Consider the following 86,982-nt stretch of genomic DNA (forward strand, 5'->3'; position numbering starts at 1 on the left):
CTGCCTGGGTTCAGGCCTGGCCCAAGAGCTTGATTCAGGTTCGCGTTGGGAACACCAAGGAAGTGATCGAAGCGGTTGCTGATCTGGATGTAGATGTCGGCTTTGTGGAGGGGCCACAAACGCACACGGAGGTCATCATTCACCCTTGGCTTGATGACGAACTGGTCATCATCGCGGCGCCTAACCATCCCCTGGCGGGGCGCATTGCCACGCAGCAGCAGTTGGCGCAATCGCACTGGGTGCTACGAGAATCGGGTTCGGGTACTCGGCAGGTCGCGGATGAGTGGCTTCTCAATCACCTTAAGCAGGTGAGGGTGGCCATGGAACTGGGGAGCACAGAGGCTATCAAGCGTGTCGTGGCCTTTGGTGATGGCATATCTTGCCTTTCCAGGTACGCTGTGGAGCAATCTCTCAAGGATGGGCGCCTGGCCCTTGTGCACGCGGATCTACCCAAAGCCAAGCGGCGCCTCAGCATCGTGCTTCACCGCCGCAAGCAACAGGGGCAGGCCATTCTCGACTTCTTGCGGCACTGCGGCGCCTCCATCGAAGCAACGGGTTGATCAGGAGCTTGGTAAGCAAGCTGCTGGCCTTTCCGCGAGATGCTCAAGCGTCGCCAACTATTTCCGATATGTTGACGGCGGCGTTGAGCACGGCCCTGCCCATTTCCTCGATATATTCATCCCCAAACCTGTCCGACAGGCCGCCCACGCCCACGGCGATGTAAGGGGCCCCACTCCTTCGCTGGACAGGGGCGGCAACCGCAGTCATGCCCGCGACGGCTGCGTTGGTGGACACGGCAAAACCACGCTTGCGAATGTGCGCGAACTCTTCCAGGAGCGCGGGCACATCGAGCGAATCCCGCACCGCGGCTGGCAATTGATTGAGTAACGCTGGAGGATCGGGCTGGAAGGCAAGCATGGCTTTTCCAGAGGCCGTTTTGTAGGCGGGCGCTCTTCGGCCTACGGAGACCTGCGCTACCAGTGGATAGGGCGAGTCGAGACGGTCGAGATACAGCACTTCCAGGTCGTGCAGCATGGATAGATACGGGCTTTCATTGGTCTGTTGCCGCAGTATGCGCAGTATCGGCTGGCCGGCCCGTTTGATCGGATGCCGCGCAATGATGGCTGAGCCCTGCTCCCAGAGTTTGAGGGTGGCGGAGTAGCGGCCTGTGTCGTCGTCCTTCTGTACGTACCCCAGATCCAGCAGCGTATTGAAGATGCGATGGACATTGCTCTTGTCCAGATCCAGCGCGCGCGCCACCGCACTTACCCCCACGGGCGTATCCGATCGGCTCAGGATCTCCAGCGACGCCACGACCTTCGCGATCACCGAGTCCATTCGCGGCCGATCAGCGTCTTCTGTGTCTTCGATTTCTACCTTGCCCTTTATTCCCATATTTGCTTTCTCAACTTGCGCCTCGGGGTACCGCAACAGCGTTTCATGAAGTGTTTAAGGGTGAGTCTAAGCCCTGCTCGCGTATCTGAACCCAGCGCATTTTTTGATTCCCGACTTAGATCACCGATGGGAAGTAATTACCTTGAAGCAAGGGAAAACCCCCTCTTTCAGCGCTTGCAAGATCAGATCAAAGAATTATCATATCTTTCATTGCAACGATGTTTCACTCAATACAACAATGGATTTTGAAAATCTTCAATATTGCCGGGTTGTTCGAAACGGCCGGATCCTCGAGGTCACGCTGAATCGCCCGGAGGTTATGAACGCGCTGTACTCACCAGCACACTTTGAGTTGAGCCGGGTGTGGGATGCTTATGCGTCCGACCCTGAGCTCTGGGTTGCCATAGTGACTGGCGCTGGCGAGCGAGCATTCAGTGCCGGAAATGATCTGAAGGCCACTGCAGCCGGCGTCAAGCGTGAATACGTGCCTGATGGATTTGGTGGTCTGGTTTCGCGCTTCAATCTCCAGAAGCCGGTGATCGCCGCGGTCAACGGTATTGCCATGGGCGGTGGCTTTGAGCTGGCGTTGGCTTGCGATCTGATCATTGCCTCCGAAAACGCGTTCTTCGCCTTGTCTGAGCCCAAGGTGGGCCTGGCTGCGCTCGGTGGCGGCATGCATCGCCTGGTGCGACAACTGCCGTTGCAGGCCGCAATGGGAATTTTGCTCACGGGACGCCGTGTGACGCCGCAAGAAGGCCTCCAGTTGGGCTTCGTGAACGAGGTGGTCCCAGCGGGGCAGGCTATGGAGGGCGCCAGGCGCTGGGCCGCTCAAATTCTGGAGTGCTCACCCGTTTCAATCCGGACCACCAAGACCGCTGCTTTGCAGGGTTTGTCGGCTACGGATCTCGAATCGGCCTTTCGCACCCAGTACCCGGTAGTGATGGAGTTGATGCAAAGCGAGGACTTCATCGAAGGTCCGCTTGCATTCGCTGAAAAGCGCAAGCCAGTCTGGCGTAACCGTTAAGGAGCATCCCATGGCACCAGAGAAAATGAGTCCATCGGATATGCCCTTGGCCGGCATGCGGGTGTTGGACCTGACGCAGGCTTATCTTGGCCCTTACGCTACCTTTCTCATGGCCAAGGCTGGGGCTGAGGTGATCAAGGTCGAGCCTCCCGGTGGAGAGATCACACGGCTGCGTTCAGCTGTGAATCCTGGCGCCACCTTGCCATTCGCGCTGATCAACACGAATAAACGCAGCATGACCTTGAACCTCAAGTCTGAGGAGGGTCGCGCGCTGTTTTTAAAGCTGGTGCTAGAAGCGGATGTGGTGATAGAGAACTTCGCGCCCGGCGTGATGGATCGGCTGGGTGTGGGCTGGGAAGTATTGCGCACGATCAATCCACGGCTCGTGTACGCCAGTGGCACCGGTTTTGGATTAAGCGGGGAAGGGCGCGACCGCCAAGCGATGGACGTCTGCATTCAGGCCTTCTCCGGGGTCATGAGCATTACGGGAGCCCCTGAAGGCCCTCCGATGAAAGCCGGTCCAGCGCTGGCTGACTTTCTATCCGGCATTCACTTGTACGCGGCGACCATGACAGCGTTGTTGCGCCGTGCACGCACGGGCGAAGGGGGGTTGGTGGAAGTGGCGATGCAGGAAGCCATGGTGCCCGCACTGGCCTCCAGCCTCGGTGTTTTATATGAGACAGGTGAGCCTCCGCCGGCTACTGGCAACCGCCACGGTGGCCTTGCTCTGTGTCCCTATTCTGTGTATCCGGCAAGCGATGGCTGGGTTGCCATCGCGGCGGTCACCGATACCCATTGGCAGGCGCTGGCCCGTGCAATGAATCGTCCTGAGCTTGCACAGGATGAGCGCTTTCGCCACACGGCGGAGCGCTGTAAGCGGATGGAAGAAGTCGACGGACTCGTTGGCGAATGGACTTCAGCCATCGGCAAATATGAAATAGCGGAGCGCTTGTCCCTCGCACGTGTCCCTGTGGCTCCGGTCCGCGATCTGAAGGAGGTCATGGCGGACCCGCAGATGCTGGAGCGCGGCATGCTGGAGCGTATCGAAGACCCCTTGCTTGGCACGATCACCGTACCTTCCACTCCGCTCCGATTGCATGGCGTTCCGCTTCCGCCTACGGTCCGGCGGCCGGAGGTTGGAGAGCACACGGAGCAGGTGCTGCAGGAAATACTGGGGCTTGGCGCGACTGCCGTCGGTGATTTGCGGTCAGCAGGAGCCCTCTGACCATGTGGCCCCGAGCGAGCTGTAGCGTCTGAAGGCTGAGCGTCGCGACTTATCCAAAAAAACGGAGATTTCATGCTCTTCAAGACTCAGACGCACGTTCCGCGCCGTGTGTTGTTGCTCGTTGCTTTGACAATGGTGGCGTTGCCGGCGGTCGCTGCTTACCCTGATCGACCCATCAAAGTCGTGGTGCCTTTTGCAGCTGGGGGCGCTGGCGATATTTCTGCCCGGCTGGTCAGTGAGGAACTGCGCAAGATTCTTCAAGTACCGGTTGTGGTCGAGAACCGGCCAGGTGGCAACGGCCTCGTGGGCGCAGCGCAATTGGCCAAGGCTGCACCGGATGGCTACACCATCGGATTCAACGGAAACACGGTGCACGCAGGGGGCCACGCAGTGTTCAAAGCTATGCCGTTTCACCCGATCAATGACTTCGCGCCCATCGCTTTGACTTTCAGTTCTCCCTACGTGCTGGTGGCAGGGCCTCAGATGCCCGCAAGTTCTCCCAGTGAGCTTCTCGCCTGGGTGCAAGCCCATCCCAAGGAAGCTACCTATAGCTATCACAACGGTAGCAGCCGGGTGGCCGCCCATCTTTACCTGCAACGAGTTAGAACAAGCGCTCTGGCAGTGCCTTACGTGTCTCCTGTGGCAGCGCTGACGGACGTGGCGGGCGGTACTACGGCCTTTGGTTTCTATGAGCCCATCACGGTCAAGGGGCTGATGGATGCGCAGCGCATCCGTGCGCTGGCCGTCACTTCGGACGTTCGGCTCCCGATGCTGCCTGAAGTGCCCACCCTGAAGGAAAGTGGTGTGGATGTTCACCTGCGCGCTTGGACCGGTTGCTTCGCTCCCGCTGGCACGCCTGAAGATGTCATCGCCACGCTCAGCCAAGCGATAAAGCAAGCGCTGGAAAGAGCTGCGGTGAAAGAAAAAGCCCATTCGCTCGGGATGGCGGTTGAGTATTTGCCGCCGGATCGATTCCGCGAGTTCATCGCTGCGGAAACGCAATTCTGGAAAAAGCAATTCAGCGACGCGGGCATCGCGCCGCAGTAACGCTCTGCATTTTCTTCTTGGCTGACCAGCCACGACTTCCCAATAAAGGAGACATCATGAGATTGAAATCCGCCATCCCGGCAGCCCTTTTTGCGCTGTTCGCCGCCAGTCCAACTATGGCACAGTCCGGCTCCGCAGCCTATCCCAATCGGCCGATCAAAGTGGTGGTTCCTTTCGCCGCTGGCGGCGCGGGGGACATCGCGGCGCGAATCATTACCGAGGAAATCGGCAAGACACTCAAGACTCCGGTGGTCATTGAAAACCGCCCTGGCGGCAATGGGCTGGTGGGGGCCAGCTACCTGGCCAAGGCGGTGCCGGATGGTTACACCATCGGATACAGCACCAACACTGTCCACGCTGGTGGCCTGGCTGTCTTCAAGACCTTGCCATTTCATCCGGTGAATGATTTCACACCGATCGCTTTGACCTTCAGCTCGCCCCAGGTCCTGGTGGTGAAAAACGACAACCCAGCCAAGACCGAAGCAGAACTTCGCAGCTGGATTCAGGCCAATCCCAAGACGGCCAGTTATAGCTATCACAACGGTGGCAGCCAGATCTCGGCGAATCTATATTTGAAACGCATTCAGGCCAGCGGCTTGGCTGTGCCCTATGTGTCTCCCGTAGCTGCGTTGACCGATGTAGTGGGCGGCGTCACGGTGTTTGGCTTCTACGAACCCGTTGCAGCGAAGCCGCTCATCGACTCGCAACGCGTGCGTGCCTTGGCGGTCACCTCCAGTGCCCGCTTGCCGCTGCTGCCTGGCGTGCCGACGCTCATCGAATCTGGTTTGCCAGACACCGAGCTGCGCACATGGGCCGGCTTCTTTGCGCCCGCGGGTACACCGCAACCCATCATCCGTGCATTGGGCGAGGCGGTTAAAAATGCGCTTGAACAAGCTTCAGTTAGAGATAAGGCCCACTCCCTTGGCATGGCGGTGGAGTACTTGCCGCCGGACCGATTCCGTGAGTTCCTTGGAACGGATGCTCAGTTCTGGAAAAAGCGATACGAAGAAGCGGGCATAGCGCCGCAGTAAAGCGCGCGGCTCTCACGCGCAACAAGCCAAGCTTTTCCGATAGAGGAGACATCATGCGATTGATATCCGCCGTTCCCGCCGCCTTGTTTGTGCTGCTCATTGCCAGTGCAGCAACGGCACAGCCTAACTCCTCAACCTACCCTAATCGTCCTATTAAAGTGTTGGTGCCCTTCGCAGCAGGAGGTGGGGGCGACATTGCAGCACGACTCATTAGCGAGGAAATGAGCAAGACGCTCAAGACGCCGGTGGTCATTGAAAACCGCCCTGGTGGCAACGGACTCGTGGGTGCGGCGCAACTGGCCAAGGCTGCACCGGATGGCTACACCATCGGGTTCAGTGGAAGCACCGTACATGCAGGGGGGCACGCAGTCTTCAAGACCATGCCGTTTCACCCCATCAATGATTTCGCGCCTATCGCTCTGGCATTCAGCTCACCTCAGGTTCTCGTGGTCAAGAGCGAGAGTTCCATCAAGACGGAGGCTGAACTGCGCAGCTGGATTCAGGCCAATCCCAAGACAGCCAGCCATAGCCATCACAACGGTGGCAGCCAGATCGCAGCCCACCTGTATCTGAAGCGCATCCAGGCCAGCGCTTTGGGCGTACCTTATGTGTCGCCTGTCGCCGCATTGACCGATCTGGTGGGTGGCGTCACAGCGTTTGGTTTTTATGAGCCTGTCGCGGCTAAGCCGCTCATCGATTCGCAACGCGTTCGCCCGTTGGCGGTTTCTTCCCGCGCTCGTCTGCCTTTGCTGTCAGGCGTGCCGACGCTCATCGAGTCCGGATTGACGGACACGGAACTGCGAACTTGGCTAGGCTTCTTTGCACCAGCAGGTACACCTCAACCCATCATCCGGGTATTGGGCGAGGCGGTGAAAAGCGCGCTTGAGCAGGCTTCGGTCAAGGAAAAAGCCCATTCACTCGGCATGGCGGAGGAGTACCTGCCTCCGGATCGATTCAGGGACTTCCTTGGCACGGACACGCAATTCTGGAAAAAACGATACGAAGAAGCGGGGATTCAACCGCAATGACGATTCAATCTGCCGCTGATCACCTTGCCCCAACTGGGAACTATAGGGAGTTATAGATATGAATGCTGCACTGACTGGCGTTGCCAGCACTCCCGTTGGCCGTTTGCCAGGAAGCAGTTGTAAATCGCTGCACCTGCAAGCGAGTCAGGCTGCTGTGGCGGATGCCGGGTTGTCGCTGAACGACATCGATGGCTTGCTCTGCGCCTACTCGACGACAGAGCCGCACATGATGCTGTCTTCCGTCATGGCGGAATATATGGGTATCCGGCCTGGTTTCATGAGTTCAGTGTCTATGGGGGGCGCCACCTCCGCCATTCTCGTCATGACTGCGGCAGCGCTCGTGCAGCAGGGCTACTGCCGGCACGTACTCGTGGTGGCGGGGGACAACCGGCTTTCCGGAATGGGCCGGGCTGCGCAGACCATGCTGGCGGGCGGTACCTTGCAGCAGTTCGAGCAACCGTATGGGTTGTCTGTGCCGGCAGCGTATGCGCTTGTTGCTCGCCGGTATATGCACGAATATGGTGTCACGGAAGAACATCTGGCAGCAGTTGCGGTGACGCAGCGGCGCTATGCCGCCGCACACCCGAACGCGCACTTCACTGCGCCGCTCAGCATGGAGCAGGCGCTGGCCGCTCGGTATGTGGCCTCGCCATTACGGCTGTATGACTGCTGCCCGGTTTCCGATGGCGCGGCAGCCGTTATCGTTAGCAGTGCCGCCGCAATGAGGGATTGCCGCGCGCCGGGCGTGCGCTTGCTGGGGGCAGGGCAGGGCCATACACACGAGCATCTCGTAGCGGCTCCTTCGTTAACTGATTTCGGCTGCCATCAAGCGGCAGAGACCGCATTCGCCCGAGCGGGAGTTCGCCCAGGTGAGATCGATGTCGCACAGATCTATGACTCATTCACCATCACGCTGCTCGTGGAGCTGGAGTCCATGGGGTTCTTCGAACGCGGGGAAGCTGGGCCAGCTGCTCTGGCGGGCGAACTGGGGCCTACGGGGCGGCTGCCTTGCAATACCCACGGCGGCTTGTTGTCGTACGGGCATTCTGGAGCGGCCGGCGGCATGTTCCATGTCGTGGAAGCCGTGCAGCAGCTACGCGGGCAAGCCGGGGCGCGTCAGATCGATGACGCTCGCCTTGCCTTTGTGCATGGTGACGGCGGAATTCTCTCCGCGCACTGCTCTCTTGTCCTTGGGAGGGATTGATCGTGCAACAAGAAACTTCTACCAAACCGGTGCCGGTTCCCACCCCGGAGACTGAGGCCTTCTGGGAGGGCTGCGCGCAGGGGCTCTTTCTGCTCCAGCACTGCGATCACTGTGGGCATGTGCAGTTCTATCCACGTCCGTTGTGCACACAGTGTCATCGCACTGACCTGAGCTGGCGAGCTGCCGGTGGGGGGGGCCGTGTTCACAGCTACACCGTGGTGTATCGCGGCCCTGGTCCGGCCTTTGACACAGACGTGCCTTATAGCTTGGTCCTGGTGGACCTCGACGAGGGGCCTCGGATCATGGCCAACCTTCGCGGAGCCTCCGAGGACATTGAGATCGGCAGCCGCGTACGCCTGTACTTCGAAGAGCGCGGCGGCGTGCATCTTCCGCAGGTCGAGTTCGAATCCGCCTCCTCAAGAATCCTGAAAACCTCTGAAGAATCTACGCCATGACGCAGACCATTCCAGGTCTTATGACCAGCGCCCCTTTGTTGGTGTCCTCCCTGATCGACCACGCGGCGCGGCACCACCGAAATGGCGAGATCGTCTCCCGTCTGGGCGATGGCAGCTTGCATCGTTACCGATATCCCGACTGCCGGCGTCGTGCCATGCGTCTGGCTTCAGCGCTGGAACTTGCCGGAGTGCAGCAGGGCACGCGCATCGCCACCATTGCGTGGAATGGCTTCCGTCACCTTGAGCTGTACTTCGGGGTTGGAGGGATGGGCTCGGTCTGTCACACCATCAATCCCAGATTGCACCCGGACCAGATCGCCTACATCATTCGCGATGCCGCAGACCAAATGGTCTTCTTCGATGTGGAGTTCACCGGACTGATTGCCCAGATCGCTCCTCTCTGCCCGGAAGTACGGAATTGGGTGGCGTTGTGTGGCACGCACGAGATGCCCGCCCAGTCGATGCCGTCTCTCGAAAGCTACGAAGCCCTGCTGGCAACTGGCAGCGAAGACTATGAGTGGCCGGTGTTTGATGAGTCTGCGGCCTGTGGCCTGTGCTACACGTCAGGCACTACCGGCCAACCCAAAGGGGTCCTGTATGCGAACCGATCCACGGTCCTTCATGCCTATGCTGCATCATTGCCTAACGCTATGAACCTGGCCTCGCATAGCGTTGTGTTGCCTGTGGTACCGATGTTCCATGTCAATGCGTGGGGCATTCCGTACGCCGCGCCACTGAACGGCGCAAAACTGGTGCTGCCGGGTCGCATGCTCGATGGTGCCTCGCTCTATAACCTCATAGAAGCTGAAGGCGTGACTTTCGCCGCTGGCGTTCCCACCATCTGGCTATCGCTTCTGGAGCATGTAGAACAGAACTCCGCGAAATTTGCGTCTTTGCAGGAAGCCGCCATTGGAGGCTCCGCGTGCCCGGCCTCCATGGTTGATCGCTTCCATGCACTTGGCGTGGACGTGGTGCATGGCTGGGGTATGACGGAGACCTCACCGCTTGGGTGCCTGTCGCGTCTGAATCCTCGCCGCACTGACCTGCCTTTGGAAGAAAGGCGGCGTATCCTGCAAAAGCAAGGCCATGCGCTTTTTGGCATTGACATGAAAATCGTAAACGGCAACGGAACGGAGTTGCCGTGGGACGGCAGCAGCTTCGGTGATCTGATGGTTCGGGGGCCCTGGGTGCTGGAACGCTACTACGGCGCAGACCATCCCGTGGGAGAAGATGGCTGGTTCGCGACCGGTGATGTCGCTACTATTGACTCGAACGGAGCGATGCAAATCATGGATAGAACCAAGGACATTATCAAATCCGGCGGTGAGTGGATCAGCTCGATCGATGTCGAGAGCATTGCCATGGCGCATCCGGACCTGCTGGAAGCAGCCTGCATTGCGGCGGAGCACCCGAAGTGGGGGGAGCGTCCGCTCCTCATTGCCGTGGCGCGCCCGGGTGCCAGCGTTTCCGAGAACGATGTACTTCATTTCTTTGAAGGCAAGGCTGCCAAATGGTGGATTCCAGACAAGGTCATCTTCTCGGAGAGCTTGCCCCACAACGCGACCGGAAAGGTGCAGAAACGCGAACTGCGCGAGCGCTATGCGGGGCAACTCTCATGAGCCAACGTGAGACCAACCAAGTTCATGAAAGCGACGATGTCTGTGCGCTACCCCTGGTGCGGCGCCTTGGTGCGGCGCTGGATTACGAGCCTTCCCGGTGGAAAGAAGGTGATCCGCTGCCAAGAGGATGGCATCTAGCGCTGTTCTCCCGGGACACACCGCAGTCCGTGTTGCGGACAGACGGTGTGGCCAGCTTCGATTTCGGGCTACCGGATCTTGGGCTTCCCCGCTTGGTTTTCGGTGGTCGACGCATCCACTTTCATGGCGACATTCCCATTGGTGCGCATTTGCTTCGCCAAAGCCGGCTGGTGTCCGTAGAAGAAAAAAACGGTCGAAGCGGCCGCAGCGCTGTGGTGACTGCGCAGCACGATATTTTCTTGCAGGGTCAGCAAAGTCCCGTGGTGTCGGAGCAGCATGACCTCATCATGCGTGAGGCGGCGCCAGTCAACGGGCCGTCCTTGGCGACCACACAACCGATGCGGGAGTCCGTGCCCGCTGAATCGCTGGCACAGGTGCGACGCAGCACAGTCACCCCTGATGAATTGCTGCTCTTTCGGGTGGCTGCTGTCATGTTCAATGCGCATCGGATTCACTACGACCTGCCCTACGCAACCGTTCAGGAAGGGTATTCAGGGCTGGTGGTGAATGCCTCGGTCAGCACCTTGTTGCTCCTGGAGTTCTATAGAGCTCAATGCGAGCCCATGCTCGATTTCCTGTCCTTGCGCCATATGGGTATGGCGCTCTGTGGGCGCCCGTTGACGCTGTGCGCCACGCCGGGCGAGGAGCGTGCTTGGTCCGTATGGGCAGAAAGCGAGGCCGGCGGGCTCGTTGTGAAGGGGCAAATGGGATCCAAATAACCCCTCTGCAGACACGATGGCTTGATATTACCTGTAGTACCGGCCTCAATTATTTTTCGAAGAGACGCGCACACGTAGTGTCCCGATCCCTTCAATTTCGGACTCGACAACATCACCTGGTTGGTTGTACCCGCGGGCAGGCACCACCGGTTCACCATCCTCCGGTGGTATCCAGTTACCGCCAAGCTCCTTGTCTACGGACCACGCAGTTCCGGCCGGTGTTCCGGTGATGATGACCATCCCTGGTCGCAAGGTCAAGTTGATCGAAAAAATGTGGATTAAGTGTGCGCAGCTCCAAAGCATGTCGCTCGTATGCCCCGATTGCCGAAGCTCGCCGTTGATGCGTGTCCTCAATCGCAGCCGCTGCGGATCTGGGATTTCGTCGGCGGTCACGACGCAAGGACCGAAGGGCGCCGACCCGTCGAAAACCTTTCCGCGCCCCAATTCGTAGAACGCGCTTCCGTCGGAGCGGAAGCGCACCTGTCGGTCGCGCGCAGTCACGTCGTTGACAATCGAATAGCCGAAGACATGGTCCAGTGCATGCTCCAGGGGGATGTGGCGACCAGGCTTGCCGATGACGATGGCCAACTCGGTCTCGCAATCCAGCTTCTTCGTGAGGATCGGATCGAACGGCACTTCATCATCCGGACCAATCACGCAATCCGATGTCTTAATGAAGAACTCGGGTTCTTTTCCCGAGAGTGGGGAGGAGGCCTTCTCGCGGTTGTGTGCGTGGTAGTTGCTGCCTGAACACAGTATCGTCGTAGGCATGAAGGGCGCAAGCAGGCGAACGTCGGGCAATGCGTGTTGCGCGACGGTGGCGGCGGTCCGAGCATTGTCGGTATCCGAGATCAGCGCTGTCATATCGCCGTCCCAACCGGACAGTTCGTCGATGCGGTCATCGTGCAGGCGGCCCAGGCGTGGTGCCGTGGTTCCGGGGACTAGGAATCGAACGTATTTCATGATCCGTGTTCTCTCTGTGAAGTTATTCGAGTTTGCCGAGCTTCTGGACCACTGCTGCAAGGCGCTGCTGGTCTAGCTCCAGGAAGCTTTCGAGCGCAGCCCCTTCGAGGTGATGGATGGGCGTGTCCATCGACGACATGGCGGCCATGAATTGCGGATCTTGCACGCTCTTGCGCGCAGCGGAGCGAAGCTGTGTGAGCTTCGTGTCGCTCAGTCCCGCCGGTGCGAACAACCCCGTCCAGATGTAAAACTCTACGTCGTACCCTTGTTCCCGAAATGTCTTCACGTCGGGCAACGCGCTCAGCCTCTTAGCGCCCCAAGTTCCGAGAATGCGTACCGCACCTGACTTCAAATGGGGCGCCACTGTTCCTGGGGCTTGCGCCGTCAGTGCGACTTGGTTCCCGAGCAACGCCGTCAACGACGGTGCGCCCCCGTTGTAGGGGACGTGGAGGAGGTTGACGCCTGCGGCTTGCCATAACATCGATTGGCAGATGTGTGTCGTGCCGTAGATACCCGAGGAACTGAACGACACCATACCGGGGCGCGCCTTCGCATCCTTCATGACGTCATCGATCGTGCGATAGGGGCTGTCTGCACGTACTACCAGTACGGTCGGATCAGCGGTGAGTAATGCAATAGGCGAGAACTGCTTCATCGTGTAGCGTGGGGGTCGGCCGGAAACCCGGTCTGACTCAGGGATGAGCACGATGCTCGACAACGCTAGTAGCAGGTTCTGGCCGTCTGGCTTCTGACGCGCCACGTGGGCTATGCCTACTGCACCGCCGGCACCGATGCGGTTCTCCACGAGCACGGTAGATCCAAGCTCTTTCGCTAGCGGTATGGCAAACGGCCGGGCGGTGATGTCTGCAATGCCTCCCGGCGCGAGCGGCACGACTAGACTAACAGGCCGATTGCTTGTGTCGGTTTGCGCCCAGGCGGGCACTGTCGACGCAAGCGCCCCAGTTACAAACAATCGGCGCGAAGGCCCGGCTTGCGGGCGTACTTGTGGCATGGCTGTCTCCTGTTATGCTGTACCAATTAATGACCAATTGATGATCAATTAAACCAATACTCGCGTGCGAGGTCAACTCCTAAAATCGACTTCCTGCCATGAATATTCGTAGACGATCACATGATGCCGCTGAGGCACTGCGCCAGTACATTCTGGTGCGCTTGAATTCCGGTGAACTGAGGAAGGGCGACCAACTTCCCACGGAACGCGAAATGACCGAGTTGTTCGGGAGCAGCCGCGCCACCGTGCGGCGAACCCTGGCTCTTCTCGAGACGGAGGGCATCCTGGCGCGCGAGGTAGGACGTGGAACCTTTGTCCGTTCCCTACCCATTGGGACTGCGCCGTCAGGGGCGGACACTGGCTCCCACGTGCCGATGCTGAAGGAACTGGCGGGATTGCCCCGGCTGGCGAGTCCTACGGACGTGATGGATCTTCGGTTGGTGCTGGAGCCTGCCGTGATCGCAGAAGCCGTTTTGCGGGCCAGTCCAGCCGACCTCGAAGAAATGGACAAATGCCTGGATCGTGCCAAGCGCGCCGCCACGTTGGAAGAGTTTGAGCACTGGGACGACATGCTGCATCGGAGCTTTGCCGCGGCCTCACGTAATCCGATGTACATCGCAATCTACGCGTTGATCGGGTCTGTGCGTCTGGAGGCCCAATGGGGCGAGTTGAAAAAGCGCACCCTCACCGACCAACTGAAGGAGGCGCATTTTCAGGAGCATGTCACCATCGTTGAAGCCGTTAGGCGCAGAGACGGAGTTGAGGCTGCCAAGTTGATGTTTGACCACTTGTCTCACATCAGGTACAACATGTTCGGCCGCCAGTTGCCATGGCATTCTTCAGAACCCGGAAGCCAGAAGACGCACCGGAATCTCAACAAGAGTGTCGGTTCCTGAAGTCAATTGAATGGTGGACGCCCTTGATCGCTTAGGTCTTCAGGAACGAGGGGTCGCCTGCTAAGCCTTCTTTTCCTTCGGTATACGCCCCATCAGATAAAACTCCGTGTTCGGTTGCATGCCGGTGACGCTCGCCAAACGGTTGGATAAACCGAAGAACGCCGTGATGGCGGTGATGTCCCAGATATCCTCGTCGTCGAATCCGTGGCTGTGCAGCGTTTCGAAATCCGCATCATCGACTTCATGGGAGCGCTGGCACACCTTCATCGCGAAATCGAGCATGGCCCTCTGGCGCGGGCTGATGTCCGTCGCCTTGCGGTAGTTCACGGCTACCTGGTCAGCCACATTCGGCTTTTTCTCATAGATGCGAAGCAGCGCACCATGCGCCACCACGCAGTACAGGCACTGATTGGCCGCACTGGTGGTGGTGACGATCATTTCACGGTCCCCTTTGCTGAGGCTGCTTGAGCGGCCTGTGCTTTCCGGATCCATCAACGCATCGTGATAGGCAAAGAACGCACGCCACTCTGCGGGGCGGCGCGCCAGGCTGAGAAATACGTTGGGTACAAAGCCCGCCTTGGCCTGGACTTCCAGCACCTTGGCCTTGAGGTCTTCGGGTAGCGTGTTGATATCGGCGAGCGGATAGCGGCTCATGGATGCCTTTCGGGACAAGGGGTGGCAGGAGGGGTGTCAGACGATTATGCTGATTCCTTTTAAACAGCGGAGCAAGAACCATGAATCATCCTGATGACAAAGATTTTCAAGATGGCCTGAAGACACGCCGCGAAGTCATGGGAGATGACTTCGTGGACCGCGCTTTTGCGGGTGCCACTGAATTCAGCCTTCCCATACAGCACTTCATTACTCGAAACGCATGGGGAGATGTGTGGCAGCGGCCTGGTTTGGACATGAAAACGCGCAGTCTGATCACGGTGGCCATGCTCACGGCTTTAGGGAAGCAGCATGAACTAAAAGGCCATGTACGGGGGGCACTCAACAACGGAGCCACGGCGGCCGAAATCCAGGAGGTGTTGCTGCACGCCAGTATTTATTGCGGGCTTCCCACGGCGGTCGATGCTTTTCGCAGCGCAGCCGAGGTGATCGACGCCGCTTAGGGCTCATTTGGAACTAACTTGCACATTGGCGCCATCGGATTCGGGCGGGCTGCGGCGTTGCAAATCGCTTGTGTAGCTGGGCTACACCACGCGCTTTGCGCCTCGTAGCTCATCCCGACTTCTCGGCCCCAATGCACAACCTATTCCCGAACGAACCCTTAGAATGTCCCGCGGTGGCAAATATTGTTGGAGGCTTTCAATTGAAAAAGTTATTTCCTTCGGCCGATGAGGCCCTCAAAGGGGTCGTCAAGGACGGTCAGATGCTGGCTGTCGGCGGTTTCGGCCTTTGCGGGATCCCAGAGGCCTTGATTCAGGCGCTCCATGACTCCGGAGTCAAGGATCTCACCTGCGTGTCGAATAACGCCGGGGTAGATGGCTTTGGCTTGGGCAAGCTTCTGGAGACTCGGCAGATCAAGAAAATGATCGCCAGCTACGTGGGTGAGAACAAGGAGTTCGAGCGCCAATATCTGGCTGGCGAGCTGGAACTGGAATTTACCCCTCAAGGCACTCTGGCTGAGAAGCTTCGTGCTGGCGGCGCCGGGATTCCAGCCTTTTTCACCAAGACGGGCGTCGGCACGCTGGTGGCCGAAGGCAAGGAATTGCGCGAATTCGATGGCGAAACCTATGTCATGGAGCGCTCTTTGGTGGTTGATGTGGCTCTGGTCAAGGCTGAAGTCGCTGACCACGCGGGTAATCTGCGTTTCAATCTGACCGCGCGCAATTTCAACCCGGCAGCTGCCATGGCAGGCAAGCTCTGCATTGTTGAGGTAGAACGCATCGTGGCCACTGGTGAATTGGCCCCAGACGACATCCACTTGCCGGGCATCTACGTGCACCGCATCGTGCACAACCCCAATCCCGAAAAACGCATTGAAAAGCGCACGCTGCGCGACAGCAAGTAGGAGCACAAGACATGGCTTGGACGCAAGATCAAATGGCTGCGCGTGCGGCGCAGGAGTTGGAAGACGGCTTTTACGTCAATCTAGGTATTGGGATTCCCACGCTGGTGGCCAATCACGTACCGGCTGACAAGGAAGTCTGGCTGCAAAGCGAGAACGGCATGCTCGGCATCGGTCCTTTCCCGACTGAGGCTGAGGTTGACGCCGATCTCATCAATGCGGGTAAGCAGACCGTCACCACCATCAAAGGCAGCAGTATTTTCGGCAGCCACGATAGCTTTGCCATGATCCGTGGCGGCAAGATCAACCTGAGCATCCTGGGCGCTATGCAGGTGAGCGAAAGCGGCGATCTGGCCAACTGGATGATTCCCGGCAAGATGGTCAAGGGCATGGGCGGTGCGATGGATCTGGTGGCGGGCGTAAAGCGTGTCATCGTGTTGATGGAGCACGTTGCCAAGAAAAAAGACGGCACTACGGATATGAAAATCCTGGCCAAATGCAATTTGCCGCTAACGGGCGTTGGCGTCGTGGATCGCATCATCACGGACCTGGGCGTGTTTGACGTCACCGAGCAAGGCTTGAAAGTAACCGAACTGGCCGACGGCGTGACTTTTGAAGAAGCGCAGTCCAAGACCGGAGTGACGCTGCTGAAGTAAGCAGGCGTTCACGTGTATCAAAGCATCTAAGAGCAGGGAGCGTTTAACCACGCTGCCCTGCTTTTTTCGTTTCAGTTTCAGGAGAACAAGTTATGAATCTCAAAGGTAAAACCGCTCTCGTCACAGGGTCCACCAGCGGCATCGGGCTTGGCATTGCCATCGAGCTGGCCAAGCAGGGCGTCAACATCGTCATGAACGGGTTCGGCGATGTGGAGGGCCCAAAGGCCCAGATCTCGGCTACGGGCGTCAAAGTGGAGTACCACGGCGCGGACATGAGCAAGCCCGCCGAGATTGAAGCCATGATGAAGTTTGCGGCTGAAAAATTTGGCGGTGTCGACATTCTGGTCAATAACGCCGGCATCCAGTACGTCGCCAACGTGGAAGATTTTCCAACGGACCGGTGGGACGCCATCATCGCCATCAACCTGAATTCGGCTTTTCACACCACGCGCCTGGCTATTCCGTACATGCGGCAAAAGAACTGGGGCCGCATCATCAACATCGCTTCGGCACATGGTTTGGTCGCTTCGGCGGGCAAAAGCGCCTATGTGACGGCCAAGCACGGCCTCGTGGGCATGACCAAATCGGTCGCTCTGGAAACCGCCACCACGGGAATTACCGTCAACGCCATTTGCCCAGGCTGGGTACTCACTGCCCTGGTTCAAAAGCAGATTGATGACCGCGCAGCACGCGAGAAGATCACGGTAGCGCAGGCCACCAAAGACCTGCTGCAGGAAAAAGAGCCATCGCTTCAGTTCACTACGCCCGAGCAACTGGGCGGTATGGCAGTGTTTTTCTGCTCACCCGCGGCAGACAACGTGCGTGGTCAGGCATGGGCATCGGATGGCGGCTGGACGGCCCAGTGATCGCCGCTGTGATCGGGTTAGGGCCTTGAGGTGAACGAGGCCTACCGGCCTCGTCTTTGAAGATAGTAGAAAATCGGGCGCATGCTGTTTCTACTGTCCCCCGCGAAAGCGCTCGATTACGATACCCCCGTGCCGGCTGATGTACCTCATACACAGCCGCTGTTTGCCCGTCAATCCGCTGAGTTGATCAAAGTGCTGCGCGAGAAAACGCCAGCTCAGATTGCTCAGTTGATGCATCTCAGCGACGCGCTGTCAACGCTGAACGTGGCCCGTTACGAGGCTTGGTCGCCCCGTTTCACGGCCCGAAACTCCAAACAAGCCGCATTGGCCTTCAATGGCGATGTATACGGCGGCCTTCAGGCAGCAAGCCTTACTACGGTTGAACTGGGCTGGGCGCAGGAGCACATTCGCATCCTGAGTGGTCTCTATGGGGTTCTACGCCCACTGGATCGCATGCAGCCCTATCGGCTGGAGATGGGCACGCGACTACTGACAGAAAAGGGTAGCAACCTGTATCAGTTCTGGGGAAGCGCAATCGCCGAGTACCTGAACGAGCAGCAAGCAGGTGAGAAATCGCCCGTCGTGGTCAATCTGGCTTCTCAAGAGTATTTCAAATCGGTCGACCGAAAAGTTCTCAAGGCGCGTGTGATTGAGTGCGTATTTGAAGACTACAAATCCGGCCAGTACAAGATCATCAGCTTTCTGGCCAAGCGGGCACGCGGCTTGATGGCGCGTTACGCTGTGCAGCGGCGGGTGACCACCCCAAAGAAGCTGGAAGGATTCGATCTTGAAGGTTATGCTTTCGATGCATCCGTTTCCGAACCCGATCGCCTTGTGTTTCGCCGGAAGCTCTAAGGTCTCCTCCTCATTTGACTGATATGCCATGACTCAGCACATCACTCCCGAACTTCGACAATGGATTGTTTCCCAGGCCCAGGCAGGCCATAGCCTTGAATCGGTCCTGGAGTCAATGAAGGCTTCCGGCTGGGATGAGGACGTAGCGACTGACGCCATGGAGTCCACGCTGCGCGATCATCTGGAGACCGAAGCCGTTGCCAAGGGGCTGCCTCCTTCTGTGCCGGTGCCCGAGCCGGCCCTGGATGATTCACCACTGTATCTCGACGGGGGCGATCGCCGTGTGGCGGTGCTCGGTTCCATGGCACTTCCGCGCCTGGTGGTATTGGGGGGCTTGCTCTCAGACGAAGAATGCGATGAGCTGATCGCGTTAGCAACGCCGCGTTTGAGCCGTTCGCTGACGGTGGCAACCCAAACCGGTGGCGAGGAGGTGCATGCCGACCGCACCAGTCAGGGCATGTTCTTCCAGCGTGGTGAAAACGGACTCGTATCGAAGATCGAAGCCCGGCTGGCAAAGCTGCTGAACTGGCCGGTCGAGAATGGCGAGGGGCTCCAGGTGCTTCAGTATGTGCCTGGCACCGAATACAGACCGCATTACGACTACTTCGATCCCAGCGAGCCTGGCACGCCCACCATTTTGAAGCGCGGTGGCCAGCGCGTTGGCACGGTGGTGATGTATCTCAATGAGCCCGAGAAGGGCGGCGGTACAACCTTCCCGGGGGTGCATTTCGAGGTCGCGCCAAAGCGAGGGAATGCCGTGTTTTTCAGCTATGAGCGCCCGCACCCTTCCACAGGAACGCTGCATGGCGGAGCGCCCGTGATTGAGGGGGAGAAGTGGATTGCTACGAAATGGTTGCGCGAAGGCGAGTTTCTTTGAAGGTGCTCGGCAGCAAGCAGCACAGACTTCCGACTTCATCTTTCCCCGGAAGGGGAAAGACGAGTACCCCGAAGGCCGAGCGAAGCGATGGCCCGAGTGAGGCTCCCCACCCCTCTGGCTGTGCCGAGGAGCGCAGGGCAAAGGGCGGGCAAGAGCACTGCAAGATGCTCTTGCTTCGTGAACTAGCTTGCGGCAGCTGTTTGAACGTAGAGAGCGAAGCGAACAAAGTGAGTTCTGCCGCACCGCCCTTTGACCGAGCACCGCAGGTTGCCCGGAGCGCAGCGCAGGGACACGGCAAGTGGGGTCGCCTTTTTTGTGCCTACTGTTTTTTGGCGAAACAAAAAAGAGTAGGTGCGCCGCCGGGCGCAATTCCCGGCCTCCGACCTCAAGAGAAGAGCAGAAGGCAATTTACAACCGCAGCGCTTAAATCAACCGCCGCTTGCCCTCACCCCCGCCCTCTCCCAGAGGGAGAGGGAGTTAAGACAACCGCCGCTTGCCCTCACGCCGCAGCCGACCGCCCCCGCCCTCTCCCGCAGGCGGGAGAGCGAGTAAAACCGTCCGCGCGCAAGACATATAAACCCATGTCTCCGAGTCGCGTTGCTCAGGCCCGACGCACGCAGGCAAGGCCGATCGCACCATGAAACTCTCCATCAACGGCATCACCATAGAAGCCGAAGATTCCGGCGGCTCCGGCCCCCCCATACTTCTAATCATGGGCCTAGGTGGACAATTGATCCACTGGCCCGCTAGCTTCGTACAAGGCCTGCTCGATGCCGGCTATCGCGTGCTGCGCTTCGATAACCGTGACGCAGGCCTTTCCACGCATTTCCCCGGGAAATCCGCGCCGAACATACCGTGGATTGCCACCCAGTCCTGGCTGGGCCTGAAGCCCCGTCTTCCGTACTCACTGGCTGACATGGCCACCGACGCGCGAGGGGTGCTGGACGCTTTCAACGTAAGCCGTGCCCATGTCATTGGCCTGAGTATGGGCGCCATGATTGCCCAACGCGTCGCACTGGCCGCGCCCGGCCGAGTGGCAAGCCTCACGTGCATCATGGGTAGCAGCGGCGCGCGCGGCCTCATGAAACCCACGGCAGCGGTATTGCGCGCAGGTGCCGGCAAGCCTGGGGGGCAAGCTGATGCCGCAGCGCTCGCACGCTATTACGTGCGTTTTTTGCAGGCCATCTCCAGCCCCACACTGCCCCCATCAGAGGAGGCATTTTTGGAAGTGTTTGAACGCACCGCCAAGCGGCACAGTCCGGATGCGGCGGCCACGGCTCGGCAACTGGCCGCCATACTCGCCGACGGGCGCAGAGCCAAGTTGCTGGCGGGCATTTCGAATCCCACCCTCGTCATACATGGCGCGGAAGATCCCTTGGTGCCACCTGCTTGCGGAGCGGATACGGCGCGCCGTATTCCTGGCGCTCGCCTGGAAATGATTGCCGATATGGCCCACGATTTAGCGCCTGCCGTTCACCCTGAGGTGTTGCGTCGCGTCTTCGCCGTTTTATTGCCTTTCCTTGCTGAACATCCCTTAGATCTTCCAGCCGCCCCTGAAGCCTGAAGTCACCATCGCACAAGCTGAAACATGAGTCATTCACCAGACACAGCGGATTCGCCGCTAGGAAAATCAACTACCTATGTGGATCAGTACGACGCCAGCCTGTTGTATCCGATAGCGCGTGCGCCGCAACGTGCCGCCATGGGCATTCATGGCCAGCCAATGTTCTTTGGCGCTGATCTATGGACGGCCTACGAGCTTTCCTGGCTAAACCTGCGTGGCAAGCCTCAGGTAGCGATTGCTCAAATCATGGTGCCGGCAGAGAGTACCCACATCATTGAGAGCAAGTCGTTCAAGCTGTATCTCGGCAGCTTCAGCGGCACACGTATTGCCGATGCGGAAGAAGTGCGCCAACGGATCAGCCAGGATGTAAGCAGTGCCATGTGGTCGGGCGGCGAGAAGCGAGCAACGGCAGGTGTCAAGCTCGTATTGGCGGACGACTTCGACAATGCACCCTTGCATGAGCTAGACGGTTTGAGCCTGGATCGCCTGGATATTGAATGCGAGCATTTTCACCCCGCCCCCGAGCTGCTTTCATCTGCGGTAGAAGAGAAGCCCGTGGAAGAAACCTTGACCAGCCGATTGCTGAAGAGCAATTGCCCGGTGACCGGTCAGCCCGATTGGGGCAGTGTGCAGATTCGTTATGCAGGTCCGCAGATTGACCAGGAGGGCTTGCTCAAGTACATCGTGAGCTTCCGTGGTCACGATGATTTTCATGAGCATTGCGTGGAGCGCATGTTCACTGATATCTGGGCGCGGTGTCACCCCACGAAGCTATCGGTTTATGCGCGTTACACACGCCGTGGTGGGTTGGACATCAACCCCTGGCGCACCAGCCATCCGGGTCCTATGCCGGCGAGCATCCGTACTGCTCGTCAATGAGTCCGGAGCTAGCCCTTCGTGGTCGTGAATTAGTCTTATCCCCGCTAGGGGACTAATATCTGGAAGGCCGAGCGAAGCAATGGCCCGAGTGAGTCCCCAACCCCTTGAGGCCGTGCCGAGGAGCGCAGGGCAAGGGGTGGGCAAGAGCACTGAAAGATGCTCTTGCTTCGTGAACTAGCTTGCGGCAGCTGTTTGAACGTAGAGAGCGAAGCGAAAGAAGTGAGTTCTGCCGCACCGCCCCTTGCCCGAGCACCGGAGGGTGCCCGGAGCGCAGCGTAGGGACACGGACTTGGGGTCGCATTTCTTTGGTTCCTTGCTTTGTGCGAGCAAAGAAAGGGACTGCGCCGCCGGGCGCAATCCCGGCCTCCGACCTCAAGAGAAGAGTAGAAGGCCATTAGCAACCACCGCGCTTAATCAACCGCCGCTTGCCCTCACCCCAACCCTCTCCCAGGGGGAGAGGGAGTAAGAGTAGCCGCCCTCCCAGGGGGAGTAACACCCCCACGCTCTCACATCCCCATCTCAGCTGAACTCGCTGAAATTCTTCAGCTGTGCAAGAGAAGGAAACTCCCCAGCGCGTTTCTCTTTCATAGCCGTCACAGCTTCACGCACATGCGCATTACTCCAGATAGCCCCTTGCAGCCACCCCATTTGGCGCAGACTGTCCTCCACTGAGTGGTCCCGCGCGTAGTTCACTGCCTGCTTGGTGCCCCATACGGCCACTGGCGGTTTGGCAGCAATTTCCGCAGCGCATTGCATGGCCGCCGCGAGCGTGGCTTCTTGCGTTTCGAACACTTCGTTGACCAGGCCGTACTGCATTGCCTTCTGCGCCCCCAGCCGGCGGCCGGTGTAGGCCAATTCCTTGACGACTGCCAGCGGAATCAGCTTAGGCAGCCGCTGCAACGTGCCCACATCTGCCACCATGCCAATGTTGATCTCCTGTATGCAAAAGAACGCTTCGGCGCTGGCATAGCGGATACAGGCCGCGGTCACCATATCTACTGCGCCACCTATGCAGCCCCCGTGCAGAGCGGCGATCACAGGAATGCGCAGTGACTCCATCCTGGTGAAGGTAGCCTGCATATTCGTCAAGAGATCGAAGATCGCCGCTCGGCCTTCTGCGCTCTTGTCATCCATCTGAATAGCACCACCGAATACATCGAGTGCCATGCCGGCTGAAAAGTGCTTGCCTGTACTGGAAATCACCAGTGCTCGTGCGTCCCCTCCTTGCTGCAGGTGCGTTAAAACCTCGTCCAGCTCGCGCCAGAATGCAGGGTTCATCGTGTTCAGCTCATCGGGACGATTGAGCACCAGGTGCGCAACGTGGTTGACTGTGGTCAGCGAGAAGCAGGTCAGTTGCAGGGGCATGGCAATGTCTCCATGGTTATTAAAAGAGTTCTCCAGTGAGCGTATCGTGGCTTGCTGCTCTGAGCGCAGGTGCTGACACGTCGGTACCGGTTACTGATGGATTTTGTACAGACTGACCCGTGGAATCAATCTTCATCAGTGAGCCTACCCTCACACCCAGGAGGCGCAGGCGGCGAGAGAGATCGGCGCGCTTGAGGCACAGGCCCGCCACGCGGCGGATCAGCTTGGGATCAGCGGTATGGCTGTCGATGCTCTGGTCTCGCGTGACGATTTTGAAATCGTCGAAACGCAGCTTGATGCCAATGGTCTTGCCCACGTAGCCCTTCCTGGCCAGATCCCCGGCGACTTGTTCGCAGAGCCTGGTGAAAATGGCGCCCAAGGCCGCACGATCGTTCACTGCATGGAGATCTCGTTCGAACGTGGTCTCCCGGCTCATGCTCACGGGCTCGCTCTCGGTTACCACGGGACGGTTGTCTCGGCCATGAGCGGCGTGATGAAGCCAGGCTCCATAAACCTTGCCAAAAGTCGCCATGAGCCATGGGAGATCGCGTGTTGCCAACTCGCCAATCGTGTGTATGCCATGGCTTTGCAGGCGAGCATCTGCCTTGGGGCCAATGCCGTTGATCTTGCGGCAGGGCAGGGGCCAGATCATCGATTCAAGATCGCTTTCCTGCACGATGCTGATGCCATTCGGCTTGTTGAACTCGCTTGCCATCTTGGCGATGAGCTTGTTTGGCGCCACGCCAATGGAGCAGGTCAACCCTGTGACTTCAGCGATGCGTTTTTGAATCAAGCGCGCGAGCACGCGCCCACCTTCGCGCTGGCCGCCCGGCACGTCAGTGAAATCGATGTACACCTCATCTACGCCGCGGTCTTCCATCAGGGGGGCAATGTCCCGAATGGTTTCCTTGAAGAGGCGCGAATACTTGCGATATTGCTCAAAGTCGACGGGCAAAAGGATCGCTTGCGGACACAGTCGGGCCGCTTTCATCATTCCCATGGCCGAGCCAATGCCGAACTGGCGTGCGGGGTAGGTGGCGGTGGTGATCACGCCGCGGCCCACGTAATCGCGCAGCAGCGGAAAGAAATCGAGAGGAATTTCAGCGAGATGCTCGGACGTCCATTCGCGCTCCGGGTGCACTTCACTCAGCCGTGCAATGAGGTCATCTTCGCGCCGCCGCCCACCGCCAATCACCATAGGCAAGCCCCTGAGCTGCGGATAGCGCAGCCATTCAACGGACGCGTAGAACGCGTCCATGTCGAGATGGGCAATACGGCGGGAAGGCGCTGGCGGCACGGTTTGCTCCCGTGAATCCAGAATGGGGCTCAGGCTGATGGCAGCACGGTCCCAACGCATTCGCCAAAACCAATCCGCACTGTGCCGGGTTTTTCACACCAGCCGCGCAGGATCACAGTGTCGCCATCTTCCAACCAGGTCCGGCTCTCGCCGTTGGATAGTTGAACAGGGTTCTTGCCGCCTGAGGTCAGCTCGATCAGCGCGCAGGCCTGGTCCAGGGTAGGGCCGGACAGGGTGCCCGTACCAAGCAGATCGCCGGGTTGCAGGTTACAGCCGTTCACAGTGTGGTGTGTCACCAATTGGCCTGCGGTCCAATAAGCATGGCGGTAGTTGGTGAGCGTGAGGCGGGCGGGCGCAGCCTTCGCATTGCGCATCTGAGATGTTTCTATCAGGGCTTCAAGCTGGATGTCCAGGCCGCCCTCCGCGCTGTTGGCAGCGCCGCTGAGGTAGGGCAAGGGTTGCGGGTCATCAGCGGGGTGCGCGAACGACGTACGGAAGGGCGCCAGTGCTTCCATCGTCACGATCCAGGGCGAGATGGTCGAAGCGAAGCTCTTGGAAAGGAAAGGGCCGAGCGGCTGATACTCCCAAGCCTGAATGTCCCTTGCTGACCAGTCGTTGAACAAAACCAAACCAAAGATATGTGACTCAGCCTGTTCAATAGGAACGGATTCGCCCAATTCGTTGCCTTGACCTACAAAGATGCCCATTTCAAGTTCAATGTCCAAGCGTGCGCATGGCTTGACTTGCGGCGCATCGGCATCTGGTGATTTGAGCTGTCCGCGAGGTCGCTTGAAGGACTGTCCCGAGATGCCGATGCTGGACGAGCGTCCGTGGTAGCCAATCGGCACCCATTTGTAATTTGGCAGCAGCGGGTTGTCTGGGCGGAACTGCTTGCCGATATTGGTCGCGTGATGGATTGAGGTGTAGAAATCGGTGTAGTCGCCAATGCTTGCCGGCAGCGCATATTCCGCCTGGGATTGGGGAACCAACCCGGCCTTGATCGCGGCTTCGTCTTTGGAGCCGGCTCGCAAGGCCTTTGAAAGGGCTTTGCGCAGGTGCGAAACCTTCCCGGCGCCTAGCGCCATCAGGTGATTGAGCGTGGGTTCAGCGGCGGCTTGAGCCGCTGGGAGCGCATCGCCCTCGAAAATCCCCGCCTGAAGGGCGGCGGCCATATCCACGATCTGATCGCCAATGGCGACGCCACCCCGCCAGGCTTCTTGTGTTCCTTGGCGGCGGAACACGGCAAATGGAAGATTCTGGATTGGAAAATCCGTCCTGCCGTCGTTCGCTGATAGAACCCAGCTGGTGAGGGCGGGGTCGTGCGTTTCGTTGATTTTTGCCATGAAGCCTCCTGAGCGCAAGAAAATTCGAGATGGTGAGGATGGTACCCGCCCCAGTTATCGGTGTCGGTTCACAGGGCATTCATGAGCAATGCGGATTTCACCCGCGCCGCTGAAGGAGGCTCGTTCTTTCGTGAGGGCGGGAATACCCTGCTCCGAAAGCCTTTATTTCAAGCAATTTTTGTGGTGCATTGCAGCAATTGCAATTTACAGTGATAATAGAGGGCTTCGCGGTTGACCTTTTGGCAACGCGTTGTAGATACATCTCCCCTCTCGCACGCTGTCACGGGCCTATCAGGCCGAGTTGACTCAAAGGTGAAGAATCGGGATTCGGCTGAAAATTTCAAAAGCCGTCTCTTTTGTTTCTCACCCGGCGTTACGCCGTTTCTTTTGCTTGCCGCGTTGTTGGATGGTTGGTGTTTTTTAAACCCCGGGCGTATTTTTTGCCCGACCATTTGACATGCGCGTTGGCGCGACCCTGCCAGAGCTTTAATCGCCAGGCCGGTTCCGCTGCTGCATGCCGGAAAGAAACATGATGGACTCCTTTGATCATTTGACGGCACTGCCGTCCCAAGAGACTACAGCTTCGGAACTGATTGCGTTGCTGACTCAGCAGCCCGTGGTTTCGGAAGTTGACGCGTCTGCTTCTACGCCAGCCGTTCCTAAAGTGAACGCTTTTGCGGCCATGGGCCTTGCACCAGAGTTGGTGCAAGCTGTCACCGACATGGGCTTCACTGAACCCACTACCGTACAAGCTCGCGCCATTCCGCTCGCGCTTCCAACGGATGCTAAAAACATCGCCGATCTGATGGTTTCCAGCCAGACCGGCAGCGGCAAGACTGCAGCTTTTCTGCTGCCAGTGCTGCATACACTGCTTACTGCTCAGCAAAGCGAGTACGAGCGCGAAAAAGCCGATTGGGATGCCAAAGTGGCTGAAGCCCTGGAGCGTGGGGAGCCTGCTCCCAAACGTGCGCGTCGTAAAGACCCTACCAGCTCGCGTAACTTCAAGCCCGCTGTACCCGGCGCGCTGATTCTTTGCCCCACGCGTGAACTGGCGCAACAAGTGTGCGCTGATGCCATTGACCTGGTTCGCCATTGCCGTGGCCTGCGTGTGGCCAACATTGTGGGCGGTATGCCTTACCAACTGCAGATTGCCAAGCTGCAAAACGCTGACCTCGTGGTAGCGACCCCTGGCCGTCTTCTGGATCTGCAACGCTCCGGCCAGATCAAGCTTGATGAAGTGCGCTTCCTGGTGGTCGACGAAGCTGACCGCATGTTGGATCTCGGCTTCTCGGACGATCTTGCTGAAGTCAACAATCTGACTGCCCAGCGCCAGCAGACCATGATGTTCTCGGCCACGTTTGCGCCGCGCATCCAGCAACTGGCCATGCGCGTGATGCATGACGGCGGTTCACGCCTGCAGCGCATTCAGATTGATTCTCCGCGCGAAGCACATGCCAATATTCGTCAGGAACTGTACTGGGCAGATAGCCCTGAGCACAAGCGTCGCCTGCTTGACTACTGGCTGCGCGATCCTGGCATCAACCAAGCCATCGTCTTTGCCTGCACGCAAATTGAATGCGAGCAATTGGCTGAAGAGCTGCAACAAGCTAACTTTGCAGCGGTTTCCCTGCATGGCGCCCTGAGCCAGGCTGTTCGCAACCGCCGCCTGAGCGCCCTGCGCGATGGCCGGGTACAAATCCTGGTGGCCACTGACGTAGCCGCACGCGGTATTGACGTACCTACCGTGACGCACGTGTTCAACTTTGGCCTGCCCATGAAGGCAGAGGATTACACCCACCGTATCGGCCGTACCGGACGCGCTGGCCGTGATGGCTTGGCTATCACTTTGGCGGAGATTCGTGATCGTCGTCGCTTGGCCGATATCGAGGCCTATACGCAACAACCTTTCCGTCCTCTCACGATCGACGGACTGGAGCCAACCAAGTCCTTCCCTGCCGTGACCGGCCCGAAAGAATACGGCCGTGGTGGCAAGCCAGCTGGTCGGGGTCGTCGTCCTGGCGGCCGTGAAAGCTTCGGTGGCCGTGACAGCTTTGGCGGCGGTGGCCGCGAAGGCTTTGGCGGTGGTGGTGGCCGTGAAGGCTTTGGTGGCCCACGTGGAGGTGACTCCCGCGGTCCGCGCCAATTCAAGCCTGAAGGTACATTCGATCGCAGCGAGCGCGGTGCAGCTCCCCGCCGCGCTGAGGGCGGCGGTAACTTCGGCAAGCCAGCTCATGGTCAGCCTATGGCACGCGTGAAGGCCACAACGTTTGGCCAGAACCGCAAACCTGCCGCGCCTCGCGGCCATGGTGCACCTGCAGCGCGCACTGCAAAGCCATATTCACCACGCTAATCAGACCAGCGCTGATTAAAAAAGCGGGAGCACGAAAGTGCTCCCGCTTTTTTTGTGCATCCAGCAGAGTCGCAGCAGTGAGGTGCGACTCCTTTCGCGAGCTGATCACGGAGAGCGAAGCGAACCTATCGCGGCCTGACTGAATGCAGTCCGATCCATTGTGGCTCGACGTAGCTACATGAACGCAATCGAGTGTGGAGAAGATGTGGAGGCGCAGCCGGAAGTAGACCCAAGCTTTTACCCGACAGGCTAGGTCTTACTGCTTGCGACCCAGCGCAAGAATGGAAAGGCCAGCAGCGAAGAATGTGATTCCTGCACCGACGTTGGCCGCCGCTATAGCCTTGGGCCGGCGCTCAAGCCATGCAGAGAGTTTTGTCGCCAACCCGCCCAACACTGTGAAAACCACGGCAGTGACGACGGCAAAGATGGCGCCGTAAACGAGCATCTGCGTTTGCACGGACCCACGCGAGGCTGAAACGAATTGCGGAATAAAGGCCACCACGAACAACCCCGGCTTTGGGTTTAGAACGTTCGACAGCAACCCTGTCATGAAAACGCGGCTGAGGGGCTGGCGGTCAGAAGGGCTCAACGAGATAAGACTGCGAGCAGTGATGGCTTTGTAACCCAACCACAACAGATACGCGGCACCGGCCACTTTGATCAACCAGAACGCCAAGGGAGATGACTGCAGCACCAAGGCCAATCCGAGCGTAGCGGCTATTGAATGCACCATGATTCCAAGACCCGCACCGACCGACGAAGCGGCCGCTGCAGACCAGCCTTGGCTGAGGCCACGGCTGATAGCCAAGATATTGTCGGGGCCAGGGGCTGCCACGACCAGCAGGACAGCAGCAAAGTACGCGATGAGAATGTCAAAAGGGAACATGGAGACCTTCCGAGCGAGTAAGCCGCACGCTGAAGATTGCTGCTTGGCGTGCGTCCATTGTGCCTCTAAGCTTCTGGGTATCCGCCATCAGTTCTTAGGCGAGGATCGGATCGGCTACAAACCAGTCGCCTAAAGGCTTGGTGCGGCCAATGTCTTCTTCATGTGAATCAAACCGAAGCCTTTGATGTAGTCATCGAGACGCGCATACTCTTCGTAGCCCTGCTTGAGATAGAAATCGCGGGCTTGCCATTCAAATGTCTCTAGCGCGGCGCATTTGGCGCCAATATCTCTCGCCTTGGTTTCAGCTGATTCAAGCAGGCTAGAGCCCACGCCGATTTGTCGCACGCTGTCATCTACGAACAGCAGGTCGATGCGAAACCAGTCCAGAAAAACGAATCCGCGCAGCCCACCAATCAAGTCGCCCCCGCTGCTCTTCGCGCTAACCCAGATAGGCTGCACTTCACCGTATTCGCCCACGAACTGATAGTTGAATTGGCGCATCCGGCGCCCCAACTCACCCGAGCGAACTTCCTCGACCGATGGGGTGTAGATCTCAAATGGCTTCATGGGTTGAATGCTCGTTTTAGCCGAGATGCTGTCTCAAGATACCCAAGTCCAAAAAATTCATGAACATGTTTTTAGACCGCACTGCGCACATCAGTGTGATAGACGACCCGAAATCGTTCACGGGCGAGCAGCATCTCGCTACTGAACTTGCGCCCAGACCGCTCGCACTCCCTCTGGTGAAGTAGTTGAGGTGCGACTCTCGCCAGTAGTCCAAAGCGCATCTTTGGGCCGTCTCCTGGACCGAGGGCTTAAGCAGCATTCGTCCCCTCGGCGAGTGCCTTCAGGTTGCGGAGCGTGACCGGAAGGCCTGAGTTCAGTTGCTTGGCCAGCATTGAACCTAGAACAAAGGACAGCAAACCTGAGAATGTAACTCTGTGGACGACCTCTGTCGCTCCTGACACTGGGATGAGTTCGTGCTCGAATTTCATACGAAACAGCGGAATCTTCGAATCGACCGTGAAGCACCTTCCGGGCACCACTTGAGTCAGAACCATTGGAACGGCCATGCCTTTGGGGGGTGTGATTCGGCCGCGGCAGCCGACACGAAATGGACCGTCAAGAAAGGCTTGCTTCGTGTCAGGGTCCCACGTGTGCCAGTTTTGGACATTCTCGTATATCCGGAAGATTGTTTCCGGGGGCGCAGCGATTACGATTCGGTGTTCAACTTGCATTGAAAATTTTCAGATAGAGGAAGATGACATGCGCGGCCTAACGCAAAATATAGACCCGCATGCTATGCGGTCTAGGCTTGGCGCTGAAAATTTGGATGGGTACTGCCGCTCAACATATTTCGCTTCATGCCTGATTGGTTCGTACCACTAGATCGGGCTTAGGGTGAGGCAGACCCAACAGTGAGGCTCATCGGCTGTACCAAGAGGCTAGAGCTTTCACGCAGCGGCTCCGTAGCTCCGGCGGGGCGAAAGCCACATGCCAGATACAAGCCCATCGCTGGTGTTTCTGCTGAGGTGACACACAAACAAACCCGACGCGCGCCGACGCGTTCGGCCCAATCGATGGCCGCTTTTAGTAGGGCGCGTCCCGCTCCTTTTCCGCGCGATGCGGGATCAACCCACATCTGGAATACGTTCGCAACCATCGGCTCGCCGGCCGACAACTTGCACCACACGAGACCACAAACGTTCTCGCGATGGCGTGCAAAAAGAACGCAGTCCTGACCTGAGGACGCCGCTGCAGCGATCCTGGCCGCCCAGATGGCGTCCGTTCTATCGACCTCTTCTTCATAGGTACTGCCAAAGGCATTCGGAGAATCAAGCAGTGCCTGAAGGCGCACATCCCGATAGGTTCGCCATTCATTCGGTTCTGTTGGTCGAATAGAAATCACAACACAACTTTTAGTTGAAAACACTTCCAAACCGGCTTTTACGCCTGTCAAAATGGCCACCAGGGAAGGCAGCTTCTGGCCGACTGTAGCATCGCTAATGTGAGTCGCGAGCGCCAGACATGATCTGCGTGGCGATTCGGTCAACCTCACGTTAAGGCACTAGGAAAACACGATGCCAAGCTCTCTTACCCAGTTTCTACACGCTGCTAAGCTGGTCACTTATGCTGGGCAGGATAACTCCGCGTCCGTCGAGCCTCTTCTTCCATCAACCAAGCAATTCGAGTTCGCGGAGGGAGACTTTCTGTATCGAGATATCTACGCTGGCATGGGATTTTTCGTCGGACAGGAGCTTGTCTACGACCTCAAACGCCCAGTCTGGTCAATGGCCTATGCTGGAGGCCTCACGGCAGAGATCGGTGCATCGGCTCCCGAGATCTACAGATTTCTGAGGAACGCTCTATGCAAATGTCCACCCGATCTACCGGTTCGTGGTCCCGGCGCCTTCCAAGTCGCAGACTTTGCCTATGCTTGTGAGATTCAAGGTTCCTTGGATCGTTTCGGTGGGCGCGAGCAAGTCATGCTCGCTGGCACCAAGGTGTACGAGCTCCAGTTCTCAGGTGGCTTTATCCGGTGAAGCTGGGGGAGTGGGGTTGGCCAGACACCTGAGATCAAACAATACTAAGAGGTCACCGCCGCTCGCCGAGCCGAGCAAAGATTCCTGAGTTCGCTGGAAGGAACTGATTGAGCGGCACGCCAGAGCGGCCACTATTCAGAATGCTGTGCGGCGGCCACGGGCTAACAGCGGTCCGTGAGTGAATTCCAAAGTAGGCGCGCTTAACCGTAGAGCTGAGCGGGTGACCACGCCAAGCGCTCCGCTTGAGCGATGGGTTAGGCCGCACTGCGCACATCGGGAGGATAGACGACCCGAAACCGTTCACAGGCGAGCAGCATCTCACCACTGAATTTGCGCCCGGAGCGCTCGCACTCCCTGGTGAAATAATTAAGGTGCGCCTCCCGCCAGTAGTCCAGAGAGCCATCGCCTTCTCCCTCAGTTGCCGCGAACTCTTCTGTGACATCATCGAATGGGACGATATCGACTTGTACCGTTTCGATAATGCACAGCGGTACATTGTTTGAGTCGGTTACGACGCTGAGGTCACCCGGCTTCGGCACGCCTTGACCTGATGACTCGTACGACCAGACTGATCCTGCAGTCGCTCGCTTGATGCCTGCCAGCACGAGTTGTCCAAGATCATCGACCATTGAAGGCGAGTCTCCAAACCCGAAAGCCTCATAGAACCGGTCTTCTTCAATGCCTCCAGCTTCCGCGGCGAATGCGGACCACATGGTCTGTACGTGAGTTGGGATGGGCATGGTGGATGTTTCTGTGCGAGCTAACGGCTCAATGATGTCGACTTTTGCTAGTAGGCTGCGTCTGTTGTGAACCTTGCGACGCTGCTCTGGCTACCAGAGAGCAATTGCCCATTGTTAGCGTTGAGGTGCAGCCCGGCGTTCACCACAGGACAGAGCGCTGAATGGCGGGTTAGACGTCACAGTACCGGCCATTGCAAGACAAGGCCGTAGATGTGAACCAGCCCAATAACAAGGCATATGCCAGAAGACACAAGCCAGAAGACTTGAGAGTTCTCGGGAAAGGCCGGCTTGAGGAGTGGAAATGCGACTGCGCGGGATAAGTACACCGTGCTGATGGCGAGGAGCACAAACTTGACGAGTGGTAAGCCACCCATGATGCCAGCTCCTGCCAACGCGTAGGCAGACCAGACCAGGAGCACAGCTGTGACGCCCAGAGTGACGAGAGTAGGCCGAAGTTTCCCAGCCTCCACGGCGCGCGCCATCTTCTCGCCTGCGCCCATGAAGCGATACGCTGGCGCACCCCATAGGATGCAGGCCAGGTGAGCAACTGCCGCTGCGGCGCTGAGTGCTGCGCCTATGACGAGCGCTTGAGCTCCGGAAATGATCATGGCGAATTCTGTATGATGCCCAACATTTTTAAGACGTGAACGCCTTCCGTTGCTGGAGCAGGAACGGCCGATCGATCTGGCCGGCCAGGGATTCAATGTCTGCCGCCGCCACGCCCACGAGCGCGAAGTGTTCTTTCCACCCTGCTACGGCCGCGCTGACTTGACGCACCTCTGCTATGGCTTCATCCCGCTTCAAGCCGAACTGCCTGTACTCCGATAGCGCGTTTTCCAGAGTCGCATCCGCCGCATGCGCACCCACCCGCATTTGCTGGTAGCCCAGCGCTTGGCCTGACGGCAATACGTCGAAAGCGGGCGAGAGTTCGTATTCGCCGCTGTCTGCCATCAGCAGTGCGTGGTTCTTCTCGTGGTCGTCGGTGTTGTCGATCAAAATGTTGAAGACCATGCGCCGAAATAGTTCGCGCATTTGTGCGAGGTGCAGCCCACCCGTCGTGATCCCGCGCCGACGCAGCCATTGTCCCAGCTCTGGATATCCTAGAGACTCACCGGCAGCCTTGAGCGCTACGTTGGCTGAAAGCGCGTGCCTGCGCAGGCCACCCGCCTCGCGGTCGAAGCGCTGGACGGCGACTGCGTGGCCGTGGCTCAGTTTCACGGGCAGCGTACGTGCGGCGCGAATGCCGGCTTGCACGGCTAGCGTCATCGCGGCGTGTTCTACCAGCGGAGTGTCGATAGGTTCGCCGGGTTCGTTGAATTTCAATACCCAGGGATGGCCATCCAACTCCAGCAAGGCCTTAGGGCGGGCGCCGCCCAGCGTGGTTCCGGGAGTGATGAGTCTGCGCTTGGCTTCTTCCACGGGCTCGCCCGAAAGGATCTGGTGAACTAGTGCCTCCACCTCTCCCGCCTGTGCAAGCTGGGGCAGCGGGCCGGTATCGCGTGCCAAGTATTTGCTGGCGGAGACGGACACTCCCAGGGCGCCGAAGCGCTGGTCTCCAGCAAAAAAAAGGAAATCCAGCACCGCCAGACGTGGTGGCTTGTCCAGTGCGCGGATGACGCGCTCGCCCCAACGGTCTGGACGCGCGTCATCGACTGCTCCCGCTGCGGTTTCTTTTTCATGAGGAAAAAATTCCCCCTCAACCAGGGGAAGATCTTCGCTTAGTGGGAAGCCGGATGTAAGCCACTGCGGCGCATAGACCAGTGACACACCCTTGCGCGAGCGCGCCGTTCGTAGTTCGCCGATGAGGCGGGGGGCAGAGGGATTGGCCAGCCACCATAGGTAAAGCACGTCGCCGGGCTGGTAATGCCTGAGGTCGAAGGGGGTCATGGCTTGCCGTTCTCGCTGTCTGCGTCCTGGGCTGCCACAGTGGCATAAAGCGATGGCCGCTTGCGTACCGAACGTGTTTTCGCTGCGCGCACTGAATCTTCCAGCGCACCCAAGTCGAATTCGGGAGAAGCGCACTCCGGCAAAGCCTGCGCGCGGCCCATCAGCCACAGGGCGGTGGCGTAGACACCCATGGAGACACTGGGATCGCCCTTTTCCATGCGCATGAGCGTGGGCTCGGATACGCCAATGCGCTGGGCCCACGAGGCGAGCGGCTCGCGCCGGCGTTTGCGCGCAATGCTGAGGTTCTCCCCCAGCGCGCGTAAATGAGTCAGCACGGCAGAGGGCATAGCATCAATGGCTGGAGAGCGTTTTGGCATGATATATATGTTAGATCATCTAATGAAATACCAACATATATATTTGTTTAAGGCCGATTAACTTCTCTTTTTGAGCTGAAATGGCTTGTGCACGAATCCCTAAGGCTAAAGCCAGTACGGCAGCGAAAACCTTAGATACGAGTACTGAGCACCCGTCCCGGATTCATGATGGAGTCAGGGTCCAGGGCCTTTTTGATGGCGTGCATCATGTTCAGGGCTACGGGTGATTTGTAGTCGGGCAGTTTCTCAACTTTCAAGCTGCCAATGCCGTGCTCGGCGCTGATGGAGCCTTCATGCTTCGCCACGGAATCGAACACCACGGTGTTGATTCGATCTTCATATTTGAGCAGGAACTCTCGTGCATCACCGCCTTCGGGTGTTTGCACGTTGTAGTGCAGATTGCCATCGCCCAGGTGGCCGAAATCGACCAGGCGTACTCCAGGAATTTCGCGCATCAGCGCTGCATCGGTCTCCTCCACGAAGGCAGGAATGCGCGATATAGGTACGCTGATGTCCTGCTTGATATTCAGACCTTCTTCGGCCTGCGCCATCGGAATGCTCTCGCGGATATGCCGAAGGGTGCTGGCTTGAGCCAAGCTTTCTGCAACTATGGCATCGGCAACGCAGCCAGCCTCCAGCGCTGCTTCGAGCAGGCCTTCAAACTGCGTGCGGGCATGTTCCTCGCTCTCGTGATCGGAGTTTTCCACCAGCACGCACCAGGGGTATTCGCGCCAAAAAGGTACGCGCAATTGGGGGAGGTGCTTGTCGACCAGGCTCAAGGCGAACTGGTTCATCACCTCAAAACCCGTCAAGCCTGCGCCCAGGTGCTTGTGCGCCAGTCCTAGTAGATCCACCGCTGCCTGCATCGAAGGCACCGCCGCCCACGCGGTAAGGCGTGCCGCTGGCAGAGGGTACAGCTTCATGGTGGCCGCAGTGATGATGCCCAGGGTGCCTTCGCTGCCGATGAACAGATCGCGCAGGTCATAGCCCGTGTTGTCTTTGCGCAAGCCAGTGAGGCCGTTCCATATTTCGCCCTGGGCTGTGACTACTTCAAGGCCAAGGCATAGCTCGCGCGCATTGCCGTAGCGAACCACCTGGGTGCCGCCAGCGTTGGTGCCCAGGTTGCCACCGATGGTGCAGCTGCCTTCCGCAGCCAGGCTCAAGGGGAACAGGAAGCCGGCGGCTTCTGCGGTAGTCTGAAGGTTTTGCAGGATGCAGCCGGCTTCTACGGTGATGGTCAGGTTGGCTGGATCCATGGCGCGAACCTTATCCAGGCGCCTCAAGCTGAGCACCACTTGTGATCCGCTCGTGTCTGGCACCGCACCCACTGCCAGCCCCGTGTTTCCTCCCTGGGGCACGATGCTGGCGCCATGCTTTGCGCAGGCACGCACCACGGCTGCCACCTGCTCGGTATCAGCTGGGCGAACCACCGCCAGGGCGTTACCTTCTGCGCGCTTGCGCCAATCGCGCGTGTAAGCGCTCAGGTCACCATCGGTCAACACATGCGCAGCGCCAACGATGTCACGCAGGGTCTTTAGAAGATCGGAATAGTTCATTGCGGTGTCTCTTTTAATCATGAGCTTGCGGCGGCGGAGGCGGCGCGTTTAGCGTGCTTTTGCCGCAAGCGTACGTGCAGCGTGCAGGCTGTGAACAGTGCGGCGCAAAGCAGCACTTGCAACAGCGCCAGCTTATCTCCAGGTGGGCGATCTCCACTGGCGCGCACGATCCCTTCGGTCATGTAGAGCCATACGAAGAGAGATGTCCAGCGATAGGTATACATGCGGTTTCGCAGTAAACCCGGCAAAGGCAAGACCAGCGGCAATGCCTTCAGCACCAGCCAGGAACCTCCGGGGCGCAGCGGTGCCAACCAGAGTTCCCAGGCCAGTACGAGCACAATCAACGCTAACAGGGTGGATACAGCGATCACCCTTGTCCAGCGGACGTCAGGAGGCGCCTGAGCTGGCGAGGAAGCAGGGGGAGAGATAGGCATGGGCGGTGACATCCAGGAGATCTTAGGAGAGTGGGCGGTCAGACCGGGGCATATAGCGCTCTCCTCTGTCAATCGAAGGTCAGCGAAGAGCTCAATTGAGGCTTCGCGTGACTTTCATGAAGATCACAAGCGGTCAACTTCCGTTTCTAGGATGATACTGGTATGAAGTTGCAGGCTTTGAGAGCGCGCGCGCACGAATTTATTACGGGGATCACCGATTTTCCGGTGCTTCCCACGGCCGCCACCTTGTGGCAGCGCTTTCAGCAGGACAGGCTGGGTCTTACGGCCAGTTCGCTTACTTTCACTTCTACGCTTGCGTTGGTACCGTTTTTCGCCATCGTGCTTTCGGTCTTCACCGCGTTTCCGCTGTTCGCGGAGCTCAAGGCCGCCTTGGAGCAGTGGCTGATCGAGAGCCTGATTCCGGCGAGCATCGCCAGCAACGTGATGGACTATCTCACGCAGTTTGCGGGCAAGGCGAGTGAGCTGGGTGTAGCAGGTGGTATAGGTTTTCTTATCACCGCGCTCATGCTGGTGCTCACGATAGACCACACCTTGAATGACATCTGGCGGGTGACCAGTCACAGGCCGTTGGGCCAACGCGTGCTGGTGTACTGGGCTGTGCTCACCTTAGCCCCGCTGGTGATGGGCGGAAGCCTGGCGATCACCTCCTACGTGGTCACTCGTTCGCGAGGGGTCTTGCCCGACCTGCCAGGTGGCCTGAATTTCTTGCTTGATAGCGCTCAGTTTTTCCTGATGGCCGGCGGCCTGGCGCTTCTTTATCGGTTCGTTCCCAATACCCCGGTGAAATGGAAACATGCCTTGGCTGGGGGCCTGTTCGTGGCCGTGTGCATTGGTTTGGTCAAGCAAATTATGGGTTGGTATTTGTCCCGCATACCCACCTATTCGTTGATCTACGGCACCTTCGCCGCGGTGCCAATTTTGCTGCTGTGGATTTACCTGTGCTGGTTAATTGTTTTGTTCGGTGCGGTCATCGCCGCCTATTTGCCAAGCCTTATCTCAGGCGTGGCGAGGCGTGGCGGCGGGCCCGGTTGGGAGTTTCAGCTGGGCTGCGAGGTGCTCAGGGCGCTACACGGAGCGCGAGACTTAAGTGCAAAGGGAATGACTCTGCCGCAACTAGCTCAGAGCCTGAGGGTGGACACCCTGCAACTCAGCCCCGTGCTTGAAGCATTGCAATCACTCGACTGGGTGGGCGCGCTCGCGACGCTGAGAGAGAACGAGGAGCCTCGCTATGTGCTGCTTGCCAATCCAGAGCGCACCCCACTTGCGCCGCTCATGGAGCGCCTGTTGCTGGTGCCCGACGAGGGACTTAAATCCTGGTGGTGCAATGAGGGTGTCGCTGCCCTGACGTTGAACGACATTCTCCAGTCACCACCCGCCAGATAAATTTGCGTGTTTGCCGTTTAGTGTGAACACGCCCGCGTTTCCAGGGGCTGAGAAAGACGCGTTTCTCTCACGATGTTCCGCATCCCAAGGCAAACAATCCAGGCAAAAATAAGCTGCCAAATGGCGTAGAACAGGTAGCTCGAAAACGTGTGAACCAGTAGAACCACAGAGGGTCGTCTACGGCACGATCAGCCAGAAAACCGATGATATTAGTCGCCACGAGCCAGATGACCAAGCAGTAAAAAAAAGACCTTGGTGTGGCGGGCAGGAGCCATGCAAAGTGACGTGACGCAAGTTTAGAGCCTTATCATTTGCGGCTTCCTGGACGTATCCATGCCATCCTCTTCACCATCTCTCCCATCACTATGATCCTGTTGAACGCCGACGAAGCGGTACCCGTTCCTCCCACATCGGAGCAGCTGGAAGTCCGCGTGGAAGAGCTACAGGAGCAGCTGGAGGGTCTGCAGGCCATCCTCGCCAAACCTTTGAACGAAATCCTTGCCGACACGGACAAGTCGAAGGAGGCTGCAGCAGCCTGGGATGCTTACAGCGCGATGTGGATGTTGTCGCAACGTGCGATGCGGCGCGTGGCGTTGGACCTGGCGGAGCAGCAGGGCGTGAGCGAGGCCGAGGTGGTGGCGCGGGCCATGACCTTTGCCAACGAGGTCCTCAATGGCGACGGGGTGGACCTCGGCGGCACGATTGCCGCGCCGCATATGGAGCACATTGCGCGCCACAAACCTTTTCTGCGAAAGCAATTCCGAAAAAGTTAAACGGGTTCCACTAGATCACTACCTCGTGGGGGCACCGTTCACCCTGCTTGCAAGACCGCCAACAGGGCGTCCCGTAGCGCGACAATGCGATCAGACTTTGGGGAGCCTCTGAGCCAGGCCAATCCCACAGGCGGCAATGAAGAGGGCAATACATACGGCAATATCTCAGCGGCGCCACCAACGCAAACCGCTTGCGCGATATCGTCCGGAAGAATCGTGATGCCTCGCGGGAGTGTGCGCAAGGCTGAAGCCACCGTGCGTACTGCGTACGCTTCCAATGCTGGAACCGGCAGTTTGCGGCCTGCGGCAGTAAAAATGGCTTCGATCATGTGGCCGATCGGTGTTCCAGCGGGTGGAAAAATCCAGTCCATTTCATGTAGCCGTGCAACGTCCAATTCCGAATACCGCGTGAGTAAGGCCGCACTTTGACGCGCCACCACCAGACGAGCCCGCTGGTGATAGAGCAGCACATGCTCAATATCGTCACCGGAATCACCGCTGTCCGGCGAGAAGCGGCATATGGCGCAATCCAGAGTGCGGGCGCGTAGCGCCGCCAGCAGTGGCCCGGTCACATCTTCGGTAGCGGTCATGCTGACCCGTGGACGCAGCGACAACAGATGCGCCCACGCTGCGTCAAGCACACGGGTGGAGGCATAAGGAATAAAACCCAGGCGTAGCCTGCCCTGGAACCCAGCTTGCACGCTCTCAAGCTCACCTAACAGCGCCTGACTTTCCGAGATCGCGTGCGCTGCCCGGGCTATGACCACTTTACCCGCTGCCGTGGGCTCCAAACCTCTGCCAGTGCGGAAAAAAAGCGGAGTTCGAAAGACAGCTTCAATGTCTGCAAGTGAGCGCGTCACCGACGGCTGGCTGATACCCAGGGTCTCGGCCACACGAGTGACGGATCGGAGCTGATCAAGGGCGACCAGGAGACGGTAGTGGCGAACCTTGATACGCGACTCAACTGCGTTTTGTATGAGGAGGCTAGGGTTATCCACGACTGTGAAATAGCACTTAGTGTATGAGTCGATGCGAATTCATTGCCATTAGTCTATTTCAAAAGCGTACAGTTGAAGGACAAAAGGACCAGCCACTTACTGGCATCAAATGAGCGAATTCACCACACGGCCGGAGATTTCCGGCACCTTCGGCGTCGTATCTTCAACTCATTGGCTCGCCTCGCAGGCGGCCATGGGTGTTCTTGAACGTGGGGGCAACGCCTATGACGCGGCCGTTGCCGGTGGGTTTGTGTTGCAGGTTGTGGAACCTCATTTGAACGGCCCAGGCGGCGAAGTCCCTATCTTGCTTTGGAGCGAACGTTTGGGCAAAACGCTGGCGATCAATGGTCAGGGCGTGGCTCCGATGGAGGCTACGGTTGAGGTTTTTCGGCGCATGGGGTTTGAGCAAGTGCCAGGCATCGGTTTATTGCCTGCTACTGTGCCCGGCGCATTCGGTGCCTGGATGACTTTGCTGCGTGAGCACGGGACGTGGTCTTTGGCCGACGTATTGGCTCCTGCCATTCGATATGCACGGGACGGGTTTCCGCTGATTCCGCGCGCAGTGCAAGCCATCTATGCAGTCCAGGAGCTTTTTCGCACGCAATGGACCAGCTCAGCCGATACATGGTTGCCGGGCGGCCGCGTACCCGTGCCTGGGGAGCTTTTCCAGATGCCTCAATTGGCAAAAACCTATGAACGCATCGTTCAAGAGGCGCAGGCAAGCAGCGAAGATCGGACCACCCAAATCGACGCAGCGATCGAAATTTGGTACCGGGGCTTCGTAGCGCGGGAGATAGATCTTTACTACCGGAGCGCCAAAGTGCAAGACACCAGTGGCGAGCTCCACGGTGGTCTGCTGCGCTACGAGGACATGGCTGCATGGTCCCCAACAGTGGAGTCACCTCTGACGGTTGACTTTGGCCGCTATACGCTGGCCAAGTGTGGGTACTGGAGCCAGGGGCCTGCCTTTCTTCAGCAGATTGGAATGCTGCGTCACGCGGGCTTGGAACAGTTTGCACCTGGCACCGCAGGTTTTGTCCACCGCATCGCCGAGGCCGCCAAACTCGCCATGGCCGACCGCTTGGCTTGGTATGGCGTGGCGCCCGGCGCGAACACTGAAGTGCAGATGGCGCTGCTGTCGGACGAGTATTTAAGTGCACGCTGGGCCGAAATTGGCGAAATAGCCTCTAACGAACTGCGTCCTGGTAATCCGCTCGGCCGGAGCGCTCGGTTGCCCGACCTGGACGTAGCTCGCCGCACATTGCTGACCGCTGACACCCGATTCGGCATTGGCGAGCCCACATTCGCGACGCTGCCACCTGTCTCTCAATGGGCAGAGCGCGAAGTGTTCGTCGGGGACACCTGTCACATAGACGTGATCGACCGGCATGGCAACATGGCCGCTGCCACACCTTCGGGCGGATGGCTTTCCTCCAGTCCAACGGTGCCGGCTTTGGGGTTTGCGATCAACACGCGGCTGCAAATGACCTGGATGGACGATGGTCTGCCCAACAGCCTGACGCCAGGGGTCGCCCCTTGCACGACCTTGTCACCGTCGCTGGCGCTGCGAGACGGCGAGCCTTACATGGTCTTTGGCACACCTGGAGGCGATCAGCAGGATCAGTGGTCGCCCGCATTCTTTCTTCGTCATGCCGTTCACGGCATGAATCTCCAGGAGGCTATTGATGCGCCCGCCTGGCACGTCGATCATTTCCCCGCTTCATTCTGGCCGCGACAAACTCGCTTGAACCAACTGACGCTCGAATCACGGTTCATGCCCTCGGAAATCGATGAGCTCCGGCGAGCTGGGCATGAGGTCAAGGTTGGCCCGGACTGGTCAGAGAGCCGCATGTCTGCATGCAGCAGAGAGCGTGACTCGCGTGGCCGCCTTCTGTTGCGTGCTGCGGCTAATCCGCGTGGCATGCAGGGCTATGCCGTAGGGCGTTGAACCGTTTTTTTCCTTGGAGTAAACCCATGACTTTCATCCGCCTGAGACATTTCCTCGGTGCTTTGCTGCTCGGAGCTGCCAGCATCGCAACAGCAGCGTATCCTGAAAAGCCCATTACTCTCATAGTTCCCTGGGCGCCGGGCGGATCCACGGACATTCTTGCGCGCGCACTCGCCGAACAGCTCGCCAAATCGCTTGGTCAACCTGTGATTGTCGACAACCGGGCCGGTGCGTCTGGCAACATCGGCTCAAACATGGTGGCCAAAGCGCGTCCTGACGGCTACACGTTGTTGGTGGGGTCAATGAGCACGCACGCGATGAACCCGGCATTGATGGAGAGCATGCCCTTCAAGGGTGTTGAGGACTTCACGCCGATCGCTCAACTGGCAAACGTCGTCAACACATTCGTCGTGAGCAACTCCGTGCCGGCGAAGAACGTCCGCGAACTCATCGCCTACGCCAAGGCCAACCCCGGAAAGCTCAATTACGCCAGCGCCGGTGCCGGCTCAACGAATCACCTCAGCGCCGTGTTTTTTGAACGCGCTGCCGGCGTGCGCATGACCCACATTCCTTATAAGGGGGGTGCTCCGGCTGTAGTGGATACCGTGGCCGACCAGACTCAAGTGCTGTTCTCCGCAGGCACCCAAACGCTTCCCCACGTCAAGGCTGGAAAACTCAAGCTGCTCGCTGTGACGGAGGCCAAGCGTTCCGTTCTGCTGCCGGAAATACCCACTGTGGCTGAAACATTACCGGGCTATGAGCTCGGAGTTTGGTATGGCTTCTTCGGCCCGGCACGCATGCCTAAAGATCTGGTCGATCGCCTCAACGCCGCAGCAAACGCTGCCATGGCAGATCCGAATGTGAAAGTCCGGATGGACAGCATGGGCGTGGAGGTGACTAACGCGACGGCTGCGGAGTTTGCTGCCACTTTGCGTAGCGATGCCGACCGTTACGGCAAGATTATTCGCGAGCTCGGGATCAAGAATGAGTGACTCTGAACGAGGTGAAGTCCTTGTTAGTCTGCCTGCAGACGCATTCTCTGTCTTGTGCGAGCGCTTGCCCAGAGCTGAAGGTTTTGATGACTCCATGGGCCTTGCAGAGCGCTTTCGTCAAACGGTGTTAGGCGACGGGCTGATGACAGTTAATCGCGTTCATGCGGCTTCGGAGCGAGATGTGCTTTTGCAGCGTATCTGGTCTTCCAGGCCCCAGGAATATCCTGTCGGTGGAACGAAGCTCAAGTCCATGACGAACTGGACTCGGCAACTGCTGCTGCGTGGCGAGCTTTTCATCGGCGAGGGCCTGGGTGCGCTGCAAGACGTTTTCGATGACGCTCAATTGATTACATCCATGGGTCTGCGGGCAGTCATGAATGTACCTTTGGTGCGGCAGGATGGCAGTTGCTTCGCGACCTTCAATGTGCTCGGTACACGGGAACGTTGGACCACTGGAGACCAGGTCGTGATTAGGCTCCTTGCTGAACTGATGCGACCTCAGGCGGCCGGTTACTTGGCGGATATGGCGGCCTCTGCGCGCAGTCATCAGAAGGCCATGTCTACGCATTCGTGATACGCGGAGTGCAAATACCGTTCAGAAGATTCCATCACCCGGTGGCAGGGTCGAGAAGTCGCTAACTCCTGCCAACCGCGGTTTCCACGTTTTTGATGGGAGTCACTCCAACAGAAATTCCCGCAGCGCGAACAGCACCTCATCCGGCGCTTCAGTCATGAGCGAATGCCCGGCATTCACCTCTGTGATCTTGGCCAGCCTTGCATGGGCGGCCAGCGCCTTGGCGGACTTGGGTGGTGTCATCTGATCGTTCCGGCCAATCAGAAAAAGGGTAGGGCAGTGCACCGCCGCCATGGCCTGCTCGCCACCGGAATAGCTGTCGCATGCCTTGAAGCCCGTGTAGAACACATTGGTCTTAGAGTTGCTGGCCAGCATTCGCCGCATCAGGGCGCGAGAGCCGCCGTACAGCCATGAGCCGGGGCCGAAGGCTGAGGGGGGTGGCGCCAGCATTGAGTGCGAAAACTGATTGACCATGGCAATCGCCTTTTCCGGTGCCTTCACAGAGCTTTCCAGCAGAGCAGGCGAGACCTTCATTGGGCAGGCTGCGCCGGCCATGACCAGATGGCTGACGTGAGCAGGGGCACGTGCCGCTGTTTCCAGCGCAATCAGCGAGCCGAAGCTGTGACCCACCAGTGCCGCCTGGTTGAGGCCCGCCGCTGCAAGCAGGGCAATGATGGTGTCGGCAGCTTCCTCCACCGTGGTGGGTGGCTCGCCACCGCTTTTACCCTGGCCCGGCAGATCGATGGCCAGCACGTTCCAGCCATGATTGGCCATATATCGGCTTTGCAGGATCCAGACGCTGTGATCGTTCAGCACCCCATGGATGAAAACAACCGTGGGCTGCGCGGCGTTGAACGCCTTGCCACCTGTGTAAGCGTAGATTTTGTGTCCGTTGACGGTTAGAAACATATCAATTTTCTCCAGCGCCAAGCGCCCTTAGATGCGCTGCCGACCCTCACCCCAGCCCTCTCCCGCAGGCGGGAGAGGGAGCGGGAGCAGAAGCCAACTGCAGCGCATGAAATGTGATCCAGTCGTACCCCTACCGCGCGAGCAAGAAAGGGCGTAAAAATCGGAAGGTCGCGGAGCAGACCATGCGGGTGTAGCCGCGGAGCTGGCTTTGCCAGGCCGCTGGCTGCGTCCCCCTTGGGGGAAGGCGCGACAGCGACTCAGGGGGGTCATGTTTTTAGAGCGCGTTTCAAGTCTTCTATCAGGTCATCAGCGTCTTCGAGCCCAATAGAAAGCCGGATCGTGCCGGGGCCGATGCCTGCGCCTGCCAGGGCGTCGTCGCTCATCCTGAAGTGCGTGGTGCTGGCAGGGTGGATGACCAAGCTGCGGCAGTCGCCTACGTTGGCCAGATGGCTGAAGATTTTGAGTTGCTCGATGAAGCGCTTGCCTTGCTCCCTTGAACCCTTGATATCGAAGCTGAAGACGCTGCCCGCGCCTTTGGCACCATGCTTGAGCAGCCGCTCAGCCAATGCGTGGCTCGGGTGCGATGCGAGCATAGGATGGCGAACGGTGGAGACGAAAGGATGCTCGGACAGAAATTGCACCACTTTCTCTGTGTTGGACAGGTGCTTTTCCATGCGAAGCGGCAGGGTTTCGATGCCTTGCAGGATCAGCCAGGCCGAATGGGGGCTGAGGCACGCGCCGAAATCACGCAGACCTTCACGCCGCGCTCGCAGAAGGAAGGCGCCCACGGTGCTCTCTTCGGTGAACACCATGTTGTGAAAACCGTCATAGGGGGCCGTGAGTTCTGCGAATTTCCCGCTGGCGTCCCAGTCGAAAGAGCCGCCATCTACGACGATGCCGCCGATCACAGTGCCATGGCCGCTCAGGAATTTGGTGGCGGAGTGGTAGACCAGGTCCGCGCCGTGATCGAACGGTTTGAGCAGGTAGGGCGTTGTGAACGTGGAGTCCACCAGAAGGGGGACGCCGGCCTCATGTGCGATGGCAGAGACGGTAGGGATGTCGAGCACATCCAGACCGGGGTTGCCCACGGTTTCGCCAAACAGAAGTTTGGTATTGGGCCGGATGGCGGCTTTCCAGCCGTCCATATCGCCTGGTTTGACGAAGGTGGTTTCGATGCCGAAGCGCCGCATTGTGAAATGCAGCAGGTTCTGGCTTCCTCCGTAGAGCGCCGTACTGGCCACGATATGGCTACCGGCGCCCATCAGCGTGGCGATGGTCAGGTGCAACGCCGCCTGGCCGCTGGAGGTGGTGATGGCGCCTATACCGCCTTCGAGCGCCGCGACGCGTTGCTCAAGCACCGCGTTCGTTGGGTTGCTAAGGCGGCTGTAGACGTGGCCCGAGCGTTCGAGGTTGAACAGCGCCGCCGCATGGTCGCTGGATTCGAAAACGAAGGAAGTGGTGAGGTGGATCGGTACCGCGCGCGCGCCTGTGGCCGCATCGGGTGCGGCACCGGCGTGAATGGCGAGGGTATCGAAGCCGGGATCGGCGTAGCCGGGCATGCAAAGCTCTCCTGCTGAATTTTGTTACCGGCCGCTGGTGGCCGTGCGTCATTGTGGGCTATATTTGTTCAAACGTGATCATTGGTGCTGGAAGGAGAAGAGCATGAGAGTCAGCGACATCTTGCGCGTAAAGGGCGGCGCGTTGTATACCGTCACGCCCGACGAGCCTTTGGCCAATGCAATCAGTGTGATGTCAGAAAAAGACATTGGCTCGCTGGTGGTGATGGAGCATGGCGATTTGGTGGGCATGCTCACCTTCCGGGAGATCATCCTGGCATTGGCCAGAACCAATGGGCATCTGGGCGATCTTCCCGTGCGCACCAGCATGGACGACCATCCGCTCACGTGCACGCTGGAAACAGACATGGACGAGGTGCGCCGCATGATGCTCGACCGTCACGCACGCTATATGCCTGTGATGGACAAAAAAATGCTGATGGGCGTGATCAGCTTCTACGACGTCGCCAAGGCCGTGGTGGACAGCCAGAATTTCGAGAATCAGATGCTCAAGGCGTATATCCGCGATTGGCCAGAGGACGCAGCCCGTCCTTGAGGTGATTCGGTCTAAGAAGGTGCTCCTAAGGTCAATGAACACCTTCTGAAAGGCGAGTTTTCGGCAAGATGGGCCCTGGTTCCATCAAGACGTCGTTACACGCGAGATAATCGCCACCTATGAGTGGCAATACCTTCGGCTCCCTTTTCGCAGTTACAAACTTCGGTGAATCCCATGGCCCGGCCATTGGATGCGTGATAGATGGCTGTCCGCCCGGCATGGCGCTGGCGGAGAGTGATATCCAGCCGGATCTCGATCGACGCCGGCCCGGCACCTCCAAGTTCGTGACCCAACGCAACGAGGCGGATACGGTTGAAATCCTTTCTGGCGTTTACGAAGGCCTGACTACGGGCACACCTATTTGCTTGCTGATTCGCAATACTGATCAGCGCAGCAAGGATTACGGCGAGATCGCCCAGACTTTCCGCCCAGGCCATGCGGATTACACCTATTGGCGCAAATATGGCGTTCGAGACCCTCGTGGCGGTGGGCGCTCATCCGCTCGGTTGACTGCGCCTACGGTGGCCGCTGGCGCGGTGGCTAAAAAGTGGCTGTACGAGAAATACGGCACCGTATTTCGTGGCTGCATGACTCAGGTCGGAGATTTGACGATCGGTTTCGAGGATTGGGCGCACGTCGAAAACAATCCGTTTTTTGCTCCGGTGGCTGATGTTTCCTCCATCGAGGAATACATGAACGTCCTGCGAAAATCCGGCGATTCCTGCGGCGCACGGCTGCGCGTGATGGCTGAAAAAGTGCCCGTTGGCCTGGGAGAGCCGCTTTATGACAGGTTGGATGCGGACATCGGCAAGGCCATGATGGGCTTGAATGCCGTGAAGGGCGTGGAAATCGGAGATGGCTTTGCCAGCGTCGCTCACCGGGGCAGCATGCACGGCGATTCACTGATGCCTGGCGGCGGCTTTGCCTCCAACCATGATGGCGGTGTGCTTGGCGGTATCAGCACCGGCCAAAACCTGGAGGTGGCCATTGCCATCAAGCCCACCAGCTCAATCCTGGTGCCACGCCAATCCATCAACACTTCCGGGCAACCCGTAGAGCTGATTACCAAGGGGCGACACGATCCTTGTGTGGGCATCCGCGCCACACCGATTGCCCAGGCGCTGCTCGCGCTGGTGGTGATGGAGCATGCCTTGCGTCAGCGCGCTCAATGCGGTGATGTCGTTGTGCCTGCGGGTTTTGAGTAACTCGCATCCAGCGAAGGCTTCAGCGCCAATGAGCCTAGCCGATACCCTGGTTCTGCCTTCAGAGGCGCAATGGGTTGAGGCGGCGGAATACGGCATGCTCGTCGAAGGGGGGCGCACCACGCAAGCGGCCGCCCTGCTGGTGATCGGCTTGCTGTGCGCCTTGCTGTATTGGTATGTACCCGTTTGGCAGCTCGTTCTATGGGCCACAGCCGCCCTGACGGTATCGGCTTTCAGGCACGTTTTTTGCCGCCATTTCGCCAAGCTCGCTGAAACGCATTCCATAGAAGTCCAGTTGGACTTTGTGCGGCGCTACAACTGGATTTGGCCTTTATATGGCGCCACCTGGATCAGCTGTGCGTTGCTGCTGCTGGAGCGCTTACCACCCAGATTGGAGGCCGTTTGCTGGATGCTGGTGGCAGGTGTTTGCGGGGCGGGCGTCTTGTGGATGTCTGCCCATCTGAAGACGGCTCGGCTGTTCGTATTTGCGGCCATTGTGTGCCTGGCCGTGAGCATAGGCCTTCACCATCTGTTCGATTGGCATGCGGTTCATAGCGAAGGCAGTTTCTGGTTTTCCGGCCTCCTTCTGATTTTTCTGTTGACGCTGCTGCACGTTGCCAACAAACAGCACAAGGTGTTTGCGAGCAGAATTGAGCTGAGCTATCAGAACGCGCGCTTGATCTATTCGCTGCGCCAGCAGGCGAGTGCCTTGCAGGAAGCGATTAAATTCAAGGACCGGTTCCTGGCAGGCGCTGCGCATGATCTCAAACAACCTGTCAATGCGCTCGGTATCTACGCGGAATGGCTCAGCAAAGAGCCTGAGCTGAGCCCCGAAATCAGCCCCAAGATCCTCCAGGCGACGACCGCCATCAATACGCTGTTCGACTCGATGTTCGATTTTGTCAAACTCGATGCGGGGCAGTTTCGAATTGAGCAGCAGCAGGTCAATGTCCCAAGGCTGCTGTCGGATCTGGAGGCTCAATTCCACCCCATGGCTTCTCAGCGCAAACTTAAGCTGCGCATACGGCCATCGCCCGTGGCAACGTTTCGAAGCGACCCAGCCATATTGCAACGTATTCTGGGGAATTTGCTGGCTAATGCCATTCGCTATACGCGCCAGGGCGGCATCCTGTTGGCTGTACGCCGTGAACCGCAGGCCTTGCGGTTTGAGGTGTGGGATACAGGTATTGGTATGCGCCCAGAGGAGCTTTCGCGCATATTCGGCGAGTTCTACAAGGTAGAGACTGCCGGCACTGAAGAGGGGTTTGGCCTGGGTTTGGCCATTGTGAAGCGGTTGTCAGACCTTATGGGCTACAGCGTGAGCGTTCGCTCGCGCCAGCACCGTGGCTCCGTGTTCTGTGTACGTGTGCCGCTGGTGGAGGCTGATGAGTAAAAGACAAAGGGGCTGCATGCCTGTCTGGCATGCAGCCCCTTTAGATCGTGAACAGACTCTTAAAAACCGAGCATGCCGTTCAAGCGTGCGAAGTGCAGGGTCTGTGTACGGCTCTTGACGCCCAGGCGCCGGAACAGGCGCCACAGATGCACCTTGACGGTATGTTCGCTGATACCTAAGCGTTCAGCGATATCACGATTGGACAGACCCTCATCCAGCATGATGATGAGCTGTTTTTGCCGTTTGGTCAGCTTGGTGGGGCCGCCGGCTTCGCCATCTTCTGACTCACCGTCTTGACCTTCGGGCTGCATCATCGCGCGCAGAGTGGCCGCAATTTCGCCTGCCCCGCTGGATTTTTCGATGTAGACATCAGCGCCAGCTTCCCGGCACCACTCTTCAACGTCTGCCGCTGGCGTGGCTGATATCACCGCCAGGGGCACGGCAGGATAGGTGGCCTTCAATACTTTGACACCGGAAATGCCTACCGTATCAGGCAGCTTCAGGTCAAGGCAAAAAATTTCTGGTGCGCCACGAAGGGCGACGGCTTCGTCCAGATCTGATAATTGCGAAAGCTCCACTACTTCGGAGCCCGGCCGTACCCGACGCAACACCATCACAATGGCATCGCGCATCAGCGGGTGGTCGTCGATTACATAGATAGCCAAGATGTACTCCCGAACAGGTGTTGTTCTAATTTGATGAGTTATTTTGGCCTATTCGGTTCTTAGTTCTAAAGATTTCTCTCTCAAACCTCTATCAAAACCTCACAAGGTGGGCGTATTTCACGCTCCTGTTTCATCAAGCAGACGTTTTAATGCATCTGTGACCAGCTCTAACTTGACATTCGTCAAGGGCTCCAGCAAAAGATTGAGATCTGCAAGCGCTGCAGAGCCCTCTGTCTGCAGTCTTTTTACAGCTTGCCCCGCCTCGCGCGGAGACTCAAACCCCACGCTCTGCAGTAATACCTCACCGTTGGCTTCCGTGAATTTGAAGTAAAAGCGGCCGTCCTTTTCACGGTACTGCTTGAACTGCGGCAGGGAGCCTTTTGGCTGACTCTTGTCCTTGCCTGGGGTGCTCTGGGCACCAAGCGCTCGCAGGCCGACAGCAGAACGCAGGTCACGTAGAAAGGGCGCGGCGATGGCTCTGGCTTTTTCGGCGCCCGCCAGCAAAATAGCCTGAACTTCGGCCGGGTTGTCAATCAGATGCTGGTAGCGCTCGCGCATGGGCCCGATTTCGCGTTCAATGCGCTCGAACAACTGCTGCTTGGCGTCTGCCCAGCCAATCCCGTCCGCGAAGGCTTGGGCAAATGCCTTGGTCTCTTCATCGCTTGCGAACGCACGAAAGATAGAAAAGAGTGAAGATCCCGCAGTCTCTTTGGGCTCTCCGGGCGCACGGGAATCTGTGACGATACCCATGATCTGCTTGCGCAACTGCTCGCGGGGCCCGAACAGTGGAATGGTGTTGTCATAGCTTTTGCTCATCTTGCGGCCATCCAGGCCTGGGAGCAGGGCTACGTTTTCGTCAATCACTGCATCTGGCAGAACCAGCAGTTCTCCGTACAGGTGGTTAAAGCGCTGCGCGATATCGCGCGCCATTTCAATGTGTTGCACCTGATCGCGCCCCACAGGTACCCTGTGCGCTTTGAACATCAGGATGTCTGCTGCCATGAGCACGGGGTACATGAACAGGCCGGCTGTCACATCGAAGTCGGCGTCTTGGCCGGCAGCCTCATTTTTGTCAAGAGCAGCTTTGTAGGCGTGAGCGCGGTTCAGAATGCCCTTGCCCGTGACACAGGTCAGCAGCCAGGTGAGCTCAGGAATCTCTGGAATATCGCTCTGGCGGTAGAAGGTGACTTTTTCCGGGTCAAGCCCCGCCGCCAGCCAACTGGCCGCTATTTCGAGCGTGGAGCGCTGTATGCGCTCAGGCTCATCACACTTGATGAGTGCATGGAAATCAGCCAGAAAATAGAAGTTCTCCAGCCCTGGCTCGCGGCTTGCGCGCACTGCGGGGCGAATAGCTCCGACATAGTTGCCAAGGTGGGGGGTGCCGGTTGTGGTGATGCCGGTGAGAGAGCGTACGAGGTCTTTAACAGTCATGAGTGGCGCAGACAAAACTAGCGAATCAGGGCGCCCAACGGGGAGAGCACCAGATCAAGAAAATTGAAGGTCAGTGACATCAGCGGCCTCATCCACAGGTTGCTGATGACGCCAGCCACGACCAGAGCCATAACGATGAAAAAGCCCCAGGGCTCCAGGCGGCTGAACGGGATAGCGAGCCTGGTTGGCAGCAGGCTGGTCACCACGCGCCCGCCATCCAGCGGCGGCAGAGGAAACAGGTTGAAGACGAACATCACCACGTTGACCAAAATACCGGCGCGGCACATTTCGAGGAAGAAGCGCTCTTCCACGTCCGCTCCACGCAAGAGATACAGGCCAACACCCCAGCCCAGCGCCTGTAGCAAATTGGAGACTGGCCCGGCTAGGGCCACCCAGATCGTGTCCCGGCGCGGGTTCTTCAATCGTCCAAAGTTAACGGGTACCGGTTTGGCATAGCCGAAAAGGAAAGACCCACCCGTGGCGATGTAGAGAAACAGCGGCATGGCGATGGTGCCGATAGGGTCGATGTGCTTGAGGGGGTTCAGCGTGACCCTGCCCATCACGGCGGCGGTGTCGTCGCCGAAGTAACGCGCGATGTACCCATGGGCAGCCTCATGCACGGTGATTGCAAAAAGCACCGGCAGGGCGTAGATGGCGATGGTTTGGATGATATTGGCGATGTCCACAGGCGGATTGTCTCAGAGCGGGGGAGGGGGTAGGCGTGCGTTGTTCAGTGGGGAGCCTGTCAGCTCCCGGGCTGTGAGAACACGTTCTAAGGCTTGAGCGTGCGTCAAAGACCCAGTATGGCCAAGTCACCGCGCCCTTGGCGCAGTACTTCTGGAGGGCTTTCCGAGAGGTTGATCACCGTGGTGGGCTCTGAAGGGCAGCCACCCGCATCAATCACGCCTGCGATCTGGCGCTCCAGGCGGTCACGGATCAACTCTGGATCGTTAAGGGGGTCAGTTTCACCCGGAAGAATCAGCGTGGTGGCCAGGAGCGGCCCGCCATGGTGCTCAATCAGATCAAGCACCACGCGGTGATCTGGTACGCGCAGCCCAATGGTCTTGCGCTGAGGATGGCTGAGGCGGCGAGGTACTTCCTTACTGGCTTCCAGCACGAAAGTGAACGGCCCGGGAGTGCCGAGCTTGAGCAGGCGAAACTGGGTGTTATCCACTCGCGCGTAGTTGGCCAACTCGCTTAAGTCACGGCAAATGAGGGAAAGCTGATGCTTGTCATCCAGCCCCCGGATGCGCCTGAGTGACTCTGCGGCGGCCTTATCGTCGAGCTGGCAGACAAGCGCATAGCTGGAGTCCGTGGGGATGGCCAAAATGCCCCCTTGCCGCAGCAATTCGGCGGCCTGCTTGAGCAAGCGAGGTTGCGGGTTGGCGGGATGAACGCTGAAATACTGTGCCACGGCTATGAATCAATGTACGCGGTCGCTGAGTTGCGACCATACGGGAGTGAGCCCCGCGGGTAATGGGGGAAGTTTGCCAAGATCGACATGGCTCTCGGTGGGGCTATGAAAATCGCTGCCACGCGAGGCCAGTAAATCCATTTCGCGTGCCATATCTGCATACCGCAGTGCCTCGGCAGATGAATGGCTTCCTGTGACCACCTCCACGCCCAGCCCGCCGTGCTGTTTGAACTCAGAAAACAATGCGTATTCAACCGTGGGCGAGAAATGGTAGCGGGCAGGATGTGCGATGACTGCAATGCCGCCACCCTGGGTGATCCACTGGACGGCATCGCCCAGTTTGGCCCAGCGATGCTCTACATAGCCCGGTTTGCCCTCAGTGAGATATTTACGAAATACTTCGGAGGTGTCGCGACATACGCCGGTTTCAACCAGAAACCGGGCGAAATGCGTGCGTGAGATCAGCTTTGGATTTCCTGCGTGCTTGAGAGCGCCTTCATAGGCACCATGGATACCCACTTTGGCCAGTTGATTGCTCATTTCCAGCGCGCGAGGCCCACGGCCATCGCGTGTATCCGCCAAGCCTTCAACCATACGCGGATTGGTGTGATCAAAGCCCAGGCCCACGATATGTACCGTGGTGTCCGCAAAAGTCACTGAAATCTCTACCCCGGTGAGGTATTTCAACCCTTCAGCCTGAGCAGCCTCCAGCGCCCGCTGCTGGCCACCAATTTCATCATGGTCGGTCAATGCCCATAGCTCTACCCCATTGGCTTTGGCTCTGGCGGCCAGAACCTCGGGTTCAAGGGTGCCGTCGGAGACGGTGGAATGGCAATGGAGGTCGGCGTTAATTTGAAGAGTCACAGCTCCATTCTATGAGTCTGCACCTTTGAACGTGTTCTCACGTTAATGGCCAATCCTGCTGGGGTCCACGCAATTGCTCGAAAGCCCGTGCTATTTGGAGCACACCGAGGTCATCAAAGCGCTGGCCAGCGATCTGCAAGCCGATCGGCCAAAGCTTGCCATCGCCCGTAGCTGAGTCGGCATATCCGCAGTTGACTGAGATAGCCGGCTGCTCGCCCATGTTGAAAGGCACCGTGAAGCCTATGTGCTCCAAACCGTGCAGCGGGTCGTTGGTGGGAGATGCCCAATCGAATGGTGCCGGGCCCACTGGTGAGGTCGGTGACAACACATAATCAAATTCCTGGAGCGCTGCTTGAGTGGCTACCCGCGTGGCGTGGGTGGCGCTGAAAGCGCGGAAAACGTCGGGGCCGCTCATGCCGCGCGCACTCTCAGCCCATTCGCGGATGACGGGCAAGGCGGCCGCCCGGGTTTCAGGGGTCAGTGCATCGAGATCGAGCATCGAACGCATGCGCCAAAAATGGTCCAGGCCTGAGAGGAGTTCAGGCGTCATGATCGGCCTCATGCGCGTGACTACCGCACCTTTTTCCTCGAAAAGATGCGCGGCATGTTCGACGGCTGCGCGGATGGCTGGCTCCACGGGCAGGCCGCAGCCGGCGTCCAGCCATAGGCCGATGCGCACCCCCGCCAGCGATTTTTCTTGCCGCCATACCAGCGACCAGTCTATGGCTTGGGCAGGCAAGGCCATGCAATCTCTAGCGTCTGGGCGACTCAGCACCTGCATCAGCAAAGCCGCGTCGGCGACCGTGCGGGTCATGGGGCCGGCAGCGCGCCCCATGTAGGGGGGATCGATGGGTACGCGACCCAAGCTTGGCTTCAGCCCGACAATACCGCACCACCCGGCGGGAAGCCTGATGGAGCCGCCTATGTCCGTGCCCAGGTGCAGAGGGCCGTACCCCGCTGCGGCTGCCGTGCCGGCGCCTGCGCTGGAGCCCCCGGGTGTGCGTGTCATGTCCCAGGGGTTGCGCGCAATGGCGTGGAAGGTGGAGAGCCCGGAGGACAGCATGCCGTAATCGGGCATGGTGGTCTTGCAGACGATGACTGCACCGGCCTCACGCACCCTAGCGGCTGGTGGTGCGTCTTCTGGCGCGGGGGTCAGCGTCACGGCTTTGGTACCCAGCGGCATGGGATCGCCCCGGGTGGCAATGTTGTCCTTGATCGTAATCGGCACCCCGTCCAGAGCGCCGCACGGTTCTCCCTTGAGCCAGCGCGCTTCCGAGATTCGAGCTTGTTCGAGTGCTGCGTCTTGCCGCAGCAGGAAGGTGGCCGCAAGCTGCGGCTCCCAGCGTTCGATCTGCCCCAGTACTGACTGCGTCACCTCGACCGGGGAAAACTCCCCGGCCTTGTAGCCCGCGATCAGTTCATGGGCGGAGAGTTCATGCAAGGCCATGCGAGGGAGTCCCTTTTTTGTCAGGTCCAGCTAAGTGCTGCCAGATCGTTGACGAACACAGGCATGTCTTTCCAAAGGCCTGTCAAGCGGCGGTTGGCCACCGTCAACCATTGTGGCTGATAGAGCCAGGTCAGCACGGAGTCGTCTGCCAGCATCTTCTGAGCATCACCCAGAAGCTTGTTGCGTTCGGCCAGATTGGGCGTGGTTTTTATTTTGTCGAACAGCGTGTTGAATTTGGGATTGTTGTAGCCCCAGTAGTAATCTGATTTGGTGAAATTGACCAAGTCAAACGGCTCCACGTGGCTGATGATGGTCATGTCGTAGTTATGCGACCCCCCATAGGTGTTGGCAAGCCACTGCGCCCATTCCACGTTCTGCACCTTGGCGGTGATGCCTATCTTGGCCAACTGCGCCACGATGACTTCACCGCCCTGACGCGCGTAAGGGGGAGGGGGCAGCACCAGACTCAACTCCAGCGGCGTGGTGATGCCCGCTTCCTTTAGCAGTGCACGAGCTTTTTCCGGGTTGTAGGGGTTGATGCCCGTGGTGTCTATATAACCTGCAGCGCCCGGTGCATAGTGGCTGCCTATGGCTACACCAAAACCATCACCCGCGCCGGAGATCACCGCTTTGCGGTCAATGGCAGCTGCAATGGCGCGCCGCACGCGCACGTCACTCAAGGGTTTCTTCGCGTTGTTAAGGGCCAGTACGGTCTTGGCGCGCGAGCCGCTCACAATGGTTTGCAGACGCGAATTCGCTTTGAACTGAGCGGCGCCCCGCGGCGTTACGCGCACAAAGGCGTCTACATCACCTGACAGCACAGAGGCCACCTGGGCCGCTGGATCGCTGATGAAGCGAAACGTAGCGCGCTTGATCCGGATGGCGCCGGGATTGCGGTAGGTGGGTGAGGCGCGCAAACTAATTGACGAGCCTTTGCTCCAGCGATCCAGAACGTAAGGGCCCGTGCCGACCGGGGTTGCATTGTTCGTAGTAACGCTCTTGGGCTCAACGATGACAGACGTTGCCTGGCCCATATAGAACAGGAAATCCGGATCGGGCTCCTTGTTGATGATGACCAGCGTGTGTTCATCGACCACGCGGACACTTTCCATGGAAGCGAAAGTGCGCTTGTCCTTGTTGGTGCTTTTCTCGCCACCCGCGCGCTCAAAGCTGAATTTCACGGTAGACGCGTTGAGGGGTTCTCCGTTACTGAATTTCACTCCCTTGCGCAGGTAAAACGTATAGGTGCGCAGATCGGGCGAAACTTCCCAACGCTCGGCCAGCAAAGGCGTGACGCTGCCGTTGGCATTGATCTTGGTGAGCGTTTCCAGAATGTTGTATTGCACGATCTCGGCAATAGCCGAAGCAGCGCCAGCTGTGGGATCCAGGCCTGGCGGCTCAAGTGTGATGCCCATGACCACCGAATTCTTGTTGGCCTGAGCGAAGGCAGGCTGGCCTACAAGCGCGACAGCGGGGATAGACAAGGCAAATGCGCGGCGTTTCATCTTCGTGAGTCTCCTGATCTGGCGTGAGAGTAAAACTGTGTGGACGATCTATCCGGGGTCGTTCTACGGGCGCATCGTAGCCTATCGGAGTGCGAATTCGCCGGTTGAAAGATCCGGCACAGACTCCAGCAAAGTTTGGGTGTATTGATGTTTGGGTTCACTCAGAACTTGTCGTACCGGGCCTTGTTCTACGATCAGGCCGTCCTTCATTACGGCCACGTCTGCACAGAGATGGCTCACCACTGCCAGGTCATGGCTGATGAAGAGGAAAGTTACCCCTTGCTGGTCGCGCAGATCCGCCATCAGGTTGAGCACCTGTGCTTGCACGGAAACATCCAGAGCGCTGACGGCTTCGTCGGCAACGATTAGTTTGGGCTGCGTCACGATGGCGCGAGCGATGGCGATGCGCTGGCGCTGGCCCCCAGAAAACTGGTGCGGATACAGATCCAGCATATCAGCGCGAAGGCCCACAGATTCGAGCGCGGTGGCGGCGCGCTCCCGTTGCTGTGCCTGGGTTAGCCGCTCCGTTGCGGATAGTGGCTCCGTCACGGTACGCCATACCGTCAGACGTGGATCCAGTGAACCGTATGGATCTTGGAAAATCATCTGGAAGTCGCGCCGCGCCACACGTAAATCGCTGGCAGACAGGGCATTCAAATCACGCCCTTCAAAGCGAACCGTTCCGCTGTCAGGCCGCTCCAGCGCCATGGCCAGGCGCGCCAGCGTGCTCTTGCCAGAGCCTGATTCCCCCACAATGCCCATGCTGCGGCCGGCTTGAATGTTGAGTGAGACGCCTCGCAGCGCTTGTACGGCTCTTTGAGGCTTGAACAGTGACTCTCTTGGCAGGGTGTAGCTGCGGGTGAGGTCCGTCATCTCAAGCAGTCCGGGAGGTTTACTTATGTCTGCCATGCCCTCAGCCTCTCGTGAAAGCGCTTGGTTTCATCGCCTCAGCTACTCCGCAGCGTACGCGATGACGGTCTGAAAGCGCTATTTCAGGTGGCGCTTCAGTGTGGCAAGCAGGTTGAGCGAACGTGCAGCGTGCCGCGAAAGCGCAGCCTGTGGGCATATGAAAGAGATCGGGTACGGAGCCCGGGATCGTGGGAAGGCGTGCACTGCGGTGCGCTACCAGCCTGTGAGCAAGACTTGGGCGTGCGGCCAGAAGTCCGCGCGAATAGGGGTGAGCCGGGCGGGTAAAGATTTCCGCAGTTGGGCCGCTCTCAATGACGTGGCCCGCATACATCACCAGCACACGTTGCACGTTCTGCGCGATAACGCCCAAATCGTGTGAAATCAGAATGAGCGCCATCCCGCGTTCAGCGACCAGTTCCGCAATCAACCGCAGAACCTGTTTTTGCACGGTGACATCCAACGCCGTGGTGGGCTCATCGGCAATCAGCACATCCGGGTCTGCAGCCAGGGCCATGGCAATCATGATGCGCTGACGCTGCCCACCTGAGAACTGATGCGGGAAACTGTCAATCCGTTTGGCTGGTTCCGGAATGCCCACGCGCTCCATCAGTCCCATGGTTTTTCGGCGAGCAGCATCTGCGTCCATTCCCAGGTGCAGGCGCATAGGTTCGGCAATCTGAATGCCTACGCGGTGCACAGGATTCAGCGCCGTCATGGGTTCCTGGAAGATCATCGCCATGCGCCGGCCACGCAGAGCCCGCCAGGCGCTATCACGCAATCCCACCAGTTCCTCACCGTTTAACCGGATGCTGCCATTCACCGTTCCATTGCCTGGCGCTAATCCCATCAAAGCGAGCGCGGTCATCGATTTCCCACAGCCGGACTCGCCGACCAGCCCCAGCGTTTCACCACGATCCAACGTGAAGTTCGTGTCGCGAACCGCCGTTGCGGTGCCACGGTGGGTGCGCAAATCGACACGCAGTCGAGAGGCTTCGAGTAAAGGCATCAGTTTTTTGTGTTGGCTTGTTCAATCATGATCGAACCAAGGGGACATCCATATTCACTGCTCAATAATTGTGTGAAGCTTCGAGAGCCTACGCGAGCCTCTTATCGAGCAAATCGCGCAATCCATCTCCCATAAGATTGAGCCCCAATACCGCAAGGGCAATCGCCAACCCTGGCCACACGGCCAGCATCGGGGTTTGGAACATCAACGTCTGGGCCTCGGCCAACATCCTGCCCCAGCTTGGCTGAGGTGGCTGGGTGCCCAGACCCAGATACGACAAGGCCGCTTCGGCGAGGATGGCGATGGCAAAGCGAATAGTGGCTTGTACGATCAGCACCGCAAGGATATTGGGCAGCACGTGCTGCCAGGTGATGGCCCAGGCGCCTTTGCCGCAGGCGCGGGCAGCTAGCACGTAGTCTCTGGTCCAAATGGCATTGGCTGAGGCTCGCGTGATGCGTGCGAAGGTGGGAATGTTGTAGATGCCGATGGCAATGATGGCGTTGACGATTCCCGGTCCGTACACGGCGGTCAGCATGATGGCGGTGAGGATGGCCGGAAAGGCCAGGCCGAAATCGCATACGCGCATGATCAGCTCCTCCACCCACCCGCGTCTCGCGGAGGCCAGCAGGCCTAGAGCGGTGCCCACCACCAGACCAATGCTGACGGCGATCACGCCAACGAGTATGGAGGCACGCGCGCCCACCAGTAGCAGCGAGCCCACGTCGCGCCCGAACGCATCGGTGCCTAGCCAGTGCTTCACGCTTGGAGGCAGGAGCTTGGCATCCATGTCGATTTCAAACACGGAGTAGGGTGTCCAGAAATAGGAAAGCAGGGCGGCCAGCAGAAGCCACAGGGCGAGTGCGCCACCGATGACGAACCCCGGGTGCCGGCGGGCACGGTGCCAGAAGCTTGGTGCGGCGCCGGAAAGCGCGAAAGCAGAGCTCGTCATACTTCGCTGGCCCTGACCCGCGGGTCGATTTCTGCATACAACAGATCGACGAGGAAGTTCACCACCACCACCATGGCGGCCAACAGCATGACGCAATTGCGCACCACGATCAGATCACGATTGGCGATGCTCTGAAAAATCAGCCGGCCAAGCCCTGGAAGGTAAAACACACTCTCCACCACAATAGTGCCCGCCAGCAATTCTGAAAATTGCATGCCCATGACCGTAATGACAGGGATCATGGCGTTGCGAAGCACATGGCCCCAAAGTGTGGCGCGCTGCGATAAGCCCTTGGCGCGAGCGGTTCGCACAAAATCTTCACGCAGCACCTCCAGCACCGCTGAACGGCAAAACCGGGCCAATATGGCGGCCTGAACCACCGCCAAGGCAGTGGCGGGAAGAATAAGGGCCTTGAACCCTTCCCAGAGACCTAGCCAGAAACCGTCTTCGAAATACCAACCGTCAAAGCCTCCAGCCGAGAACCACTGCAACTTCACCGAAAAAAGCAGGATCAGCAGAATCGCGAACCAGAAGTTGGGAATGGCAATGCCTATCTGCGCAAGCGTCATGAGGCCTATATCGCCCGCACGATTGTGGTTGGAGGCTGCGTAGATACCCACCACCAGCGCCAGGACGGTGGTCAGCAGCATGGCCATGAGCGCGAGCGGTACCGTGAGGGCAAGGCGCTCGGCGATAAGTTCAGATACGGGGGAGCCGTAGACATAGGAGAGGCCCATGTCGCCACGAACCAATCCACTGATCCAATGGAAATAGCGCTCTAGCGCTGGCTGATCAAGACCTAGTTCAATCGACTTGGCGATTACCGCTGCGGGGTCGGCATCTGGCCCCATGAGCACCTGGGCCGCGTTGCCGGGCAGGATTTCAAGTACGGAAAACACGATGACCGATGTGGCCGCCAGGGTGGCGAGCAGGGTCAGGACGCGTTTTAAGAGGAAGAAGCTCATGGTTGCGCCGCATTATCAACACAAAGGGTAGCGGTTTTGCCAATCACTTGGGCCGAGGGAGGGCGCGAAGCGGATAATTCGCTTATGAAATCTGTTTGGTCCCCGGGAGTTGCCTCATGGCACTGATGATCACTGACGAATGCATCAATTGCGACGTCTGCGAGCCTGAGTGCCCGAATGACGCCATTTTCATGGGACAGGATATCTATGAAATCGAGCCTGGGAAGTGCACAGAATGCGTTGGTCACTTCGATGAACCCCAGTGCGTGCAGGTCTGCCCGGTGGAGTGCATTCCTCTGAACCCTGAATGGTCAGAGGATAAAGAGACGCTTTGGGAAAAATACAGGCGCCTGCAGGGAACTGCCAGCGCCAAGTAAACGCGCAGATCTCCGCAGGTCTACTCAGGGCGACCCAACGCCGACTCAGGCTTGGCCGAATCTTCTTTCGCTGCTCCCGCAGCTTCTCGGCGGGGTGGTTTTTCCCTCGGCGGTTTTGAGGTGTGAATCAGCACGGTCGCGGGGGCTATCTCGCCAGCAGCCAGCAGGGGGAGGGCTTTTGCAGATCGAGCCACGGCCTCCTCCACAGCGATGAGTTCATCTGCCGGTGGTTTTTTCAGCACCCAGCCCACCACCTGCGATTTGTCGCCCGGGTGGCCAACGCCCAGCCTCAGCCGCCAGTAATCGGAAGAGCCCAGCTGTGCATGGATATCCCGCAGGCCATTGTGGCCGGCGTGCCCGCCGCCTTTTTTTAGCTTGACCTGTCCAGGTGGAAGATCAAGTTCGTCGTGCGCGACCAGAATCTCTTCTGGAGCAATTTTGTAAAAACGCGCCAGTGCCGCCACCGATTTGCCAGACAAATTCATGAAAGTCTGGGGTTCCAGCAGCCAGAGAGTGCGCCCCTGTACATTCGTGCGTGCCACTTTTCCGTGGTATCCGCGCTCCATCACCAGATTGGCGCCCAGTGAGCGTGCCACGGCGTCAATCCACCAAAACCCGGCGTTATGCCGGGTATCTTCATACTCAGGGCCTGGGTTGCCGAGGCCTACGAACAGCTTGATCATGTGGGGATTATCGGGTGGTCTGTGAGGCGCGGCCGCTGGTTGCCTTCTTGCCAGCTTTTGGAGCGTTGGAACGGGGCTTACCGTTCTTGAAAAGGAGATTCTTCGACACGATTGAGCACTCATGCCGATGAGAACGACATGAGTCCAGTATGTGCCGAAACTTCTTCAGAGCGAGAATTATGTGTATTGAGGTGTCGTCGACGGTGACGCTCTTTTTTACACGCCAATTTGGTGCCTCTCCTCACCCGCGATAACCATGCGCAGGCCTTAACACGTTGCTGAAATACTCCCCGAAGGTCCGGAAATTGGTTGCGCTTGGGGTGCCTAACCGATCAACCACCTAAAAAAATCGCTTATAAGCCGTTTTACGAGGTCACTCTCGTTGGGTGCCAGTCGTCGCGACAGTATTTCAGCAGCCTGTTAAGCCCGCAGCGTCACAGAAACGAAGTGCACGCCCGTGATCGTGATTCGTACTGCGATCTATTCCCGAGAATCAACCATCCATTATTTGAACTGAGGAATCAATATGGCTTGCAAACAACTTGCTTCTATTTTTCAACGATATGAGCCGGGAGCACGATGACAGACAATTTGCCAATGGAAAATGATTCGCTGCGTATTCCTCCACTGACCGCCGTTAGGTCTTTTTTTGCCTTGGGGCGACACAAGAGTATTCGCAAGGCCGCCGCAGAACTCGACGTCACCCATACCGCAGTCATTCGTCAAGTCCGAATCCTGGAGTCCTGGCTGGGCGCATCCTTGATCGAAACGACTTCAACTGGAACCAGCCTGAATGCCCAAGGGCTGCGGTTTCACAACTCGCTGCAAAGTGCCTTCAAGATCATCTCTGATGCGACCGCTGAAATCCGCCCGCCGGGACAGACCAGGGAATTGCGCATTTGCGCGCCGCCGGGATTTGCCACGTTCTGGATACTTCCCCGCCTTCACGAGATCCAGCGGCAACTACCATCCGTTGCTTTCGAGATCATTCCCTTCGAGGCCCACCGCTTCGACCCAAATAGCTTCGATGTGGAGATTGCCTACGGCGACAGGGAGGGCAACGCACTGATCAACATCGAACTGATCCGCCCTCGGATGAGAGTGCTTGCATCGCCCGCCTGGATCGATAGCCATCCGGAAGTTCGGAATGCCTCTGACCTGATGCACGTATCGTTGATTCATGAACGCTTGACCGATGTTTGGCGTGCCTGGTTCGAGGCGTTGGACCTAGTCCCGGGACGCTTGGCAGGTCCGCGTGTAGGAGCCCTGACCACGGTGCTCGAGGCGGTGCACATGCATCAGGGACCAGGAGTTTTTGCCCAGATTTTCGTAGATCAACCTTTGACGCGCGGGGTGTTGCAGCCGGTGGTCGACGACTCGCCGCGGGTCGATGCCTATCGCTTGGTGACGACCCCCGAACGCTACGCCGACCCGGTGGTCAAACGGTTTGTCGAATGGCTTCATGCGAGTCTCGACGAGGCCAGACAGACCTGAACGGCGCCCTGATACCACTGCGTGAAAGGCTTCTTGTGGAAACTTTGAGTCACCACGGTGTTGTCTTTTAGAGGACTTACCAGCGGGAGGGTGCATACCTAAACTGTGGTTCTGCCAGCTGCATACCTGGGTGCAGCGCACAAACCAAGGAAATTCGGTATGAATAAAAAATATCAGTTTTTGCTGATGCTTGCCACATTTAGCCTGTCCAGTTCGGTGTTCGCACAAGCTGGTGAAATTCGAATCGTACATATTCACAGCATGACCGGACCGCAAGAGGATCTGGGCCGACAAACGAGGCTGGGACTGCAGATTGGCCTCGACTATGCGACCAACGGCACTCGGATGCTGCACGGGAAAAAGATCGTCCTGATCGAGAAGGATGACCAGGGTAAGCCGGATGTGGGCAAAGCCCTGCTGGCTGCCGCGTACTCCGACGACAAAGCTGATATTGCCATCGGCCCCACTATGTCGAATGTCGCGCTGGCAATGCTGCCAGTCGCCGAAGAATACAAAAAGGTCCTGATCGTCGAACCGGCAGTTGCTGACTCGATTACCGGCGATAAATGGAACCGCTATATATTTCGGACCGGTCGAAACAGTACCCAGGATGCAGTTGCCAATGCGGCGGCCATCGATGGCCCGGGAGTTTCTATTGCTACGCTGGCCCAGGACTATGCCTTTGGCAAGGACGGCGTGCGGGCCCTGAAGGCGGCGATCAAGAAGGGAACGGTTGTGCACGAGGAGTACGCACCGCCGACGACCAGTGATTTCACGGCGAGCGCGCAACGCATCATTGACAAGCTGAAGGACCGTCCGGGCCGCAAGGTCATCTGGATACTCTGGTCCGGTGCCGGAAATCCCTACAAGATCATCGATATGGACCTCAAGCGCTACGGTATCGAGGTAGCGTCATTCGGCAATACGTTCGCTGCAATGGCGGCATATAAAAACTTGCCGGGAATGCAAGGCGCCAGCACCTATTACTTCGGCTTACCCCAAAACAAAGTAAATGATTACCTTGTCGCTGAGCACCAAAAGCGCCACGGCATCCCGCCTGACACTTTCACCGCCGGCGGATTCTCCGCAGGCGTAGCCGCTGTGACGGCGCTACGGAAAACCGGTGGAGAAACGGGCAGCGCCAAACTCATCGAAGCCATGGAGGGCATGAGTTTCGAGTCGCCGAAAGGGACGATGACTTTCCGCAAGGAAGATCATCAGGCAATGCAGTCGATGTACCACTTCAAGATCAAGGTCGACCCGGCACTTGCCTGGGGGGTACCCGAGCTTGTCAAGGAAATCAAGCCGGAAGAGATGGCCATCCCGGTTGCCAACAAGCGATAAGTGCTTGCCTGCTGTGGGTGGGCCTGATTTTCGGCTCGCCTTCATGTTTTCACGACTGTGGTGATCGAGGCGCCGGTGAGCCTGCGCATGTCATCGTCTTCCAAAACACTATCCCGATGCTTGAAACGCGAAATCTAACCGTGCGGTTTGGTGGGCATACTGCCGTCAACGCAGTGTCATGCAAGTTTTTGCCCGGGACACTGACGGCCATCGTCGGCCCCAACGGGGCGGGCAAGACGACCTACTTCAACCTGATCTCGGGCCAACTCAAGGCGACCGCAGGAGAGGTAGAACTCCACGGGCGAAAACTCGGAGACCTTCCTGCATCCGCCCGCACGCGGGCTGGTCTGGGCAGAGCGTTCCAGCTCACTAACCTCTTCCCGAATCTGTCGGTACTGGAGAACGTACGCCTCGCCGTGCAAGCTACGCGACAAGGAAAACATCGCCACGGGCACAACCTCTGGAGTGTGTGGAGCGACCACGCGGCCTTGACTGATCGTGCCAGAGATCTTCTGTTGCAAACCAGGCTTGACTACAAGCAAAACGCCGACGTCGCAAGCTTGCCCCACGGCGACCAGCGAAAGCTAGAGGTTGCGCTGCTCATGGCTCTGGAGCCACAGGTGTTCATGTTCGACGAGCCGACAGCGGGAATGACGGCCGCGGAGGCGCCTGTGATCCTTGACCTGATCCGTAACCTGAAGCAGGACAGGACAAAAGCCATCCTTCTCGTGGAGCACAAGATGGATGTGGTGCGGGAGCTGGCAGACAGGATCATCGTACTGCACAACGGAACACTGGTTGCAGATGGAGAGCCGTCTGCGGTTATCGCTTCAAGTGTTGTCCAGGAAGCTTACCTGGGCGTTGCTGCGGAGGCTGCATGAATCTGCTTGAACTTCATGGCGTGCACAGCCACATTGGCGCCTATCACATACTGCATGGTGTTGACTTGGCGGTGCCTAAGGGCCAACTCACAATGTTGCTGGGCCGCAATGGTGCAGGCAAGACGACGACTTTGCGGACCATCATGGGTCTGGTCAACGCCAGCCAGGGAAATGTGTGGTTTTCCGGCCAAGAAATCACATCGATGCGAACGCCCGATATCGCCGGCAAGGGCATCGCGTACGTTCCCGAAACGATGGGCATTTTTTCCGATCTGACAGTCAGGGAAAACATGCTACTTGCAGCACGGTCCGCGAGAAGCCACGAAGGTTTTGATCAGAAACGGCTGAAGTGGATATTTCAATTGTTCCCTGCCGTGGAGCGCTTCTGGAACCACCCAGCTGGAAAGCTCTCGGGTGGACAAAAGCAGATGCTCGCCGTCTCGCGTGCCATCGTGGAGCCGCGCGAGTTACTGGTGATCGACGAGCCCAGCAAGGGACTGGCCCCCGTCATGATCAACAGTCTGATAGAGGCGTTCTCCCAGCTGAAGTCGAGCGGAGTGACGATCCTGCTTGTCGAACAAAACTTCAATTTCGCCCAGAAGCTTGGCGACACGGTGGCTGTGATGGACAACGGTCGCGTAGTGCACAGCGGCGACATGGCCGCCTTCGCGGCTGACGAACAACTGCAGCAGTCGCTGCTTGGACTTGCATTATGAAACCCCAACTCGACTGGAGGCCGATCGCGCTGGTGCCCGCTTTGGCATTCGCAGCCGTACCGCCCACCGGATCTCTTTCAACCTGGATGACGCTGACGGTGGCAGGTCTAGCCATGGGCATGATCATCTTCATCATTGCATCGGGGCTGACCCTAATTTTCGGCTTGATGGACGTGCTGAACTTCGGTCACGGCGTGTTCATCGCGCTTGGCGCTTTCGTGGCTAGCAGCGTTCTGGGTGGCATGGCCGACTGGACGGGTTCTGCCGAGTTATTGCGCAACGTTGTGGCTGTCCTTCCTGCCATGTTGGTTGCGATGCTCGTGGCTGCCGCCATTGGCCTGGCGTTCGAACGGTATCTCGTTCGGCCGGTGTATGGCGATCACCTCAAGCAGATCCTGATTACGATGGGCGGGATGATCATCGGCGAGGAGCTGATCAAGGTCGTGTGGGGACCGGCTCAGATTCCGCTTCCGTTGCCCGAAGCATTGCGCGGATCCGTGCTGATCGGTGATGCTGCGGTCAGCAAGTACCGGTTACTGGCGGTCATCGTTGGCTGTGCGGTCTTCGCCATACTGGCATGGACATTGAGCCGCACCAAGATCGGTTTGTTGATTCGCGCAGGTGTGCAGGATCGAGAGATGGTCGAGTCACTAGGCTATCGCATAAGCCGCCTCTTTGTCGGCGTGTTTGTCGTCGGCAGCGCATTGGCCGGTCTGGGGGGTGTGATGTGGGGGCTATTCCAGCAAAACTTGGTTCCCCAGATGGGCGCGCAAGTCAACATCATTATCTTTATCGTCATCATCATCGGTGGCCTTGGCTCTACTGCAGGAGCCCTTATTGGCTCGTTGCTCGTTGGGCTGATGACGAACTACGTGGGTTTCCTGGCGCCGACGCTGACTCAGTTCTCGAGCATTTTCCTGATGGTCGTAGTGCTGTTGTGGCGACCGCAAGGCCTCTACCCTGTGGCATCCAGCCGTTGAAAAGTCATCACATGCTCACCCGAATCCTTTCCGGCGATTTTCCGCGTAGTCGTACGCTGGCTGTTCTTTTGGCACTGGTGCTGATCAGCCTAACTTTTGCACCCTTCCTGTTCCCAGGCATGAAGGCCCTAAGCGTGGCCGCAAAAATCCTCGTCTTCATCGTCTTGGTGGCGAGTTTTGACCTCTTGCTTGGCTATACCGGCATTGTCAGTTTTGCTCACACCATGTTTTTTGGCATCGGTGCGTACGGCATCGCGATCTCAGCAAGTCGACTCGGCGCGGGCTGGAATTCGATCTTCGTGGGACTTGCCGGCGCGTTGGTGATATCGACCGTGTTGGCACTGGCCATTGGCTTGTTTTCGCTGCGCGTGCGCGCAGTCTTCTTTGCCATGATCACGCTGGCGGTAGCGTCGGCCTTTCAGACGTTGGCATCGCAGCTGTCGGACATCACGGGTGGCGAGGACGGGCTCACGTTCAAGTTGCCCCAGCTGCTCTCCCCGGGCCTTGAGTTTTCGGATCAGCCCTTCCTGGGTGTCTCGCTTAACGGGCGCCTCTTGTGCTACTACCTGCTTTTCTTGACGGCTGTAGTGTTGGTCCTGGCTCTGCTGCGAATTGTCAATTCTCCTTTTGGTCGGGTTTTACAGGCAATCCGGGAGAACGAGTTTCGCGCCGAAGCCATTGGTTACCGCGTCGTTGTTTACCGAACCACGGCAGCCGTGCTGTCTGCACTGTTCGCCACCATTGCCGGTGCTATGTTAGCAATCTGGCTACGCTACACCGGTCCAGATACAACGCTGAGTTTCGAAGTGATGATCGATGTCCTGCTGATCGTCGTGATCGGCGGTATGGGATCGATCTACGGGGCAGTGGTTGGATCTGTGATGTTCCTAATCGCGCAGAACTACCTCCAGGACCTGCTGGCGGTTACTAGCAAGGCCCTGCAGGGCATCCCGTTCCTGCATGACCTCTTTTCACCGGACCGCTGGCTCCTCTGGTTAGGTGTTTTGTTCGTGCTCGCCGTCTACTTCATCCCGAACGGCGTCGTGGGCCGGCTTCGAGGCACACAATTTTTGCCAAGTAATTCTGGAGAGACACCATGAAAATTGCAGTTGGTGCAATGTTGTACGAGGGAAATACGTTTGCGAGAGGAGAGACTGGCCTGGCCGCGTTCCAAAGCAATTACCTCTTTGAGGGAGCGGAGATACTGGAGCGGCTCATTGATGGTGACGTCGAGGTGTCTGGTGCATTGAAAGTGCTGCAGGCGTCCGGGGCAACCATCGTGCCGCTCATTGCAACGCACGGAGGGTGCGGCGGTAAGTTGGTAGCCGGATGCTTTGAAGAACTTTGCTCCAGGTTGTTGAGCCGGATGGACTGTGACGTCGATGGCGTTTACTTGGCCCTGCATGGCGCGATGGTGTGCGCTGACGAACCCGAACCTGAGGTGGCGCTCATGCAACGCATCAGGGAGCTAGTAGGTTCGGTACCCATCGTCGTGACGCTTGACCTTCATGCACACATCACACCCAAGTTGCTCTCACTGTGCGATGCGATCGTCGGCTACCAGCACTACCCTCACGACGATGCCTTCGAAACCGGGGTAAGGGGTGCGAGCCTTCTGCTGCAGTCCCTGGGTGGCAGAGCCCGGCTGACCAGCCGCATGCGTAAACTCTCACTCCTGGTACCGCCAACGACGGCGGGCACCCGGCTGCCGACGCCGATGCGCGAGATGTACCGGCAGTGCCGTAGCCTCGAAGGCCTGCCCGGGATTCTCGCGGTGAGTTATTTTCCCTCGACCCCATGGGCCGAGCGTCCCGATGGTGGCACCGCTTTCGTCGTGGTAACCGATGGCACAGCGGTAGACGTCGAAACCCATCTCGAAAAACTGTGCACGGTTTTGTGGCGTTCCCGGTCCAGGTTTCAGCCTGACGTTCACCTGCTGGAAGACGTAATCTCCCTGACTGCCCACGACATCGCAGGCCCGGTGATTGTCAGTGAGATGTCAGACGCAGTTGGCGCGGGCGCAGCGGGCGACAGCGCATACATCCTGGAAAAATTCAAGCACTCCGCAGTGCAAACGCCAGTGCTCATTCAGATCGTGGATCCGGAGGTCAGTGCCCTTGCCCGGCGGTACGGCGTCGGGAGCCGCATTTCTTGTGTGATCGGCAACAAGGTAGAGAACCGATATGGTGAGCCGGTTGAATTGACTGCGGAAGTATTGAGTTTCTTCGATGGCGCGTTTACTTACTCAGGCGGGCTCATGAGCGGTATCCGCGCCACGGTTGGCCCGTCCGCCGTCATCCGTGCGCGAAACATCACGATCCTGGTCACCGACAGGCCGGCCTACGAGTACGCAGACGAGCAATATGCCGCAGCCGGGCTGAACGTGCGCGAGTTCCAGTACGTAGTGGTCAAGAACCCGATGAATTTTCAACAGGTGTATGCCTGGGCTCCGAAGCGATTCGGGCTCGACACGCCCGGCGCGGGTCGCGCGGACCTGACCAAGCTCGAGTGGGAAAGCTGTCAGCGTCCGTTTTATCCCCTGGATGACAGCGAAGAGGCCATATACCGAAGTACGTAAGCGTGATGGCAGGGACCGTAGAACAGAAAAAGGACTGATAAATGGATACGGAAAAATTCAGGAATGGCGCAGCCTATGTGGGTGGTAAATTTGTACCTTTCAGCGAGGCTGCGATTTCAGTAGCCGACTGGGGTTTCACCCGGTCCGACGCCGTGTATGACGTCGTGCACGTTGATGACTACCGGTTCTTTCGCTTGAAGGACCACGTGGAGCGCTTCGAAGCTTCGATGAAAAAACGACGCATTGACGTCGGTCTGAGCACTCAAGAAATCGAAGTCGTGCTACACCGCGTGGTCGCGCTTTCAGGTCTGTCGAGTGCTTACGTTGCCATGGTGGCGCTGCGGGGACGTCCGAGGGTCGTCGGCTCGAGGCGGCCTGAAGATTGCACTAACCACCTAGTTGCCTACGCCGTGCCATGGGTCGATGTGATTTCCAAAGAGATGCAGGAAACAGGGGCCACGCTCTGGATTTCCGAGCATCCGCGAGTACCCGATGCGTCTGTAGACCCTGCTGTCAAAAACTATCAGTGGAGTGATCTGACCTCGGCACTTTTCGAGGCGCACGACCACGGCTATGAGACAGCAGTTCTTTGTGATGCTGAAGGGTTCGTCACTGAAGGGCCCGGGTTTAATGTGTTCGTGGTAAAGGAAGGCCGGCTGGTCACACCGGACCGAGGTGCATTACCTGGCATCACTCGCAAGACGATCTTGGAATTATGTGCCGAACTCGGTGTCCCGCATTCGATCGGCCCGGTATCGAGGTCTGACTTGCAGAGCGCAGACGAAGTTTTCATCAGCTCGTCAGCTGGCGGTGTCATGCCGGTGCGACAGGTCTCCGACGGGGGCGCATTGCCTGGATCTGGCGGAACTGTTTTCCGTTCAATCAGAGAAGCCTATTGGTCAGCACATAAACGCCCGCTATTCTCTACGCCGGTGGAGGCGGTCCAGGCTTAGGCATCGCATGTGGGGATTATCGGGCGATGAGTGAATCGTGGTCGTTGGGGGCCCTATTGCAATACGATACCTGCGTGAGCGGACTGCCCTGGGGGCTCCGTGGCTACGCACCCTCCATGGAATGGTTCGGCAAGGGCGCGCCTCTGCGCCACTGCCCAGGTGTCTCGCCCGTCCAGCGCTTGAAGGCGCGCTGGAAAGCGCTCTGCTCCGAGAAGCCGAGAAGGAATGCAATGTCTACCAGGGATAGCCGCGTGTCGCGTATGTAGCTGAGCGCCATCGCCTGGCGCAAGTCATCGACAAAGGCGCGAAAGCTCAGATTGTGTTGTGCGAGCAATGCTTTGAAGTCGTCGGGCGTGACCCCTATAGCGGCGGCTATCCTGCTTGGTTCGGGGCCGCCACTCTTGAACGCATCCAGAGTGGCGCGGCGGGCGGGCTCCAGCCAGGCGGGCTCGAATGCGCTGGCGAGCTGTTGCATCAGCTTGGCACACAGCTCTTCCATCATCCGCCGCACCTGCGGGTCGGCGTGCGGCAGCGCCAGGCTGGCTATGCGGGCATCGAAGGCGATGGCCTGTGTATCCTCGCCAAAGCGCAGCGGGCAACGAAACAGGGCTTCATACTCTGCGGAATCCTCGGGTGGCGGATAGCGAAACGACGCCCAGAGCGGAGTGGCGTCTTCCCGGTTCGTGATCCAGCGGCCAAAGGTGACGGCAATCGCGTGCTGCAGGTCTTCGCAGATGCGCCCTAGCGGCGCGTTGCCGGGCAGGTTGCTATGGATAGTTCGCACGAACTCGTCGCCGCGTTGCTCGATGACGTTGCGGCAGGCGTCTATGGTGAGAGCCGAGTAGCGCGCCGACTGCCGCGCCAGATCCAGGGCATCGGTGCAGTTCATGAGTGCATAGCCGTGTGAACCGAGGTGGCCCGGCCGGATCGAGGCGCCCAGGTGGAGGCCTAGTGAGGGGTCGCCAAGCAGCTCTGCCGCCGCATCGCACAGCGTGCGAAACACGTCAAAGGGTACGCGGCCATTGGCATCGCCTTGCGTGGCAGAAGCCGGCAGGCCCGCGCGCGCCAGGAGCGCAGGCATGGCCAAACCTTTGCGCTCGGTGTAGTCCGCCAGCAGTTGAAAGAAGTGCACGGCCACGGAAAACCCCTCACCGGGTGGCGCTGGTTGGTGCGGTGGGGCGTGATTTGCGAGTTTGTCCATGGGCAGTTCGGTCAATTCTCCCGCAGATTGGTCAATACGCCCCGCTCGCTTCCACCTAGAGTTCGGGACACAAAAATATGAGGAGACATGCATGCCTCTTGGCTATACGCCCGAACCTACGGGACCTCTCGACCGGCTCTACCGCAGCATCTCACGTTACGCCTCGCACCGGATGGCTGGCGGGGCCGACCGCCAGGCTACGGCCGAGGCATTAAAGGGCTTTCGCCGCGCACAGCGCCTAGCCTATGACGCAGTTGAGCATGTGGCTGCCCAACTAGTGCCGGGAATAACCGAGCGCGAGGCCGCTGATCTGCTTGCCGACTATCTGCGAGAGCACGGCACCGAACGCTTCCTGCACCGCCCGTTTGCATGGTTTGGTGACCACGCGCGGTTCGATGGGTATTCGGGTTATGGCGACTACCACCCCAGTGACACGCCGCTGGAGCAGGGTGCAACGGCCATCCTCGACGTATCGCCCATCCTCGACGGCTACATCGGAGACGTAGGCTATGCCGTGTCTGTTGGGCCGAATCCCGAGCTGGAGAAGGCGCGTGAATTCATGCTGGTCTTGCGCAGCGAGATTCCTGCGATGTTCGCCAGCGCAATGACACCGGCTGAGATCTGGCATACGGTGAACAGACGCATCATCGGTGCCGGTTATGACACTGTCCATGCCAAGTACCCGCACTGTGTGCTGGGCCACCGGGTTTTCCGGATGAAGGTGCGCAAGGGAAGCTCGGCCCGAGTGGGTTTCCGCGCCTTCGGCTGGTTTTCGCTGGACACCAACCTCGCATTCCTGCGGCTTGGGCCATCGGCGGCGCTGTCGCCCGAGCACGTGGGACGCAAGCTGGGGTTGTGGGCAATAGAGCCGCACATTGGCTGGCCGGGTGGGGGATGCAAGTTCGAGGAAATCCTGGTGGTGGAGGAAAAGCGCTGCTATTGGCTGGACGATGACGTACCTCATGTGCGAAATGGCCGGAGGGCCGCCTCGTGAAAAAAGTACGCATCTTCGCCATTGCCGCCATAGTGGTCATTGCCGGTTGGTGGGTGGCTGCCGCCCCGGCGTCGCACTATTCGCCCGCGGTCGCGCTGGCCATTGACGGCGAGGCTGAGCGCGCAGCGCTCGCCGTAGACAAATCCGCCGACTTCGCCACGGGACTGGAAGTGCTGGAGGCTGCGGTCCCGGGATACGACGACGTTGTGTTCCTCGATCAAGGTAAGCGCTGGCTGCTGTCTGCGATGGACGGACGCATCTGGTCGTACGACCCGGCGGCGCGCAAGGCAGAGCCATTCGTCGACACGCCGCTGATGGCGGCCGGCCTGCATGAGTCGCCCACGGACCATGACACGGTGTATTTTTGCGCCTCTCGGCTGTGGGGCAGCACCTATCCAGAAGGCGAACGCGTTGGCCTGTATCGCCTCTCGGTGTCGACAAGGAAGATCGAGCCGCTGGTGCTGGATGTGCCGGACACGGTCATCGACGGCCAGAGGGCCTGGGGTCTTGCCGATGCCGGCGCGCCGCAGTCCGTACGTGGCGTTGCAAGCGGCAAACAACGCCCGCTCGCCTTCTGCAATGATCTGGAGGTGTCGGCCGACGGCAAGCGCATTTACTTCTCGGAGCCTTTCGCTTATGCGGGCGCTTCCATGGGCGGAGGGGCGGTGCCAGAGGCGGTGGCCTTTCGCGGCAACGGCCGGATCTGGATGCACGAGGTCGTCACGGGGCAAACGCGCTTGGTTGCCCAAGGCGTGCACTTCCCCGACGGACTATTGGTGGACCTCCACCCCGGCCAAGACCAGGAACAGTCTATTCTCACCAGCCTGACGACCAGCTTTCAGATCGCGCGTGTCCACGTGAGCGGACCGAAAGCAGGGCGTATCGAGCTTGTGCAAAACGGCCTTGCGGGCATGTGTGACGGCATGGATCGTGACGCCGCAGGTCGCATATGGTGCGGTATGTATGCTCAGCGCTCTCCCCTCATGACCTGGCTGCATGGCAAGCCTTGGGCCAAGGAGGTGCTACTGCGTCTACCCCTCAACTTGATGCCCCAGCCTAGGACCACCGGTGTCCTGGTGTTGAGCCCCGACGCCGCCAAACCGCTGTATAGCGCTTGGTACACCGGTGCCAAGCTCGTGCACAACGCCTCTGCCTTGCCAGGGCCTGACGGTTATGTCTACATGGCGCCGTTCTCAAGCAAGCAACGCGGGATTGTGCGGATTAAGAACCCTCTGGGGGATAGCTAGCATGGCTCTGCGCTCTATAGCGCGCCGCGTCTTGCGCTGGAGCGCGGTTGGGGTAGCGGGAGTGATCGTTGGTTTGCTGGCGTGGTCGCTGGTAGTCGATACGCAGCCGATGCACGTAGCTGATGATTCGGGCGATGCACGCTTGGCCGACGTCTACCTCAACACGCCCGATGCACAACGCGCGGCCAACTTCTACGCCAAGGTATTCGGGGGGACGCCGGAGACGGCGCAATCGACGCATGCCAGCCTTCTCGGTGCCACCGACCCGGTGATCCGCGTGCGCACGCCAGGTTATGCCGGGCAGGCGCCCGCTCTCGCCTTCATCTCTCGACCCACAGGAGGCGACCGTCCTCTTGGCCCGCAGGACCTTGGCTATGCCCACCTGTGCTTTGAGGCCGACGATGTGGCAGCGGTTGTTGCCTTGATAGAGGCTCATGGCGGCAAGGTTTCGAGCCGCTTCGACAAACCGGCCCGGGCGCCGGTCATCTACGCTACTGACCCTGATGGCAACACCATCGAGGTTCATGTGCCCCTGCCGTCGCCACTCACACCGGGTACGGTGGTGCGGGCCGTCCGCGCGATGGCTAAGACGTATTTGCAACTCGGCGTGCCGGAGAACCGCGTCAGGTTCCTGCACGTCAACATCAACACCCCTGATTGGAAGCGGACGCTGGATCAGTATGAAGCTGGCGGAATCGGCAAGCCCACGGGCGTACAGCGGGCTTACGATGGTGATTTTATTGGCACCCTCACCGGCGTGCCAGGCGCGCGCGTCCATGGTCGCCATCTGGCCCTGGATGGCTACAGTACCGGCGGGCCTACGCTGGAAGTTTTCACCTATTTGGGGCAAGCCGGCACACGGCGCCTAGGCCTTGCAGACCCCGGCGTGATTGCGACCGGCTTCGCAGCAACAGATGTAGAGCTCGTGGCACGCCGGCTTGAGGCTGCCGGATTCAAGGGCGAGCGGGCAAACGGTAGTGCTCGCCTGATGCGAGATGGGGATGGCAACCGATTGCTGGTGTTTCCGCGTTTGCCCTGAAACTGCTCAAACCGGCGCCTGGACGCGGGCGCCATGTATCTCTGTGCCAGTGGCTCCGCTGGCGGCGAGCGTTCTCTTGGCGTGCTGGCCTTGGCTGTGCCCACCTGTGCTTTTAGGCCGACTGCTCACGGAGCTCAAAGCCGCATCTGCGTCGGGCACCAAAGGCTATCTCATTCTGACGGTGACGGTAGCTCAATCAAACCTGATAGCGGTACAGAATCGATTCGCTCAGCGCTTGCAATCACGATCGCGCGGCCGGGTTGACCAGCGACATCGGAGAGGACTCGCCACAAGAAACGAATCGAATTGGCATCGAGCGCTGAGGTTGGTTCATCGAGTAATGTGAGCGCGCGTCCTGACGCAAGCGCAGCCGCCAGCCAGACTTTTCGCTTCGACCCGGTGGAGAGCATGTACATTGGCTTGTCGAGATGCGGAGTTAGAGAGAAGCCCTCTACAAGTGATTGCCACATCTGCGCGTCGAAGCGCGAATCTCCCGCACTCAAGGACAACGTGCACTCCGTCGCCGAGATCTGATCGAATGCGTCGGTCGCTGGTTCAACAAAGAACACGTTCTGCCGATAGGCTTCGGGGTCTTCGTGTAGGCCCGCCCCGGCAACGTTTAGCTGACCTTCGCCGCGAAGGTTTCCTGCAAATAACCGGAGGATGGTCGACTTTCCACTCCCGTCGCCACCATAGAGCTGGGTTAGCCCGGTACCGACGTGAACGCTCCAAGCAGATAAAAGCGCAGGCCTGTGTGCGTAAGCGAAGCTCAAATTTTTGACGACGAGAATGGACGCGGTTGACGCTGAGTTCATGTCTCAACCTTACCGCAAAACCAGGGGCGCCCCCGCACAAAGCCCTTTTGTAGGTGACACGTGCACGGCATAAATCAGGCGCGTGCGCTGGCAAGGGGTTGAGGTCGCCACGCTATCCGAGAAACGATGGGGGTGGAGCCCGGGCGGGCATTGATGAGCTTGCATCTATCCAAAAAAAATGCCCCGCGTGAGCGGGGCATTTTTTTCGCCGATCGCAGGCTAAATACTTAGCCTGCGGGGCGTGTCGACAAAGAAGTCGGCAGAAGTCGGAAGAAATTACTTCTTCTCTGGGGCAGCAGGAGCCGCAGCGGCTTCAGGAGCAGCTTCTTCGGCCGCAGGATTCACCACCGACACCAACACAGGGTTGGCTTTACCGTGCAGAACGGCTTTCACGCCTTTAGGCAGCGTGACATCGTTCAGCGTCAGGGTGGCGCCTTTTTCCAGCTTGGAGAGGTCGATGTTGATCGCCTCAGGCAAGTCGGAAGGCAGGCAGGACACTTCGAGTTCGGTCAGAACGTGGTTAACCAGGCACTTGTCGAGCTTGACGGCGTTCGACTCTTCTTCACCGGAGTAGTGCAATGGCACTTTGGTGTGAAGCTTGGTCTTGGCAGACACGCGTTGGAAATCGATGTGCAGAATGAGTTGTTTGAACGGGTGGATCTGCAGATCACGCAGCAGCACCGGGCTGGTCTTGCCGTCCAGGTCCATGTCGAGCACGGACGAGTGGAAAGCTTCTTTTTTGATGGCTTGCCACAATGCATTGTGGTCGAGCTCGATCAGCTGGGGCTCGCCCTCGCCACCGTAAACAATACCGGGCACTTTGCCGGCGTTGCGGAGACGGCGGCTCGCACCCGTACCCTGCTTAGCGCGCTCAAAAGCGACAAATTTCATAACTAACTCCTTGGATGAAGCCGACCGCGACCAGTACAGCTTCCGTTTAAAAAAGGCTGCGCACCGATCAATGGGCGCAAGCCATCTGAGTTCTTAAAACAGGTTGTCCTGTTCCGAGAACAAACTCATTACCGATTCACCACGTGCAATGCGCTGGATAGTCTGCGCAATCAGTGGGGCCACGGAAAGCTGGCGAATCTTGCCGCAGGCAGCAGCGCTGTCGGACAAAGGAATGGTGTTGGTGACCACGACTTCATCAAGTGCGCCGCCTTGAGCGATACGCTCGATGGCAGGGCCAGAAAAAATGGGGTGTGTGCAGTAAGCGTATACCTTCTTGGCACCGCGCTCCTTGAGCACTTCAGCGGCTTTCACCAGCGTGCCTGCGGTATCAATCATGTCATCCATGATGACGCAATTGCGGCCTTCGATGTCGCCGATGACGTGCATCACTTCGCTCACGTTGGCCTTTGGCCGACGCTTGTCGATGATCGCGAGATCACAACCTAGCTGTTTAGCCAGTGCGCGTGCACGCACCACGCCACCGACGTCTGGGCTGACGACCAGCAGGTCTTCATAGTTTTTCTGCCGCAGATCGCCCAGCAACACAGGCGAGGCGTAGATGTTGTCTACGGGGATGTCGAAGAAGCCCTGGATCTGGTCTGCGTGGAGATCCATGGTGAGCACGGCGTTCACACCCACGGCCTGCAGCATGTTCGCCACAACTTTGGCTGAAATCGGTACCCGCGTGGAACGAGGGCGGCGATCTTGACGCGCATAGCCGAAATAAGGAATGACCGCGCTGATGCGCTCAGCCGAGGCGCGTTTGAGCGCATCGACCATGATCAGCAATTCCATCAGGTTTTCGTTCGTAGGCTGGCAGGTGGACTGCACCACGAACACATCGCGAGCGCGAACGTTCTGCTTGATCTCGACCGTGACTTCTCCATCTGAGAAGCGGCCGACATCGGCAGCGCCGAGCGAAAGGCCTAGGTTGCTCGCTATTTCAGCGGCCAGTGCGGGATTGGCGTTGCCAGTGAACACCAGAAAGTCGGGAGAGGATGACGGCTGCATGAGCTTTCCGGTGGTTGCGCTGGACGGCAAACTTCTTTTTTATCGAACTGGCAACCGAGTGGCGCCTTTCGGCGCGTGCTCGGTATCTTCTATAACGATAATGGTTTGGCAGGGGAGGAAGGACTCGAACCCTCGCATGCCGGAATCAAAATCCGGTGCCTTTACCAACTTGGCGACTCCCCTACACTGGCCACCACCTCCGAAGTAGGAGGTGACTGCCTTCAATTGTCGCTGGCAACCCAACCAACCAGTGGATGAATTGCCATATTGCTACAGTCCCTGATTTGCCAATTTGCCGATTCTAATAAATGTACCAATTTAGCTGGCACACCGTTACTTGAACGGGCAAATAAAGCGCTGCCTGAGCCAGTCATTCTGCCTTGAAGTCCGTGCTCACTTAAAGTGGCAAGGCCTTCGGCGATGAGCGGACAAAGCCGCTCAGCAACCGGCTGCAGATCATTGTGGCCAAAGCCCCAGGGGTTTGCAGCGAAGCCTGCGAGTATAGCAAGGTTTGTATCGCGCTTCAAATACTCGTCAGAAAAAATTGCTTTTGTTTCGAGCCCGACTGGTGGTTTGATCACCAGAAAGGATGCAGCGGGTAATTCTATGGGGGTGATGCGCTCACCCACACCCTCCACCCAGGCGTTTCGCCCACGCAGAAAAAAGGGCACATCTGCACCCAGCGAGAGGCCTATGGCTTCCAGTTGCCCTCGGTTCAGTCCAAGATTCCACAGGCGGTTGAGTGCCAGTAGCGTTGTGGCTGCATCCGAGGAGCCGCCACCCAGACCGGCCTGGGCCGGAAGGCGCTTGTGCAACCCGATGTGAACACCGTCCGTGCAGCCAGTGGCCGCTTTCAGCGCGCGCGCAGCCCTTGTACACAGATCATCTGCAGGCAGGGCAGGCCCGCTCAGGTCTTCCCGGGAAACCGCACCATCAGAGCGGAGTTCAAAATGAAGTGTGTCGCACCAGTCGATCAGCATGAATACTGATTGCAACAAGTGGTATCCATCTGGGCGGCGCCCATTGATGTGCAGGAAAAGGTTGAGCTTGGCCGGTGCCGGCACGTCGAAGATGGCGCGCATCGTAGTTAGAACACGTTCTTAGCGATCAAATACCAACCGCAGTTCTACCGCAGGAAAGGGCTGCAAGCGCTTTGCAAGCAAGCGGCCATCGCCCAGGGAGCTGAGGTCGGCCTGCCAGCCTTCCACGATTTCGGGCTCGCCGCGCAGCCATGCGAACAGCGCGCGTATGGGAATGGGGGTGCCACTGGTCTGGGCAACAAGTTGTTCCAGCGAGTTAAAGCGCTGCTCTTTCCCGCCTTGGTTGATCACGGCGTTGCCAGGTTGCCACTTCATGACTGCCAGCGTACTACCCAGTGGTGAAGTCAGAGTGAGTTCGCCAGTCTCCGCGCTGCCGCCAAGGGAAAAGCTTGTAGAAAATGATTGGGGTGGCTCGGAGTCAATGATCAAGCCCAACCGGCCTGACCACTCCGATCTGTCTTTATCAATAGCTCCGGTTTCCCTCTTGGTGCTGGCACACCCAGTGGCGAGGGCTGCCGCCGCCAGCGCCAAAGCCTGCACCGCCTTGCGGCGGGAGTGGGTCGAAGGGCGGTTGAGGGCGTGCGTTGAACTCACAGGCTGACCTGCAGCCGCTTGAGGGTTTCCTGCAAGGTTTCGTTGTCAGCAGCCAATCGCAGGCCCTCTTGCCAAACGGATTTGGCCTCGTCCTGGCGGCCCATGGTCCAGAGGACTTCACCCAAATGAGCTGCAATCTCTGCATCAGGCCGCTTGGCAAACGCTGCCGTTAGGATGCGAAGTGCCTCCGCGTGCCGCCCAAGGCGGAATTCCACCCAAGCCAGGCTGTCCTGGATGAACGGATCATCAGGGGCCAGCTTTACGGCGGTCTCGATCAGCTGCTTGGCTTCCGGTAGCCGCATATTTCGCTCGGCGAGCGTATAGCCGAGCGCGTTGTAAGCACTTTGGGAATCGGGCTTGAGCTCTATGACCTTGCGCAGCAGGCGCTCCATTTCATCCACCAGCCCCACTCTTTCAGCGGCCATGGCGGTGTCATAAAGCAGATCTTCATCTTCGGGTTTTTTCGCCAATTCGCCCTTCAACAGCTCGTAGGCTTGCTGCGGTTGCTTGTTGTCCCGTAGAAGCTGCGCTTCGGCAGCCAGTTTCATGCGCTCGTCTTCAGGGCGGGTGACAGGGATGCTGCGCACCAGTTGCCGTGCTTCCTCAAGGCGGCCCTGCTTCGCGATGATGGAGGCCCGGCGCAACTGCACGGTCATCTTTTCGTCAGCAGCGGTGATGCCGGCAAGCAGGCTCTCCGCCTCAGCGAAGTTGCCTTTTCGCTCCGCGATCTGGGCCAAGCTCAGGCGAGCTTGATTGAGGCCATTGGCGCGGTCTGTGCGTTCGTCCTCTGGCGTTTTTTCGGCCAGTTGCAAGTAGCGGTTGAGGGATGTTTCGGCCTCTTTGTCATAGCGACCCTCGGCCAGTAGCAAGCCCTGAGCTAGCCAGCCCTCCGGGTAATTGGGCTGCCGACGCGTGAGGTCTGCCAGCTGTTCCCGCGCTTGTTGCCCCCGGCCGGAGTCAAGGAGTGCGCGGGCATAGCCAATCTGCACTTCAGGCTTGGGTGAAGCTTCGCGCAGGTATCGCTGAACGAGGGCTTCGGCTCCTGTTTGACCGGCGCCTCCCATGAGTTGAAGCCCGAGCAATGCCGGCCACTCTGAACCGGCATTGGCTGCTTGCCCCAGGGTGGCGGCCGAGACCGCCCCTGCGTTGTCGCCAACGGCCAGCCGCATGCGTCCAATGGAAGTCCAGGCCGCGGGCGCCAAGGCATTGTTTTTCAAGGCAGCTGCGAAGCCGCGTTCGACCACCTGTAGCGCCCCACCTTTATTGGGAACGCGCGCGTAGAGCGAAGGAACAGCCGTAATGAAGGCTTCTTGTTCGTTCGCTGGCAACGCGGCCAGTGTGGCGGCCAACGGGACATCGGACTCTTCAATTCGGCCTAGTGCCACCAGAACCTGCAGCTCCATTCGGTTGGCATCCACCGATTGAGGTTCAGCCCGGCGCCATGCGCGCACAGCATCTAAAGCCATCGTGCCTGAGCGCGATTGGATCGCCATCTCCACGGCTCGTTTGTAGAGCGCGGGGTCAGCTGTACGCCGTGCGGCATCAAGCATCAGCTCGATTCCCTGCGTTGAGCCCTCCCGGAAGCTGATTTCTCCTATCAGCAACTCATAAAGGAGCCGCGCTGTGAGAGCGGATGGCCCAGGTGTTGGGGCTGGTGCGGCAGCGGACGCCTGGGCGGCTGGAGCTGATGCGGGCTGAGCGGGGGCAGTTGCCTGAGCAATTGCCAACCCCGGAATCAGTGTGATCAGCGGAAAAAAACGGAAGAAATGCTGCATGCAATCATAATAATCCATGCCTGAAATAGATGTTTGCCCATGCCAGAGCTTCCTGAAGTCGAAGTAACCCGCCGCAGCTTCGCAGAAAGAATCCGCGGAGCTCGTATTCTTTCGGCTACGCCTGGAAAACCTCTGCGCTGGCCGCTAGGTGTGGCGCCCGAAGTGCTTGCCGGCCAAACCGTACGCGAGGTGGGTCGGCGCGGAAAATATTTGCTGCTGGAGCTAGACGAAGGCGTTTTGCTGATGCATCTGGGCATGTCGGGTAGCTTGGCTTTTTCTCCTTATCCAGGGGCGCCGGGGCCTCATGATCACTTCGATCTGGTAACTACGGCCGGCACGCTCCGGCTGCACGACCCGCGCCGTTTTGGAGCCGTGGTGTGGTCTGAAAGCCAGGATGTTGATCCGGCGCGCAAACTGCTGGCAGGTCTTGGTGTGGAGCCACTTGGCGAAGAGTTCGATCCAACACGCTTTCACGCCGGGCTCAAGCCCCGGCGAGCGCCTATCAAGCAGGTGCTCCTGGCGGGGGACGTAGTGGTTGGCGTAGGCAATATTTATGCCTCAGAGGCGCTTTTTCTAGCGGGCATTCGACCCACGGTACGGGCCAGCCGCTTGTCCAGGATTCGCTCCGATCGCCTGCATGCCGCTATTCGCCAGGTGCTGGCACGCGCCGTGGAGCGCGGGGGCAGTACATTGCGCGATTTTTCCAGTGCCACGGGGGATACGGGCCATTTTCAGCTTGAAGTGGCGGTCTATGCCCGCGCAGCCCAGCCCTGCCATCAGTGCGGGACTCCCATTCGCTTGATTCGCCAAGGGCAGCGCTCCACGTTTTTCTGCCCTGCCTGCCAGACGTGACTCGGCCGCCCTGGGCTATTTCGGCCTGAAGTGGTCAATAAGTCCTACTTGTTCACGTTTAGCCGCATGGAGCCTAGCAAAAGGGACTAGTGCGGAAGCTTCGCGGTGTAATATGACCCGGTCAAAACGAGGGGTCACGGTGACTGGATTTCACGCACAGTTCGATCGCTATGGTGCCTGGCGCAAGGAGGCGGGGCTGCGCCTGAAAAATTTGACCGATTGGCTGGAAGAGGTCGAATTGCTGGATGCAGGCTCGCAAGAGCGTGTGAAGGGCCTGGCCGAGCAGCTGAGAACCGACAAGGTTATGGTGGCCTTCGTGGCCGAATTTTCCCGGGGTAAATCTGAGCTGATCAACGCCGTGTTTTTCCCCGGCTATGGTCGTCGCATCATGCCCGCCAGAGCTGGCCGCACCACCATGTGCCCAACCGAGCTGGGGTATGACTCGCTTTTACCTCCGTGCTTGCGCCTGCTTCCCATTGAAACGCGTTTGCAGCCGCAGTCGTTGCTCGACTGGCGCATGCTGCCCGAGCGTTGGACGCACCTCGATCTGGACATGAGTAACCCAGCGCAGCTGGCCGGTGCGATGGAAAAAGTGTCAGAAACGCGGTCTGTCAGCAAGGAAATGGCGAGTGCGCTGGGTTTCTGGCATGACGATCGCACTGAGGACAACCCGCCCATCAGCCCTGACGGAATGGTGAGCATCCCGCGTTGGCGCCATGCGCTCGTGAATATGGCTCACCCTTTGCTCAAACAGGGCCTGGTTGTGCTGGATACGCCTGGCCTCAACGCTATTGGCGCAGAACCCGAACTGACCGTGAACCTGATTCCACAGGCGCAAGCCGTGGTGTTTATTTTGGCGGCAGATACGGGCGTTACCAAATCCGATCTCGCCATATGGCGGGAGCATCTGGCACCTGCGGATGATGGCCCGGGCATGCGTTTTGCGCTGCTCAACAAAATAGACACGCTGTGGGATGGCCTCAATTCTCCCCGGGTGATTGAGGAGCAGATCGAACAGCAGCGGCTGCAGGCAGCTCAGATACTTTCTCTGGAACCCTCCAGGGTGCAGGCATTGTCCGCACAGAAAGGCTTGCTGGCCAAGGTGCGCGGGGATGAAGCCTTGCTCGAGCAGAGTCGTTTGCCGGCCTTTGAACAGGTGCTGGGGCGCGACATGCTGGGCGCACGCCAGCGACTACTGGAAGGGGCAATTTTGCAGGGCGTGAACGAGCTTCAGGCACAAGCGCAACGCACGCTGGGCGTCCGCCGGCGAGAGCTGTTCGAGCAGATGCAGGAGCTGAGAGGTCTGCGCGGTAAAAATCGTACCGTGATACGCCAGATGCGTTTGCGTGTGGAGCAGGAAAAAGCTGAATTCGATCGCGGCGCCTCCAACGTAGTGGCCGTTCGGTCGGTGCATACCAAGCTGCTGCGCGATGTGTTCAAGCTTCTTGGCAATACATCCACCAAGAAGCAGTTGGTGCCCCTGACGTCCATGCTCCGCGAGCCTGGCATGAAGATGGGCATCAAGAGAGCCTACGCAGAAGGCTTTGGCAATCTGCATGATGTGATACGGCAGGCGCGCTCTCTGGAAGCTGAGATCGAGTCGATGCTGGCAGTGGCATTCCGCCAACTTAATGCCGACTACGGCTTTGCTCTGCAACTCCAGCCAGTACCTGAGCTTGGGCGTTTTGAAACTGATCTGAAGGTGGTTGAGCGCAGTCACCTGCAATACCTGGGAATTGGCAATATGCTTCAGCTATCTCGCCCGGAGTTTGCTGAAAGGTTGGCGCGTGCATTGTTTGCACGGGTGCGCTCCATTTTTGATGCCGTGCTTGGCGAGATTGAACTATGGAACAAGTCAGCCTCTGCGCAGCTCGATGTGCAGTTGCGTGAACGTCAGCAGGGTTTTGCCAGACGTATCGAAGCCATCGAGCGAATTCAGGAGGCCGCTGGTGGGCTGGATCAGCGTCTTGGCGAAATTGAGCAGCAAGAAGTGACTCTCAATAGCCTGGATAGCCGCTTGGCCCAGCTAACCCGTGAATTACGCCAAGCCAGGCTCGTGCCCCTGTCAAGCGCGGCGCCTGAGGTTGTTCCGGCGTGAAGGGCGCTGGGAAAGCTTTTTCTGATCGCATCATCGTCTGGCAGGGCAGCCATGGGCGCCACGGTTTGCCGTGGCAGGCTACCCGTGACCCGTACCGCGTCTGGCTGTCAGAAATCATGCTGCAGCAGACTCAGGTGTCGACGGTGCTGGACTATTACCCACGCTTCCTGGCGCAATTTGCCGATGTAGCCGCGCTCGCGGCAGCGTCTGAGAATGAAGTCATGGCGCTGTGGAGTGGCTTGGGTTATTACTCACGTGCTCGCAATCTGCATCGCTGCGCACAAGAGGTGGTCTCGAGATTCGGTGGCCAATTCCCGAGTAGCGCCGAGCTGCTGCAAAGCTTGCCAGGTATTGGGCGCTCAACTGCGGCCGCCATTGCCGCGTTTTGCTTTGGTGAGCGCGCAGCCATTCTGGATGGCAATGTCAAACGGGTCCTGACCCGCTACTTGGGGATAGCTGACGACTTGGCTGTATCAGCGAATGAGCGAGCCCTTTGGCTGCGAGCCGAAGAGTTGCTTCCAGAGGCCAGTACGCACCAAACCATGCCCATCTACACCCAGGGTTTGATGGATCTGGGGGCTACAGTTTGCACTTTACGCCGGCCCGTTTGCCTGGTGTGCCCCTTGTCTGCGGACTGCGTAGCTGCGCACGAAGGTAAGCCCGAACGCTACCCTGTCAAAACTCGGCGCGTGAAACGCTCTCGTATGGATCTGTGGTTGTTGCACGTGCTGGATCCGGAAGGACGCGTAGGACTGGCTCAGCGGCCTGCACCAGGCATCTGGGCCGGCTTGCACTGTTTGCCGGTATCTGCATCGCTTGAAGAGCTGATGAGCCAGTTGCCGTTGGCGGTGCAGGGGCATGCGATTGAGCACACGCCATTTGTTCACGTGCTGACGCACCGTGATTTGCACCTGCATGTGGTGACCGCTCATCTTGACTCTGCCGCATTAGATGGACTCTCGGTCGAGGCAATCGAGTGGTTCGATGAACGGCAATGGCAAGCCAAAGGATTGCCAGCACCGGTGCGGCGCTTTCTTGAGGGATCCCTGGTGGAGCGCGTCTAGAACGAGTTGCGTCTAGTCACTGAACACCGTTCGGGCTGAGGTTCTATGGTTTCTGTCTATCGGTGAGTGCCGTTGAAACAATATTACCGTTCGGGTTGAGCTTGTCGAAACCTCGCATTGCGCTTCGACCCTTCGACAGAAATACAGCGAACTACCCGCTACATAGGGGTTTCCTGTAGCCCATTCGGGCGACATACATTTTGCTTGGATCCCGCTAGACTGTTTTGAGAGAGTTCTGTATCAAATTGCAGGGCGATAAGAACAGGCAGAAGGGAAGCAACGTGGACACCAATCTTGAGCAAAACTATCAGCGGAGTGCGTCTGTTGTAGCCGGATCATCGGGGCGGACAGGGCGGATCAGGACGACCGAGCAGGGCTGTTCACTGAGAGGGCTGGGCAAGCTGATCGCGCCATGGGCACTACTGCTGACCGCTGGTATGGTGCAGGCAGCCACGTTTACCGTGACCAATGCTGCAGATAGCGGCGCGGGTAGTTTGCGCGCAGCGTTGGTGCAGGCCGCTGGCAACGCTGGCAACGATCTCATTACGTTTGCTCCGGGGATTACCCATGTACTTCTGAACAGCCCGCTGATTGTTCAAGACATTTCGGGCACTGTGACGGTGCAAGGGGTGGGAGTCACGCTGGATGGTCAGCTTAAAGGCCGTGTCCTGGAAGTAGCAAGCGGCACGGAGGTCAGGCTGGAAGGTCTGACGATTCAACACGGGCTGCTGGCAGGCAAAGGGGGCAACGGAGGGCTTACACCCTCGGCACTGCCATCGCTAGGGGCTGGCATTTACAACGCAGGCCAGCTGACGCTCGCGAACAGCACCATCACGCGCAACTACGCCACAGGAGGCGGTGCGGGAGGGCATAGGAACAATTTTCAGCGAGACGGTGGAGGTGGAGGCGGCAGCGGAGTGCGAGTGCCTGGCGCGGGCCCAGGCGGGACAGACCTCAAGGGCGCAGGTGGTGACGGTGGTACTGGGTACAACGCTTGGGGCAGTGATGGATACACCGCCGTAGGCGGGCTTGGAGCCATTGAGGAACCTACAGGCGGCGGCGGTGGGCGGTCTGGTTCCGCCTTGGGCGCTAGTGGGGGTGCCGGCAGTCAGGGTGGTGGTGCTGGCGGAGGCAGTGGGTGGTATGACAATGCAGGAGGCGGAGGCGGAGGTTGGGCTGGTGGCGGAGGCGGGGGGTCAGGCTACGATGGTGCTGGCGGCGGTGGGGGAGGCTTTGGCGGTGGGGGCGGGGATGCCTACCCTACCTCTGGTAGTGGCGCTACCGGCGGTATTAGCGGTGGCGCTGGCGCTGGCTCTGGCGGCGGCAACGGTGGTTCAGGCGGGAGTGGCCAGACCGGCCACAGCGGCTTCGACGGCGGCGGCGGCGGTTATGCCAGTGCAGGTGGCATCTGGCTAGGCGGAGGCGGCGGTAGTTCTGGCGATTTCGATGGGATTGGCGGCAATGGCGGTGCAGCAGCCGCAGGCATTTATAACGCTGCAGGCGCTGTGCTCACGCTGGAAGCTCAAGTGGTCCTGAGCCATAACCTGGCCGCAGGGGGCGGTGGTTCGGCTGCGCGATCGGGTGGCCGTGCAGTGGGAGGTCTGTGGAATGATGGCGCCGTGAGGGGGCCTGGTCCTGCGAGTTCGAGTGGTAATGCTGCTGGTAGCGGCTTGGGCGGGACTAATGGCACTACCCCAGCCGCAGAGGCAGATCTGTATGGTGTGCCCAAGATCTCCGGAGTGAGCTCCAGTACTCTGGATGGTGCGTACAAAGCGGGCGACACCATTAGCATTCAAATCACCTTCAGTGAAACTGTCACAGTGAGCGGCGTTCCCCAGTTGGCTTTGGCCACGGGCGGTGCGGGTCAGGTGGCTTCTTACAGCGGGGGAACAGGAACCAACACGCTAAGTTTTGCCTACACGGTGCAAGCGGGCGACAACGGCGCTGATTTGGATTACGTGAGTATCAATGCATTGACACTCAACGGCGGCACGATCCAAAGTATAGGCGGATCCGATGCCTTTCTTTTACTGCAGGCACCTGGCACCGCCGGCTCGCTGGGAGCGAACAAGAACATTGTGATTGACACGACCGCTCCCACGCTGAGCGGAAGCAGCCCGGCGGATAACACGAGTGGTGTGGCGGTCGCAAGTCAGCTAGTACTGAGCTTTAGCGAAGCGGTCAAGGCGGGCGTTGGGCAGATTGTGCTGACCAATACGGGCAATGCTGGTGACACCCGCAGCATCAGCATTGGTGATGCGGCCCAAGTCACGATAGCGGGCAGCACGGTGACCGTGAGTCCAACGGGAGGCCTGTTGGCTAATAGCCAGTATCACGTGCAAATGGCTGCTGGCGTGATCCTTGATGTGGCAGGCAATCCTTATGCGGGGATTGCAGACGCCACCACGCTGAACTTCAGCACTGTGGACTCCTACCACACCATCACCACAAGCGCACTTCCGGCTGCGGGTGGCAGCGTTGCCTGCACACCCGATTCTGTGCAATATGGCAATACAGCTACTTGTACTGTCACGGTGACACCGGGCTTCACAGTGAGCATGGGCGGCACGTGTGGTGGCAGCCTGAGCGG

Annotated in this window: 84 protein-coding genes and 1 tRNA gene (1 of these 85 running past the window's edge); 45 read left to right on the forward strand and 40 right to left on the reverse strand. The window is 58.7% G+C overall.

The features are described 5' to 3' along the window. A protein-coding gene (locus G518_RS0110485) for a LysR family transcriptional regulator (protein ID WP_051236365.1) crosses the window boundary here: on the forward strand, positions 1–560 show its 3' portion. 337 nt of this gene lie to the left of the window's left edge; the window shows 560 of its 897 coding nt (coding positions 338–897); its start codon lies beyond the left edge, outside the window; its stop codon occupies positions 558–560. A 43-nt stretch (positions 561–603) separates the two neighbouring features. Here the strand turns inward: G518_RS0110485 and G518_RS0110490 are convergent, their stop codons facing one another. Beyond that, positions 604–1,395: an IclR family transcriptional regulator gene (locus tag G518_RS0110490; protein ID WP_028602504.1), complete on the reverse strand. Its 792-nt coding sequence runs from the start codon at positions 1,393–1,395 to the stop codon at positions 604–606. 238 nt (positions 1,396–1,633) lie between these two features. On the opposite strand from G518_RS0110490, the gene G518_RS0110495 reads away from it, so the two are divergent. The 9 genes from G518_RS0110495 to G518_RS34640 all read left to right on the forward strand — a co-directional run bounded on the left by G518_RS0110495 (position 1,634) and on the right by G518_RS34640 (position 10,885). Beyond that, positions 1,634–2,419, forward strand: a complete 786-nt coding sequence (locus G518_RS0110495; RefSeq protein WP_028602505.1) for an enoyl-CoA hydratase-related protein — start codon at positions 1,634–1,636, stop codon at positions 2,417–2,419. A gap of 10 nt (positions 2,420–2,429) precedes the next feature. Further along, entirely contained in the window at positions 2,430–3,644 is a 1,215-nt protein-coding gene (locus G518_RS0110500; protein WP_028602506.1) for a CaiB/BaiF CoA transferase family protein, read from the forward strand. A 72-nt stretch (positions 3,645–3,716) separates the two neighbouring features. Further along, positions 3,717–4,691: a Bug family tripartite tricarboxylate transporter substrate binding protein gene (locus G518_RS0110505; protein ID WP_028602507.1), complete on the forward strand. Its 975-nt coding sequence runs from the start codon at positions 3,717–3,719 to the stop codon at positions 4,689–4,691. 56 nt (positions 4,692–4,747) lie between these two features. Next, positions 4,748–5,722, forward strand: coding sequence for a Bug family tripartite tricarboxylate transporter substrate binding protein (locus G518_RS0110510; protein ID WP_028602508.1), 975 nt, complete (start codon positions 4,748–4,750; stop codon positions 5,720–5,722). Between the two features lie 53 nt (positions 5,723–5,775). Further along, positions 5,776–6,750, forward strand: a complete 975-nt coding sequence (locus tag G518_RS0110515; protein WP_028602509.1) for a Bug family tripartite tricarboxylate transporter substrate binding protein — start codon at positions 5,776–5,778, stop codon at positions 6,748–6,750. Positions 6,751–6,802: 52 nt separating this feature from the next. Continuing rightward, complete coding sequence (locus G518_RS0110520; protein ID WP_028602510.1) at positions 6,803–7,954, forward strand: thiolase family protein; 1,152 nt, start codon at positions 6,803–6,805, stop codon at positions 7,952–7,954. A gap of 2 nt (positions 7,955–7,956) precedes the next feature. Next, complete coding sequence (locus G518_RS34635; RefSeq protein ID WP_051236413.1) at positions 7,957–8,409, forward strand: Zn-ribbon domain-containing OB-fold protein; 453 nt, start codon at positions 7,957–7,959, stop codon at positions 8,407–8,409. Continuing rightward, on the forward strand, positions 8,406–10,028 hold the full coding sequence (locus G518_RS0110530; RefSeq protein WP_028602511.1) for a 3-(methylthio)propionyl-CoA ligase: 1,623 nt from the start codon (positions 8,406–8,408) through the stop codon (positions 10,026–10,028). Before G518_RS34635 ends, G518_RS0110530 begins: the two co-directional genes overlap by 4 nt. Further along, a complete protein-coding gene (locus tag G518_RS34640) occupies positions 10,025–10,885 on the forward strand; it encodes an FAS1-like dehydratase domain-containing protein (RefSeq protein ID WP_051236369.1) in 861 nt (286 codons plus the stop codon). Before G518_RS0110530 ends, G518_RS34640 begins: the two co-directional genes overlap by 4 nt. A 45-nt stretch (positions 10,886–10,930) precedes the next feature. Here the strand turns inward: G518_RS34640 and G518_RS0110540 are convergent, their stop codons facing one another. Both G518_RS0110540 and G518_RS0110545 read right to left on the reverse strand, forming a co-directional pair. Continuing rightward, positions 10,931–11,848, reverse strand: a complete 918-nt coding sequence (locus G518_RS0110540; protein ID WP_028602512.1) for a fumarylacetoacetate hydrolase family protein — start codon at positions 11,846–11,848, stop codon at positions 10,931–10,933. 22 nt (positions 11,849–11,870) lie between these two features. Then, positions 11,871–12,860 carry a Bug family tripartite tricarboxylate transporter substrate binding protein gene (locus G518_RS0110545; RefSeq protein WP_051236370.1) on the reverse strand — a complete coding sequence of 330 codons (990 nt, stop codon included), beginning with the start codon at positions 12,858–12,860 and terminating at the stop codon, positions 11,871–11,873. 98 nt (positions 12,861–12,958) lie between these two features. Between G518_RS0110545 and G518_RS34645 the strand changes: the two genes are divergently transcribed. Next, positions 12,959–13,756 carry a FadR/GntR family transcriptional regulator gene (locus tag G518_RS34645; protein WP_051236372.1) on the forward strand — a complete coding sequence of 266 codons (798 nt, stop codon included), beginning with the start codon at positions 12,959–12,961 and terminating at the stop codon, positions 13,754–13,756. A 60-nt stretch (positions 13,757–13,816) separates the two neighbouring features. Here the strand turns inward: G518_RS34645 and G518_RS0110555 are convergent, their stop codons facing one another. Further along, positions 13,817–14,410 carry a peroxidase-related enzyme gene (locus G518_RS0110555; RefSeq protein ID WP_028602514.1) on the reverse strand — a complete coding sequence of 198 codons (594 nt, stop codon included), beginning with the start codon at positions 14,408–14,410 and terminating at the stop codon, positions 13,817–13,819. A gap of 80 nt (positions 14,411–14,490) precedes the next feature. Between G518_RS0110555 and pcaC the strand changes: the two genes are divergently transcribed. From pcaC to queF, 8 genes are all read left to right on the forward strand, one after another. Next, a complete protein-coding gene (gene pcaC, locus G518_RS0110560) occupies positions 14,491–14,871 on the forward strand; it encodes a 4-carboxymuconolactone decarboxylase (RefSeq protein ID WP_028602515.1) in 381 nt (126 codons plus the stop codon). A gap of 200 nt (positions 14,872–15,071) precedes the next feature. Continuing rightward, positions 15,072–15,773 (forward strand): CoA transferase subunit A, encoded by a 702-nt coding sequence (locus tag G518_RS0110565; RefSeq protein WP_028602516.1) that lies wholly within the window; start codon positions 15,072–15,074, stop codon positions 15,771–15,773. A gap of 11 nt (positions 15,774–15,784) precedes the next feature. Beyond that, positions 15,785–16,426, forward strand: coding sequence for a CoA transferase subunit B (locus G518_RS0110570; RefSeq protein WP_028602517.1), 642 nt, complete (start codon positions 15,785–15,787; stop codon positions 16,424–16,426). A gap of 92 nt (positions 16,427–16,518) precedes the next feature. Continuing rightward, positions 16,519–17,292, forward strand: a complete 774-nt coding sequence (locus tag G518_RS0110575; RefSeq protein WP_028602518.1) for a 3-hydroxybutyrate dehydrogenase — start codon at positions 16,519–16,521, stop codon at positions 17,290–17,292. Between the two features lie 81 nt (positions 17,293–17,373). After that, positions 17,374–18,147 (forward strand): peroxide stress protein YaaA, encoded by a 774-nt coding sequence (gene yaaA / locus G518_RS0110580; protein WP_028602519.1) that lies wholly within the window; start codon positions 17,374–17,376, stop codon positions 18,145–18,147. Between the two features lie 28 nt (positions 18,148–18,175). Further along, positions 18,176–19,024: a 2OG-Fe(II) oxygenase gene (locus G518_RS0110585; RefSeq protein WP_028602520.1), complete on the forward strand. Its 849-nt coding sequence runs from the start codon at positions 18,176–18,178 to the stop codon at positions 19,022–19,024. Positions 19,025–19,661: 637 nt separating this feature from the next. Then, the gene (locus tag G518_RS34650; RefSeq protein WP_051236374.1) at positions 19,662–20,588 is read left to right on the forward strand and encodes an alpha/beta fold hydrolase; all 927 of its coding nucleotides are present in this window, start codon (positions 19,662–19,664) and stop codon (positions 20,586–20,588) included. A gap of 24 nt (positions 20,589–20,612) precedes the next feature. After that, entirely contained in the window at positions 20,613–21,467 is an 855-nt protein-coding gene (queF, locus tag G518_RS0110595; RefSeq protein ID WP_028602521.1) for an NADPH-dependent 7-cyano-7-deazaguanine reductase QueF, read from the forward strand. A gap of 519 nt (positions 21,468–21,986) precedes the next feature. On the opposite strand, the gene G518_RS0110600 is transcribed toward queF, so the two are convergent. From G518_RS0110600 to fahA, 3 genes are read right to left on the reverse strand one after another with little or no spacing between them, the layout of a single operon-like run. Continuing rightward, a complete protein-coding gene (locus G518_RS0110600; protein WP_028602522.1) occupies positions 21,987–22,832 on the reverse strand; it encodes an enoyl-CoA hydratase-related protein in 846 nt (281 codons plus the stop codon). Positions 22,833–22,851: 19 nt separating this feature from the next. Beyond that, positions 22,852–24,189: a DNA polymerase IV gene (gene dinB, locus G518_RS34655; RefSeq protein WP_051236376.1), complete on the reverse strand. Its 1,338-nt coding sequence runs from the start codon at positions 24,187–24,189 to the stop codon at positions 22,852–22,854. Next, entirely contained in the window at positions 24,159–25,472 is a 1,314-nt protein-coding gene (fahA, locus tag G518_RS0110610) for a fumarylacetoacetase (protein WP_028602523.1), read from the reverse strand. The genes dinB and fahA overlap by 31 nt, the downstream gene beginning before the upstream one ends. 532 nt (positions 25,473–26,004) lie before the next feature. Between fahA and G518_RS34660 the strand changes: the two genes are divergently transcribed. Continuing rightward, positions 26,005–27,822: a DEAD/DEAH box helicase gene (locus tag G518_RS34660; RefSeq protein WP_211231698.1), complete on the forward strand. Its 1,818-nt coding sequence runs from the start codon at positions 26,005–26,007 to the stop codon at positions 27,820–27,822. Positions 27,823–28,078: 256 nt separating this feature from the next. Here G518_RS34660 and G518_RS0110620 read toward each other — a convergent pair whose 3' ends face one another. The 4 genes from G518_RS0110620 to G518_RS0110640 form a co-directional block, all read right to left on the reverse strand. After that, complete coding sequence (locus G518_RS0110620) at positions 28,079–28,708, reverse strand: LysE family translocator (RefSeq protein ID WP_028602524.1); 630 nt, start codon at positions 28,706–28,708, stop codon at positions 28,079–28,081. A gap of 129 nt (positions 28,709–28,837) precedes the next feature. Then, a complete protein-coding gene (locus G518_RS0110630) occupies positions 28,838–29,275 on the reverse strand; it encodes a GNAT family N-acetyltransferase (protein WP_028602525.1) in 438 nt (145 codons plus the stop codon). Positions 29,276–29,523: 248 nt separating this feature from the next. After that, on the reverse strand, positions 29,524–29,946 hold the full coding sequence (locus tag G518_RS0110635; protein ID WP_028602526.1) for an SRPBCC family protein: 423 nt from the start codon (positions 29,944–29,946) through the stop codon (positions 29,524–29,526). 158 nt (positions 29,947–30,104) lie between these two features. Next, entirely contained in the window at positions 30,105–30,677 is a 573-nt protein-coding gene (locus G518_RS0110640) for a GNAT family N-acetyltransferase (protein WP_245597945.1), read from the reverse strand. 112 nt (positions 30,678–30,789) lie between these two features. Between G518_RS0110640 and G518_RS0110645 the strand changes: the two genes are divergently transcribed. After that, positions 30,790–31,251: a DUF5680 domain-containing protein gene (locus G518_RS0110645; RefSeq protein WP_028602528.1), complete on the forward strand. Its 462-nt coding sequence runs from the start codon at positions 30,790–30,792 to the stop codon at positions 31,249–31,251. 254 nt (positions 31,252–31,505) lie between these two features. Here G518_RS0110645 and G518_RS0110650 read toward each other — a convergent pair whose 3' ends face one another. The 6 genes from G518_RS0110650 to G518_RS0110675 all read right to left on the reverse strand — a co-directional run bounded on the left by G518_RS0110650 (position 31,506) and on the right by G518_RS0110675 (position 36,245). Then, positions 31,506–31,991 (reverse strand): ASCH domain-containing protein, encoded by a 486-nt coding sequence (locus G518_RS0110650; RefSeq protein ID WP_028602529.1) that lies wholly within the window; start codon positions 31,989–31,991, stop codon positions 31,506–31,508. A 176-nt stretch (positions 31,992–32,167) separates the two neighbouring features. Continuing rightward, on the reverse strand, positions 32,168–32,599 hold the full coding sequence (locus tag G518_RS0110655; RefSeq protein ID WP_028602530.1) for a hypothetical protein: 432 nt from the start codon (positions 32,597–32,599) through the stop codon (positions 32,168–32,170). A 28-nt stretch (positions 32,600–32,627) separates the two neighbouring features. Then, positions 32,628–33,878 (reverse strand): type II toxin-antitoxin system HipA family toxin, encoded by a 1,251-nt coding sequence (locus tag G518_RS0110660; protein WP_028602531.1) that lies wholly within the window; start codon positions 33,876–33,878, stop codon positions 32,628–32,630. Then, positions 33,875–34,255: a helix-turn-helix domain-containing protein gene (locus G518_RS0110665; protein WP_028602532.1), complete on the reverse strand. Its 381-nt coding sequence runs from the start codon at positions 34,253–34,255 to the stop codon at positions 33,875–33,877. Before G518_RS0110665 ends, G518_RS0110660 begins: the two co-directional genes overlap by 4 nt. A 131-nt stretch (positions 34,256–34,386) precedes the next feature. Further along, the gene (locus tag G518_RS0110670; RefSeq protein WP_028602533.1) at positions 34,387–35,811 is read right to left on the reverse strand and encodes an FAD-binding oxidoreductase; all 1,425 of its coding nucleotides are present in this window, start codon (positions 35,809–35,811) and stop codon (positions 34,387–34,389) included. Between the two features lie 17 nt (positions 35,812–35,828). Then, positions 35,829–36,245, reverse strand: coding sequence for a DUF2069 domain-containing protein (locus tag G518_RS0110675; protein WP_028602534.1), 417 nt, complete (start codon positions 36,243–36,245; stop codon positions 35,829–35,831). Positions 36,246–36,407: 162 nt separating this feature from the next. Between G518_RS0110675 and G518_RS0110680 the strand changes: the two genes are divergently transcribed. Together G518_RS0110680 and G518_RS0110685 are read left to right on the forward strand one after the other, a co-directional pair. Continuing rightward, on the forward strand, positions 36,408–37,649 hold the full coding sequence (locus G518_RS0110680) for a YihY family inner membrane protein (protein WP_036594266.1): 1,242 nt from the start codon (positions 36,408–36,410) through the stop codon (positions 37,647–37,649). A 365-nt stretch (positions 37,650–38,014) separates the two neighbouring features. Further along, a complete protein-coding gene (locus G518_RS0110685) occupies positions 38,015–38,422 on the forward strand; it encodes a hypothetical protein (RefSeq protein ID WP_036594341.1) in 408 nt (135 codons plus the stop codon). A gap of 38 nt (positions 38,423–38,460) precedes the next feature. Here the strand turns inward: G518_RS0110685 and G518_RS0110690 are convergent, their stop codons facing one another. Further along, a complete protein-coding gene (locus G518_RS0110690; RefSeq protein ID WP_028602537.1) occupies positions 38,461–39,420 on the reverse strand; it encodes a LysR family transcriptional regulator in 960 nt (319 codons plus the stop codon). 109 nt (positions 39,421–39,529) lie between these two features. On the opposite strand from G518_RS0110690, the gene G518_RS0110695 reads away from it, so the two are divergent. The 3 genes from G518_RS0110695 to G518_RS0110705 are packed head-to-tail and all read left to right on the forward strand — an operon-like array spanning position 39,530 to position 42,934. Next, positions 39,530–41,368, forward strand: coding sequence for a gamma-glutamyltransferase family protein (locus tag G518_RS0110695; protein WP_028602538.1), 1,839 nt, complete (start codon positions 39,530–39,532; stop codon positions 41,366–41,368). Positions 41,369–41,394: 26 nt separating this feature from the next. Then, positions 41,395–42,360, forward strand: coding sequence for a Bug family tripartite tricarboxylate transporter substrate binding protein (locus tag G518_RS0110700; RefSeq protein WP_028602539.1), 966 nt, complete (start codon positions 41,395–41,397; stop codon positions 42,358–42,360). Then, positions 42,353–42,934, forward strand: coding sequence for a hypothetical protein (locus G518_RS0110705; RefSeq protein ID WP_028602540.1), 582 nt, complete (start codon positions 42,353–42,355; stop codon positions 42,932–42,934). Before G518_RS0110700 ends, G518_RS0110705 begins: the two co-directional genes overlap by 8 nt. A 102-nt stretch (positions 42,935–43,036) precedes the next feature. Here G518_RS0110705 and G518_RS0110710 read toward each other — a convergent pair whose 3' ends face one another. Then, on the reverse strand, positions 43,037–43,843 hold the full coding sequence (locus tag G518_RS0110710) for an alpha/beta fold hydrolase (protein WP_028602541.1): 807 nt from the start codon (positions 43,841–43,843) through the stop codon (positions 43,037–43,039). Positions 43,844–44,109: 266 nt separating this feature from the next. After that, positions 44,110–45,402 (reverse strand): O-acetylhomoserine aminocarboxypropyltransferase, encoded by a 1,293-nt coding sequence (locus G518_RS0110715; protein ID WP_028602542.1) that lies wholly within the window; start codon positions 45,400–45,402, stop codon positions 44,110–44,112. A gap of 103 nt (positions 45,403–45,505) precedes the next feature. On the opposite strand from G518_RS0110715, the gene G518_RS0110720 reads away from it, so the two are divergent. The 3 genes from G518_RS0110720 to G518_RS39905 all read left to right on the forward strand — a co-directional run bounded on the left by G518_RS0110720 (position 45,506) and on the right by G518_RS39905 (position 48,550). Then, on the forward strand, positions 45,506–45,955 hold the full coding sequence (locus tag G518_RS0110720; protein ID WP_028602543.1) for a CBS domain-containing protein: 450 nt from the start codon (positions 45,506–45,508) through the stop codon (positions 45,953–45,955). A 119-nt stretch (positions 45,956–46,074) separates the two neighbouring features. Further along, on the forward strand, positions 46,075–47,160 hold the full coding sequence (gene aroC / locus G518_RS0110725; RefSeq protein ID WP_028602544.1) for a chorismate synthase: 1,086 nt from the start codon (positions 46,075–46,077) through the stop codon (positions 47,158–47,160). 28 nt (positions 47,161–47,188) lie between these two features. Further along, positions 47,189–48,550, forward strand: coding sequence for a sensor histidine kinase (locus G518_RS39905; protein ID WP_051236382.1), 1,362 nt, complete (start codon positions 47,189–47,191; stop codon positions 48,548–48,550). Positions 48,551–48,609: 59 nt separating this feature from the next. Here the strand turns inward: G518_RS39905 and G518_RS0110735 are convergent, their stop codons facing one another. The 11 genes from G518_RS0110735 to G518_RS0110785 all read right to left on the reverse strand — a co-directional run bounded on the left by G518_RS0110735 (position 48,610) and on the right by G518_RS0110785 (position 59,705). Next, entirely contained in the window at positions 48,610–49,215 is a 606-nt protein-coding gene (locus G518_RS0110735) for a response regulator transcription factor (RefSeq protein WP_028602545.1), read from the reverse strand. Positions 49,216–49,332: 117 nt separating this feature from the next. Continuing rightward, positions 49,333–50,646: a tryptophan--tRNA ligase gene (locus G518_RS0110740; RefSeq protein WP_028602546.1), complete on the reverse strand. Its 1,314-nt coding sequence runs from the start codon at positions 50,644–50,646 to the stop codon at positions 49,333–49,335. 17 nt (positions 50,647–50,663) lie between these two features. After that, a complete protein-coding gene (locus G518_RS0110745; protein ID WP_028602547.1) occupies positions 50,664–51,332 on the reverse strand; it encodes a site-2 protease family protein in 669 nt (222 codons plus the stop codon). A gap of 104 nt (positions 51,333–51,436) precedes the next feature. After that, complete coding sequence (locus tag G518_RS0110750) at positions 51,437–52,060, reverse strand: L-threonylcarbamoyladenylate synthase (protein ID WP_028602548.1); 624 nt, start codon at positions 52,058–52,060, stop codon at positions 51,437–51,439. A 9-nt stretch (positions 52,061–52,069) separates the two neighbouring features. Beyond that, positions 52,070–52,924, reverse strand: coding sequence for a 3',5'-nucleoside bisphosphate phosphatase (locus G518_RS0110755; protein ID WP_028602549.1), 855 nt, complete (start codon positions 52,922–52,924; stop codon positions 52,070–52,072). A gap of 37 nt (positions 52,925–52,961) precedes the next feature. Next, positions 52,962–54,371: an amidase gene (locus G518_RS0110760; protein ID WP_028602550.1), complete on the reverse strand. Its 1,410-nt coding sequence runs from the start codon at positions 54,369–54,371 to the stop codon at positions 52,962–52,964. A 20-nt stretch (positions 54,372–54,391) separates the two neighbouring features. Then, a complete protein-coding gene (locus G518_RS0110765) occupies positions 54,392–55,876 on the reverse strand; it encodes an ABC transporter substrate-binding protein (protein WP_028602551.1) in 1,485 nt (494 codons plus the stop codon). An 81-nt stretch (positions 55,877–55,957) separates the two neighbouring features. After that, complete coding sequence (locus tag G518_RS0110770) at positions 55,958–56,785, reverse strand: ATP-binding cassette domain-containing protein (RefSeq protein WP_028602552.1); 828 nt, start codon at positions 56,783–56,785, stop codon at positions 55,958–55,960. A 4-nt stretch (positions 56,786–56,789) separates the two neighbouring features. Next, the gene (locus G518_RS0110775) at positions 56,790–57,791 is read right to left on the reverse strand and encodes an ABC transporter ATP-binding protein (protein WP_028602553.1); all 1,002 of its coding nucleotides are present in this window, start codon (positions 57,789–57,791) and stop codon (positions 56,790–56,792) included. A gap of 88 nt (positions 57,792–57,879) precedes the next feature. Continuing rightward, positions 57,880–58,740: an ABC transporter permease gene (locus tag G518_RS0110780; RefSeq protein ID WP_028602554.1), complete on the reverse strand. Its 861-nt coding sequence runs from the start codon at positions 58,738–58,740 to the stop codon at positions 57,880–57,882. Next, on the reverse strand, positions 58,737–59,705 hold the full coding sequence (locus G518_RS0110785) for an ABC transporter permease (RefSeq protein WP_028602555.1): 969 nt from the start codon (positions 59,703–59,705) through the stop codon (positions 58,737–58,739). The genes G518_RS0110780 and G518_RS0110785 overlap by 4 nt, the downstream gene beginning before the upstream one ends. A gap of 116 nt (positions 59,706–59,821) precedes the next feature. Here G518_RS0110785 and G518_RS0110790 point away from each other — a divergent pair, with 116 nt between their 5' ends. Then, positions 59,822–60,082: a YfhL family 4Fe-4S dicluster ferredoxin gene (locus G518_RS0110790; protein WP_028602556.1), complete on the forward strand. Its 261-nt coding sequence runs from the start codon at positions 59,822–59,824 to the stop codon at positions 60,080–60,082. Positions 60,083–60,102: 20 nt separating this feature from the next. Here G518_RS0110790 and pth read toward each other — a convergent pair whose 3' ends face one another. Continuing rightward, entirely contained in the window at positions 60,103–60,765 is a 663-nt protein-coding gene (pth, locus tag G518_RS0110795) for an aminoacyl-tRNA hydrolase (protein ID WP_028602557.1), read from the reverse strand. A 579-nt stretch (positions 60,766–61,344) separates the two neighbouring features. Here pth and G518_RS0110800 point away from each other — a divergent pair. The 8 genes from G518_RS0110800 to G518_RS34675 all read left to right on the forward strand — a co-directional run bounded on the left by G518_RS0110800 (position 61,345) and on the right by G518_RS34675 (position 69,711). After that, entirely contained in the window at positions 61,345–62,259 is a 915-nt protein-coding gene (locus G518_RS0110800) for a LysR substrate-binding domain-containing protein (RefSeq protein ID WP_028602558.1), read from the forward strand. Between the two features lie 186 nt (positions 62,260–62,445). Continuing rightward, positions 62,446–63,603 carry a substrate-binding domain-containing protein gene (locus G518_RS0110805; protein ID WP_425414282.1) on the forward strand — a complete coding sequence of 386 codons (1,158 nt, stop codon included), beginning with the start codon at positions 62,446–62,448 and terminating at the stop codon, positions 63,601–63,603. Positions 63,604–63,719: 116 nt separating this feature from the next. Further along, on the forward strand, positions 63,720–64,484 hold the full coding sequence (locus G518_RS0110810; protein ID WP_028602560.1) for an ABC transporter ATP-binding protein: 765 nt from the start codon (positions 63,720–63,722) through the stop codon (positions 64,482–64,484). Continuing rightward, entirely contained in the window at positions 64,481–65,200 is a 720-nt protein-coding gene (locus tag G518_RS0110815; RefSeq protein WP_028602561.1) for an ABC transporter ATP-binding protein, read from the forward strand. The genes G518_RS0110810 and G518_RS0110815 overlap by 4 nt, the downstream gene beginning before the upstream one ends. After that, complete coding sequence (locus G518_RS0110820; RefSeq protein ID WP_028602562.1) at positions 65,197–66,180, forward strand: branched-chain amino acid ABC transporter permease; 984 nt, start codon at positions 65,197–65,199, stop codon at positions 66,178–66,180. The genes G518_RS0110815 and G518_RS0110820 overlap by 4 nt, the downstream gene beginning before the upstream one ends. An 11-nt stretch (positions 66,181–66,191) precedes the next feature. Beyond that, positions 66,192–67,280 (forward strand): branched-chain amino acid ABC transporter permease, encoded by a 1,089-nt coding sequence (locus tag G518_RS34670; RefSeq protein ID WP_051236384.1) that lies wholly within the window; start codon positions 66,192–66,194, stop codon positions 67,278–67,280. Next, positions 67,277–68,758, forward strand: a complete 1,482-nt coding sequence (locus tag G518_RS0110830) for a M81 family metallopeptidase (RefSeq protein WP_028602563.1) — start codon at positions 67,277–67,279, stop codon at positions 68,756–68,758. Before G518_RS34670 ends, G518_RS0110830 begins: the two co-directional genes overlap by 4 nt. 41 nt (positions 68,759–68,799) lie before the next feature. Continuing rightward, positions 68,800–69,711: a branched-chain amino acid--2-keto-4-methylthiobutyrate aminotransferase gene (locus tag G518_RS34675; protein ID WP_036594270.1), complete on the forward strand. Its 912-nt coding sequence runs from the start codon at positions 68,800–68,802 to the stop codon at positions 69,709–69,711. A gap of 103 nt (positions 69,712–69,814) precedes the next feature. Here G518_RS34675 and G518_RS0110840 read toward each other — a convergent pair whose 3' ends face one another. Then, positions 69,815–70,912, reverse strand: coding sequence for an AraC family transcriptional regulator (locus G518_RS0110840; RefSeq protein ID WP_169457926.1), 1,098 nt, complete (start codon positions 70,910–70,912; stop codon positions 69,815–69,817). 91 nt (positions 70,913–71,003) lie between these two features. Here G518_RS0110840 and G518_RS0110845 point away from each other — a divergent pair, with 91 nt between their 5' ends. Genes G518_RS0110845 through G518_RS34685 form a run of 3 tightly spaced genes read left to right on the forward strand, consistent with a single transcriptional unit; the run spans position 71,004 to position 74,192 of the window. Continuing rightward, positions 71,004–71,906, forward strand: a complete 903-nt coding sequence (locus G518_RS0110845) for a M24 family metallopeptidase (protein WP_028602565.1) — start codon at positions 71,004–71,006, stop codon at positions 71,904–71,906. After that, the gene (locus G518_RS34680; RefSeq protein WP_051236385.1) at positions 71,903–73,153 is read left to right on the forward strand and encodes an SMP-30/gluconolactonase/LRE family protein; all 1,251 of its coding nucleotides are present in this window, start codon (positions 71,903–71,905) and stop codon (positions 73,151–73,153) included. Before G518_RS0110845 ends, G518_RS34680 begins: the two co-directional genes overlap by 4 nt. A gap of 1 nt (position 73,154) precedes the next feature. Continuing rightward, a complete protein-coding gene (locus G518_RS34685; RefSeq protein ID WP_051236387.1) occupies positions 73,155–74,192 on the forward strand; it encodes a VOC family protein in 1,038 nt (345 codons plus the stop codon). Positions 74,193–74,362: 170 nt separating this feature from the next. Here G518_RS34685 and G518_RS0110860 read toward each other — a convergent pair whose 3' ends face one another. The 7 genes from G518_RS0110860 to G518_RS0110890 all read right to left on the reverse strand — a co-directional run bounded on the left by G518_RS0110860 (position 74,363) and on the right by G518_RS0110890 (position 80,378). Continuing rightward, the gene (locus G518_RS0110860) at positions 74,363–75,007 is read right to left on the reverse strand and encodes an ABC transporter ATP-binding protein (RefSeq protein WP_028602566.1); all 645 of its coding nucleotides are present in this window, start codon (positions 75,005–75,007) and stop codon (positions 74,363–74,365) included. Positions 75,008–75,283: 276 nt separating this feature from the next. Further along, complete coding sequence (locus tag G518_RS0110865; RefSeq protein ID WP_028602567.1) at positions 75,284–75,898, reverse strand: 50S ribosomal protein L25/general stress protein Ctc; 615 nt, start codon at positions 75,896–75,898, stop codon at positions 75,284–75,286. A gap of 93 nt (positions 75,899–75,991) precedes the next feature. Further along, positions 75,992–76,969, reverse strand: coding sequence for a ribose-phosphate pyrophosphokinase (locus G518_RS0110870; protein ID WP_028602568.1), 978 nt, complete (start codon positions 76,967–76,969; stop codon positions 75,992–75,994). Between the two features lie 106 nt (positions 76,970–77,075). Then, positions 77,076–77,152, reverse strand: a tRNA-Gln gene (locus G518_RS0110875). A gap of 38 nt (positions 77,153–77,190) precedes the next feature. Next, positions 77,191–78,051 carry a 4-(cytidine 5'-diphospho)-2-C-methyl-D-erythritol kinase gene (gene ispE / locus G518_RS0110880; protein WP_028602569.1) on the reverse strand — a complete coding sequence of 287 codons (861 nt, stop codon included), beginning with the start codon at positions 78,049–78,051 and terminating at the stop codon, positions 77,191–77,193. A gap of 18 nt (positions 78,052–78,069) precedes the next feature. Further along, positions 78,070–78,603, reverse strand: coding sequence for a lipoprotein insertase outer membrane protein LolB (locus tag G518_RS0110885; RefSeq protein ID WP_245597946.1), 534 nt, complete (start codon positions 78,601–78,603; stop codon positions 78,070–78,072). Then, the gene (locus tag G518_RS0110890; RefSeq protein WP_051236419.1) at positions 78,600–80,378 is read right to left on the reverse strand and encodes a tetratricopeptide repeat protein; all 1,779 of its coding nucleotides are present in this window, start codon (positions 80,376–80,378) and stop codon (positions 78,600–78,602) included. Before G518_RS0110890 ends, G518_RS0110885 begins: the two co-directional genes overlap by 4 nt. Before the next feature lie 39 nt (positions 80,379–80,417). Here G518_RS0110890 and mutM point away from each other — a divergent pair, with 39 nt between their 5' ends. The 4 genes from mutM to G518_RS41290 form a co-directional block, all read left to right on the forward strand. Then, positions 80,418–81,230 (forward strand): bifunctional DNA-formamidopyrimidine glycosylase/DNA-(apurinic or apyrimidinic site) lyase, encoded by an 813-nt coding sequence (gene mutM, locus G518_RS0110895; RefSeq protein WP_028602572.1) that lies wholly within the window; start codon positions 80,418–80,420, stop codon positions 81,228–81,230. Between the two features lie 139 nt (positions 81,231–81,369). Then, the gene (locus tag G518_RS0110900) at positions 81,370–83,328 is read left to right on the forward strand and encodes a dynamin family protein (RefSeq protein WP_028602573.1); all 1,959 of its coding nucleotides are present in this window, start codon (positions 81,370–81,372) and stop codon (positions 83,326–83,328) included. Continuing rightward, positions 83,325–84,392 carry an A/G-specific adenine glycosylase gene (gene mutY, locus G518_RS0110905; protein ID WP_028602574.1) on the forward strand — a complete coding sequence of 356 codons (1,068 nt, stop codon included), beginning with the start codon at positions 83,325–83,327 and terminating at the stop codon, positions 84,390–84,392. The genes G518_RS0110900 and mutY overlap by 4 nt, the downstream gene beginning before the upstream one ends. Before the next feature lie 281 nt (positions 84,393–84,673). After that, positions 84,674–86,982, forward strand: a 2,309-nt coding sequence (locus G518_RS41290) for an Ig-like domain-containing domain (RefSeq protein ID WP_211231699.1), incomplete at its 3' end; no start/stop codon positions are given.

The sequence above is a fragment of the Ottowia thiooxydans DSM 14619 genome (genome assembly GCF_000422885.1).
In the GTDB taxonomy this organism is placed as follows: domain Bacteria; phylum Pseudomonadota; class Gammaproteobacteria; order Burkholderiales; family Burkholderiaceae_C; genus Ottowia; species Ottowia thiooxydans.

What these genes read in the sequence shown, in the direction of transcription:
- G518_RS0110490 (WP_028602504.1), bottom strand. Translation starts at nt 1,395, where the DNA reads ATGGGAATAAAGGGCAAGGTAGAAATCGAAGACACAGAAGACGCTGAT.
- G518_RS0110495 (WP_028602505.1), top strand. Translation starts at nt 1,634, where the DNA reads ATGGATTTTGAAAATCTTCAATATTGCCGGGTTGTTCGAAACGGCCGG.
- G518_RS0110500 (WP_028602506.1), top strand. Translation starts at nt 2,430, where the DNA reads ATGGCACCAGAGAAAATGAGTCCATCGGATATGCCCTTGGCCGGCATG.
- G518_RS0110505 (WP_028602507.1), top strand. Translation starts at nt 3,717, where the DNA reads ATGCTCTTCAAGACTCAGACGCACGTTCCGCGCCGTGTGTTGTTGCTC.
- G518_RS0110510 (WP_028602508.1), top strand. Translation starts at nt 4,748, where the DNA reads ATGAGATTGAAATCCGCCATCCCGGCAGCCCTTTTTGCGCTGTTCGCC.
- G518_RS0110515 (WP_028602509.1), top strand. Translation starts at nt 5,776, where the DNA reads ATGCGATTGATATCCGCCGTTCCCGCCGCCTTGTTTGTGCTGCTCATT.
- G518_RS0110530 (WP_028602511.1), top strand. Translation starts at nt 8,406, where the DNA reads ATGACGCAGACCATTCCAGGTCTTATGACCAGCGCCCCTTTGTTGGTG.
- G518_RS34640 (WP_051236369.1), top strand. Translation starts at nt 10,025, where the DNA reads ATGAGCCAACGTGAGACCAACCAAGTTCATGAAAGCGACGATGTCTGT.
- G518_RS0110540 (WP_028602512.1), bottom strand. Translation starts at nt 11,848, where the DNA reads ATGAAATACGTTCGATTCCTAGTCCCCGGAACCACGGCACCACGCCTG.
- G518_RS0110545 (WP_051236370.1), bottom strand. Translation starts at nt 12,860, where the DNA reads ATGCCACAAGTACGCCCGCAAGCCGGGCCTTCGCGCCGATTGTTTGTA.
- G518_RS34645 (WP_051236372.1), top strand. Translation starts at nt 12,959, where the DNA reads ATGAATATTCGTAGACGATCACATGATGCCGCTGAGGCACTGCGCCAG.
- G518_RS0110555 (WP_028602514.1), bottom strand. Translation starts at nt 14,410, where the DNA reads ATGAGCCGCTATCCGCTCGCCGATATCAACACGCTACCCGAAGACCTC.
- pcaC (WP_028602515.1), top strand. Translation starts at nt 14,491, where the DNA reads ATGAATCATCCTGATGACAAAGATTTTCAAGATGGCCTGAAGACACGC.
- G518_RS0110570 (WP_028602517.1), top strand. Translation starts at nt 15,785, where the DNA reads ATGGCTTGGACGCAAGATCAAATGGCTGCGCGTGCGGCGCAGGAGTTG.
- G518_RS0110575 (WP_028602518.1), top strand. Translation starts at nt 16,519, where the DNA reads ATGAATCTCAAAGGTAAAACCGCTCTCGTCACAGGGTCCACCAGCGGC.
- yaaA (WP_028602519.1), top strand. Translation starts at nt 17,374, where the DNA reads ATGCTGTTTCTACTGTCCCCCGCGAAAGCGCTCGATTACGATACCCCC.
- G518_RS0110585 (WP_028602520.1), top strand. Translation starts at nt 18,176, where the DNA reads ATGACTCAGCACATCACTCCCGAACTTCGACAATGGATTGTTTCCCAG.
- G518_RS34650 (WP_051236374.1), top strand. Translation starts at nt 19,662, where the DNA reads ATGAAACTCTCCATCAACGGCATCACCATAGAAGCCGAAGATTCCGGC.
- queF (WP_028602521.1), top strand. Translation starts at nt 20,613, where the DNA reads ATGAGTCATTCACCAGACACAGCGGATTCGCCGCTAGGAAAATCAACT.
- G518_RS0110600 (WP_028602522.1), bottom strand. Translation starts at nt 22,832, where the DNA reads ATGCCCCTGCAACTGACCTGCTTCTCGCTGACCACAGTCAACCACGTT.
- dinB (WP_051236376.1), bottom strand. Translation starts at nt 24,189, where the DNA reads ATGCGTTGGGACCGTGCTGCCATCAGCCTGAGCCCCATTCTGGATTCA.
- fahA (WP_028602523.1), bottom strand. Translation starts at nt 25,472, where the DNA reads ATGGCAAAAATCAACGAAACGCACGACCCCGCCCTCACCAGCTGGGTT.
- G518_RS34660 (WP_211231698.1), top strand. Translation starts at nt 26,005, where the DNA reads ATGGACTCCTTTGATCATTTGACGGCACTGCCGTCCCAAGAGACTACA.
- G518_RS0110620 (WP_028602524.1), bottom strand. Translation starts at nt 28,708, where the DNA reads ATGTTCCCTTTTGACATTCTCATCGCGTACTTTGCTGCTGTCCTGCTG.
- G518_RS0110630 (WP_028602525.1), bottom strand. Translation starts at nt 29,275, where the DNA reads ATGAAGCCATTTGAGATCTACACCCCATCGGTCGAGGAAGTTCGCTCG.
- G518_RS0110635 (WP_028602526.1), bottom strand. Translation starts at nt 29,946, where the DNA reads ATGCAAGTTGAACACCGAATCGTAATCGCTGCGCCCCCGGAAACAATC.
- G518_RS0110645 (WP_028602528.1), top strand. Translation starts at nt 30,790, where the DNA reads ATGCCAAGCTCTCTTACCCAGTTTCTACACGCTGCTAAGCTGGTCACT.
- G518_RS0110650 (WP_028602529.1), bottom strand. Translation starts at nt 31,991, where the DNA reads ATGCCCATCCCAACTCACGTACAGACCATGTGGTCCGCATTCGCCGCG.
- G518_RS0110655 (WP_028602530.1), bottom strand. Translation starts at nt 32,599, where the DNA reads ATGATCATTTCCGGAGCTCAAGCGCTCGTCATAGGCGCAGCACTCAGC.
- G518_RS0110660 (WP_028602531.1), bottom strand. Translation starts at nt 33,878, where the DNA reads ATGACCCCCTTCGACCTCAGGCATTACCAGCCCGGCGACGTGCTTTAC.
- G518_RS0110665 (WP_028602532.1), bottom strand. Translation starts at nt 34,255, where the DNA reads ATGCCAAAACGCTCTCCAGCCATTGATGCTATGCCCTCTGCCGTGCTG.
- G518_RS0110670 (WP_028602533.1), bottom strand. Translation starts at nt 35,811, where the DNA reads ATGAACTATTCCGATCTTCTAAAGACCCTGCGTGACATCGTTGGCGCT.
- G518_RS0110675 (WP_028602534.1), bottom strand. Translation starts at nt 36,245, where the DNA reads ATGCCTATCTCTCCCCCTGCTTCCTCGCCAGCTCAGGCGCCTCCTGAC.
- G518_RS0110680 (WP_036594266.1), top strand. Translation starts at nt 36,408, where the DNA reads ATGAAGTTGCAGGCTTTGAGAGCGCGCGCGCACGAATTTATTACGGGG.
- G518_RS0110685 (WP_036594341.1), top strand. Translation starts at nt 38,015, where the DNA reads ATGATCCTGTTGAACGCCGACGAAGCGGTACCCGTTCCTCCCACATCG.
- G518_RS0110695 (WP_028602538.1), top strand. Translation starts at nt 39,530, where the DNA reads ATGAGCGAATTCACCACACGGCCGGAGATTTCCGGCACCTTCGGCGTC.
- G518_RS0110700 (WP_028602539.1), top strand. Translation starts at nt 41,395, where the DNA reads ATGACTTTCATCCGCCTGAGACATTTCCTCGGTGCTTTGCTGCTCGGA.
- G518_RS0110705 (WP_028602540.1), top strand. Translation starts at nt 42,353, where the DNA reads ATGAGTGACTCTGAACGAGGTGAAGTCCTTGTTAGTCTGCCTGCAGAC.
- G518_RS0110710 (WP_028602541.1), bottom strand. Translation starts at nt 43,843, where the DNA reads ATGTTTCTAACCGTCAACGGACACAAAATCTACGCTTACACAGGTGGC.
- G518_RS0110715 (WP_028602542.1), bottom strand. Translation starts at nt 45,402, where the DNA reads ATGCCCGGCTACGCCGATCCCGGCTTCGATACCCTCGCCATTCACGCC.
- G518_RS0110720 (WP_028602543.1), top strand. Translation starts at nt 45,506, where the DNA reads ATGAGAGTCAGCGACATCTTGCGCGTAAAGGGCGGCGCGTTGTATACC.
- aroC (WP_028602544.1), top strand. Translation starts at nt 46,075, where the DNA reads ATGAGTGGCAATACCTTCGGCTCCCTTTTCGCAGTTACAAACTTCGGT.
- G518_RS39905 (WP_051236382.1), top strand. Translation starts at nt 47,189, where the DNA reads ATGAGCCTAGCCGATACCCTGGTTCTGCCTTCAGAGGCGCAATGGGTT.
- G518_RS0110740 (WP_028602546.1), bottom strand. Translation starts at nt 50,646, where the DNA reads ATGACTGTTAAAGACCTCGTACGCTCTCTCACCGGCATCACCACAACC.
- G518_RS0110760 (WP_028602550.1), bottom strand. Translation starts at nt 54,371, where the DNA reads ATGGCCTTGCATGAACTCTCCGCCCATGAACTGATCGCGGGCTACAAG.
- G518_RS0110765 (WP_028602551.1), bottom strand. Translation starts at nt 55,876, where the DNA reads ATGAAACGCCGCGCATTTGCCTTGTCTATCCCCGCTGTCGCGCTTGTA.
- G518_RS0110770 (WP_028602552.1), bottom strand. Translation starts at nt 56,785, where the DNA reads ATGGCAGACATAAGTAAACCTCCCGGACTGCTTGAGATGACGGACCTC.
- G518_RS0110775 (WP_028602553.1), bottom strand. Translation starts at nt 57,791, where the DNA reads ATGCCTTTACTCGAAGCCTCTCGACTGCGTGTCGATTTGCGCACCCAC.
- G518_RS0110780 (WP_028602554.1), bottom strand. Translation starts at nt 58,740, where the DNA reads ATGACGAGCTCTGCTTTCGCGCTTTCCGGCGCCGCACCAAGCTTCTGG.
- G518_RS0110785 (WP_028602555.1), bottom strand. Translation starts at nt 59,705, where the DNA reads ATGAGCTTCTTCCTCTTAAAACGCGTCCTGACCCTGCTCGCCACCCTG.
- G518_RS0110790 (WP_028602556.1), top strand. Translation starts at nt 59,822, where the DNA reads ATGGCACTGATGATCACTGACGAATGCATCAATTGCGACGTCTGCGAG.
- pth (WP_028602557.1), bottom strand. Translation starts at nt 60,765, where the DNA reads ATGATCAAGCTGTTCGTAGGCCTCGGCAACCCAGGCCCTGAGTATGAA.
- G518_RS0110800 (WP_028602558.1), top strand. Translation starts at nt 61,345, where the DNA reads ATGACAGACAATTTGCCAATGGAAAATGATTCGCTGCGTATTCCTCCA.
- G518_RS0110805 (WP_425414282.1), top strand. Translation starts at nt 62,446, where the DNA reads ATGCTTGCCACATTTAGCCTGTCCAGTTCGGTGTTCGCACAAGCTGGT.
- G518_RS0110810 (WP_028602560.1), top strand. Translation starts at nt 63,720, where the DNA reads ATGCTTGAAACGCGAAATCTAACCGTGCGGTTTGGTGGGCATACTGCC.
- G518_RS0110815 (WP_028602561.1), top strand. Translation starts at nt 64,481, where the DNA reads ATGAATCTGCTTGAACTTCATGGCGTGCACAGCCACATTGGCGCCTAT.
- G518_RS0110820 (WP_028602562.1), top strand. Translation starts at nt 65,197, where the DNA reads ATGAAACCCCAACTCGACTGGAGGCCGATCGCGCTGGTGCCCGCTTTG.
- G518_RS34670 (WP_051236384.1), top strand. Translation starts at nt 66,192, where the DNA reads ATGCTCACCCGAATCCTTTCCGGCGATTTTCCGCGTAGTCGTACGCTG.
- G518_RS0110830 (WP_028602563.1), top strand. Translation starts at nt 67,277, where the DNA reads ATGAAAATTGCAGTTGGTGCAATGTTGTACGAGGGAAATACGTTTGCG.
- G518_RS34675 (WP_036594270.1), top strand. Translation starts at nt 68,800, where the DNA reads ATGGATACGGAAAAATTCAGGAATGGCGCAGCCTATGTGGGTGGTAAA.
- G518_RS0110840 (WP_169457926.1), bottom strand. Translation starts at nt 70,912, where the DNA reads ATGGACAAACTCGCAAATCACGCCCCACCGCACCAACCAGCGCCACCC.
- G518_RS0110845 (WP_028602565.1), top strand. Translation starts at nt 71,004, where the DNA reads ATGCCTCTTGGCTATACGCCCGAACCTACGGGACCTCTCGACCGGCTC.
- G518_RS34685 (WP_051236387.1), top strand. Translation starts at nt 73,155, where the DNA reads ATGGCTCTGCGCTCTATAGCGCGCCGCGTCTTGCGCTGGAGCGCGGTT.
- G518_RS0110860 (WP_028602566.1), bottom strand. Translation starts at nt 75,007, where the DNA reads ATGAACTCAGCGTCAACCGCGTCCATTCTCGTCGTCAAAAATTTGAGC.
- G518_RS0110865 (WP_028602567.1), bottom strand. Translation starts at nt 75,898, where the DNA reads ATGAAATTTGTCGCTTTTGAGCGCGCTAAGCAGGGTACGGGTGCGAGC.
- G518_RS0110870 (WP_028602568.1), bottom strand. Translation starts at nt 76,969, where the DNA reads ATGCAGCCGTCATCCTCTCCCGACTTTCTGGTGTTCACTGGCAACGCC.
- ispE (WP_028602569.1), bottom strand. Translation starts at nt 78,051, where the DNA reads ATGCGCGCCATCTTCGACGTGCCGGCACCGGCCAAGCTCAACCTTTTC.
- G518_RS0110890 (WP_051236419.1), bottom strand. Translation starts at nt 80,378, where the DNA reads ATGCAGCATTTCTTCCGTTTTTTTCCGCTGATCACACTGATTCCGGGG.
- mutM (WP_028602572.1), top strand. Translation starts at nt 80,418, where the DNA reads ATGCCAGAGCTTCCTGAAGTCGAAGTAACCCGCCGCAGCTTCGCAGAA.